The 115,343-nt window shown below is 38.2% G+C and carries 100 protein-coding genes and 1 riboswitch (1 of these 101 only partly in view); of the genes, 56 read left to right on the plus strand and 44 right to left on the minus strand.

Annotation, left to right across the window (positions count from 1 at the left end):
- Positions 1 to 101 precede the first annotated feature (101 nt).
- Together AC1DNH_RS12330 and AC1DNH_RS12335 are read left to right on the plus strand one after the other, a co-directional pair.
- Positions 102 to 683 (plus strand): RNA polymerase sigma factor, encoded by a 582-nt coding sequence (locus AC1DNH_RS12330; RefSeq protein ID WP_477608452.1) that lies wholly within the window; start codon positions 102 to 104, stop codon positions 681 to 683.
- Positions 680 to 1,171, plus strand: coding sequence for an anti-sigma factor family protein (locus tag AC1DNH_RS12335; RefSeq protein ID WP_477579525.1), 492 nt, complete (start codon positions 680 to 682; stop codon positions 1,169 to 1,171). The genes AC1DNH_RS12330 and AC1DNH_RS12335 overlap by 4 nt, the downstream gene beginning before the upstream one ends.
- An 87-nt stretch (positions 1,172 to 1,258) precedes the next feature.
- Here the strand turns inward: AC1DNH_RS12335 and AC1DNH_RS12340 are convergent, their stop codons facing one another.
- From AC1DNH_RS12340 to AC1DNH_RS12365, 6 genes are all read right to left on the minus strand, one after another.
- Positions 1,259 to 1,786: an RBBP9/YdeN family alpha/beta hydrolase gene (locus AC1DNH_RS12340; protein ID WP_477579523.1), complete on the minus strand. Its 528-nt coding sequence runs from the start codon at positions 1,784 to 1,786 to the stop codon at positions 1,259 to 1,261.
- A gap of 104 nt (positions 1,787 to 1,890) precedes the next feature.
- Positions 1,891 to 2,082 (minus strand): cold-shock protein, encoded by a 192-nt coding sequence (locus tag AC1DNH_RS12345; RefSeq protein ID WP_025141747.1) that lies wholly within the window; start codon positions 2,080 to 2,082, stop codon positions 1,891 to 1,893.
- Between the two features lie 104 nt (positions 2,083 to 2,186).
- A complete protein-coding gene (locus AC1DNH_RS12350; protein WP_477579522.1) occupies positions 2,187 to 3,113 on the minus strand; it encodes a hypothetical protein in 927 nt (308 codons plus the stop codon).
- 69 nt (positions 3,114 to 3,182) lie between these two features.
- A complete protein-coding gene (locus AC1DNH_RS12355) occupies positions 3,183 to 4,058 on the minus strand; it encodes a phosphodiester glycosidase family protein (protein ID WP_477579520.1) in 876 nt (291 codons plus the stop codon).
- A 347-nt stretch (positions 4,059 to 4,405) separates the two neighbouring features.
- On the minus strand, positions 4,406 to 6,910 hold the full coding sequence (locus AC1DNH_RS12360) for a zinc-dependent metalloprotease (RefSeq protein ID WP_477608448.1): 2,505 nt from the start codon (positions 6,908 to 6,910) through the stop codon (positions 4,406 to 4,408).
- Positions 6,911 to 7,002: 92 nt separating this feature from the next.
- On the minus strand, positions 7,003 to 8,091 hold the full coding sequence (locus AC1DNH_RS12365) for an aspartyl protease family protein (RefSeq protein WP_477625410.1): 1,089 nt from the start codon (positions 8,089 to 8,091) through the stop codon (positions 7,003 to 7,005).
- Positions 8,092 to 8,301: 210 nt separating this feature from the next.
- Between AC1DNH_RS12365 and AC1DNH_RS12370 the strand changes: the two genes are divergently transcribed.
- Genes AC1DNH_RS12370 through AC1DNH_RS12385 form a run of 4 tightly spaced genes read left to right on the plus strand, consistent with a single transcriptional unit; the run spans position 8,302 to position 12,263 of the window.
- On the plus strand, positions 8,302 to 9,630 hold the full coding sequence (locus AC1DNH_RS12370; RefSeq protein ID WP_477581724.1) for a D-alanyl-D-alanine carboxypeptidase: 1,329 nt from the start codon (positions 8,302 to 8,304) through the stop codon (positions 9,628 to 9,630).
- 30 nt (positions 9,631 to 9,660) lie between these two features.
- On the plus strand, positions 9,661 to 10,677 hold the full coding sequence (locus AC1DNH_RS12375) for a glycoside hydrolase family 18 protein (RefSeq protein ID WP_477581726.1): 1,017 nt from the start codon (positions 9,661 to 9,663) through the stop codon (positions 10,675 to 10,677).
- Between the two features lies 1 nt (position 10,678).
- Positions 10,679 to 11,725 (plus strand): aminotransferase class I/II-fold pyridoxal phosphate-dependent enzyme, encoded by a 1,047-nt coding sequence (locus AC1DNH_RS12380; RefSeq protein WP_477625411.1) that lies wholly within the window; start codon positions 10,679 to 10,681, stop codon positions 11,723 to 11,725.
- 37 nt (positions 11,726 to 11,762) lie between these two features.
- Complete coding sequence (locus tag AC1DNH_RS12385; RefSeq protein WP_477581730.1) at positions 11,763 to 12,263, plus strand: histidine phosphatase family protein; 501 nt, start codon at positions 11,763 to 11,765, stop codon at positions 12,261 to 12,263.
- Between the two features lie 336 nt (positions 12,264 to 12,599).
- Here AC1DNH_RS12385 and AC1DNH_RS12390 read toward each other — a convergent pair whose 3' ends face one another.
- The 4 genes from AC1DNH_RS12390 to porX form a co-directional block, all read right to left on the minus strand.
- Positions 12,600 to 13,283, minus strand: a complete 684-nt coding sequence (locus AC1DNH_RS12390; protein ID WP_477581732.1) for a M15 family metallopeptidase — start codon at positions 13,281 to 13,283, stop codon at positions 12,600 to 12,602.
- A 170-nt stretch (positions 13,284 to 13,453) separates the two neighbouring features.
- Positions 13,454 to 14,680 (minus strand): alanine dehydrogenase, encoded by a 1,227-nt coding sequence (locus tag AC1DNH_RS12395; protein WP_477609979.1) that lies wholly within the window; start codon positions 14,678 to 14,680, stop codon positions 13,454 to 13,456.
- Positions 14,681 to 14,754: 74 nt separating this feature from the next.
- The gene (gene tsaE, locus AC1DNH_RS12400; protein ID WP_477581736.1) at positions 14,755 to 15,171 is read right to left on the minus strand and encodes a tRNA (adenosine(37)-N6)-threonylcarbamoyltransferase complex ATPase subunit type 1 TsaE; all 417 of its coding nucleotides are present in this window, start codon (positions 15,169 to 15,171) and stop codon (positions 14,755 to 14,757) included.
- A gap of 186 nt (positions 15,172 to 15,357) precedes the next feature.
- Positions 15,358 to 16,911, minus strand: a complete 1,554-nt coding sequence (porX, locus tag AC1DNH_RS12405) for a T9SS response regulator signal transducer PorX (protein WP_440827789.1) — start codon at positions 16,909 to 16,911, stop codon at positions 15,358 to 15,360.
- Positions 16,912 to 17,022: 111 nt separating this feature from the next.
- On the opposite strand from porX, the gene AC1DNH_RS12410 reads away from it, so the two are divergent.
- From AC1DNH_RS12410 to AC1DNH_RS12455, 10 genes are all read left to right on the plus strand, one after another.
- Entirely contained in the window at positions 17,023 to 18,246 is a 1,224-nt protein-coding gene (locus AC1DNH_RS12410; RefSeq protein ID WP_477581738.1) for an HD domain-containing protein, read from the plus strand.
- Between the two features lie 122 nt (positions 18,247 to 18,368).
- Positions 18,369 to 19,445 (plus strand): UDP-3-O-(3-hydroxymyristoyl)glucosamine N-acyltransferase, encoded by a 1,077-nt coding sequence (gene lpxD, locus AC1DNH_RS12415; RefSeq protein ID WP_029274292.1) that lies wholly within the window; start codon positions 18,369 to 18,371, stop codon positions 19,443 to 19,445.
- Complete coding sequence (locus AC1DNH_RS12420) at positions 19,435 to 20,847, plus strand: bifunctional UDP-3-O-[3-hydroxymyristoyl] N-acetylglucosamine deacetylase/3-hydroxyacyl-ACP dehydratase (protein WP_108197090.1); 1,413 nt, start codon at positions 19,435 to 19,437, stop codon at positions 20,845 to 20,847. The genes lpxD and AC1DNH_RS12420 overlap by 11 nt, the downstream gene beginning before the upstream one ends.
- The gene (gene lpxA / locus AC1DNH_RS12425) at positions 20,847 to 21,632 is read left to right on the plus strand and encodes an acyl-ACP--UDP-N-acetylglucosamine O-acyltransferase (protein ID WP_029274294.1); all 786 of its coding nucleotides are present in this window, start codon (positions 20,847 to 20,849) and stop codon (positions 21,630 to 21,632) included. The genes AC1DNH_RS12420 and lpxA overlap by 1 nt, the downstream gene beginning before the upstream one ends.
- Before the next feature lie 43 nt (positions 21,633 to 21,675).
- The gene (locus AC1DNH_RS12430) at positions 21,676 to 22,143 is read left to right on the plus strand and encodes a GNAT family N-acetyltransferase (RefSeq protein ID WP_477581742.1); all 468 of its coding nucleotides are present in this window, start codon (positions 21,676 to 21,678) and stop codon (positions 22,141 to 22,143) included.
- 14 nt (positions 22,144 to 22,157) lie between these two features.
- Entirely contained in the window at positions 22,158 to 22,772 is a 615-nt protein-coding gene (locus tag AC1DNH_RS12435; protein WP_477610956.1) for an ABC transporter ATP-binding protein, read from the plus strand.
- 450 nt (positions 22,773 to 23,222) lie between these two features.
- The gene (efp, locus tag AC1DNH_RS12440; RefSeq protein WP_055904075.1) at positions 23,223 to 23,783 is read left to right on the plus strand and encodes an elongation factor P; all 561 of its coding nucleotides are present in this window, start codon (positions 23,223 to 23,225) and stop codon (positions 23,781 to 23,783) included.
- 131 nt (positions 23,784 to 23,914) lie between these two features.
- Entirely contained in the window at positions 23,915 to 24,475 is a 561-nt protein-coding gene (efp, locus tag AC1DNH_RS12445; RefSeq protein WP_029274299.1) for an elongation factor P, read from the plus strand.
- A 152-nt stretch (positions 24,476 to 24,627) separates the two neighbouring features.
- A complete protein-coding gene (locus tag AC1DNH_RS12450) occupies positions 24,628 to 25,188 on the plus strand; it encodes a 5-formyltetrahydrofolate cyclo-ligase (protein ID WP_477583671.1) in 561 nt (186 codons plus the stop codon).
- Positions 25,189 to 25,198: 10 nt separating this feature from the next.
- Positions 25,199 to 25,357, plus strand: a complete 159-nt coding sequence (locus AC1DNH_RS12455; RefSeq protein ID WP_157257919.1) for a hypothetical protein — start codon at positions 25,199 to 25,201, stop codon at positions 25,355 to 25,357.
- 119 nt (positions 25,358 to 25,476) lie between these two features.
- Here the strand turns inward: AC1DNH_RS12455 and AC1DNH_RS12460 are convergent, their stop codons facing one another.
- From AC1DNH_RS12460 to AC1DNH_RS12470, 3 genes are all read right to left on the minus strand, one after another.
- A complete protein-coding gene (locus AC1DNH_RS12460; protein ID WP_477583673.1) occupies positions 25,477 to 26,430 on the minus strand; it encodes a formimidoylglutamase in 954 nt (317 codons plus the stop codon).
- Positions 26,423 to 27,664, minus strand: coding sequence for an imidazolonepropionase (gene hutI, locus AC1DNH_RS12465; RefSeq protein ID WP_477583674.1), 1,242 nt, complete (start codon positions 27,662 to 27,664; stop codon positions 26,423 to 26,425). Before hutI ends, AC1DNH_RS12460 begins: the two co-directional genes overlap by 8 nt.
- A gap of 99 nt (positions 27,665 to 27,763) precedes the next feature.
- The gene (locus tag AC1DNH_RS12470; RefSeq protein ID WP_477625412.1) at positions 27,764 to 28,531 is read right to left on the minus strand and encodes an exodeoxyribonuclease III; all 768 of its coding nucleotides are present in this window, start codon (positions 28,529 to 28,531) and stop codon (positions 27,764 to 27,766) included.
- Positions 28,532 to 28,621: 90 nt separating this feature from the next.
- Here AC1DNH_RS12470 and AC1DNH_RS12475 point away from each other — a divergent pair, with 90 nt between their 5' ends.
- Positions 28,622 to 28,852 (plus strand): hypothetical protein, encoded by a 231-nt coding sequence (locus tag AC1DNH_RS12475; protein ID WP_276899407.1) that lies wholly within the window; start codon positions 28,622 to 28,624, stop codon positions 28,850 to 28,852.
- On the plus strand, positions 28,843 to 29,133 hold the full coding sequence (locus tag AC1DNH_RS12480; RefSeq protein ID WP_426326923.1) for a type II toxin-antitoxin system RelE/ParE family toxin: 291 nt from the start codon (positions 28,843 to 28,845) through the stop codon (positions 29,131 to 29,133). Before AC1DNH_RS12475 ends, AC1DNH_RS12480 begins: the two co-directional genes overlap by 10 nt.
- Here AC1DNH_RS12480 and AC1DNH_RS12485 read toward each other — a convergent pair.
- A complete protein-coding gene (locus tag AC1DNH_RS12485; RefSeq protein WP_477586244.1) occupies positions 29,126 to 29,848 on the minus strand; it encodes a peptidylprolyl isomerase in 723 nt (240 codons plus the stop codon). The two genes, AC1DNH_RS12480 and AC1DNH_RS12485, sit on opposite strands and share 8 nt — an antisense overlap.
- 94 nt (positions 29,849 to 29,942) lie before the next feature.
- Here AC1DNH_RS12485 and AC1DNH_RS12490 point away from each other — a divergent pair, with 94 nt between their 5' ends.
- From AC1DNH_RS12490 to AC1DNH_RS12525, 8 genes are all read left to right on the plus strand, one after another.
- Positions 29,943 to 30,344, plus strand: coding sequence for an HYC_CC_PP family protein (locus AC1DNH_RS12490; protein ID WP_477610873.1), 402 nt, complete (start codon positions 29,943 to 29,945; stop codon positions 30,342 to 30,344).
- 87 nt (positions 30,345 to 30,431) lie between these two features.
- Positions 30,432 to 30,968, plus strand: coding sequence for a heavy-metal-associated domain-containing protein (locus tag AC1DNH_RS12495; protein WP_477610874.1), 537 nt, complete (start codon positions 30,432 to 30,434; stop codon positions 30,966 to 30,968).
- 1 nt (position 30,969) lies between these two features.
- The gene (locus AC1DNH_RS12500) at positions 30,970 to 31,782 is read left to right on the plus strand and encodes a transporter family protein (protein WP_477583381.1); all 813 of its coding nucleotides are present in this window, start codon (positions 30,970 to 30,972) and stop codon (positions 31,780 to 31,782) included.
- An 89-nt stretch (positions 31,783 to 31,871) separates the two neighbouring features.
- Positions 31,872 to 32,375: a DUF3347 domain-containing protein gene (locus AC1DNH_RS12505; protein WP_477583383.1), complete on the plus strand. Its 504-nt coding sequence runs from the start codon at positions 31,872 to 31,874 to the stop codon at positions 32,373 to 32,375.
- Positions 32,375 to 32,935: a helix-turn-helix domain-containing protein gene (locus AC1DNH_RS12510; protein WP_477583385.1), complete on the plus strand. Its 561-nt coding sequence runs from the start codon at positions 32,375 to 32,377 to the stop codon at positions 32,933 to 32,935. Before AC1DNH_RS12505 ends, AC1DNH_RS12510 begins: the two co-directional genes overlap by 1 nt.
- A 267-nt stretch (positions 32,936 to 33,202) precedes the next feature.
- On the plus strand, positions 33,203 to 33,775 hold the full coding sequence (locus tag AC1DNH_RS12515; protein WP_477583386.1) for a YceI family protein: 573 nt from the start codon (positions 33,203 to 33,205) through the stop codon (positions 33,773 to 33,775).
- A 123-nt stretch (positions 33,776 to 33,898) separates the two neighbouring features.
- A complete protein-coding gene (gene ygiD, locus AC1DNH_RS12520) occupies positions 33,899 to 34,723 on the plus strand; it encodes a 4,5-DOPA-extradiol-dioxygenase (protein WP_477583388.1) in 825 nt (274 codons plus the stop codon).
- A 177-nt stretch (positions 34,724 to 34,900) separates the two neighbouring features.
- Positions 34,901 to 35,620 carry a heavy-metal-associated domain-containing protein gene (locus AC1DNH_RS12525; protein ID WP_477583389.1) on the plus strand — a complete coding sequence of 240 codons (720 nt, stop codon included), beginning with the start codon at positions 34,901 to 34,903 and terminating at the stop codon, positions 35,618 to 35,620.
- A gap of 1 nt (position 35,621) precedes the next feature.
- Here the strand turns inward: AC1DNH_RS12525 and AC1DNH_RS12530 are convergent, their stop codons facing one another.
- The 3 genes from AC1DNH_RS12530 to AC1DNH_RS12540 form a co-directional block, all read right to left on the minus strand.
- Positions 35,622 to 36,098: a DUF6265 family protein gene (locus tag AC1DNH_RS12530; RefSeq protein WP_477583391.1), complete on the minus strand. Its 477-nt coding sequence runs from the start codon at positions 36,096 to 36,098 to the stop codon at positions 35,622 to 35,624.
- Positions 36,095 to 36,619 carry a YfiT family bacillithiol transferase gene (locus AC1DNH_RS12535; protein ID WP_477607994.1) on the minus strand — a complete coding sequence of 175 codons (525 nt, stop codon included), beginning with the start codon at positions 36,617 to 36,619 and terminating at the stop codon, positions 36,095 to 36,097. Before AC1DNH_RS12535 ends, AC1DNH_RS12530 begins: the two co-directional genes overlap by 4 nt.
- Before the next feature lie 65 nt (positions 36,620 to 36,684).
- Positions 36,685 to 38,082, minus strand: a complete 1,398-nt coding sequence (locus AC1DNH_RS12540) for an aldehyde dehydrogenase family protein (RefSeq protein WP_477607996.1) — start codon at positions 38,080 to 38,082, stop codon at positions 36,685 to 36,687.
- A 187-nt stretch (positions 38,083 to 38,269) separates the two neighbouring features.
- Between AC1DNH_RS12540 and AC1DNH_RS12545 the strand changes: the two genes are divergently transcribed.
- The 5 genes from AC1DNH_RS12545 to AC1DNH_RS12565 all read left to right on the plus strand — a co-directional run bounded on the left by AC1DNH_RS12545 (position 38,270) and on the right by AC1DNH_RS12565 (position 43,481).
- On the plus strand, positions 38,270 to 39,451 hold the full coding sequence (locus AC1DNH_RS12545; protein ID WP_477607997.1) for a hypothetical protein: 1,182 nt from the start codon (positions 38,270 to 38,272) through the stop codon (positions 39,449 to 39,451).
- Positions 39,452 to 39,632: 181 nt separating this feature from the next.
- Positions 39,633 to 42,017 (plus strand): S9 family peptidase, encoded by a 2,385-nt coding sequence (locus AC1DNH_RS12550; protein ID WP_477607999.1) that lies wholly within the window; start codon positions 39,633 to 39,635, stop codon positions 42,015 to 42,017.
- A gap of 260 nt (positions 42,018 to 42,277) precedes the next feature.
- On the plus strand, positions 42,278 to 42,910 hold the full coding sequence (locus AC1DNH_RS12555) for a peroxiredoxin (RefSeq protein ID WP_025141704.1): 633 nt from the start codon (positions 42,278 to 42,280) through the stop codon (positions 42,908 to 42,910).
- 14 nt (positions 42,911 to 42,924) lie between these two features.
- Positions 42,925 to 43,233 carry a thioredoxin family protein gene (locus tag AC1DNH_RS12560; RefSeq protein ID WP_025141703.1) on the plus strand — a complete coding sequence of 103 codons (309 nt, stop codon included), beginning with the start codon at positions 42,925 to 42,927 and terminating at the stop codon, positions 43,231 to 43,233.
- Entirely contained in the window at positions 43,233 to 43,481 is a 249-nt protein-coding gene (locus AC1DNH_RS12565) for a DUF6952 family protein (protein ID WP_010599336.1), read from the plus strand. Before AC1DNH_RS12560 ends, AC1DNH_RS12565 begins: the two co-directional genes overlap by 1 nt.
- Positions 43,482 to 43,741: 260 nt before the next feature.
- Here the strand turns inward: AC1DNH_RS12565 and AC1DNH_RS12570 are convergent, their stop codons facing one another.
- The 5 genes from AC1DNH_RS12570 to AC1DNH_RS12590 all read right to left on the minus strand — a co-directional run bounded on the left by AC1DNH_RS12570 (position 43,742) and on the right by AC1DNH_RS12590 (position 51,176).
- A complete protein-coding gene (locus AC1DNH_RS12570; protein WP_477581322.1) occupies positions 43,742 to 46,327 on the minus strand; it encodes a phosphoenolpyruvate carboxylase in 2,586 nt (861 codons plus the stop codon).
- A gap of 262 nt (positions 46,328 to 46,589) precedes the next feature.
- Positions 46,590 to 48,137, minus strand: a complete 1,548-nt coding sequence (locus tag AC1DNH_RS12575; protein ID WP_477611363.1) for a DHA2 family efflux MFS transporter permease subunit — start codon at positions 48,135 to 48,137, stop codon at positions 46,590 to 46,592.
- Positions 48,138 to 48,145: 8 nt separating this feature from the next.
- A complete protein-coding gene (locus AC1DNH_RS12580; RefSeq protein WP_477625413.1) occupies positions 48,146 to 49,225 on the minus strand; it encodes an HlyD family secretion protein in 1,080 nt (359 codons plus the stop codon).
- 8 nt (positions 49,226 to 49,233) lie between these two features.
- Positions 49,234 to 50,553 carry a TolC family protein gene (locus AC1DNH_RS12585; RefSeq protein ID WP_477611298.1) on the minus strand — a complete coding sequence of 440 codons (1,320 nt, stop codon included), beginning with the start codon at positions 50,551 to 50,553 and terminating at the stop codon, positions 49,234 to 49,236.
- Positions 50,550 to 51,176, minus strand: coding sequence for a TetR/AcrR family transcriptional regulator (locus AC1DNH_RS12590; RefSeq protein WP_477584531.1), 627 nt, complete (start codon positions 51,174 to 51,176; stop codon positions 50,550 to 50,552). Before AC1DNH_RS12590 ends, AC1DNH_RS12585 begins: the two co-directional genes overlap by 4 nt.
- 116 nt (positions 51,177 to 51,292) lie before the next feature.
- On the opposite strand from AC1DNH_RS12590, the gene AC1DNH_RS12595 reads away from it, so the two are divergent.
- The 3 genes from AC1DNH_RS12595 (at position 51,293) to AC1DNH_RS12605 (ending at position 54,758) form a co-directional block, all read left to right on the plus strand.
- On the plus strand, positions 51,293 to 53,797 hold the full coding sequence (locus tag AC1DNH_RS12595; RefSeq protein WP_477610649.1) for a bifunctional glycoside hydrolase family 9 protein/polysaccharide deacetylase: 2,505 nt from the start codon (positions 51,293 to 51,295) through the stop codon (positions 53,795 to 53,797).
- A 72-nt stretch (positions 53,798 to 53,869) separates the two neighbouring features.
- Entirely contained in the window at positions 53,870 to 54,055 is a 186-nt protein-coding gene (locus AC1DNH_RS12600; protein ID WP_025141696.1) for a hypothetical protein, read from the plus strand.
- Positions 54,056 to 54,188: 133 nt separating this feature from the next.
- Entirely contained in the window at positions 54,189 to 54,758 is a 570-nt protein-coding gene (locus AC1DNH_RS12605; protein ID WP_477610650.1) for a DUF2911 domain-containing protein, read from the plus strand.
- Positions 54,759 to 54,852: 94 nt separating this feature from the next.
- Here the strand turns inward: AC1DNH_RS12605 and AC1DNH_RS12610 are convergent, their stop codons facing one another.
- The 9 genes from AC1DNH_RS12610 to AC1DNH_RS12650 all read right to left on the minus strand — a co-directional run bounded on the left by AC1DNH_RS12610 (position 54,853) and on the right by AC1DNH_RS12650 (position 69,374).
- The gene (locus AC1DNH_RS12610; protein ID WP_477583060.1) at positions 54,853 to 55,317 is read right to left on the minus strand and encodes a hypothetical protein; all 465 of its coding nucleotides are present in this window, start codon (positions 55,315 to 55,317) and stop codon (positions 54,853 to 54,855) included.
- A gap of 161 nt (positions 55,318 to 55,478) precedes the next feature.
- Positions 55,479 to 56,936, minus strand: a complete 1,458-nt coding sequence (locus AC1DNH_RS12615; protein WP_477610053.1) for a RagB/SusD family nutrient uptake outer membrane protein — start codon at positions 56,934 to 56,936, stop codon at positions 55,479 to 55,481.
- 11 nt (positions 56,937 to 56,947) lie between these two features.
- Complete coding sequence (locus AC1DNH_RS12620) at positions 56,948 to 60,061, minus strand: SusC/RagA family TonB-linked outer membrane protein (RefSeq protein ID WP_477583066.1); 3,114 nt, start codon at positions 60,059 to 60,061, stop codon at positions 56,948 to 56,950.
- Between the two features lie 288 nt (positions 60,062 to 60,349).
- Positions 60,350 to 61,216, minus strand: coding sequence for a helix-turn-helix transcriptional regulator (locus tag AC1DNH_RS12625; protein ID WP_477625414.1), 867 nt, complete (start codon positions 61,214 to 61,216; stop codon positions 60,350 to 60,352).
- A 4-nt stretch (positions 61,217 to 61,220) separates the two neighbouring features.
- Entirely contained in the window at positions 61,221 to 61,586 is a 366-nt protein-coding gene (locus tag AC1DNH_RS12630) for a VOC family protein (protein WP_029278084.1), read from the minus strand.
- Positions 61,587 to 61,691: 105 nt separating this feature from the next.
- Positions 61,692 to 62,318 (minus strand): response regulator transcription factor, encoded by a 627-nt coding sequence (locus AC1DNH_RS12635; RefSeq protein WP_215165074.1) that lies wholly within the window; start codon positions 62,316 to 62,318, stop codon positions 61,692 to 61,694.
- A 35-nt stretch (positions 62,319 to 62,353) separates the two neighbouring features.
- Positions 62,354 to 65,332 (minus strand): ligand-binding sensor domain-containing protein, encoded by a 2,979-nt coding sequence (locus AC1DNH_RS12640; protein ID WP_477584363.1) that lies wholly within the window; start codon positions 65,330 to 65,332, stop codon positions 62,354 to 62,356.
- On the minus strand, positions 65,329 to 67,698 hold the full coding sequence (locus AC1DNH_RS12645) for a phosphocholine-specific phospholipase C (RefSeq protein ID WP_477625415.1): 2,370 nt from the start codon (positions 67,696 to 67,698) through the stop codon (positions 65,329 to 65,331). Before AC1DNH_RS12645 ends, AC1DNH_RS12640 begins: the two co-directional genes overlap by 4 nt.
- Before the next feature lie 170 nt (positions 67,699 to 67,868).
- A complete protein-coding gene (locus AC1DNH_RS12650; RefSeq protein ID WP_477610858.1) occupies positions 67,869 to 69,374 on the minus strand; it encodes a glycerophosphodiester phosphodiesterase family protein in 1,506 nt (501 codons plus the stop codon).
- Between the two features lie 471 nt (positions 69,375 to 69,845).
- Here AC1DNH_RS12650 and AC1DNH_RS12655 point away from each other — a divergent pair, with 471 nt between their 5' ends.
- The 5 genes from AC1DNH_RS12655 to AC1DNH_RS12675 all read left to right on the plus strand — a co-directional run bounded on the left by AC1DNH_RS12655 (position 69,846) and on the right by AC1DNH_RS12675 (position 80,336).
- Positions 69,846 to 73,163 carry a DUF4175 family protein gene (locus tag AC1DNH_RS12655; RefSeq protein WP_477581561.1) on the plus strand — a complete coding sequence of 1,106 codons (3,318 nt, stop codon included), beginning with the start codon at positions 69,846 to 69,848 and terminating at the stop codon, positions 73,161 to 73,163.
- Positions 73,164 to 73,660: 497 nt separating this feature from the next.
- Positions 73,661 to 74,098 (plus strand): rRNA maturation RNase YbeY, encoded by a 438-nt coding sequence (gene ybeY, locus AC1DNH_RS12660; protein ID WP_477581559.1) that lies wholly within the window; start codon positions 73,661 to 73,663, stop codon positions 74,096 to 74,098.
- A gap of 599 nt (positions 74,099 to 74,697) precedes the next feature.
- Complete coding sequence (locus AC1DNH_RS12665) at positions 74,698 to 76,560, plus strand: ABC-F family ATP-binding cassette domain-containing protein (protein WP_477625416.1); 1,863 nt, start codon at positions 74,698 to 74,700, stop codon at positions 76,558 to 76,560.
- Positions 76,561 to 76,705: 145 nt separating this feature from the next.
- Positions 76,706 to 78,568: a tRNA uridine-5-carboxymethylaminomethyl(34) synthesis enzyme MnmG gene (gene mnmG / locus AC1DNH_RS12670; protein ID WP_477625417.1), complete on the plus strand. Its 1,863-nt coding sequence runs from the start codon at positions 76,706 to 76,708 to the stop codon at positions 78,566 to 78,568.
- Between the two features lie 121 nt (positions 78,569 to 78,689).
- Positions 78,690 to 80,336, plus strand: a complete 1,647-nt coding sequence (locus tag AC1DNH_RS12675) for an Ig-like domain-containing protein (protein ID WP_477625418.1) — start codon at positions 78,690 to 78,692, stop codon at positions 80,334 to 80,336.
- A gap of 136 nt (positions 80,337 to 80,472) precedes the next feature.
- On the opposite strand, the gene AC1DNH_RS12680 is transcribed toward AC1DNH_RS12675, so the two are convergent.
- The gene (locus AC1DNH_RS12680) at positions 80,473 to 80,985 is read right to left on the minus strand and encodes a gamma carbonic anhydrase family protein (RefSeq protein ID WP_477584925.1); all 513 of its coding nucleotides are present in this window, start codon (positions 80,983 to 80,985) and stop codon (positions 80,473 to 80,475) included.
- Between the two features lie 100 nt (positions 80,986 to 81,085).
- A complete protein-coding gene (nadB, locus tag AC1DNH_RS12685) occupies positions 81,086 to 82,672 on the minus strand; it encodes an L-aspartate oxidase (protein WP_477625419.1) in 1,587 nt (528 codons plus the stop codon).
- A 449-nt stretch (positions 82,673 to 83,121) separates the two neighbouring features.
- Between nadB and nadA the strand changes: the two genes are divergently transcribed.
- The 3 genes from nadA (at position 83,122) to thiL (ending at position 86,590) form a co-directional block, all read left to right on the plus strand.
- Positions 83,122 to 84,120 carry a quinolinate synthase NadA gene (gene nadA / locus AC1DNH_RS12690; RefSeq protein ID WP_057931002.1) on the plus strand — a complete coding sequence of 333 codons (999 nt, stop codon included), beginning with the start codon at positions 83,122 to 83,124 and terminating at the stop codon, positions 84,118 to 84,120.
- Between the two features lie 68 nt (positions 84,121 to 84,188).
- The gene (locus AC1DNH_RS12695; protein ID WP_477609772.1) at positions 84,189 to 85,427 is read left to right on the plus strand and encodes a dicarboxylate/amino acid:cation symporter; all 1,239 of its coding nucleotides are present in this window, start codon (positions 84,189 to 84,191) and stop codon (positions 85,425 to 85,427) included.
- Positions 85,428 to 85,549: 122 nt separating this feature from the next.
- Complete coding sequence (gene thiL, locus AC1DNH_RS12700) at positions 85,550 to 86,590, plus strand: thiamine-phosphate kinase (RefSeq protein WP_477586106.1); 1,041 nt, start codon at positions 85,550 to 85,552, stop codon at positions 86,588 to 86,590.
- A gap of 320 nt (positions 86,591 to 86,910) precedes the next feature.
- Here thiL and AC1DNH_RS12705 read toward each other — a convergent pair whose 3' ends face one another.
- Positions 86,911 to 88,287: a DNA recombination protein RmuC gene (locus tag AC1DNH_RS12705; RefSeq protein ID WP_477578967.1), complete on the minus strand. Its 1,377-nt coding sequence runs from the start codon at positions 88,285 to 88,287 to the stop codon at positions 86,911 to 86,913.
- Between the two features lie 118 nt (positions 88,288 to 88,405).
- Here AC1DNH_RS12705 and purU point away from each other — a divergent pair, with 118 nt between their 5' ends.
- Positions 88,406 to 89,245, plus strand: coding sequence for a formyltetrahydrofolate deformylase (gene purU / locus AC1DNH_RS12710; protein WP_477625420.1), 840 nt, complete (start codon positions 88,406 to 88,408; stop codon positions 89,243 to 89,245).
- A 151-nt stretch (positions 89,246 to 89,396) separates the two neighbouring features.
- Positions 89,397 to 90,215, plus strand: coding sequence for a hypothetical protein (locus AC1DNH_RS12715; RefSeq protein WP_477625421.1), 819 nt, complete (start codon positions 89,397 to 89,399; stop codon positions 90,213 to 90,215).
- 1 nt (position 90,216) lies between these two features.
- Here AC1DNH_RS12715 and AC1DNH_RS12720 read toward each other — a convergent pair whose 3' ends face one another.
- Positions 90,217 to 91,353, minus strand: coding sequence for an NAD(P)/FAD-dependent oxidoreductase (locus tag AC1DNH_RS12720; protein WP_477608265.1), 1,137 nt, complete (start codon positions 91,351 to 91,353; stop codon positions 90,217 to 90,219).
- 83 nt (positions 91,354 to 91,436) lie between these two features.
- Between AC1DNH_RS12720 and AC1DNH_RS12725 the strand changes: the two genes are divergently transcribed.
- Positions 91,437 to 92,132 (plus strand): zinc metallopeptidase, encoded by a 696-nt coding sequence (locus AC1DNH_RS12725; protein WP_029274930.1) that lies wholly within the window; start codon positions 91,437 to 91,439, stop codon positions 92,130 to 92,132.
- A 534-nt stretch (positions 92,133 to 92,666) separates the two neighbouring features.
- Here AC1DNH_RS12725 and apaG read toward each other — a convergent pair.
- A complete protein-coding gene (gene apaG / locus AC1DNH_RS12730; RefSeq protein ID WP_029274928.1) occupies positions 92,667 to 93,053 on the minus strand; it encodes a Co2+/Mg2+ efflux protein ApaG in 387 nt (128 codons plus the stop codon).
- Positions 93,054 to 93,089: 36 nt separating this feature from the next.
- The gene (dusB, locus tag AC1DNH_RS12735) at positions 93,090 to 94,097 is read right to left on the minus strand and encodes a tRNA dihydrouridine synthase DusB (RefSeq protein WP_029274927.1); all 1,008 of its coding nucleotides are present in this window, start codon (positions 94,095 to 94,097) and stop codon (positions 93,090 to 93,092) included.
- A 43-nt stretch (positions 94,098 to 94,140) separates the two neighbouring features.
- Here dusB and AC1DNH_RS12740 point away from each other — a divergent pair, with 43 nt between their 5' ends.
- From AC1DNH_RS12740 to AC1DNH_RS12750, 3 genes are read left to right on the plus strand one after another with little or no spacing between them, the layout of a single operon-like run.
- Positions 94,141 to 95,067, plus strand: coding sequence for a lysostaphin resistance A-like protein (locus AC1DNH_RS12740; protein ID WP_477578963.1), 927 nt, complete (start codon positions 94,141 to 94,143; stop codon positions 95,065 to 95,067).
- Complete coding sequence (locus AC1DNH_RS12745) at positions 95,048 to 95,254, plus strand: putative signal transducing protein (RefSeq protein WP_029274925.1); 207 nt, start codon at positions 95,048 to 95,050, stop codon at positions 95,252 to 95,254. The genes AC1DNH_RS12740 and AC1DNH_RS12745 overlap by 20 nt, the downstream gene beginning before the upstream one ends.
- A 43-nt stretch (positions 95,255 to 95,297) precedes the next feature.
- The gene (locus AC1DNH_RS12750) at positions 95,298 to 96,107 is read left to right on the plus strand and encodes a phosphatidate cytidylyltransferase (RefSeq protein WP_477578961.1); all 810 of its coding nucleotides are present in this window, start codon (positions 95,298 to 95,300) and stop codon (positions 96,105 to 96,107) included.
- A 105-nt stretch (positions 96,108 to 96,212) separates the two neighbouring features.
- Here AC1DNH_RS12750 and AC1DNH_RS12755 read toward each other — a convergent pair whose 3' ends face one another.
- The 3 genes from AC1DNH_RS12755 to metE form a co-directional block, all read right to left on the minus strand.
- Positions 96,213 to 96,896 carry a class I SAM-dependent methyltransferase gene (locus tag AC1DNH_RS12755; protein WP_477578959.1) on the minus strand — a complete coding sequence of 228 codons (684 nt, stop codon included), beginning with the start codon at positions 96,894 to 96,896 and terminating at the stop codon, positions 96,213 to 96,215.
- Positions 96,897 to 96,957: 61 nt separating this feature from the next.
- Positions 96,958 to 97,344, minus strand: a complete 387-nt coding sequence (locus AC1DNH_RS12760; RefSeq protein WP_477578957.1) for an acyl-CoA thioesterase — start codon at positions 97,342 to 97,344, stop codon at positions 96,958 to 96,960.
- A 296-nt stretch (positions 97,345 to 97,640) separates the two neighbouring features.
- A complete protein-coding gene (gene metE / locus AC1DNH_RS12765; protein WP_477578956.1) occupies positions 97,641 to 99,974 on the minus strand; it encodes a 5-methyltetrahydropteroyltriglutamate--homocysteine S-methyltransferase in 2,334 nt (777 codons plus the stop codon).
- 199 nt (positions 99,975 to 100,173) lie between these two features.
- Positions 100,174 to 100,381, minus strand: a riboswitch (cobalamin riboswitch).
- 128 nt (positions 100,382 to 100,509) lie between these two features.
- Here metE and AC1DNH_RS12770 point away from each other — a divergent pair.
- Together AC1DNH_RS12770 and AC1DNH_RS12775 are read left to right on the plus strand one after the other, a co-directional pair.
- Positions 100,510 to 103,206 (plus strand): M14 family metallopeptidase, encoded by a 2,697-nt coding sequence (locus AC1DNH_RS12770; RefSeq protein ID WP_477578954.1) that lies wholly within the window; start codon positions 100,510 to 100,512, stop codon positions 103,204 to 103,206.
- A gap of 96 nt (positions 103,207 to 103,302) precedes the next feature.
- A complete protein-coding gene (locus AC1DNH_RS12775) occupies positions 103,303 to 104,019 on the plus strand; it encodes a DsbA family oxidoreductase (protein ID WP_477578952.1) in 717 nt (238 codons plus the stop codon).
- Between the two features lie 301 nt (positions 104,020 to 104,320).
- Here the strand turns inward: AC1DNH_RS12775 and AC1DNH_RS12780 are convergent, their stop codons facing one another.
- Complete coding sequence (locus AC1DNH_RS12780) at positions 104,321 to 104,539, minus strand: DUF3820 family protein (RefSeq protein WP_477578950.1); 219 nt, start codon at positions 104,537 to 104,539, stop codon at positions 104,321 to 104,323.
- A gap of 2 nt (positions 104,540 to 104,541) precedes the next feature.
- The gene (mfd, locus tag AC1DNH_RS12785) at positions 104,542 to 107,880 is read right to left on the minus strand and encodes a transcription-repair coupling factor (protein ID WP_477608255.1); all 3,339 of its coding nucleotides are present in this window, start codon (positions 107,878 to 107,880) and stop codon (positions 104,542 to 104,544) included.
- 230 nt (positions 107,881 to 108,110) lie between these two features.
- Between mfd and AC1DNH_RS12790 the strand changes: the two genes are divergently transcribed.
- The 5 genes from AC1DNH_RS12790 to AC1DNH_RS12810 all read left to right on the plus strand — a co-directional run bounded on the left by AC1DNH_RS12790 (position 108,111) and on the right by AC1DNH_RS12810 (position 112,714).
- Positions 108,111 to 108,413 (plus strand): DUF2752 domain-containing protein, encoded by a 303-nt coding sequence (locus tag AC1DNH_RS12790; protein ID WP_477584607.1) that lies wholly within the window; start codon positions 108,111 to 108,113, stop codon positions 108,411 to 108,413.
- 5 nt (positions 108,414 to 108,418) lie between these two features.
- On the plus strand, positions 108,419 to 108,787 hold the full coding sequence (locus tag AC1DNH_RS12795) for a TM2 domain-containing protein (protein WP_029274914.1): 369 nt from the start codon (positions 108,419 to 108,421) through the stop codon (positions 108,785 to 108,787).
- Between the two features lie 425 nt (positions 108,788 to 109,212).
- Entirely contained in the window at positions 109,213 to 110,310 is a 1,098-nt protein-coding gene (locus AC1DNH_RS12800; protein ID WP_477584605.1) for a Nif3-like dinuclear metal center hexameric protein, read from the plus strand.
- Positions 110,310 to 111,053, plus strand: coding sequence for a zinc ribbon domain-containing protein (locus AC1DNH_RS12805; protein WP_477584604.1), 744 nt, complete (start codon positions 110,310 to 110,312; stop codon positions 111,051 to 111,053). Before AC1DNH_RS12800 ends, AC1DNH_RS12805 begins: the two co-directional genes overlap by 1 nt.
- Positions 111,054 to 111,226: 173 nt before the next feature.
- Positions 111,227 to 112,714 carry a YfgM family protein gene (locus AC1DNH_RS12810; RefSeq protein WP_477625422.1) on the plus strand — a complete coding sequence of 496 codons (1,488 nt, stop codon included), beginning with the start codon at positions 111,227 to 111,229 and terminating at the stop codon, positions 112,712 to 112,714.
- Here AC1DNH_RS12810 and AC1DNH_RS12815 read toward each other — a convergent pair.
- Positions 112,711 to 113,787, minus strand: a complete 1,077-nt coding sequence (locus tag AC1DNH_RS12815) for a 3-oxoacyl-ACP synthase III family protein (protein ID WP_477584602.1) — start codon at positions 113,785 to 113,787, stop codon at positions 112,711 to 112,713. The genes AC1DNH_RS12810 and AC1DNH_RS12815 overlap by 4 nt on opposite strands.
- 270 nt (positions 113,788 to 114,057) lie before the next feature.
- Between AC1DNH_RS12815 and AC1DNH_RS12820 the strand changes: the two genes are divergently transcribed.
- Positions 114,058 to 115,047 (plus strand): hypothetical protein, encoded by a 990-nt coding sequence (locus AC1DNH_RS12820; RefSeq protein ID WP_477584601.1) that lies wholly within the window; start codon positions 114,058 to 114,060, stop codon positions 115,045 to 115,047.
- 128 nt (positions 115,048 to 115,175) lie between these two features.
- On the opposite strand, the gene AC1DNH_RS12825 is transcribed toward AC1DNH_RS12820, so the two are convergent.
- Positions 115,176 to 115,343 carry the 3' portion of a LutC/YkgG family protein gene (locus AC1DNH_RS12825; protein ID WP_477584600.1) on the minus strand. 477 nt of this gene lie beyond the right edge of the window, so 168 of the gene's 645 nt are visible here — the last part of the coding sequence; the start codon falls outside the window, past its right edge — the gene reads right to left on this strand; its stop codon occupies positions 115,176 to 115,178.

Here is a 115,343-nt window from a genome sequence, read left to right on the forward strand (position 1 = left end):
AACAATTTTACATTATTCATCTGGCTATTTACAAATAATAGTCTCCTTAATTATATTTCACGTGTAACCTCCTTATCTTTAATGTAGTCTTATTGCTAAACATGGAGCAAAAACCTACAGATTTAGAGCTGATCCAAAAGGTATTGAACGGCGAAACCGATCAGTATGCTCTATTGGTAAAGCGCCATCAGCGATTTGTATTTACACTTGCTTTAAGGTTTTCGAAAAACAGGGAAGACGCCGAAGAAATTGCGCAGGATTGCTTTGTAAAAGCATATAAAGCATTGGGTGCCTTTAAACAGACAGCTAAATTTAGCACTTGGCTGTACACGATAACGTATACTACGGCGATGACTTTTTTAAGGAAAAACCGTTTAGATACTGCGTCAATACATGATGAAAGTACAATTTTACAGCTCGAAAATCACACCTCAAGCTTTAACGCAAATGGCTATGAGCGGCAGGATAGCCATGCTTTTTTAAATGTTGCCATTACCCAGCTTTTACCAGACGATGCTGCTATTATTACCCTATTTTATAAAGGCGAACAGAGTTTAGAAGAAATTGGCGAAGCACTGCACATGGAACCCAATACAATAAAAGTAAAGTTGCATAGGGCCAGGCAAAGACTTAAAGAAAAATTACAATATTTGTTAAAAGATGAAGTAAAGGAGTTACTATGAATACAATAGAACAACAGCTTTGGGATTATATTGATGGGAATTTGGATGATTCTTCAAAAAAAGCCATCGAAGAAAAAATTGAATCGGATGCCGAGCTTAAATCGCAGTACGAGGATCTACTTAAGCTTAATTTAGTTTTTGATGGGCTCGATCTTGATGAACCCTCTATGTCTTTCACCAGAAATGTGATGGAAAGTGTTGCTTTAGTTCCTGCCCCTATGGCGATGAAAACAAAGGTTGATAAAAAGATTATTTATAGCATTGGAGGCTTTTTCGTAATCTCTCTACTCGCCTTATTGGGTTATGTATTTTATAATGCTAACCTCGAAATGCCTCAATTCGATTTAAGGGTGAATTTCGATTTCAATTTAGAGAAATACATTACGCCTACGGCTATTTATGCCTTTCTTTTTGCAGATCTGGTGATCGGATTAATTTTTCTAGACCAGTTTTTAAGGAAGAATTTGCGCAGAAGTAAGAACGCTTAAATAGCTCCCGCAGATCAAATTGATTTACGCAGATTTATGTTCATCTGCGCTTTTTCCGAAATCTGCGGGAACTCAGCAAGGTAAATGTTACCCCAAGGTTTTTAAAATCTCCAGTCCCTTTGCCCACTTACCAAATCCGGCATCTGCATTAATATGGCCAGCATTACCGATATTAATAAATTCACTGCCCCAATTTTCGGCAAAAAATTCAGCCCTTTCTATTGTTACCCATTCATCATTTGAACTGGCTATAACAATGGTTCTAAAGTTTATTTTATCCAGTGGTACATGATCGAAACCCACCGTTGAGAAGTTATATCGGGGAGCTTCCAAATCACTCGGTGCAACGAGTAAAGCTCCTTTAATTTTCTTTTGATATTGTTTTGCCCAATTGGCAATTGCGGTACAACCCAAACTATGACCAATTAAAATCACATCAGCCAAATTATAGTTAGCAACGGCCTGATCTATTGTTTCAATCCAATCTTTACTGGCGGGTGTATCCCATTCCCGCTGATTAATTCGCATAACATGATCTCCGGATTTTTCGAAATGCGTTTGCCAATGATCTGCGCCTGAATTACCCAAACCAGGAACAATAAAATAGTAGGTCATAAAAAGTGAGAATAGATCCTGAATGAATTCAGGCAGCGAAAAATAAAACAAAAAAAGGCCGCCATCGCAAGAAAGCAGCCTTCTCTGTAAATATGATAAATAAATTAAATTACTTTCACATTAACGGCATTTAAGCCTTTTTTACCGTTAGCAACTTCGTACTGTACTTTGTCGTTTTCACGGATTTCGTCGATAAGACCTGTTGAATGAACAAAAATTTCGCTATCTCCATTTGCAGGTACGATAAAGCCAAAACCTTTAGTTACATTGAAGAATTTTACTGTGCCTTCTTGCATTGTATTAAATATTAAAATTAAGTATGCAAGGTAAGTTTTAATTTTTAAAATCAAAATAAATTTTAACATTTTTTTAACGTTAAAATTTTGTAAATAGCAGATTACTAAGGCTTTTTAATTGCCTTCCCAATTATTGTTAAAGTAATTTCACTATTATGTGGAATCCCGAGTGTTGTACCGGGAGCCACATCAAAAAGGTTTCTAACATAGATATCTGCTATACCCTGAGCCACCTTTTTTTTAGCTTCAACGTTCTCGGGAAGCACATTATAAATCGTTTTTACGTGTATCCTTCCCTGAAAATCTATCACCGCTGCAACTTGATAAGCAAAATCTTTATAAGCCCGATCTACCCGGATAATATACTGCGGAAACATATAATCGTAAGCTTCGGTCCTGTTATTAGCGCGATCAACGGTGCTGATTTTTTCTACCCTTACAATTTTACTTTTTGGTATAAACTGAACCGGATCTGTTGCAGCAAAAGCACTATCGCTATTCAAGTTAACTTTTGCAGCACGCTTCTCTATAAAAGCAGTATCGGCCTTGCTTGGTTTTTGCAGATCGGCAGCTTTGGCCTTCAATTTGTTTTTAATATAATCCTGCGCGTAAAAAGTCATATTTACATCCGAGCGAACATCTGAAGCAATTACTTTTCCATCAACCTGAATCCGCTGAAAAACCAAACTATCCTTACTGATGTGTTTTACTTTAAAAAATTCCGCAGCAAAATTATATACATTTCCGTGATCGTACTGCATGTAGAATTTTTGCATTCGTTGTTTCTGTGGACTCCAGGCCGACATGGTATCTTCTTTAACCACTTCAATAATCCAGGATGGTTTTTGCATAAAACCTTCCGTATTAAAAGAAAGTCCGGTTTTAAACCGGCGTTTTACCTCTTGATAACGGATGCCTTTTACAGGCTCGAAAGTAAAATCTCTTAAAGTTGGGTCGCTGGTTTTAGAGCCAAACTTACAGGCAGAAAGCATCAGCACAAAAAAGAAAAAGTATATCGTATTTTTAATCATTTCAACAAAAATCTTTGGCTAAAATAAGTTTTTTTAACCAGAGCTAAACATGCTGTTATAGATACAGGTTTATCTCCGCGCCTGTTTTTTCACCAAAATAACGTTAGCTACTTTGCGCTGCCCTTCATGGTCCCATTTTTTATTATCAGTTGGATAGTTGACAACACCATTAACCGGCATTCCGTTTACCCACAAAGTTGTAGAACCTCCACCATCAAAATTTAGGGCACTGGCACAGCCTAGCCAACGCATTAACCTGGTTAGCTCGAACAAACTCATGCCTGCCGAGTTTTCATTTCTTCCATCAACAGTTAACAAAATCACCCTGCCATTAGGCTTTACCCCTAAGCAGGTACGCGGATGGCGCAAACGGCTAAATCCGGTCGTATCTAGCTTTTCATCAATATGATTTAAAGTTAATAAGGGGCCGTTTAACAAAACGTCTTTAGCGGCCAGTTTTGTTTCCCAGCCACTTGTCCCATCCCACTTTTGGATCGAAATTTTTCCGCTCTCAATTACAACCGCCGCTTCCTGATGCCTTGCCCGATTTCCATTTTTATCCAAGCGGTTAGTATTAATGGTTTTTCCATTAACACGAACAAAATCTACTGAACCTCCATTTTTTACATCGAAAAAATTACCATTTACCGCAGCAATTGCTGTATCGCGTAATCCAAAATTACTGGTGGTAATTAGTTCTTTCTCTTCTGCCCCAATAGCAAAAACCGCCTTCCGTCCTGTATTTTTTATTTCTAAAAACGAAATGTTTTCGTTTGCAGCGAAAAGGTTTTTCTGATCAAAATGATACTGGAATAAAACCACTTGCTTGGCAATTCTGTTTTTATGCCATTTGGTTTTTATAACCGTTAACGAATCTGCACTTTGGCCAAAAGCAGATAAACTGTATGTAAATAAGGTAAGGGCAATTAATAATCTTTTAAGCATAATAGCTGTTTTAACCATAAAATTAAAAAACTGCCGTGTGTTTAGCTTAAAGCATCAAAAATTATACAAAGGGGGTTAAATAGATTCTTCATTTCGAGCGATTGCAACGAAGCCGAGAACCCGAAGGCTCAGCGAAGCTAAATCTGTTACAATAGATCTCTCCATTCCGTTTCACTGCAGTCGAGATGACGAGCCGTCTATTGAAACCTGATAGGTTTGGAACAAAAAAACGGAGCGATCAATTTAATGATTTGCTCCGCTTTTTTAATGATTGAATGAGTGAGTTATTGAATGATTGAATTTGGATAATGCATCCTATTATTCTCTAATTCAACCCTTTCATCATTTTATTTCTTAGGATCTAAAATATCTTTAATTCTGATATTCAAATCTTCATAATGTGCTTTGGTAATGGCATCACCTGCTGCTGCTCTGGCTTTTGTAGTAGCCAATAAGGTTTTTAACTCTGCTCTAACCAACGGTCTGATATCAGATAAACCAACATTGATTGGCGTTAAACCGTAACTTGCTGCATAATCTACAGGGAATCCAACCGGAAGCTCTGCTTCTTTGGTCATTAAATCCTGTAAACGGTCTACATAAGCACGTTGTAAATTACGTTTAAATGCATCTGCTCTTCCTGCAACAAAAACCGACGATCTTAAGTCCGTAAATAATTCAGGTAAGGTGTATGCTTTTGCTGCACCGTTTTTAGTTTCGTTATCTAATAAACGAGCAATACGCGAGGCGGATAATAAATTGCCTAAAGTATTTGCTTGAACGCTTTTAATGCGGTTTAACAATACACCATTATCAAATTTACTGAGTTGATCATTGCTGATTAACCAAAGTGGGGTAGTAAATAATTGTTGATTGAAGAAAGCAATAGCTTCTTTTTGTTTTGCTTTAGGCAAATAGGCGTAAACTGGCCCTTTTTGCTCATAGGTTTTAAAGTTTTCGCTTAATCCACCAACGTTTGTTGCCACATGTCCCATATAACGATTAAACTGGCCAACAATTTCGGTATAGATTTCTTTTAAATCGCTATAGTCTTTACCTTTTTGATAGGTCCACTTTTCTACGTTAGGCAAAATACGTTTTAAGTTGGCAATACCATAAGTACTTGCTTTCATTGCATTGTCGCCCAAATCTTCGCTCTGCAAACGAGGATCTAATGAAGTTCCCTGACGGCCATAGAAATACAAAGGATTACCTGCATTTTTCAATGTCCACTGGTCTAAAATTTCTTTTTCCTGTTCTGCAGTTTTGTTTCCAGGAATCCAAGAATAACCCCATTTCACTACCCATTTATCGTATTCTCCAATTTGTGGGTGAAGCTTGGTTACGCCATCACCAGGTTGAGCGATGTAGTTAAAACGCGCATAATCCATAATGGATGGTGCAGTACCATGTTTATCTGTAAATGCTTTCGAACGTAATGAATCAACCGGGTAAGCATAACTCGAGCCAAAGTTGTGTGGTAAACCTAAAGTGTGGCCAATTTCGTGTGAAGAAACAAAACGGATTAATTCGCCCATTTGCGCATCCGTAAATTTAGCTTTACGAACTTCAGGATTAATGGCTGCAGTTTGTACAAAATACCAGTTACGCAATAGGTTCATTACATTATGGTACCAACCAATATGCGTTTCTAAAATCTGTCCGGTACGGGGGTCGCTAATATGCGGACCGTAAGCATTGGCAATATCTGATGCAAAATAGCGAACAACTGAATACCTGGAATCTTCTACACTGAATTGAGGATCTTGCTGAGGCGTTGGCGCTTCTTTACCTATAATGGCATTTTTGAAACCTGCAGCCTCAAAAGCTACCTGCCAATCGTTAATCCCCTGGATTAAAAACGGCACCCATTTTTTAGGCGTTGCAGGGTCGATATAAATTACAATCGGTTTTACCGGTTCTACCAGTTCACCACGTTTATAGGCATTAGTATCTTTTGGAACCAAATTCCAGCGGTGAATGTAGGCTGTACGCTCTGCCTTTTGTGCGTTGCTTCCATAATCAATTTGAGATTGACCAAAAAAACCAACCCTGCTATCCATTATTCTGGCTTTTACAGGGGTTTTTGGCAATAATAACATCGACGTATTGAATTCGAAAGTAACTGCACCATTACTGTTATCGGTTGGAGATTCTGCTGCTCGGTATGTTTTAGCTGTTTTTACTTCAACGTTGATCGGGAAAGTTTTTACCGTATCGATATAAGAACGTGTTGCATCGTACATGGTAACTTTATAAGCCTTACGGATCTGGTCGGTAGCACCGATTGCCATTACATCACCGTTATAAAAATCGGTCACATCAATTACAACACCTGTTGTATCTTTATTATAAGCTTTAATTTCAAAGCTGGCTAAGATCTGTGCAAGATTAGAATTTTGTACCGATTCGTACATATCGCTGTTCGGATCGGCCTTTGTTGAATAACTTGGTACACGGATGTAAACCTGTTTGCCTCTACGCTCCCATTTCCATACCTGCTCATTTAATTGTTCCCCGCCATATTGCTGGTTGCCTACTTTAACGTCTGCGGGTACTTTGGCCAACCGGGTAACCACAAGCATTTCGCGGTTGATCATCGAATCTGGTATCTCAAAATACCATTTATCGTCTACCTTGTGTGTTTTGAATAAACCGTTTGTTGTTCTGGCTTTTGCGGTAATTACTTCAGAAAACGGCTTAATTCCTTCTTTTTTTGGTGCTGCAGTTGGAGCCGCAGGGGTAGTCCCTTTTGTCGTTTTAGATTTTTTCTGGGCATATACCGAACCTGATCCGGCTACACCAAGTACTACGATACCTGCGAGGGCAAGTACCTTAAAGTTTTTCTTCATGTGTATATAAAAGTTAGTTTGCTTGGCAATAAGAGGTTAAAGTTAGAACCTTGTTACACGACAATTCTTTTGTAACTGGAAAATTACGCTTTTTAGACCCTCTTTTCAAGGCGAACCACTTTAAAATAAACCTGATTATCCCTAAAAATTTCGAAAATTATATTTCTGTCTGCTTTTGATTTAAACATTTCGGTAAGGTCGTTTAAAGAATAGGTATCTATACTTTTGAAATTTACCCCAATAATTTCATCATCAGGGCAAAGTCCTGCTTTTTCTGCCGGACTATTTTCGTCTATTTCTCCAATCAGAACTCTTTTATACTCTTTCTGATCGAGGTAGATTACCATGCCTACCATATCATATTCGAAAGGAGTTTTGCTTAAACCATTTGGCTTAACATAAATAAAACCTTCCTGATAGTTAAACTGGATATTAAATTTCCGCAGCAAATCCGCTCCGACATTCCCATTCCGTTTTGATAAATCGATCTTATCTGCAATGCTCTTAAAATCAGGAAATCCGGCAACAACCTCTTTAAAAGCATAACCGCCAACGTTAAACCTACCCACACGACCAACATATCCTTTAATCTGGCCGCTAAGGCTCATCCCTAAATTAGCTTTAATTTTTTTTTCAGGTAGCGGGAATTCGGTTCCATGGAGCATCTCGAGCGATAAAGCATGGCTGGCTCCGGTATCCATTAAAAACCTTGCCTCAACGGTTTTACCACCAGGAACATCAACAGTAGCTAAAATATACGGTTTCTGATTCTGAATCTCAATGGGTATTTTTTTGCCGCGGTATTTAATTTTGGCATCGTGGTCGTAAATAATCAGCCTATTTTCACTATACCTTATATCAACAATAAAGCTGTTAAAAAAACTGAAGCCAAGCAAACCGTAAATTTTCAGTCCCAAATGCCCCGACAGGTTAAAGAGATCTTCTTTTAAGATTGCCGTTGGTATATTCTTAATGCTTGTACTGCCTACTTTAAYATCCAGACTTTGGGAAACATAGGCTTCTACTGTTTCAATGCCCAAGCCAGATACTTTAATTTTACGGAGTTTACTAAAATTCAAAGAATCGATAATCGATGGATCGGTAATAATCATCGGTCCAACTCCGGTATCAAGAACAAAATCATATGGCCCCTTACCATTTACATACACCGGAATAACCATTAGGTTTTTGATGCACTTAAAAGTAATTGATTGTTTTTGCCGGTTTCTTTTAAAAAGGAATTCCTGGCCAAACCCAGAAAAAGCAAGAAATACCAACCCCAAGCAAATTGTTAGTTTGCGTAAACAGATTATTACACCGGGGTTATATTTGGTTAACATTAAACTAAATTTAATAAATTAGTTGATAATTATGCCCCCTAAATTTAGAACATGTTTACTTTAAAAAATCATAATTTCATTTTTCTTGCATTTGCACTATCTATTTGTTTGTTAACAAGTTGCTCAACCAATAAAATCATTTCAAAAAAAGTAGCTAAAGAATTTAAAAATTCGCAGGTAATCAAACAATATCAGGTTGGTTTCGCCCTTTATAATCCTACAGATAAAAAAATGATTTTTCAGAAAGATGCCAATAAGTATTTCACACCAGCATCTAACACCAAACTTTATACTTTTTTTGCGAGTTTAAAAATGCTGCCAGATTTAATGCCAGCTTTAAAATATATTGAACGGAATGATTCATTGATTTTTTGGGGTACAGGCGATCCGTCTTTTTTACAGTTTGCAGTAAAAGACAAATCGGCTTACAATTTTCTTTTGGCTTCGAACAAAAAACTATTCTTTTCTCCCGGACGATATTCTGGCAGTTTTTTTGGCGATGGCTGGTCGTGGGATGATTACGATTATTATTATCAGCCAGAAATTACCGAAATGCCAATTATGGATAACATGGTTACTTCTACTTATGCCACTCCAAATAAAATCAATATCGAACCAAAGGTGTTTGCCTCCTGTTTCGAAATAGATTCTACAAAAAAAGCAGGCAGTTTTCAGGTAAGCAGAGATTTTTTAAGCAACCGCTTTCACTATCCTGCCGTTTCAGTACAACCGGGCTATAATCAGCAAAACCCATATAAAACCAGCGCACAGGTTACCGTCGAAATATTATCAGATACCCTGCACAAACCTGTCGGCATTATAAACTTAAAAATACCATCGTATGCTAAAACTTTATCGGGCGCAAAGCGTGATTCGGTTTTAAAACACATGATGCTACCCAGCGATAATTTTATTGCCGAACATTTGTTGTTGGTTTGCTCCAACCAGATTGGCGATACATTGAGTACAACGAAAGCTATCGATTACATTACGAAAAACTATCTTTCTTTTCTGCCCGATAAAGTAAAATGGGCTGATGGATCTGGTTTGTCCCGTCAGAATTTATTTACTCCACGTGATAATGTATACCTCCTTGATTCCATTTACAGGTTGGTAAACAATCCGGAAAAACTTTTTGGCCTGCTGCCAGCAGGCGGTAAAAGTGGTACATTAAAAAATGCTTACCCCAAAACCGACAAACCTTTTGTTTTCGGAAAAACAGGTTCGCTTGGTGGCGTTCATAATCAAAGTGGATATGTACTCACAAAAAAGGGCAAAACGTATATTTATTCTTTCATGAATAACAGTTTTGTAAAACCAACTGCCGAGGTACGTGCAGAAATGGTGAGGATAATCACTTATATACACAATACTTTTTAAGCATATGTAACATCAAATAACACCTGACCTATGAAAAAATTCTACCTATTGATTGGCATCTCTACCATGCTCATTATATCAGCTTGTAAGAAAAATGACCCCATAACAGAACCTCCCATCCCTACTACACCGTATGTACCCGACAACAGCTTTAAGATTGTAAGTTATTTCCCAAGTTACCGAGATCCAGCCGGTGTTGCAGATTCGAAGTTCAAAATGATTACACACCTCTTTTATGCCTTTCTAAATCCCAACACCGATGGAAGTTTAGCTGCGTTGGAACAACCCGGTCGATTTACAACCGTAATGCAAAAAGCAAGGGCAAATGGCGTTAAAACAGGCATTTCGATATCGGGTGCAAAAAGTATTTTTGTAACGATGGCGGCATCTGCAACGGCCAGAAACCTGTTCGTAAAAAATGTGCTAACTTTTGCCAAAACAAATAATCTGAACGGCGTAGATATGGATTGGGAATATCCAAGCACCAGCGATGGATCTGCAGATAATTATGTGCTGTTAATGAAAGAGCTTTCAGATTCGCTACACAAATACCATAAATTTTTAAGTGCGGCCATAACCCCTGGCGTATACGCGGGCAGTATTCGGGATGGATTAAAATTGGAAGTTTTTCCTGCTGTAGATTTCTTTAATATTATGGTGTATGATGGCATTGGCTGGGATAAAAATGAGCCTATACAACATGCATCCTATAACATGGCCGTTGCCAGTTTAAATTATTGGTTAAGCACCCGCGGTATGCCAAGAGAGAAAGCCCTTCTGGGTATCCCGGCTTATGGTAAAAATGCCAATAACTCGGCTAAGGCCTATCGCGATTTTGTAACAGCGGGGGCTGATGTAAGTTTAGATAATGCATTAATTGATGGCGTTCAATTTTACTTTAATGGAACCATAACCACCAAGAAAAAAGCTAAACTCGCTAAAGATATTGCGAATGGGATCATGTTCTGGGAATTCTACCATGATGACAATGGCGATAAATCTATTATCCGTGCTGCAAATGATGAGCTTGGACGAAACTACAATTAATATGAAGCCTAACTTTAAATCGATTGATCAACCTTTTTCTAACCACATAAATATTGAAGGAAACACCTATTTATATTTTGGGGGAACGGCTTATTTGGGCATTCCTAAAAATCAGAACTTTATTAATCTATATATCGAAGGGATTAAAAAGTTCGGTTTAAACAACGGAACAAGCCGTACCAACAACATTCAGCTTGGCATTTATGATGATGCTGAAAAAGTGGCAGCAGCACGGTATGGAGCAGAAGCTGCGCTAATTACTTCAAGCGGATATTTAGCTGCGCAGCTTACCGTTAAGGATTTATCCAGATTAGGGAAAGTAATTTATGGCCCAGCGGCACACCCTGCACTTTGGTTGGTAGAAAATCAAACCAAAAACGTAAAACTATTTCGAGATTGGGAGCAGGAAACGATTGAAAGAATAAATTCATCTGAAGAAAAAACCTGGATATTGATTAGTAATTCCATGAATAATCTTGTACCCGAAATTTATGACTTCGACTTTGTAAAAGAAATCCGTAAGGATAAAAATATAATCCTTGTTGTTGATGATTCGCATGGAATAGGCGTAACCAACGATGGTATGGGTGCCATCGTAAATCTTCCCAAACAAGAAAACATCGAAAATGTAGTGGTTGCCTCTATGGCAAAAGCACTGGGTGTAGATGCGGGCATTGTTTTGGCCTCCAATAAAATGATCAATAAACTTAAAAGTACCAATACCTTTATTGGCGCTTCTCCACCAAGTCCGGCAGGGCTTTATGCATTTATTCATGCCGAAGAAATATATAACAAAGCATTAAATAAACTGAAAAATAACATGCTGATGTTTGAAACGGCATTAAATCTTACCTGGAAACACGAATATGGCTTCCCGGTATATTTGCTGGGCGATGTTAATTTCTCAGAACGCCTTCTGCAAAGGCAAATCTTAATTTCATCTTTTCCTTATCCGAATCCTAGCGACGCGCCTTTAGATCGGATAGTGCTTTCCTCCTGGCATAAAAAAGAGGATATTGAAAGGCTGATAACAGCTATAAATTTTTAACCTTTCCTTATCCAATTAATTTTTCAATATTTATGACATGAAAAAACTGTTCGTATTACTGTCGTTAACGCTTCTCTTTGCTAATGTAATTTCTGCACAAACCACTAATGTTTGGATTGTTAGGCACGCAGAGAAAGATAAGTCTAACCCACAGGATACCAACCCCAATCTCTCCGATGAAGGAAAAGTTCGTGCAGGAGATTTAGCAACCTACTTAAAAAAAGTAAAATTTGATGTTGCTTTTGCCACGCCGACAAAAAGAACGCACCAAACATTGGATTCATTGGTGGTTCCGAAGGTAATCGATTATAAAGACATTAAATCGCTTGTAGACAGCATTAAAACCAATTACGTTGGCAAAACCATTATTGTAGCAGGCCATTCCAATACCGTACTCGAGATTATTGAAGCCCTTGGCGGCAAAAAGCCTAAAGAGGAATTAACAGATGATGATTACGATTACATTTTTGAACTGGCTGTAAAAGAGGATAAAGCGAAGGTAAAAATGGAACAATACGGGAGGCCGCATCATTTGTAGTTTGTGATGTTAGGCGTTACCACCTGACAATTAAAGAGCTAAAATTTAAATTTAGTGTAATATGGTAACATCTTACACCATGGAAAAAGGTTAGATTTCTCTATTCCACTTCGTTCCATCCGATAGCTATCGGATCGAAATGACGAAACTAATTCGGTATACTCCCAGCCCAATAAAAGAATGGCTATTGAACAAATTTACCATTGAGAAGTTAAGAAATTAAGGTTTTAAGAATGTAGGATCAGATCCTTAAACAAGTTCAGGATAACGCTCGTCCTAAAGATTACAGCCTGGCACTCAAACTAATGGACTATTAACTAATGAATCGATTAACCTCTAAAGCTTCTCAAAGGGAATATCCATTAAATCGTAGTTTTTCCAGCCCGAAAAATCATAGTGCCACCATTCATTTTCCAAAACATTAAGTCTGTATTTCGCCATTATTGTGATCAGAAAATCGCGGTTCTTCTTCGCCTCAGGTAATACCTTTTCGTATTTCGCTGCAGCAGCAGCCAAGAAACTATCGTAAGGTGTTGGCATTGTTATTTCTTTGCCCGTTTTCAGATCAATCAGGGTTAAATCTACGGCGCAGCCTCTATTATGTTTAGATCCTTTTGCCGGATTGGCTACAAAATTTTTATCGCTGGCTTTTTTATAAAATTCAACGGTAACAGCATAAGGCCGGTAACCATCGAATATTTTCAAGCCATAGCCTTTTTTATTTAATTCCTTTTGGATTTTTTTTAATGATTCTACTACTGGTTTTCGCGCAAAAGCCCTTGCCTGTTTATACATTACCTGCTGCATAAAATTATTCTTAGTGGCGTAGCGGATATCTAATTTGATATTGGGAATGGCTTTCTTGATTTCAACCAATTCGTTATTCGGGTCCGTTTTTACCGATGCGAGGTATTGATTATATGAACTCACCACCACCAGTTTTTTTATAGCGGAAGGTTTATTTTGGGCGCTAACGACCACTGAGAGGAAGAAAAATAACGTAAAGAGATTGAGTTTCATATAATTGGTATTTGGTATAGGTCATTACCGCTGTTAAGTCAAAACGGTTGTCAGTCTGAGCCTGTCGAAGACCTTTACATTTGATAACCAACAAAATGTCCTTCTACATGCTCAGGATGACATTTCATTGGTTTTATCCGCTAAATTAATAGTCTCGTTACTGCAAAGTTTTATTGATTCGAGACGACCAATAATTCAAGATCCTTAAATGGCAGATTAAACATATCAGCCAGATCTTTATTGGTACAGTTTCCCTGATAAATATATAGCGCTTCGCGGATACCAGGTGTATTCCATACCATATTCATTAAACCTCCGAATTCACCGATATCCAATAAAATTGGGGCAAAAATGTTCGTTAAAGCGTAAGATGCTGTTCTTGGCACACGCGAAGCAATATTTGGCACACAATAGTGAATTACATCGTATTTTCTAAACACTGGATTGGTGTGGTTTGTCACTTCAGAAGTTTCAAAACAACCGCCCTGATCAATGCTTACATCAATTACCACCGAATGTGGTTTCATCCGGGCAACCGTTTCTTCCATTACTATGCATGGACTACGCCCGTGGGTGGCTCTAATGGCGCCTATTACTACATCGCAGGTTACAATAGCCTTATTCAAAACAATAGGTTGCATTACGGAAGTAAACACCCTGCTTCCTAAATTATTCTGCAGGCGGCGTAAGCGGTAAATGGAGCTATCGAAAACTTTAACCTCGGCTCCCAATGCCAAAGCTGTTCTGGCGGCATATTCGCCAACCGTTCCTGCACCCAAAATAACAATCTCTGTTGGAGGAACGCCAGTAAAGCCGCCGAGCATTAAACCTTTTCCGCCTGTTACATTGCTCAAATATTCTGCAGCAATTAAAATAGAGGTCGAGCCCACTATTTCGCTCATGGCGCGTACTACGCTGAGTACATTACCTTCATCGCGAAGATTCTCAAAACATAATGCGTTAATTTTTTTATGCATCAATGCTTTCAGATAATCCTGCTTTAGCGTTCCGGTTTGCAACGAAGAAATTAGTGTTTGCCCTTTATGCATCATCTCAATCTCTTCCAACATGGGCGGTGCAATTTTCACCAGGATATCAGCATCGAAAACCTCTTTTTTGTTATAGGCAATTTTAGCCCCCTGCTCAGCATACTCGGTATCAGAAAAATTAGCCCCAGTGCCAGCGCCACTTTCCAGAACAACACGGTGCCCATTGTTTACCAATAATGCAACAGACAAAGGGGTTAATGCAATTCTATTTTCCTGGAAAGAAATTTCCTTGGGTATTCCTATATATAGACTGTTTTTTTTATTTCTGGTTTCTAGCTTTGCCTCTTGCGTTTGTAGTAAACCCTGACGAGCTATATCGGCCATTCCTTCGCGTAATCCTGTAGCCATGTTGAATTTAAAATTTTGATAGTTTTAGGTTGTTCAAGATAAGGAAAATCTGTTAATTTATTGATAACTAATTGTTATCCCTTCGAAAATCTGAATAATCTGCGGTTTTCATCCAGCACCTTTATCTCAATTTTAATATGTTTTTCGGGCAGCAACTCTTCCACTCGCTCAGGCCATTCTATTAAACAAACTCCACCACCATAAAAATATTCTTCATAGCCCAGATCATAAGCTTCGTGAATATCTTTTATCCTATAAAAATCGAAATGGAACACCGAACCTTTAGGACTTTCATATTCATTAACGATAGAATAGGTAGGGCTCGAAACCACATCGTTAACACCTAAATGTTTACAGAAATTTTTAATGAAGGTTGTTTTCCCAGCACCCATATCACCCTCAAAAATGAAGACTTTTTGGCCACTGGCAAAATCTGAAAGCTGTTGTGCAACAGCAGGTAAATCGGCTAAACTGTTAACTTCGATATCCATTTTAAAAAAATAAAGGCAAAAGTAATACATAATTGCATTGCTTTTGCCTGGTTATTTTGTGATTTGTCAGTCTGAGCTTGTCGAAGACCTTACCATCGTGACAGATCCTGAAATAAATTCAGGAGGACGGTCTTATTAAAAACGACTGGGCTCATATCTCAAATCTAGTATCTCAATTCTCTTTTATTACCTCGGCGAATACGTCACCACCGGAATAATCATTTCCTCAAGTGAAATACCTCCATGCTGGAAGGTTTCGTTATAATAATTCACAAACTGATTGTAATTATTCGGATAAACAAAATAGCTATCTTCTCTTGCAAAAATATAACTGCTGCTGATGTTGATTTTAGGCAACAAAGCATCATGAGGGTTTTTAATCAAAAACACTTCTTTTGCATTAAAATTAAGGTTTCTTCCTTGCTTGTATCTTAAATTGGTGTTTGTGCTTCTATCGCCTATTACTTTAACCGGTTTTTTAACACGGATGGTTCCATGATCGGTTGTAATGATCACTTTTACCTTTTTCTGTGAGATTTTTTTCAATAAGTCCCAAAGTGGCGAATGCTCAAACCATGATAAGGTTAACGAACGGTAAGCAGCATCGTCATTGGCCAGCTCGCGGATCATCTGCATATCCGTGCGGGCATGGCTTAACATATCAACAAAGTTGAATACAATGGCGTTGAAATCGTTCTGCAACAAGTTATTGGTCTGATCAACAAGATCTTTCCCCTGCTCAAAAGTGAGGATTTTATTATAACTGAATTTACAGTCTTTTCTTAAACTACGTTTAATGTTATCGGCCAGAAAAGCTTCTTCGTGCATGTTTTTTCCACCCTCATCATCATCGTTCTGCCACAGCTGAGGGAAACGTTTCTCCATATCCAAAGGCATCATGCCCGAAAAGATGGCATTACGGGCATATTGTGTTGCTGTTGGCAAAATGCTCGTGTACATATCTTCTTCATCGATCCTGAAATATTCAGAAATTAGCGGATTAATGATTTTCCACTGATCGTAACGTAAATTATCAATCAGAATAAAAAAGACAGGTGTGGTATCGTTAATATGAGGGAAGGCTTTTTTCTTTAACAGCTCATTAGAAAGCAAGGGGGCTTTATCTTTATTTTTAATCCAGTCGAGATAATGCTCTTCGATGAACTTAGTGAACTGTGTATTCGCTTCCTGTTTTTGCATGGTTAAAATCTCATGCATCTGCGGATCATCCAGTTTCTCTAATTCAAGTTCCCAAAAAACGATTTTTTTATACACATCCACCCACTCTTCGTAATTCAGCCTGTCGCCCAGTGTCATCCCCAATCGTCGAAAATCCTGTTGGTAAGCCATAGAAGTTTTCTCGCTTACCAGGCGTTTGTTATCAATTAGTTTTTTAATGGTTAACAAAACCTGCTTAGGGTTTACAGGTTTAATCAGATAATCGTCAATCTTACTACCAATCGCATCCTCCATTAAATTTTCTTCTTCACTTTTCGTAATCAGCACAACAGGAACATCTGGATTCAGGTTTTTAATGGCCGATAAGGTTTCAATCCCACTCATCCCCGGCATATTTTCATCCAAAAAAACCAGGTCAAAATGAGCTTTTCCAAATGCCTCCAACGCATCGTTCCCATTGGTAAATGTAGTTACATGGTAACCTTTATCATTGAGCAATAATATATGAGGTTTTAATAAGTCGATTTCATCATCGGCCCATAATATTTTAGTTTCTTGCATGTTATTGTAAAAATAGGTAAGTATTGCCTTTTAATTTTGGCAGGTAAATCAAACTATAAATAAAAATAGCAATTTTTGTACCGTATCTATCTATTTAACTATTTTTAACGATTGAACAAGAAGAAAATAATAAATGACCCGGTATACGGTTTCATCAGCATTCCGTCCGAATTAGTTTACGATGTGATCTCACATCCTTATTTCCAACGTTTGCGTTACATCAAACAGCTTGGGATGACTCATTTGGTTTATCCAGGTGCACTACACACGCGTTTCCACCATGCTTTAGGGGCCATGCATTTAATGAGTCTGGCCATAAATCTTTTAAGAAGTAAAGAACATATCATAACCGATGGCGAAGAAGAAGCCGCCATTTTGGCTATTTTACTGCACGATATCGGCCATGGCCCTTTTTCGCACGCATTAGAACATTCTTTAGTAACTGGAATTAGGCACGAAGATATTTCGGCAAAACTAATGCGTGATTTAAATGTGCATTTTGAAGGCCGGTTAACCCATGCCATCGAAATTTTTAATGGCACCTACCCTAAAAAGTTTCTTCATCAACTGATTTCCGGTCAGTTAGATCTCGACAGAATGGATTATTTAAACCGCGATAGCTTTTTTACGGGTGTTAGCGAAGGCGTAATCAGTTTCGATCGGATTATTAAGATGTTTAACGTTTACGATGATGATCTGGTGATTGAGGAGAAAGGCATTTATTCTATCGAGAAATTTTTAATTGCCCGCCGGCTGATGTACTGGCAAGTTTATCTGCACAAAACCGTTATTGCTGGCGAGATGATTTTGGTAAAGCTATTAGAGCGTGCAAAAGAACTATCAGCCGCTGGAGCCGATTTATTTGCTTCACCATCATTGAATTATTTCTTAAAAAACGATATCAACGAGGCCAATTTCTTCTCTCAACACGAAAATCTCGAGCATTTTACCAACCTGGATGATCAGGACATTTATGCCGCAGTTAAGGTTTGGGCCAAACATCCCGATAAAATTTTGTCTACGTTATGTAAAATGCTTACTTCCAGAAATCTTTATAAGGTAGAAATGGGCAACGAAATGGCCAATCTCGACCGCATAAATTTTTTACAGGATGCGGCTGTTAATTTATTAGAAATCAAACCCGAGGAAGCAAGGTATTTTGTTTTTACCGATTCGATTCAAAACCGCGCATATAACGCTGGGGTTGGAAATATCAAGATTTTGATGAAAAATAACGATATTGTTGATATTGCGAAGGCGTCTGATTTGTCTAATCTCGAGTCGCTGCAAAAAACTGTAGAGAAATATATCCTCTGTTACCCCAGAGGTATTTAAGGTTATTTAACAAAATATTTAACTTTTAGTGCCGTTTTAAGTCTTATTATTGTGTAAAATATACACAGTTTAACCCGAGCAGGTTTTTTTGTTCATATCAATTTAACATATACCTTTGTACGATGCAATTTACTGCCACGCAGATAAGTCAGTTTCTAAACGGTTCCATTGATGGTAACCCTGATGTAGCCGTTACCGAACTTTCTAAAATAGAAGACGGAAAGGAAGGCTCTTTGTCTTTTCTTTCGAACCCTAAGTACGAAAACTTTTTGTATTCCACTCAGGCGTCAGTCGTTATCGTATCAAAGGATTTCGCCCCTACGCAACCATATACCAGTACATTAATACGTGTAGAAAATCCATATAGTGCTTTTACTATCTTGTTGGATAAATATAATGAAGCCGTTAATGCCCAGACTGCACAATCTGGAATTGATAAACTTGCATTTGTTCACCCTACAGCGAAAATTGGCAAAAACGTATTTATAGATGCTTTTGCCTATGTAGCCGAAAATGTAGAAATTGCAGATGGCTGTAAAATAAATGCTCAAACCTTTATCGGTGCGAATTCTAAAGTCGGTGAAAACAGTACGTTTTTCCCCGGTGTAAAAATTTATCACAATTCAATAATCGGCAACAGGGTTGTTATTCATTCCAATACCGTTATCGGAAGCGATGGTTTTGGCTTTGCCCCGCAAAAAGACGGCACTTACAATAAAATCCCTCAGATTGGAAACGTTATAATCGAAGATGACGTAGAAATTGGCGCAAATACAACTGTAGATCGTGCAACAATGGGATCAACAATTGTAAAGAAAGGTGCAAAAATCGATAACCTGATCCAGATTGCGCACAATGTAGAGATTGGCGAGAACACGGTTTTAGCCGCACAGTCGGGCATATCAGGAAGTACAAAAATTGGCCCTAACAGTGTTGTTGGCGGGCAAGTTGGTATAGCCGGGCACTTAACCTTAGCTAAGGGCACTCAAATTGGCGCACAGGCCGGTATCAATTTTAATATTACAGAAGAAAATAAACAATGGCACGGTAGTCCGGCGCAACCATTGCGCAACTGGATGCGTGCCTCAGTAATTTTCAAACATCTTCCCGATGTAGAAAAAAGAATAAACGCGCTCGAACAGGAATTGAAAAAGCTTACAGCTGAACTGGAAAAGAATACAATACACAATGAACGTTAGACAAAAAACGATTAAACAAGAAATATCAGCATCTGGTGTTGGTTTACACACAGGCGCTAATGTTACTTTAACATTTTGCCCGGCCCCCGAAAATCATGGCTTTAAATTTCAGCGTATTGATTTAGATGGCCACCCGATTATCGAAGCCGATGCAGATAACGTTACAGACACCTCACGTGGAACAACACTTACCCAAAATGGCGCCAGCGTGAGCACCGTAGAGCACGTAATGGCATCGTTAGTGGGCATGGACCTTGATAACGTACTGATTAAATTAGACGGACCCGAAACCCCGATTATGGACGGGAGTTCTATCCAGTTTGTTGATTTACTGGAAGAAGTTGGTACAGTTGAACAAAACGCAGATCGCGAGTACTTTACTATTCCCCATAACATTACCTATACCGAAGAAGATAGAAAGGTAGAAATTGTGGCAATGCCGCTTGATGACTATCGTTTTACCTGTATGATCGATTATAATTCTCCTGTTTTGGGCAGTCAGCATGCTGGCATTAATACCATTGCAGAGTTTAAGAAAGAAATTGCTTCATGCCGCACCTTCTGTTTCTTACACGAATTGGAATACCAGTTATCGCACAATTTAATTAAAGGTGGAGATTTAAATAACGCTATTGTAATTGTAGATAAAGAGGTTACGAAGGACGAATTGAGCCATTTGGCCAAATTATTTAACCGTAAAGATATCGATGTTGCCCCACAGGGAATTTTGAACAACATGGAATTGCGTTACCAAAATGAGCCTGCCCGTCATAAATTATTAGATATGATTGGCGATTTAGCTTTGGTTGGCATGCATTTAAAAGGCCATATTATGGCTGCCCGCCCAGGCCATGCAGCAAACGTTGCTTTTGCTAAAAAAATTAAAGCAGCGATTAAAAAAGAGAAAAACAAAAAAATACAAAAGGTTTACGATCCAAGTGCAAAACCACTATATGATGTTGTTCAGATTATGGATATTTTGCCTCACCGCCAGCCATTTTTATTCGTTGATAAAATATTAGAACTTTCTAAAAATCACGTGGTAGGTGTTAAAAACGTAACCATGAACGAAGAGTTTTTTAAAGGTCACTTCCCTGGTGCACCGGTTTTTCCGGGCGTAATTCAAATTGAGGCTATGGCTCAGGTTGGTGGTATTTTAGTGTTAAGTACCGTTCCAGATCCTAGAAATTATTTAACCTATTTCTTAAAAATAGATAACGTACGTTTTAGGGCCCAGGTTCTTCCTGGCGATACTATTGTTTTCCGCTGCGATTTACTTGAACCAATCAGAAGGGGTATTGCCCAGATGAAAGGTGTAGGTATGGTTGGCGAAAAAATCGTTGTCGAAGCCGAAATGATGGCTCAAATTTCAAAAGTTAAACAAGCAGAACCCGCCCAATAATGATACAACCTTTAGCATACATACATCCCCAGGCAAAGATTGCCGAAAACGTGGTAATCGAACCCTTTGTAGTGATACATAAAGACGTTGTAATTGGAGAAGGAACCTGGATCGGATCGAACGTAACCATTATGGATGGCGCACGTATCGGCAAAAACTGCCGTATCTTTCCTGGTGCTGTTATTTCTGGCGAACCACAGGATTTAAAATTTGCAGGTGAGGTTACCACTGCAGAAATCGGCGACAATACGACTATCCGCGAATGCGTAACCATTAACCGTGGTACAAAAGATAAATGGAAAACTACCATCGGTAGCAATTGTTTAATTCAGGCTTACTCACACATCGCGCACGACTGTGAAGTTGGCAACAACTGTATTTTCTCGAACAGCACTACCTTGGCTGGCCACATTACCATTGGAAACAATGTGGTTTTGGCGGGTTTGGTTGCGATACATCAATTTGTTAAAGTGGGTTCTTATGCTTTCGTAACTGGTGGTTCATTGGTACGAAAAGATGTCCCCCCTTATGTAAAAGCAGCTCGTGAGCCACTTTCTTATGCGGGAATTAACTCTGTTGGTTTGCGCAGAAGAGGTTTTACCAACGAGCAGATTGACGAAATCCAAGAGATTTACCGTGTACTTTTTGTAAAACACAATAATGTAACTAAAGCTTTAGACATGATCGAAGCCGAATTTAAACCAACGGAAATCCGTGACGAAATTGTAGATTTTATCCGTAATTCTAACCGTGGTGTAATGAAGGGCTTTGGAATGGGCAGTTAAGCTTAAAGCAGAAAGACCAAAGCTTAAAGCAAAATAAATATTCATGATTGATTTAACACTAATCAGAACCGATTCAGGCAATGCCGATTTTAGAACATTGGTCGCGTTATTGGATAAAGATTTAGCTGTTAGAGATGGCGACGACCATACTTTTTATGCTCAATTTAATAAGGTTGATGCCATTAAAGAGGTGGTTATAGGTTATCAAAATGGAGTCCCGGTTGGCTGTGGCGCCATAAAGCCTTTTTCAGCAACAGAAGCCGAAGTTAAAAGAATGTTTGTACATCCGGATTATAGGAAGCAAGGCATAGCCGCTAAAGTTTTAAATGAATTAGAAAGCTGGGCTGCTGAACTCGGTTTTACTTCATGTGTTTTAGAAACAGGCAAAAAACAGCCAGAAGCCATTGCACTTTACCAAAAGGTGGGTTATCATATCAGGCCCAACTACGGACAATATGTCGGTGTTGATAATAGCGTTTGTATGGCTAAACCGCTTACCACTAAACCCTAAACGCCCTGCCGCAAATGAATATCTCTTTAAATAATGTTGGCAGAAGGTTTAATAAGGAATGGATTTTTAGAAATTTAACTACTGAATTCACCTCTGGTAACAGTTATGCAATACTGGGACCTAATGGCTCTGGTAAATCAACTTTATTAAGCGTTTTAACGGGTAGCTTATCTCCTTCTGAAGGAGAAATTTCATTCTCAGACACCAAAGAGATCTCTATAGAAAATATCTATAAATACATCAGCCTGGCTGCACCATATCTCGAACTGGTTGAAACATTTACCTTAAAAGAGAGCATTGATTTTCATTTTAAGTTCAAAAATTTTGCTCCGGGACTCGATTCAAAAAAGCTGATCACCATACTGGGATTAGAAAAAGCAGCAAACAAAGAAATCAAGTACTTTTCATCGGGAATGAAGCAAAGAACCAAACTAGCTTTGGCATGTTGTACCGATACACCAATTTTATTTTTAGATGAGCCTACGAGCAATTTAGACGTTCAGGGAATAAATTGGTACCGCGAACTGATCGAAAATTTTGGAAAGGACCGCCTAACGATAATCGGCTCCAATCAAATACAGGAATACGATTTTTGCACAAAGCAGATACAAATATCAGATTACAAGTAAGTTATATATAAAATCCACTCCTTACAAAACGTCTGTTTTGTCATACATTTGTATTAAAAATAAATTTTTTTAAAAACATTTTGTAATTCACAAATTATACTTACCTTTGCACCACCAAAAAGAGAAACAATTATTTAATTTATCTCTTCAAGTAAAAGATCATATTTCCGTATTTCGGAATCAAAATATATAGCCCGTAAAGGCAAAGAGTTTTTCATAGTTTAGTTTGAGGTTTAGGTTGATTATGCCTTTGGAGTGGTTCCCAAAGGCATTTCTTTTATACGGGGATTTTTAAGGATTAACGTCGCTAAAAAAATCATCCGCGTATGCTTTCAGACCAACTAACAAATGACTTTTGAATCAATAATCCACAGATTTTCCTTTCCAAATCATCATTCCTTTTTTTAACTTTGGTGCTCAAAAATTAACAAAACTAGATTTCATTATAAAATGGCAAAGGCATCAGAAGTAAAAAGCGGAAATGTGCTTCGTTTTAACGGAGAGTTGGTAAGTGTAGAAGAGTATATTCACCGCACTCCAGGAAATTTAAGGGCTTTTTATCAGGCCCGCATGCGCAACGTAAAAACCGGAAAAATTGTAGAATACCGTTTCCGGACCGATGAAGAGGTGACCATTTGCCGTGTAGAAACCAACGACTATCAATATCTTTATGAAGACGGCGATTATTTGGTGGTGATGGACAACAACACTTTTGAGCAATACAATATCCCCAAGTTGCTTTTCGGAAACTCCATTAAGTTTTTAAAGGAGGGCATGAATGTAACCATCGCTTTTGAAAGTGACGAACCGATTGTTGCACAGCTCCCTAATAGTGTAGAGTTAGAAATTACCTACTCTGAACCCGCTGTAAAAGGCGATACCTCTACCAGTGCACAAAAATATGCCACCGTAGAAACCGGTGCTGAAATTAGAGTGCCTCTATTTATTAACCAGGGAGATAAGGTTAAAGTTGACACCAAAACCGGCGAATATATGGAGCGGGTAAAATAGCATAGTTGAAGGTTTAAATTTCCTTAAACCCTAAGCCTTATACCTTAAACCTTTATAGGTTTTTATCAAAATAATTTTACCTTTGCCGTCACGAAAAACTGAAATATAAATCCAATTTAGGATAACACAATATGGCAAAAGCATCAGAAATTAAAACAGGTAACATTCTTCGCATAAACAACGAGCTGGTTACTGTTGACGAATGGAATCACCGTACACCAGGAAAAGGTGGAGCATTTTACACTGGTAAATTCCGCAACATTAAATCGGGCAGAATTGTTGAAGCACGTATGAATACCGACGAGGCTGTAGAAATCTGCCGCGTTGAAACCAATGATTATCAATATTTATACGAAGAAGGTGATTATCTGGTAGTAATGGACAACAACAATTACGAACAGTTTAACGTTGAAAAATCACTATTCGGTTCGGCTATTAAATTCTTAAAAGAAGGCATGAACATCATCGTTTCTATGGAAAGTGAAGAAGCTATTATGGCTCAATTGCCAAACTTTGCTGAATTCGAAATTACCTACTCGGAGCCAGCTGTTAAAGGCGATACGTCTACAAACGCATTAAAAGCTGCAACATTAGAAAACGGTGTTGAGGTGAAAGTTCCGATGTTTGTAAACCAAGGAGATAAAATTAAAATCGATACCCGTACCGGCGAGTACGTTGAGCGTGTAAAATAATTTTAAGCAAAATACATGGAAGCCTCTGAAGTGAACTCTTCAGGGGCTTTTTGGTTTCTACATTTAGACCTGCAAGGTTTTAAAAACCTTACAGGTCTGTAAAAAACAACCCACTTCGCTCGCTTGTTATAAAAAACATAAATTTGAATACCATGTTAAAAGCCGAAATCAGAAAGCAAGCGCTAAAAGAAAGATTATTGCTGAGCGACACAGAGTACGAAAGCCTATGCGAAGCCCTCTTAAATGAGTTTAAATCGCTCGATTTTAGCCAAATTAAAACCCTCCACATCTTTTTGCCCATTACAGAAAAAAAGGAGCCCAATACTTTTTTACTGATCGAATGGCTTAATAAAAATCACCCAGAAATTAAAATCATTGTACCTAAAGCCGATTTTGAAACTGCTTTAATGACCAATCACGAATATTTAGGTGTAGGCGATTTAAAGAAAAACCTTTATAACATCCTGGAACCACAAAAAGGAAACCTGCATGAAGGCGAAGTAGATCTTGTTCTTATTCCACTTTTAGCTTTCGATAAACAAGGTTACCGGGTGGGTTATGGCAAGGGCTTTTACGATCGTTTTCTACAGGATATAAATGCTCAAAAAATAGGCTTATCTTTGTACCCTGCTATTGAAAAAATCGATGATGTAAATGAACACGACATCAGGTTGGATTTTTGCATTACGCCAACAGAAATTATAAAATTTTAAGCTTACCAGCATGCCACAGGAAATCGTTATCAAAACCGAAAAACAATACGAAGACAATATGATTGCGGTATTCGAGTTACAGGAAAAGGAGGAATTAACCGCTGAAGACCTGAAACAGATTGAATTGATGTTACAGGCCGGAGAAAAATACGAAGCCGAACATTTGTAGGGCTTTCCATTTTTAGGTCGTCATCCTGAATTTATTTCAGGATCTATTTCCAATGCGTAAGTCCCAATTAATAAAAAACAAGAAAGACCCTGAAATAAATTCAGGGTGACGCACTTAGATTAATGTCCCTTAACAAAATCACTCACCAGATAAGCAACCAGTTTAGCCGTTAACTTACTCACCCTCCCATCCAACATTCGCGCTGCGCCTTCACAAATATGTAGATAAGAAAACTTCTTCACACTGGTTAAAATGAGTTTTCTAATATCGTTAACGGCAAAACCAGATGGTGTTTCGGCACTGGAAAGTACATTTTGAACGCAGTCCAAATCGATTTCCAAACCCGCAACTGAACCTATTTCATTCACCAGGTCAGTAAAGTCAGTCCCGGTTAAAATATCGTCAAAAAACACAGCCTTAAGCTTTGGGTTCGTATCTATTTGATTTAAAATAGCTTCATTATTATAGTTTTGATGCAAGCCATACATGAAATAACTATTCAGGTAGTTTTCTTTCAACGCATAAGAAAATCCGTTCCCGCTGTGCCGACCTTCCAGTTCTCTTAAATCAGCATGCGCATCCACATTTAAAACCGCTATTGGGCTTTTATGTACGAAAGAAGTACCCTTAATTATTGGGTAGGCATTATTATGACCACCACCAATTACAATAGGTATTTTGCCTGCAGCTACTATTTTTTCAATTACAGGATAAACCAGCTCATCAATCTGTGCAACTTTGTTTCTTAAACCCGTTATGGAAGGATCTTCGGGCTCATCGATTTCGAAATGGCCTAAAATCAAAACCTCCTCGCCATTTAAAAAGCGGTTGCTCTGGATATTTAAAAAAGCCACCAAACTTGGTCGCCACATAGAGGCTGCACCTGCAATACCTAAGTTTGCACGCACACCTATGTCTTCTGGAATACCCAACAATACAAATTTCGCACTTGCCCCTTTCAGTTCATCCCATGAGGATAAGACAGCAACTTTTTCGCCCAGTTTGGTTTCGCCATCACGAGCGATGATTAAACGGTCGATGTCGCCCTGCGAATATATTTTAAGGTTATCCATTATAAATTTCACCGTTTAAAATAACTGTCTCTATTTGCGTTTCACCAAAACTATATGGCAAATAGGCAATTGAAGGCATCGGCTTGGTTATAAACAGGTTCGCTTTTTTACCAACGGTAATGCTTCCATAATCTTCACTCATCTCCATTGCTGCCGCACCATTTAATGTTGCAGCATTTATCGCCTGTTCAGGAAACATCTTCATTTTAATACATGCAAGTGACACCACAAAATTCATATTTCCTGAAGGTGTTGAACCTGGATTGTAATCGGTAGCCAAAGCAACCGGCAAATCGGCTCTTATAAAGCTTTTGGCATCAGCAAAAGGAATACCTAAGTAAAACGAACAAGAAGGGAGTAATGTTACAATGGTATCAGCATTTCTTAACGTTCGGATCGTTTCTTCATCACTTTCTTCGAGGTGATCAACTGAAATGGCTCTATTTTGCACAGAGACCTCTATTGCCCCCGAAACGGAAAGTTGATTGGCATGTACTTTTGGTTTTAGTCCGTATTTTGTACCTGCCTTTAATACCTGATCGGTTTCTTCGACAGAGAAAAACCCTTTTTCGCAAAAAACATCAATATAGTCGGCCAGTTTTTCTTGTGCTATTTGAGGCAGCATTTCATTAATAATTAAATCGATGTAACCCTGATGGTTGTTTTTAAATTCGGCCGGATAAGCATGAGCGGCTAAGAAAGTTGCTTTTATAGGAATCGGGAACTGATCTTTTAGCCTGCGGATCACCCTGAGCATTTTGATTTCACTCTCCGTGGTTAATCCATATCCGCTTTTAATTTCAACGGCACCGGTTCCCAGACGGATCATTTGCGTTAACCGCACAGATGCACTTTCAAACAATTCATCTTCCGAAGCTTTTTGGAGTTTATTAGCCGAATTTAGAATCCCACCACCCGCCGCGGCAATTTCTTCGTAGCTTTTGCCTTGGATTTTCATTGCAAATTCTTCCTCGCGCGAAGCAGCAAAAACAATGTGTGTATGGCTATCGCACCATGAAGGGAAAATATATCTGCCTTCTGCGGAGATATGGGAGGATAGATTTGAGATATGAGATGGGATTGAATCCATCTTTCCAAAATCCTTGATCAGATCATCTTCAATTAAAAGCCAGGCATTTTCAAGAACTGGTAACGAATCTAATTCACCGCCACGTAGCACTAATTTATCTTTGGAATGTAAGCCCACCAGGCCTTTTATATTTGTGATTAGCATTTGGTTAGATTAAGGTTAATTGTTTAAACTGTGCAAATTGGTTAATTGAGTTTTGGTTACAGTTAACCGATTTAAACAATTAACCAGTTAACCAAATACCTAATCGATCTCTAAAAGAACCGGACAATGATCTGAATGTATTGCGTCGGGTAAGATTCTAACATTTTTCAATCGGCTTTCCATAGGCCTGGTAGCCAAATGGTAATCGATCCGCCAACCCAAATTCTTTCCTCTCGAACCGGCACGGTAGCTCCACCAGGTATAATGGTGCGGGTCTTTATTAAAATGACGAAAAGTATCGATGAAACCATTATCCAAAAATAGCTGCATCCACTCCCGTTCTTCTGGCAAAAAGCCCGATGAATTGGCGTTTGATTTTGGGTTGTGAATATCGATGGAGGTATGACAGATATTATAATCGCCACTTACAATTAGATTTGGTATCTCTTTACGCAATTCTCCAATATATACATCAAAAAAACGCATAAATTCGTACTTTTTAACCTGACGTTCATCTCCGCTTGAGCCAGATGGCATATAGAGACTCATTAAAGAAAAATCGTTAAAATCTGCCCTTAAAATTCTACCCTCTTTATCTATCCATTCTTCACCGCAGCCAAATTCGATATGATTCGGTTTAATTCTGGTCAGAATTGCCACACCGCTATATCCCTTTTTTTCAGCGGGGAACCAATAATGATGGTAGCCAAGTTGCTCAATCAGTGCAATAATTTCAGGAATCTGCAATGGCAAGGCTTTTACTTCTTGCAGGCAGACCATATCAGCATCTGTAGCCTGAAGCCAGCCAAAAAAGTTTTTGGTACTTGCTGCCCTAATCCCATTAACGTTATAGGAGATAATCTTCATTCAGTAAATTTCAATTGTTGTGGGCGGTAAATTTAGAAATTAATTAAATAAATGCTTAGTAATTCAGATTTGCTTTCGTTAAATTTGTTTATGAGCATTGAAGAGCTAAAAATAGAGATCGCAAAAAAAGTATTCGAAACAGATGACGAAAATCTTTTGTCAGAGTTAGACATGCTTTTAAACTACAGCGAAAAGGTTGTTTTAGAAGAACTACCGAAACATGTTCAAGAGGGTATTAAAAGAGGATTAAAGCAAGCTGAAGAAGGGAAATTAATCCCTTATGATGAAGTTAAAAGAAGACTCTCTGAGAAATGGCATTAACAGTTTCTTTTTCAGAAGAAGCATACGAAACACTACTCGGCATTGGAATGTTCATCGAGGAAATCTGGGGATATGATTACGCTGAAAAATTTATCCACAGTGTTTATAAAAAAATTGATTTGATTGCCATTCAGCCATTCATTTACGAACCCATTTTATTAAACAGTCAAGTTAGAAAAGGCGTAGTTTCGAAATATACTTCTTTCTATTATAGGGTTTATCAAGAAGAAATTAGAATCCTATTCTTTTTCGACAACAGACAAGATCCATTAATTACATAACCATTTTATCCTTCAAAGAAGCCTGTAACAGCTGCTTCTCTAACTTTTTTGCCGCTCTTCTTTTCAAAACTGTAACTTCCATCTTCACATCCTGTTTAGGGCGGTTGTTTTTATCAGTTGCCAGAACAGCTATTTTATCAACCATATCCAAACCCACCACTATTTCGCCATAAACGGTATAGTTTCTATCCAAATGAGGCGTACCACCTATCGTTTTATATACCTCACGCTGCCATTCAGGGATTTTGAATTTCAGGCGCTTTTCTTCTACATTATCCAATTGCTGGTCGGTAAAAACTTTTCCCTGAACCAGGTAAAACTGACTACCGCTCGATGCTTTGGCCGGATTAACGTCATCGCCTTCCCTGGCCGCAGCCAAAACGCCTTTTTTGTGGAACAAGCTATCATTAAACTCTGCCGGAATGGTATATTTAGGTCCACCCTCACCCAATAAAGAATCAGGTTTGGCATTTTTAGAATCCGGATCACCACCCTGAATCATAAAATCTTTAATTACCCTGTGAAATAAAACACCGTTGTAATATCCCGATTTGGTTAATTTCAAAAAGTTATCGCGATGTAAAGGGGTTTGATTATATAGCCTAATAATGCATTCTCCAAATTCGGTTTTAATGCGTACATATTGATTTTTGGGCTTTGCAGCAAAGGCTGAAAGTATCGAAAAGGTGCAGAGGAATAATAATATTTTCTTCATTTAATTGGTGCTTAAGGCTAAAGTAAGCTAAAAAATGAAATTCAATAAATAATTATCGGCATTATTCGATATTTTTTCCTTTACCTTTGTATTAATGAAGTTAAAACAAAAAATAGCACTTTCTTTGGCTGTATTTTATGCAGTTAGTGTTATGGGTTTGGCTTTAAGTCTCCATTTCTGTGGAGGCAAATTAGAAAACGTTAAACTTTTCAGCAATGAGGTTTCCTGCAAATTCTGCAAAGACATTCCTGCCGAAAAGAAAGATGATGGTTGCTGCAAAAACACCCAGGTAACCGTAAAAGTTAAAGATAGCCACCAGGCAGGGGCGAAAGTACAAATGCCTAAGTTGTTTTCGATCGAGCTTTTTCTTCATCCCCCGGTTTTAGAATTTCTTACCAACATTACCCCGCAGTTTTTTAGCAAAATTTCGAATAAAGCGCCGCCACTTTCCTCGCGGATTGTCTTGCATATTTTCAATTGTATTTTTAGGAATTAGGATTTTAAACATCGTCTCGTCAATGCATCGTTTTGCATTTCGACAGGCTCAATGTGACATTTTCTTAAATTCTAATTCAAAAAAATCATGAAAGCAATAAAAATATTCAGCATCATTATGCTATTCTTCGCCGTTAATGTTTCGGCACAACAAATATCTTCAGCAGATTTACAGGTAACAGGTTTAACCTGTTCTATGTGTTCTAACGCAACACAAAAATCGTTAGAAACGCTAAACTTTATCAGCAGCGTAAAACCCGATTTAAACAAAAACACCTTTGTTCTAACTTTTAAAAAAGATGCCAATATCAATCTTGATTTGGTTCGCAAAAAGGTTCAGGATGCTGGTTTTTCGGTTGGTGGTTTAACAGCAAGCTTCAATTTTAACCAGGTAAAAATAGACGATAAAGGTCAGGCAGTTGTTGATGGCAATGTATATCGTTTTGTAAACGCGAAGAGTAAAACACTTAATGGGATTGTAAAAGCCAGTGTAGTTGACAAAAATTTCATCTCAGGTTCAGCATTTAAAAAACAAGCAACAACAGCTAATTCTGATGCTTATGCGAGTGGTACTGGCGTAGTTAACGGAAAAAAAACGCGCATTTACCATTTAATTCTTTCTTAAGATGAAAAGGATATTCGTATTGGCGCTGATGATTATCGGCGCCTATACAAATGGTTTTGCACAAGAACTATATGTATTTACCGAGCCTGCCAGTAATATGCCAACCAAATCGATCGGTGTAAGAATTACGAATGAAGGCATGTTCAACAATCCGGGTTTTGTAAGCAGAACTATTCCTGAAGTAATGATCGGATTCAACAAAAACCTGATGATGCATGCACAAGGTTTTTTATCTGATATGGATGGAAAGTACCGTTTAGAGGGTGGAAGTCTTTATGCCAAGTATCGGTTTTTATCATTAGATGAAACACATAGCCACTTTAGGGCAGCAGCTTTTGGGAGGGTAAGCACCAGCAAAAGGCCAACCTATACGAGGGATATTAATCTCGAAGGTGATAATAGCGGCATACAGGGTGGATTAATTTTCACGCAGCTTTTGCACAAACTGGCACTATCAACCACTTTGGGTTATGCACATGCTTTCGAAAACAGCGATAGGCAAATTGCCGGAGTGCCGCAGCCAAAAAATATGTTATCGTATAGTTTATCATCGGGTTACCTGGTTTTGCCTGTGGTTTACAAGGATTACAAGCAGCCAAACTTTAACATATATTTAGAGTTATTGGGAAAAACAGATCCAAGTAGCGGCCAATCTTACTTGGATATAGCCCCAGCCATACAGATGATTTTAAATAGCACAACCCGTATCGATTTGGGCTACCGTTTTCAGGCGACGGGAAATATGGATAACCGATATACCAAAAATATGTACCTGCTTAGGGCAGAATTTAATTTCTTTAACGTTTTAAAATAAATAACATGAAACCATCATGGTTTTTCAGATTAATTTTACCGAATTAAAACCATGATCGCTTCATCACCATTAAAAAAAATATACAACAGATGAAAAAAATATTAGGAATAGTTGCCATCATAACAATCGCAACAACAGCTTTAACTTATGCACAAAGCAAAACAGATGTAGCCTTAAATCAGGCGCTAACAGCTTATTACGATGTAAAAAATGCTTTAGCAACTGACAAAAAAGATTTAGCCATCGAAAAAGTAAAGATTTTATCGGCAAAAGTAAATGCAGTGAACCATAAAGATCTACCTGCCGATCAGCATAAAACATTTATGGAACAAGCGGCCATCATTAAAAGCAAAGCGGCGCAACTTGCAGGCTCTAACGACATTAAAACACAGAGAAAAGCTTTTGAAGGAATTTCTTATGCCATGATCAAAACCTTAAAGGGGCTAAAATTTAATAGTAAAACTGTTTACGTTCAACACTGTCCAATGGCTAAGGCAAGCTGGTTAAACGAAAAAGAGAACATCGAAAATCCTTATTATGGAAGTATGATGTTTGATTGCGGTGACGTTTCTGAAACCATAAAATCGAACTAATGAAGCTGCATATCAAAAACATGGTATGCAACCGTTGTAAAATGGTGGTTAAAGCTGAGCTGGAAAAGCTCGGCTTTAAACCATTATTGGTTGAACTTGGCGAGGTTACCTTGGCTGAAAACATTTCTCCGGAGGATAAAATCAAGATATCGGATAATTTGACTCATTTTGGGTTCGAATTACTTGAGGATAGGAAAACCCAGATTGCAGAGCAGATTAAAACCGCCATTATTAATCTGGTACACTATACCCAAGAGCCATTAAAAATCAATCTTTCTGCCTATCTCAGCAAGCTGTTAAAATTGGAATACACGAGCTTAAGCAGCATTTTTTCGGAGGTGGAAGACCAAACCATCGAGAAGTATTTCATTGCTCAAAAAATAGAAAAAGCAAAAGAGATGCTTACTTATGGCGAACTTACCTTGAGCGAAATTGCCTATCAATTGAACTACAGTAGTGTTGCACATTTATCGGCACAGTTTAAAAAAGTAACCGGAATTACACCCTCAGCTTATAAAGCAGCATCAATGGATAGCAGAAAAACACTAGATGAGGTTTGATGGAAGAGGTAAAATGGATGGCGGATTAGAGAATAGCCCATGGTCAATGGTTAAATAGATCATGGTTGATGGCCAAAAAACGTAAAGGCTATTGTCCATCAACCATACGGCCATAAAAACATTATCCATAAGCCAGTTGGTGGTTTTCAGTTAACAATTAACCAATTTAAACAGTTAACCGATTAACCCAGTGCTAATTTCTTACCATAAATCAAGACTAACCGACTGATTCTGTGCTAACTTTGCAGTTAAATAAATTTACTAGGTATGAAAAAATTATTCTTATTTCTGATCGCTGCCTCAATCAGTGTGGCATCATTTGCACAAACAAGCTGGAAAATAGATCCGATGCATTCATTTGTTAACTTTTCGGTTAAACACATGGGTATTTCTTTCGTTGACGGTTCTTTTAAAAAATTCGACGGAACGGTTACGGCCTCTAAACCAGATTTGACGGATGCTAAAATCAGCTTTAGCGTTGATGTAAACAGCATTACAACTGGAGTTGACATGAGAGACGGACACTTAAAAACTGACGATTTTTTTAATGTGGTGACTTACCCTACGATGAAGTTCGAAAGCACTTCTTTCAAAAAATTAAGTGGAAACAACTATGAGTTAAGTGGAAAGTTAACCATCCGTGATGTAACCAAAGATGTAAAATTTGCTGTAGTTTATGGTGGTACGGCTAAAGATCAACAAGGAAACACTAAAGCCGGATTTGGTGCTACAACGACCGTAAACCGTTTAGATTATAACATTAAATATGATCCAACTGGTGCCGGCGTTGCAAAAGATGTAGCCATTAAATTAAACCTTGAATTTGTTCAGGGGAAATAATTGAAGAGATCGTCATTTATTAATAATGATTCTGGCAAATATTTCACTATAAAATCTGTCACATTGAGCCTGTCGAAATGCATATAGGTGCTTCGACAAGCTCAGCATGACAAACACTGTATCATGTCTACACTATCTCAATTCAGAAGTTTTACTCAGCGCTTACCTCAAACCGAGCTGATGCCTGCACTTTTTATCGGTCACGGTTCACCCATGAACGGTATCGAAAATAATGAGTTTAGCCAGAGTTGGGCAGAACTGGCAAAAAACATTCCCATTCCAAAAGCAGTGTTGGTGGTATCGGCACACTGGTACACACACGGAACCTTCGTTACGGCTATGGATTTCCCGAGCACCATTCACGATTTTGGCGGTTTTCCACAGGCATTATTCGATGTACAATATCCGGCACCCGGCGATCCAAAACTGGCTGCAGAAATTCCGAATTTAATCCATTCTACTCCCGTTGGTTTAGACCATGACTGGGGTTTGGATCATGGCACCTGGACAGTGGTAAAACACATGTACCCAAATGCCGATATTCCAGTTTTACAATTAAGTATCGATTATACCAAATCGCCTGAACAGCATTACGAAATTGCCAAAGAAATTTATGCGCTCCGTAAAAAAGGGATATTGGTTTTGGGCAGCGGAAACATGGTACACAACCTCCGCATGTTAAGCTGGGAAATGATTAATGGTGGCGGTTATGATTGGGCAATTGAAATGAACGATAAGTTTAAAAATTTAATTGCCAACGGCGACCATAAACCTTTGATCAACTATCGTAACCTAGGTACCGATGCGATGTTGGCCATCCCTACCCCAGAGCATTATTTACCGCTCATTTATACCCTTGGAATGAAAAATGAGAAGGAAGAGGTTTCTTTCTTTAATGACAAAGCGGTTGGTGGTTCGTTAACCATGACTTCGGTTTTGGTGGGATAAAAATCACTGTCATGCTGAGGCACGAAGCATCTGCAGCCGATGACAACCAGCCCTTCACAGATAAGGATTCTTCACTGCGTTCAGAATGACAGCAATATAAAATTCTATAAAACTTTATGATTATTCTGTAACGCTTATGGCCCTATGAAGCGGTAAATTTGTATAAAGATTTTAATCATGACACACACCTATCAACTTACCGGCATGACTTGTGGCGGTTGCGAAAATAAAGTAAAAAGTAACCTGCTCGTTTTACCAGATGTAACTTCTGTTGAGGTTTCGAAAGATACCAATTCTGCCACCATTAGCATGGATAAACATATTGGCTTAGATATACTCCAACAAGCTTTGGGTGGCACAGACAGCAAATATCAAATTTCTGCCGCCCACCATATCGAAACACTTGAAGAAGCAAAATCGTGGGCCGAAACTTATAAACCCATTTTATTGATATTCGGATATGTTACCGCCATATCACTTGTGGTTTCGTGGCAATCTACGGGAATTAATTTCATGGTGTTCATGCGCATTTTTATGGCGGGTTTCTTCCTCACCTTCTCTTTCTTTAAAATGCTTAATCTGAAAGCTTTTGCCGAAAGTTATGCCATGTACGATATCGTAGCCAAAAAATTTGGTGCGTGGGGTTACATCTATGCTTTTATCGAACTTGGATTAGGCTTATCTTTTGCATTAAACCTATCACCCGTAGTTGTAAACTGGGCTACACTAATTGTAATGACGGTAAGCATCCTTGGTGTTTTGGAAAGTGTTTTAAACAAGAAAAAGATTCAGTGTGCCTGTTTAGGTGCGGTTTTTAACTTACCCATGAGTACCGTAACCATTGTTGAAGATGCTATTATGATTGCGATGAGTGCAGCGATGCTGATTTTGATGTAAACTATTGCCGCTTGTACCTAAACTCCGATTTTCGGCTTTTACCATTAAGCTCGCCTTCAATCCAGGCGAGTAAATCCTTTTTTCCCTGATTTTGGTAAACTATTCTCTGCGGAAAATCGTGTGTTTTATTTTCGAAAACATAGGTCTCATCTTTCGTAGTAATAAGTTTGAAACAAGTTTCTTTTCCTTCGTTCTGCCCTGTTACAGTTGAACAGTAAAAAGTATCTTTTCCAATCTTTTTGATCTTAAGGGTTTCGGTAAGCAAACTATCACCTTTGGCATTTATTCGATAGCTTTTGCCGCTGAGTGTTTTATCTGAATTTTGCACCCACTGCTCTATAATTTTTCCTTTTGGCGTTTGTATTTCCCATGAACCTAAAATGAAAGCAAAGGTTTTTGAAGGATTTTTTTGTGCATTAACATTAGTGCAAAACCCAATAAGGATTAAGGACATAAAAATTAAACGAATTCTTTTCATTTTGCTATCGTATTTGTAATATGTGCCAAATGATGTTTTCCATGCCAAGCGTACATACCCAACATGTTTGCTAATGTAAGTTCTTTTCCCTGAGCCGGGTGAATGTATTTTCGCTGATAATCTTCCTGTTTCAATGTTTTTAAAAAAGCAACCCAACGTTGGTGTAAAGCAGACAATAAATCAATAGATAATTTGATATTTCCATTTTTTGCTTCCCCCGTTTCGGCCCAGCGTTCTTCGTAATATGGCCTGATTATGGGAACATCTTCGGTAATGGCTTGTTTAAAACGGATATAAGCATTGATGTGGCTATCAGGAATATGGTGAACAACTTGCCTCAACGTCCAACCTTCGGGGCGATAAGTTTGGTTTAATTCTTTTTCAGTCAAATTTTCGGTAGCTTTCCTAAGCTGATTAGGCAAAGCTTCTATTTCGGAAATCCATATGTCGATTTGTTTTTGATCGAAAACGTCTGGCATTGAAAATTGGCCAATCGGGTATTTAAGCTGTTCTAAATCCATGAATCCAAAATAGGCTTTTTGTATGAATTATTTTGCCACGGAAACACGGAATCCGCGGAATATTTTTACATCAATTTCTTTAGCCATTTTAACAAGCCCATTTTTTTTTCGTAAGGCGGATAAATCATCTTGGTTAATCCCAACTTCGACTGGAAAACCACTGCCCTTTCGTGCGAAAAGGTTTTAAAACCAAAAACACCATGACAACTGCCTATGCCACTATTATTTACCCCGCCGAAAGGCAAATTAGGATTACCGATATGGACCAATACATCATTTACACAGGTTCCGCCTGCACTTGTTTCAGTAATAATTTTATTTTGGTTCTGTTTATTGTCTGAGAAAATATAAAGCGCCAAAGGCTTTTCTTTCCTGTTCACAAAATCAATTGCCTCCTGTAGATTTTTGTAAGTAATTACAGGTAAAATTGGTCCAAAAATTTCTTCCTGCATGATCGCGCTGCCCTCAGCTACCGAAGTTAAAAGCGTTGGTGTAATGGTTAAATCTTGCTCATCCGATTTTCCACCAAAGGCCAATACAGCACCATCGCCAAGAGCTTGTTCAATCAATTTATTTAAGCGCAGGAACTGTTTTGTATTGATGATTTTAGCATAATCATTTTTGTTAATTTTCGCTTCGTTAAAGAACATTTTTTGAACCGCGGCCTTATAATACATTTCAAAATCGGCCACCCTATTTTCATTAATTAATACATAATCCGGGGCAATACAGGTTTGTCCGGCATTAACCAATTTGCCCCAGGCAATTTTTTCTGCGGCTTTTTTTAGGTCGCAGGTTTCATCTACAATAGCTGGCGATTTACCACCAAGCTCTAAGGTAACCGAGCTAAGATTTTTTGCCGCAGCTTCCATCACCACCTTACCAATTGCGGTACTTCCGGTAAAAAATATATGGTCAAAAGGAAGTTTTAATAGCGCTGTAGAAACTTCGGCATCACCTTCGAAACAGGCAATTTCTTTTGGATCAAACGTATTGGAGATCAGTTTGCTGATTATACCTGCCGTCGCAGCACTCAATTCAGACGGTTTTAGTATGACGAAATTTCCTGCTGCTATGGCAGAAATCAACGGGCTCATAATCAATTGTAACGGATAGTTCCAAGGGGCAATAATCAGACAAACACCTTTTGGTTCATAGTAAATTTTATTGCTGGCAAAAAGATTGCTCATGGTCCTGCCTGCCGATTTTGGTTTCATCCAGCTACGCAGCTTTTTAATGGCATGATCTATTTCGGCATAAGTAAAAAACAGTTCAGTTACTGCGGTTTCGAAACGGTTTTTGCGCAAGTCACTCTTCAATGCGGCAAATATTTCTTCCTCGGCATTTTCTAATGCCTGTTTAAGCTGCCTTAGTTTTCCAATGCGTGTTTTAGCATCCGTTTTGCGCAACCCGAATTTATGTTGCTGCTGTAAAGCGAAAACTGATTTTATCTGTTTTTCCATAATTACCAAAGGCTCACAATTTTTATTGTATAAGCAATTTAAGAAAATATAAGGTTCGTAAGGTTATATGAAAATTAAGTGATTAATCGAGCTAGCTAGAGTTGTGGGTTAATTTTAGTTAAAATGCACCCATTTCATTAAAAATTCATTCATTTAAAGCATATTGCAGCAAATTTTAATATTCAAGATGAAAAGATTGTTTTTTGTTTTCGCATTCATAATTCCGATGGTTATACATGCCCAAACCCTAAAAACAGATGTATTGGTTATTGGTAGTGGCGATGCCGCCTATTCAGCATCTTTTCAATCGTTCAAATCAGGTGTTAAAACAATTCTGCTTACACAAAAGGAACAGCTTGATCTTAAGAAAATTTCTGATAGCAAGCCCAAAGAAGTAACTCTTTTTTATCAAAGCTTTTTAAAAAGGGAGATTGAAAACGCTAAAAACTTAGATGCACCTAAGCCAGACAAAAAGAAACCACTAAAAGTAACAGTTGATAGCACTCAGCTTTTAAATGTAATCAATGGTATTCCTTACACTGAAATTAAACGCTCAGGCAGTGGCTGGGAAGTGAAACTCACGAAAGACAAAAGCATTAGGGCAAAAGTTCTGGTTATGGCCGATAATCCAGAAAAGTTAATGACTGCATTAAAAATTACGGGCTTAAATCCTGCGACTTCAAATCAATTAAATTATAGCGAGAATTTATATAGAACAACAGTAGCCAGTGTTTTGTCCAAAGGGGCAAATTTTTTATCATTATACAGCCTGCTCATCCCAAGCCAAGAAAACCTTTTATATATTTCTGCCGATCAGTTCGAAATTGGCCCTGCTGCAGGTGCAATCGCAGCCTATGCTGCATTTTTCGATACCAAAACCAGTTTGTCAAATTTAAAAAGGATCCAGGGTGAATTATTAGCCTATAAACATACGTTAATGCCTTTTGAGGATGTAAAATCAATTGATTCTAACTGGCTGGCCATCCAGAAAGTGGGTATAACGGGAATTATCAAAGCAGAAATAAAACAAGACAAAGCCTATTTCAATCCCGAAAAAGATGTTACCCACGATGAAATTAAGCAGCCGATCAAAGATTATTATTACAAGGCCCAGATCTGGTTTGATGATCATCAGCATATCCCCATTAATTTAGAAAACACCATTGCAATGGTTTGTTATGTGGGCAATAAATCAGTTGAGGCAATCAAAACTGAACTGCAAAAAAAGTGGAACAAAAACTACAAGTTTACTTCTAAATACGAACTTAAAAAAGTATTAACCAGACGAGAATTTGCAGTAATCATCAACGAGTACCTAAAGCCTTTCGATGATGTGAATGTAGATAAAACCGGAAGGGTAATCCGTTAACCTCTCCCTATGTAAGTTGGTGCAGCTACTTCTGCATTTCGTATCCCTCTCCTTGAGGAGAGGGAATGAACAGCCTTTGCTATAAAGCACTACCGTTCATAGGGTGAGGTTGTTGTAACATTTCCATTTCCTGTTAAAATTAGCAAGTCCATTCCCTAAATTGCAGCCAAACCTAAAATTCATGAAGAAATATTTACTTTTCCTTTTGCTTTGCACAGGCGAATACGCTTTTGCACAACAATTAGCACCTTTAACTGTCGAAAAGATAATGCGCGATCCAAAGTGGATGGGCGTTGCACCAACCAATTTCCGTTGGACTGCAGATAGCAAAACCCTGTACTTCAACTGGAACCCTGAAAATAAAGCTAAAGAAGAATTATTTAAAGTTTCGGCAGCTGCTACCAAACCCGTTAAAGCGGCAGAAAAGGAAGATGAAAAGCTTTTAAGTTTAAACTATACCTATAACACTGACCGCTCGCTTGGTTTAATCGAAAAAAGTGGCGATATCTATTTACAGAATTTCAAAGGCAATAAAGAAACGCGGCTAACCAGCACGCAAGAGCGAGAAAACAGCCCTGTTTTTTTAACCAATGGAAATATCGTTTATCAATTGGGCGATAATCTTTTCGAAGTGGATTTAAAATCTGCCGAAACCAAACAACTCACTAATTTCGTTAAAGGTAAAAAAGCAGGCCGACCGGAAACCAAGCCGCTTACCGAGCAGGATAAATGGCTAAAGGCACAGCAAACCGAATTGTTCGATATCATTAAAAAAAGAAATGCAGAAATCAGAAGTGGCGCCCGCGGTGGAAGAGGCCGTTCTGGCGCAACATCTGCTGATTCAAAACCATTAAAAGAGCTTTATACAGAAGATAAGTTTTTAAATGGCGTAACCATTAGTCCCGATGGGCATTTTATTACTTATAAGCTAACCACGCCAGCCCAAAATAACCATAGCACTGTTGTTCCGAATTATATCACATCGTCAGGCTATACCGAAGATATTCCTGGCAGAACAAAGGTTGGGGAAAATGAAAATATTTCGCAGGGCTTTATCTACGATACTCAAAAAGATTCTGTTTATGCCATTCAGACTGCTACCATACCGGGCATTAAAGATCTTCCCGATTACCTTAAAGATTATCCAAAAGAATTGGATACGCTAAAAAAGAAAAACGCAGACAGGCCTGTAAATTTCTTTGGCCCGATTTGGAACGATAACGGAAGTAACGCAATTGTCGTTGCAACTTCAACCGACAATAAAGACCGCTGGATCTTAAAACTGGATGCATCAACAGGGAAGTTTTCTCTAATAGATCGTCAGCGCGATGAAGCCTGGATTGGCGGCCCGGGCATTAGTGGCTTTTACCAAGGTAGCACCGGATGGATAGACAATAACCGCTTTTACTATCAAAGCGAATCTACTGGATATTCGCATCTTTATGTGGTGAATATTGCCACAGGCGATAAAAAACAACTAACCTCTGGCAAATGGGAAGTGCAATCTGTTCAGCTTTCAAAAGATAGAAGTACGTTTTATCTTAAAACAAATAAGGAGCACCCAGGGATAACAAACTTCTTTAAAATCAGTGTAAACGGTGGTGAGCTTGTTCAGATTACTGCCATGAAAGGCTTAAATGATATCACCCTCTCTCCTGACGAAAAATACATAGCCATTAATTATTCCTTTATGGACAAACCTGGAGAGTTATATCTTCAGCCAAATAAGGTTGGTGCCAAAGCCGAAAAAATTACTCAATCTACCTCTGCCGAATTTAATTCTTACAAGTGGCGTCAACCGGATATGGTAAGCTTCAAAAACCGCTATGGTGCAGATGTTTATGCGAGGGTTTATAAATCCGATAATCCACATCCTAATCACCCTGCGGTAGTTTTTGTTCATGGTGCAGGCTATCTTCAAAATGTGCATTTCGGCTGGAGCACCTACTTCCGCGAGTTTATGTTCAATAATTTACTGGCCGATAATGGTTACACGGTAATCGATATCGATTATACCGGAAGCTCCGGTTATGGTCGCGATCACCGTACAGGTATTTACCGCCACATGGGAGGAAGAGATTTAACCGATCAGGTTGATGGCGTTAAATTTTTGGTAGAGAAATATGGTGTTAACTCACAGCATGTTGGTTTGTACGGGGGCTCTTATGGCGGATTTATTACCTTGATGGCCATGTTTAATGAATCGGATGTTTTTGCAAGTGGTGCCGCTTTACGTTCGGTAACCGACTGGGCACATTATAACCATGGTTATACTTCGAATATTTTAAACGAACCTTATAACGATCCGATTGCTTACAAAAGAAGTTCACCGATCTACTTCGCCGATAAGCTAAAAGGCAACCTTTTAATGGCGCACGGAATGGTTGATGTGAATGTTCACTTTCAGGATATTGTGCGCATTACACAACGTTTTATAGAGCTCGGCAAAAACAATTGGGAGCTTGCCGTTTACCCTGTTGAAGACCATGGTTTTATCGAGCCAAGCAGTTGGACTGATGAGTATAAAAGAATATTCAAACTGTATGAAAATACGTTGAAGAAGTAACCTCCCACTTAGCCAGTTCGTCATCTCGACTGGAGCGCAGCGAAACGGAGAGATCTATCTAGTTAGATTTCTCGACTGCGTTGCACTTCGCTCGAAATGACGACAACGAATGAAAATAGAACCCTACTATATTTCACACCAACAATATAGTTTTCATCTATATCGTTATCAATAAATACAATTAACAATTAGCGAAACGGGGGTTGCTTGACATCTGTTTTAGCCTTACCTTTGTGGCATAAAATTAAAGACAAAAAATTATGGCAATAGTAGGCAAAAAATTCCCAAGTGTTAGTATTGATGCAATGTCAGACATGGGTGATGACTTGAAAATCAATGTATTTGAAGAGGCTGTAAACAAAAATAGCAAAGTGTTATTGTTCTGGTATCCAAAAGATTTTACTTTCGTTTGCCCTACAGAATTACACGCTTTCCAAGCTGCTTTACCTGAGTTTGAAAAAAGAAATACAATTGTAATCGGCGCATCTTGCGATACCAATGAAGTTCACTTCGCATGGTTAAACACACCAAAAGATAACGGTGGTATTGAAGGTGTTACTTACCCGATCTTAGCTGATACCCACAGACAATTATCTGGTATCTTAGATATTTTAGATCAAGAAGTTAACTACGATGAGGAAGGAAACGAATCTTTCTCAGGTTCTAATGTTTCTTTCAGAGCTACATATTTAATCGACGAAACTGGTAAAGTTTTCCACGAAAGTGTTAACGATATGCCACTAGGCAGAAATGTTAAAGAATATTTACGTTTAATTGATGCTTACGCTCACGTTCAAAAACATGGCGAAGTTTGTCCTGCAAACTGGGAAGAAGGAAAAGAAGCAATGAATGCGAACAGAACTGGCGTAGCTGAATATTTAGCCGCTAACTAATTAAACAAAACGTTATGTTTTTAGAATTAACAGAAGATAATCTTCAACAATATTTAGCCGATAACTCAAAGGTGATGGTTCAGTATGCTGCATCTTGGTGCGGAAACTGCAGAATCATGAAGCCTAAGTTTAAAAAATTGGCTTCAGAAAATGAAGATGTAGCTTTCTTGATTGTTGATGCCGAAAAACTTCCAAACTCACGCAAATTTGCAAACGTTGATAATTTACCAACTTTCGCAGCTTTTGAAGGCGGTAGCTTGGTAGATCAGGTGCAAACCAACAAAGCAGAAGGTTTAATTGAACTATTTAACAAGATAAAGTAATGAAGATTCCGGTTATAAGACAATTATTTCAAAACACCACTCCAGCACAACTGGAAACTACTTTGGAGGTTTTAGAGGCTTTTTGCGAGTTCAGAGGGGTTAGTGAACACGAAGTTGATGTTGCGGGCGAAATGATTACCAATATCTGTGGTGCCCTAGAAGTACATCAGATGGTAAGCGAAGGTGCAGCCGAAAAGGACGCATTAAATGCTTTCGGCCAAAAGGTAATGGGTTCGATTGATCGATAATCGTTTTAAAGCTTAATCTGGCTTTTTCAAAATACAGATCCCTCGTTGATGAAAATCAGCGAGGGATTTTTGTTTGGTATTTCTTCTACTTGTCGTCATGCTGAATTTATTTCAGCATCTTTCCTGCTATTAGGCCCTGAACTGAATTCAGGGTGACGGCCGAATTTGTTCTCGCAAAAAAAGGTCTGTGAGGACACAGACCTTGGATTATAATTTAAACCTCGCAGGTTTATGAAACCTGCGAGGTTTAGCAGAAAGTATTAAGCTAAATTCCTACCCGCGTTTACGATACCGAATACCGTTCTTACCGCTAGCTTTTCTAAAGCTTGCTGGTCTTTTTCGTTCTGATCATGCTGCAATTTCTCTAAAGCGAAATGCTGAATCAACACCAATGGTAAGATAATTTTCTCGCGTGTAGCGATTGATTTTTTATCTACAGGATAATTAGCCATTAATGTTGGCTGTCCGGATAGTTTTAAAAGCATCTCCTTAGCTAATTCGAATTCATCATGTAATTGAGTCCAAAAAGCACCAAACTCCTTATCTGCGACCAAATGCGCTGTAATGGTAAAATCTGATTTGCTCATACTCATCATACAGTTATCTACAATCGTTTTCAAATAATCTGAATCCTGATAAACTTTAAGCACTTTATCCCAGTTACCAGCTTTTTCCTGATTTTTCAGGGCTGTTCCCATACCGTAAAAACCAGGAACATTCTGCTTCAACATACTCCATGCCGTTACAAAACTAATCGCCCTTAAATCTTCGAGTTTCATTTCACCACCACCGTTTCTTTTTACCGGGCGACTGCTAATATTAGCTTGCGACAATAATTTTAAAGGAGACAATTTCTCTAAGTAACTCACAAATAACGGGTGCTCACGCAAGTCTACAAAAGCTTTATAACTTTCTTCAGCCATTTCATCTAGCAGCGTTTTATTCTCAGGATCTAACAGAATATTGTGTTTCTCTTTTAATCCGGAAGTAAGTCCTGCGTTGATTAATTGCTCGATATTAAATTCAGCACTTTCTACCGAACCATATTGAGAACTGATGGTTTGCCCCTGAACGGTTAACTGCATGTTCTTGTTCGCAATTTCCTTACCCATAGAAGCATAAAAACGGTGTGTTTTACCTCCACCACGTGCAGGCGGCCCACCACGGCCATCAAAAAACGCCAGCTGAATATTGTGTTTGGCAGAAACCGCAGATAATGATGTTTTTCCGTTAAAAATAGACCAATTGGCCATTAAATAACCACCATCTTTGGTACTGTCAGAATAACCAAGCATAATATCCTGTTTATTGCCACGGCTGGCTAAATGTGCCTTATAGAATGGATTACTATAAAGCGTATCCATAATTGCTGCTGCTCCCTTTAAATCGTTAACGGTTTCAAAAAGCGGCACAAAATCAATAGTCAACGATTCTTTACTCCAGCCATTCCAAAGGAAAAGCTCAATCAATTGCAAAATATCACTCGCTTGTTGGCAATTACTGATAATAAAACGGTGACAAGCTTTTTCGCCATTACGTCTTTGAATGCCCTTAATTTCTTTGATTACTTCAATGGTATCTTTTGTCAAAGCATCGGGCTCACTGGCGTAAACAACCGTTGCCTCTTTAAAAGAGATTAAAGCTAATTTCTCTGCTTCAGATAGTTTATCATAATCGGCAGGATACAGCGAAGAAATCGGCTTATTTACACGGCAATAGGTATGTACGTTTCTCAGCACACGGCTGTCCTGACGAATATCTAGCGATGCAAAGTAGTTACCATATAAGTCTATCTTACGGATCAGATCGTTAACCAGATCAACAAACAAACCTTCATGTTCAGCGAGCAGTGTTTCCTTGATTTTATTCAGGTTATCCCTTAATTCATCAGAAATATCATGAAGCTCACAGGTCTGGTCAAAAGCATTTAGATACAATACGTCATGCAGTTTTGCGATATTTTCTTCAACACCTCTGAAGGTGATGCGGCGTTTAATCACCCTGAAATCGCGGTAATAACAACGGAAAAGGATCTGGCGCAACATTTTAGAAACTTCCAAAGTGGTATCAGCATGAATGTTCGGATTTCCGTCTCTATCTCCCCCAGGCCAGAAACCCAACTCTAAAATTTTCTTAGTCTCCAGGTTGTATTCATCAAGGTTCTGGTCTATCTCTTCCTGAATATTCGCCGCAGCAAAATAAAATGTATTCTCTAAAAACCAGGCAAGGTTTAAGGCTTCATCAACCGGCGTTGGTGATTTTTTATTAAAAAAAGGCGTTTTACCCAATTGCTGCAGCAACGAGTTCATCGAAGTAATGTCGTTATCCCTAATGGCCTTAGTTAAATCGGTAATAATGGCCAATACACTTCCGGGATAAAACTGGGTTGGGTGTGCAGTTAAAACCAAACGAAGTGAAAGTTCGTCAATCAACTTCTCAATTTTTGATAACATCGGTTTGTTATCGGCATTCTTTTTTAAGATAAATGCCAATGTACTCTGTTCATCAGTTGTATTTAACTTTGTAAAAGAAGCATCTTCTACGGCATCAAAAAGAACTACCTGACGTTCGATATACTGGATAAAACGGAAAAGCAGGTCAACAATATCCTTAGGGTCTGTATAACTGGTATACTTGGCAAAAAATTCTTCGATAATCTGTGCCGGTTTTTCTCCGTTTGCAATGCCTTCTTCACAGCTCTTAAAAAACAGCGGAAGCAATGTTCCGGTATCTTTAATTTTGTAAAAAGGCAAGGTGAGAAATAAACTGTTAAATAGTTCGAATTTTGAGATTACCTCATTATTAAAAATAGATTCTCGTTGCGTAGTTAAACGAAGTTTAGGCATAGCTTATGCAATAGTTTTGTATACCGTAATACTACAAAAAATGCGTAAGGTATTAAAATTCTAAGGCTTACAATTTGGAAAATTGTAGAATAAATTTTAATTTTAAAATCTTATTTGGCCACAATGTGGTTAAGTAAGAACATTTGCAATGTTTAAGGGCATTGCATTGATTGTTAATTTTTTGGGTTAAAACAGCCGATGTAATAAAATACACCGGCTGTTTTTGTTTTTTGCCATTTTTTACGGCATTTCTTTGCAAATTTTAGTGCACATCGGCAGGAATATTTGCATTTTTCTTAAACTTTTGAAGATAAAGTAGTGGGATGGAGAACAACATGATTAATCCAGCAACCCAATAGGCATCGTCATAGGTAAGTAACATTGTTTGCCTGGTTACAATTCCTTCCATCGCTTTTGCTGCCATAATTTTGGCATCAAACAAGGTTTGTCCTTTTGCCATAAAACCTTTAATCAATCCGTTAAAACGATCCACAAATGGTTGGTTATAATCGTTCACATTTGCCAATAAAACACTTCTGTGGAAACCCGAACGGACGTGAATTAATGTAGTTAAAGCTGCGATACCGAATGAGCCGCCCAATTGGCGCATCATATTGTTCAAACCTGATCCCTGACCGATTTCTGGTCCTTTTAAATCCTGGATGGCAAGTGTGGTTAAAGGGACAAACAATAAGGCCATACCTACACCCCTGATTACCAGCGGCCAGAAGAAATCGCCAGTTCCTGATTGTAAAGTCGAATTACTCAACATCCAACAGAAAATGAAGAATGCCAACATACCAAAGGTGGCCATAATTTGTGCCGGAACACCTTTTTTAAGCATAATACCAATAAACGGCATCATTACAATGGTACATAATCCACCTGGGAACAAGATTTCTCCGGTTTGCAAAGGTGAAAATCCTAACAAATTCTGACAGAATACCGGAAATACAAACACTGACCCGTATAACCCGAAACCCAAAATAAATGAGGTAAACATCCCCACAGAGAAACTTCTGTGTCTCATAATTTTAAAGTTCACAATCGGGTGGTCGGTGGTCATTTCTCGCCATATAAATAACAGTAAGCCAAATACCGAGGCCACGGCCAATGCGGTAATGTATGGTGTAGCAAACCAATCTTCGCTCTCCCCTTTTTCTAATAATGTTTGTAAACTACCTACTGCAATAGCCAATAATGCGATACCCCACCAATCGACAGGTTGCCCCTGCCCTGATTTCGGGGTTGCCCGAACAAAGGTGTACGTACAGTAGGCCGCGAGAATTCCGACGGGAATATTCACATAAAAGATCCAGGGCCATGAACTGATTTCCAGAATATATCCACCAATGGTTGGCCCAACAGTTGGCCCAACTACAGCTCCTAAACCAAATAAGGCAGTTGCGATACCCACATCTTCACGTGGCCAGGTTTCTATTAAAATAGCTTGCGCTGTTGATATTAAACCACCGCCGGCCAAACCCTGAATGATCCTAAATAAAATAAGTTCATTCAATGAAGTGGCATTTCCACACAAAAAGGAAACGAGTGTAAAAACGATGATGGAGGTAAGAAAGTAATTTTTCCTGCCGAATCGGTTACCTAACCAGCCCGACATTGGCAACACGATAACATTCGCTACCGCATAGCCTGTAGAAAGCCAGGCCACATCCTCTAGGGTAGCGCCCAGGTTTCCCTGTATTTGTGGAATTGCCACGTTTACGATAGTCGTATCAATCAGCTCCAATAATGAAGCTGTGATTACCGTAAATGTAATAATCCACTTTTTTAAACCTACTTCGGCCATTTTAATTATTATTTAGTAGATACTGATGCTTTAACGCTCATTCCTGGGCGCAACTTAGCCAACAGTTCTTTTGATGGATGGATTTTGATTTTTACCGGAACACGCTGAACTACTTTAACAAAGTTACCAGTAGCATTATCAGGAGGCAATAAAGATCCTTTTGCACCAGTAATTGGAGAGAAATTATATACTTCGCCTTCAATTTTTTCGTCTGGATAAGCATCAACCTCAATTTCTACTTTAGAACCTTCTTTAATTTTCTCCAATTGAGTTTCTTTAAAGTTTGCCGTTACATAAATGCTTCCGTCATTCACGATAGAGAATAAAGATTGACCAGCCTGAACCAATTGTCCTTTTTGAACATTCTTTTTAGAAACGATGCCAGTTGCAGGGGCTTTAATATCTGTATAAGATAATTGAAGCTTTGCAAAATCGATATCACTTTGACGCTGGCTAATTACATTGCTACTCACTGCCAACTGTGATTGTGTAGTACCAACTTGTTTAACCGCAGCATTATATTGATCTTGCGCTGCACGATATGCTGCCAGAGCAGATTGTCTGGCCGCTTCTGCAGATTCCTTACTCGCCTTAGCCTGATCGAAAGCTTGTTGTGTGATTGAACCATCTTTCACCAGGTTTTCGTAACGATTGTAATCTTTCTGCGCTAAATTTAATTTAACATTTGCAGCCTCAACATTTGATTTTGCAGCATCAACGTTTGCTTTTGCAGTACCAGTATTTGCCTGGGTAGCTACAATTTGCGATTCGGCAACACCAACTCCTGCACTTGCACCTTTCTGACCAGATTCTGCCTGCTCTAATTTAACTTTATAGTCTTTATCATCGAGCTTCACCAAAACCTGTCCTTCGGTTACATGTGTATTTTCTTCAAAATTAATCGCTGCAACATAACCGCCAACACGGGCAACAACAGGACTGATATCGCCATCAATCTGAGCATCATCCGTATCTACATGTTTGCTATAATAATTCCATTCCGTAATCCCGAAGATTACGCCTATTACTAGTAAAACACCTAAAATGATGGGTACTACTATGTTCTTTTTTTTCTTTTCAGTTGTCATTGCTGTATTTATTGCGTTATTTTTCCTGTTGATTTTAATAGGGTATAGTAAGCCAAACCTGCGTCTGCCTTAGCTATCTCTAAGTTTATTTTTGCCTGGTACAATAAGGTTTCAGCATCGATACGATCGGTAACCGAAGCCACATTGTTTTTATATTTAGATGCCAATAACTTATCGTTTTCTGTTGCTTGTGCAATTGAAGTTTCCAATACCTGGATTTTGTTCATCGCCACCTGGTAACCTTGAAAGTTTTTGTTGATATCTGTTTTTACCTGGTCAGACAAAATGTCTTTCTGAATGGTAATCGCACTTTGTTGAATTTTCGCTTCGCTTACCTTGTTCTTGTTTGTCCAAAGGTTGCCGAAATTCCAGGAAACCGTTGCGCCTAATGTAATGGGCATTAAATATTGGTTGGTTGGCGGGATAAAATTACCACTTGGATTAATGTAATATAAATTTGCACCAACACCAACGGTAGGCAATGTATTTGCCTTAATGGTTTTAATGTTAAAATCGGCAACTTGGTTCTGCACATCAAGTTGTTTTAACTCCTGGCGGTTAGCCATTGCTAAACCAATATATTCGTTTAAAGAACCCGCTCCTCTTAAACCTAAAGTAGGATCAATAATTTTCACCTCGGTATCTTCTGGTAAACCTAATAAGATATCCAGGTTATAATTGATCACTTTACGGTTGCTCTCAATATCCATTTGAGTTAGCGTAACATTTGCCTGTTGCAATTGGAAACGCAACACATCGTTTTTAGTTACAATACCTTGCTCGAAGAAACGCTGTGCCTGTTTAATCTGTGCGGCAATTGATTCTAAATTCTGATCAACCACTTTTCTGCTTTGCAATACTTTGTACAAAGCGTAATAGGTATTAATAACAGCATACGTAATTTCTTCTTTGCTTTTATCAGCATCTAAACGTGCAACATCGGCCAGTAATTTGGTCGATTCTTTAGCGTACCTTAATTTACCACCACCATATACCAATTCTTGTACTGCTGCTGTTCCCACAAAAGCATCGGCTCTTTTAGGCAAGTGGAAAGACGATTCGCTACCGGGTAATGTAAAGGTAGTAGTTGGTATTTCAGCGTGATTGTACATAAAACTTGCGTTTGCCGTAGGCAAAACATTGTCTTTTACAACCTCCAGCTGTGCAACAGCCTGATCGATCTTGTTTTGAGAAAGCTTTAAGTTTTTACTGTTGGCTATGCCAAGTTCTATTGCCTGGTTAATGTTTAATTCTTTTGAGCTCTGTGCAAATAAAGCTGCCGGAATTAATGACGCCGCAAGCATTAATCTTATTGATCTGGGTATCATTTTTTTGTTGTTAAATAAACTGTTGTTAGATTTTGTAAGTGAGCGACTGTCCGCTCTTTAATCATTTTTTTATCTTTCGGATTGTTCAAGTCGAAGTTGGAGCACGATATCACCTTATGGGGAGAGATAACAATGTTGGTTATGGTGCCCATAATAGTGGCGATTACCATACGAACGTCAACCTTGTTAAAGGTCCCATCTTCAATCCCATCTGTAATAATGCGATCGATAAGCTGCATGTTGTGGCTCATGGCATCTTTTATCTTATCATACATTTCTGGCCTTTGAGTTAAAGAAAGCTCTCTGTGCATCATTTTATGAAACGCAGTGTTATTCAGTATCCTATTTACATAGCCCTCTATAACCCTGTGCAATTTTTCTAATGCCGAAATCTTATCTTCATTGATGATTTTTAACTGAGAAGCAAAACCAGCAATACGCTCGTTCATAATCTCTACGAAAACCCCTTCTTTAGAACCGAAATAATAATTTATCATCGCCATGTTTGCTCCAGATTCCTTGGCAATCTGGCGGGTGGAGGTACCCTCATACCCGGTCTCGCAAAACAGCTTTTCAGCTGCCTCGAGAATGGCCTGTCTTTTATCTACTTTTTCTGTTTTCATTTCTTTTTAACGACACAAAATTAATCAAACGATTGATTAATTTCCAAATGTTTACCCACTTCTTTTACATTATCTTGATAAAACCCTATTTTTAAATGAAATAATCATCAGTCACAATGAAAAATAAGTTCTTTTTAGCCACAACTTTCTCATTTGCCCTATGGTTCTTATGTTCATTTATTGGTAACCAAAGAAAAGTCCAACAGAGTTGGATCAGAATCAATTTGCTCGGTTACCCCACCGAAAGTATTAAAGTTGCAGTATGGGTAAGCAAAACAGGCGAAATTCCTACCCAATTCGAAATTGTAGAAAAGGAAACCAATAAAATTGTTTATACCTCAACCAATATTAAAAACTTCGGCAGCTATGGTCCTTTTAGCCAAACCGCCCGATTGAATTTCAGTGATTTTAAAAGTGCAGGGAGTTACTACCTCAGGGCAAATGGTATTGTTTCTCCCCTGTTGTTGATCAATAACGATGTGTATAAAGGTGCAGCAGATTTCTGTTTACAATATATGCGCCAGCAACGGAGCGGTTTTAATCCGTACTTAAAGGATAGCTGCCATACCCACGATGGCTTTGTTTTATATGGCGCCAAAGCAGGCATTAAAGACAGTACACATTTTGATGCTTCTGGTGGTTGGCACGACGCCAGCGATTACCTCCAATATTCAACTACTTCAGCAAATGCAGCCTATCACCTACTAATGGCTTATCGCGACTTCCCTCAAGTGTTTAGCGATAGGCAAATGGCGAATGGTTTGAATGGAAAAAACGGCCTTGCTGATGTTCTGGACGAAGCTAAATGGGGACTGGATTGGTTGTTGAAAATGCACCCACAAAAAAATATCATGTTCAACCAACTGGCCGATGACCGTGATCACATCAATATGCGGATTCCAAAAGAAGACAGTCAATATGGAAAAGGTTTTGAGCGCCCGCTCTATTTTATTACCGGCGAAACACAGCAGCGGGGCAAATTTATGAACAACACCACCGGTACCAGCTCTACTGCAGCTAAATTTACGAGTGCTTTTAATTTAGGATCGGTTTTATTTAAAGATGTAGATCGTAATTACGCCAGATTACTTGTTAAAAAAGCCAAAACAGCCTATAAATTTGCATTACAAAAACCTGGGGTAACGCAAACAGCCTCTGTAAAATCGCCCTATATTTATGCTGAAGACAATTGGGTTGATGATATGGAACTCGCCGAAACATCATTCAATTTCGGAAGAGAAAGGATTGATCAAAAGAAAATGACACAGGCCTTAAACTACGCCCAGCAAGAAAGCATCACGCCCTGGCTACAAAAAGATACCGCAGCGCATTATCAATATTATCCTTTCATCAACCTTGGTCATTACGAAATCGCTAAGCAAGATTCGAACGATAAAACAGCCATCAACTATTATCAACAAGGGATAAAGCAAGTTTGGAGCCGTGCAAAAAACAATGCCTTTTACCGTGGTGTTCCGTTTATTTGGTGCAGCAATAATTTAACGGTTGCCTTTGCCATACAGTGTAGCTGGTACTCGGCATTAAGCGGCGATAAAACCTATAGCGAGCTGGATCAGGCTAATTTCGATTGGCTTTTTGGCTGTAATCCATGGGGAACGAGTATGGTTTATGGCTTACCTCAATGGGGAGATACACCAAGCGATCCACACTCGGCCTTTACCCATTTAAAGAATTATCCCATAAACGGCGGATTGGTTGATGGACCCGTTTACACTAATATTTATAAAGGTTTAATCGGGATCAAACTCAATGATGCTGATGAATATGCTGACTTTCAGAGCGACCTGGCCGTTTACCACGATGATTATGGAGATTATAGCACCAATGAACCCACAATGGACGGAACGGCATCTCTTATTTATTTACTAGCGGCCAAGGAAGCGCAGGCTAAACCCCTACCCGACCATAAAACTTATAGCCTGGGTGCGAACATTCGGGGCGATTCTACCCAAAAGAAAATCTACCTGGTTTTTACAGGTGACGAATATGCGGATGGCGGCGAAAAAATAAGCAAGGTGCTGGCACGGGAGAAAGTTAAAGCATCCTTTTTTCTTACCGGAAATTTTTATCGGAACCCTAATTTCCAATCATTGATCAAAAAACTAAAAAACGCCGGGCATTATCTCGGTCCACATTCTGATAAGCATTTATTGTACTGTGATTGGAATAAACGCGATAGTCTCTTGGTTACAAGAACAGATTTCGAAACCGATTTAAGTAACAATTATCAGGCAATGGCAGGTTTTGGGATTAACAAAGAAGCGGCGGGCTATTTTTTGCCTCCTTACGAATGGTACAACCAAACCATAGCCAACTGGACCAAAGCACAGGGTTTACAATTGATTAATTTCACTCCGGGCACACGATCTAATGCTGATTATACCTACCCCGAAATGGGAAAAAGTTATCGATCGAGCGATGAGATATACAAATCGATTACAACTTTTAACGAAACAAAACCCAATGGTTTAAATGGTTTTATCTTGCTGTTGCACATCGGTACCGGTGCCAGAAGAACTGATAAATTTTATAACAAGTTGGCAGAATTGATTACTTATCTGAAAAAGGCTGATTATAAATTGGCTAGAATTGATAATTAATTAGAATATTGGGTACAATGACAAATTAAAATTTAAAATAAATATTAACTTTGCCTCCAAATAACAAAAAACATGAGTGTACAAGAGAACAGCAGCAATAATTTCAACTGGTTATATTATGCTTTAGGTTTATTCTTCGGAGTTTTAACTGGAGCAATCATTACGCAAAACTACATTTTCGCTTTGTTAGGTGGTGTTTTAGGTTTGTTAACAGCAGGCTTATTTTTAAACGCTATCGTAAAAGGAAGAAAATACTAGTTTTTAGTCCTTTATACAATTAGATCCTTTAAGGATTAAAAAATTTAATTCCACAGCACATGAGACCGTTATGATTTTACCAATAGCCGTAAAATCATGATTGCTCATCGCTACTGAAAACAAAAACCTACAAATGAAAAATATCTTCATTGTTGTTTTCGCTCTTCTTTGTTTTAGCGTAAAGGCTCAACAGGCCCTTACCGCTGAAGTAAAATTTCCTGTTGCAGACCCAAGTCCTGCAGATATTGTTTATTTTCCCCTTAATGCCCCAAAGGTAAAGGCTGGAGACCCAACAAAACCGGTTATAAAGATTGTTTATTCGCGCCCACAGAAAAAAGGACGTGATATTTTTGGCGTTTTAGAACAGTATGGAAACGTTTGGCGTTTTGGAGCCAACGAAAGTACAGAAGTTCGTTTCTTCAAAAAAGTAAGCATTGGCGGCAGAAAAATCAAAGCAGGTACCTATAGCTTATTCGCCATTCCAAACAAAGATACCTGGACGATTATTGTAAATAGCGAAACCGATAAATGGGGTGCTTTTACTTACAATCAGGCTAAAGATATTGTTCGTGTAAATGTTCCGGTTAAAACCATGGCTAAACCGATCGAATATTTCTCTCTAACCTTTACAGAGATTACGGGAGGTGCAAACCTGGTTATTGGCTGGGACAGAACGCAGGTAGAATTACCAATTAATTTTTAAGTCGAAAAGAAATAAAATAAAAAGTCCCGGTTATTGCCGGGACTTTTTTGTTTTGTTCGCTTTTTTAATTTCTCCGCACCTGAGAATAACAATCTTAATTTGAAACGAGTTTTTTAGCCTCGCTTTCGTTGCTGATAAAGACTTTGTAAACCTGGGTAATTTTCCATTCGCCTTCTTTATCTTTCTCGATAATCACAAAGTTTTGTTGTGCGCCATCAAACAATTCGTAATTAATATCTACACGTGCAATTACCAGGGCATCGGTTTCAGAAACGATTGAAGAGCTGATGTTGCAATCTTTCTGAATTACGCCTTCATTTTTCTTCATTTGATTTAACACATCACTTGCTTTATGTTTAATTACCCTTACATCTCTATTCGACGTAAAAACAGCATCCTCACTTAAAACAGCTTTTAACTTTTTATAGTCAGAATTCATATAGCTGTCCATATAATAATTGATAACCGATTTATGGCTTGCAGTTGGTTTTTCAGCTGCAAAAACATTATTTGTGATTGTAATACCTAGTAATAAAATCACCAAAGCTTTTAGTCTCATAACTATCTGTGTTTTTTTATTAAAGGTCGGCTGGAATAAAAGAAAATAATATGCCGATAACACCATAATGCTGAGGTAACTAAAATGTGATATTAAGCAGAAAGCCCTTTCAAAATGAATTGTAAGGGCTTTCTATCGCTTAAATTTTGTAGTAAAAAGCACTAATATCCAGGGTTCTGTTGTGGTTTTAATACTGGATTGGCATCTAGTTCTAGCTGAGGAATTGGTGAAACTAATCTATTATCGCCAGATGCAAAATTTACAATTTTCCAGTGCACCGTAGATCCAGTTCTATTAACTCCTTTGTTAGTACGCAACAAGTCAAAAAATTTATGTCCTTCACCATACAACTCTTTATTGCGCTCTAATAATATTTCTTCGACCAAAGCATTGCCAGTATTCAGAGAAATAACTGTTGCAACTCCTGCCCTTTGTTGTATAGCCAACAAAGCTTGTTTTGCTGCTAGTTCATTACCTAACCTTGCTTCTGCCTCCGCTTCTATTAAATACATCTCTGAAGAGCGTATTAGCACCTGATTATTAGCTGTGGTGGTCGTAAAATCGAACTTATTGATTAGGTATCCCTCACCCCTTCTTCTATATGCTGCGGTACTTGCAGCTGCCGTTGGGCTACTTTTAACCAGAAATTGCTTTTTACGCTCGTCGTTTGCAGCAAAAGAGTTAAAAAAGTCGTCTGTAACTCTAAAACTAGAATAGCCCGAGTCATAAGGATCATAAAAAGATGACACTGCCAAGAAACCTTGGTTATCATCAGTTCTTACATTAATGGCATAAATCCATTCGGAAGTTGGATTACTAAAACCTGTTAACAATGCGGCGGCTGTACTTAATGGTTTTGCAGCGCGTGCCAACTTAGCATAGCGACTTGCTTCTGCCCAATTACCCATATTAAGATAAACTCTGGCTAACATACCTTGAATAGCAGCCACATTTATTCTATAAATGCTGGTTCTGCCAGCTGTTGGCAGATTTGTTTCGGCATATTTTAAGTCATCAATAATAAAAGCGTATACATCTTTTACTTTATCCCTTGCCGGAGATGTCTCATCTGGTCCAAGTGGTTTTCTTAAAATGGGTACACCAAGGGCTTCAGGATTTACGCTGTAAGGTTGGGCAAACCAACGTACCAGCCAAAAGTAAGTATAAGCTCTCAATGCACGTGCTTCCGCTAAATATTCTGTTTTTAAGGCATCACTTATAGGAGCATCCGGAATATTAACAACAAACTGATTTGCATTTGAAATCACCTTATAGCTGTATTGCCACCATGTGTATGCATCGCCATTATTTACTGTTTCTATAAACTGGTATTGTGCCACAAAACGGTTGTAATTTGCAGCACCACTCACAATCATCACATCATTCCCTTTAACATCAACACTCAATATCATGTTGTTGGTATAACCCGAAAAAGTAGTTAGATCGTAAATACCAGTCATGGCGGCCTGGATTTTAGCTCCAGAAGAAAAGGCATCCTTTGCATTGATCTGTTGTGTTGGTATTACCTGCAAAAATTCCTTCTTACATGACGTTGCCCCAACAAAAAGCAACACCACTCCGGCATATAAGGCCGTTTTATATGTTTTTATAATTCTCATTTCTTTATCAATTAAAATCCTACATTAAGACCTAGCGTAAATGTTTTAACATTTGGAATATCGTTATCTGTTAAACCGGTAAGGGCCGACTCTGGATCCATTCCTTTGTGTTTTGCCAATGTAAAAGGATTTTCAGCCATCAGATATACTCGTACATTCGACAAATGGATAGATTCTAACCAGTTTTTCTTTAAAGAATAGCCTAAGGTGATATTTTTAACACGCATAAACGATCCGTCGTATAAAAAACGGGTTGACTGGCTGTTTCCTAAATCGGTATTGTTGATCACAAATCGTGGCACATCAGTGATGTCACCTGGTTTTTGCCAGCTGTTATAATTATCTACAGATAGCTGTTTACCTACAGTACCTCCGCTATGCATCAGGTTACCATATAAGGTGTCATAAATTTTTGCTCCTGTAGAAAAATAAGTAAATACACTTAAGTCAAATTCTTTATATTTCAGGGTATTATTAAAACCTCCGGTGAATTTTGGTAATGAAGAACCTAAACCATCGTATCTTGTTGCTGTAGACCAGTTTTTAGTGGTGATCTTGTTACCTGTTGATTGTCCATTCACGATTTCATCAGTAAACCACATCGGTTTGCCGTCTGCAGGATCTACACCTGCATACTCCCGCAAATACCACTGATATCTATCTTCACCCACTTTCCATCTTTTGGTACCGTCAATAACCTCATTTTGGGTCATTGCATTAATTTTATTTTTATTTGATGTAATGTTGAATGATATATTCCAATCAAAATCTTTAGTTTTTACCGGATTTCCATTCAATAAGATCTCAACACCATAATTGTCCATTGATGCGAGATTGGTTATCAAATTGTCAAAACCTGTTAACCGAGTGAGTGGCTGGTCAAACAGTAAGCCTTTCGATCCTCGTTTATAATAAGAGGCCTCTCCACTTATTTTCCCTTTAAATAAGGCAAACTCCAAACCAATATCTACAGTTGAATTCTGTTCCCACTTTAAATTAATATTTTCTAGCTGAACATAATTAATACCTGACTGTCCTTCGTAGTTTTTACCCAGACCATACAAACCCTGTGATGCGTAGCGATCAATCCTATCATTACCAGACGTACCATAACTGGCCCTTATCTTTAATTCATCAATCCAGCTCACATCTTTTAAGAAATTCTCTCTGCCGATGCGCCATCCACCACCAACAGAATAAAATGTTCCATATTTATTATCGTTTCCAAAAACAGATGATCCATCTCTCCTTAAGCTTCCCGATAGATAGTACTTACCTGCATAGTTATATTGCAAACGCGAAAAATACGAGGCAAACCTTTGTTGAGTATAATAAGATTGTACTGTTGATGGTGTTGATGCTGCTATTTGCTCATTAGTACCCGGGAAAGGGAATCCTGTAACCTGCGAGTAGTTAAAATCACGCTTTGAACGGTAAGCCTCTTGGCCTAATAAAACATCAAAATTATGCAGGTTGAAAGTTTTATTATAGGTTATCGTATTTTGAAAAGTTACCGTAACATCTTCTTTTGAGTAGCGGTATGCGCGTCCTTTAACGCTAACACCATCACCATGCTCCATATTATAAAACTGACGCTCACGATTGTTTATGTAATCTACTGCAACCATACTTTTAGCCGTAAAGTCTTTCAAAAATCTAACTTCAGCAAAAGGACTTGTAATTACTCTATTGGTTATGGTATTATATTCGTTTAACTTGGATAAACCCACCGGATTAAAATCTGGGGTAACCGGGTTAATGTAGTTATAAACCGGACTTCCTGTAGCATCATATACAATGTTCCCATTTGCATCGCGCACATATAATGGGTATATGTTTGCTGTTTGATCGGCAAAGTTTACCGGGTTATCTGCACCTGTACTTCCAGCTGGTGTATTTTGTTCGGTACGGGCCAAACTGTTATTGATCCCGATTTTTAAGAAATCCGTTACCTCAGAGTTGATATTGAATTTTCCTGAATAGCGTTTAAAATCCGACCTAATTACAATTCCATTTTGCTCAAAATACCCCCCTGAGAGAAAGAATTTTGTTTTATCATTACCACCACTGGCCGATAGATCGATATTTTTAGTTACTCCTCTACGCAATACTTCATCACGCCAATCGGTATCATAAAGCAATGATGCGCCACTAGCAAGCACACCATTTGCAGCATAAGGATTTGCTGTATTGTAGGGATTCACCACCAATTTAGCATTGGTTAATCCATTTGCTGCAGTAGCCGCGGCATCAGGTGTTAAGCCTGCTGCTAAACGTTGTGCATAATAAACATCCCAATAGGTTTTGTAATACTGGGTGGCATCCATTACCTCATGTTTATCTACTGCCTGGTAGGAATAACCTGTGCTAGAGCTAAGATTTAATTTGGTTTGCCCTGCTTTACCTTGTTTTGTGGTAATTAATACAACTCCATTTGCTGCCCTAGAACCATAAATAGCTGCAGCGGTCGCATCTTTTAATACCGTTACCGAAGCAATATCGTTGGGATTTATTGAGGAAAGTACATCAGAAGTTTGTGCAACCGAACTTAAATCGCCATTAGTAATGGCAATACCATCAACTACATAAAGCGGGGTACTTGAAGCGGTGAAGGAACCTACTCCACGAATCCTAACAGTAGAAGTAGCGCCTGGCTGACCAGATACACTGGTAACTTGAACGCCTGCAGCTGCACCCTGTAAGACCTTTTCAAAAGAAGTAACCGGACGGTCTTTGAAAACGTCCTCTTTAACTACCGCTGCAGAACCCGTAAAGTTTTCTTTCTTTACTGTTCCATAACCAATAACCATTACATCCTGAAGATTTCTAGCTGATGATACCATGCGAATATTTAACGTTTCGCCGGTTATTCTTACTTCCTGCTCGGTATAGCCCACATAACTTAGCACTAGCGTTTGTGCATCTGAAGGTATGGTAATAGAAAAGGTTCCCTGTCCGGTGGTTTGGGTCAGCTGTGTAGTGCCCTTTACTTTTATTGATACGCCGGGCAATGGTAAACCATCATCAGCATCAACCACCTTTCCGGTTATTGTTTTATTCTGCGCCAGGGCGTTGAAATAAGACAAAACCGCAACCATTAAAATCAATAGTAATTTTTGTTTCATGTTTCGAAATAAATAGTTAGTAAATAATTTGTTCTTTAGTTTTAGCAGATACGCATGAAACCAAATCAATAAGCAATTTAGGCGCTGTGAAAATCCAAAAATGTGCGAAAATCACCATTCTGGATAGAAGTAGGCTTTAAACGCAAAAAAGCAAACCCCAATCCTGGCAGTTTGCTTTTTTAATCATTATTAACCTAAACAGGAAAAAACTTCTACAAATTGTCCTGCAAGAGCTTCAAAAATAGTTTCATCCTAACATTCTAAATATGCAGAAATCACTATTTATAATTAGTTCAACCTACTCTTTCTATATTTTAGCGGGGTAATATTGAACGTGTGTTTAAATAACCTGATGAATGAACTTGGGCATTCAAACCCTACTAAACGTACTATTTCGTTTAAGGAATAAGTGGTAGTTTGCAATAGTTTTTTAGCCCTGTTTAATCTTAACTGCACTAAAAACTGGTATGGGCTAATCTCATATGCTTCTTTAAATGTTCTTAGCAAATGGTTAACCGATAAACATGCCTGTTCGGCAATGTTTTCTAATGTTATATTTTGATTGTAATTGCTACTAATGTATTCTTTAGCAAGTGTTAATCTTTTTAAAACCTCTTCACGGGTTTTTGTTTTGATAAAGCTGAGTTTATCCAATTTCTGGGCTACCTCTTTATCATAAATTTTATAATAGTTTAAAAGACAGTGGTACAGGTATTCATTAATCAGCATTTCGTCTTTCAAACCTTTATCGAGCTGACTTTTTAAATGCAGCACATTAAAGCGCATATCGCCAGAAAAAGGATAAAGTGATTCGATAAAAGGAGGTGTTTCCCCAGCTTCTTTTCCGGCAAGCAAACTCTCGTTGCTGTTCGAAAAAGTATGGTGAAAATCTTTAATAAAGTTTTCGCCAAAAGAAACGGAAAATGTATTTACCGGGCTTATCGAATCTATTTTGCTGCTAAAATTTGTTCCGGCATTTACTACCGCGAAAGTATCGGGATAAATGCTAAACTTACGCTTGTTAATTTCGCAATTTTCGGTTCCGTTAAAAACGAATTTAATGGTATAAGCATCGTTCTGTTGCTCGTAAAGAGCCTCACAAGTGCTTTCGCTTATAATTTTATTCCTATTGCTTAATTCTTTTACGTACCTCATAACATTAATCCTCATTGTAGTTACGTTGTTCCAATATGATAAAATGATTACCATAAGGATCAGAAAATTCGATACTCAAGCCCTCACTTAAGTAAGCTGGTCTGTTTTTAAAAATAACCCCTCTCGATTTTAGTCTGCAGTAATCTTCTAAACAGTCATCGCTTGTTAATACAATTTTATTGGTCTGGTTTTGATGCTTTTGTTCTGACAGGAAAATATTGGTCTCGTGATCTGCTTTAACCATGATTCCTTTTTCCTTTTCAGAAATCATTGTCGATTCTGTTGGCATCCCTAAACAGTTGGCATAAAATGCATCTGCATCATTTAGTTGCTTTACTTGCACGTAAAAGAATTTTGCAGATTGGTTCATTGCCTTGTTTAATTGTATGATGTAAAATTAAACTGAAATTGAACCCGAAGCATCACCCAAAAAGGGTGATTTTCGCATTATTTTTTAGCAAAATATAGGTATAGATTAAATAAAGCGCTTTTCTTTGGCTGTTTTAATCGCTTCTGATTTGGAGTTTACATCGAGTTTGATGTAAATATTTTTTACATGGCTTCTTACTGTTTCCTGATCAATAAAGAGATCGTTTGCGATTTGAGATTTTGTTTGTCCATTTGCAATCCGATCTAATATTTCGGTTTCGCGTTTAGTTAAAGGAGAATTCAGGTTTTTTTGAAAAGAATGCATTACGATGCGCGCTACATTTGTACTCATGGCGCCCCCGCCGGTACTCACTTCTCTTACGGCATCTATAATTTTTGAGGCGCTCGAATTTTTGGTGAGGTAGCCACCTGCGCCCATGGTAAGAGCTTCGAAAACCAATTCGGGCGAATCAAAAACGGTGAGGATAATAATATTCGCGTTAGGTAAGGCTTTTTTGATAAAAGGTAAGGCCTGCAGCCCGTTGGTGCCTGGCATCTGGATATCGAGCAAAATCACATCTGGATGATCGGCCTCTAAGTATTTTTTGGCCAAATCGTATGATGCATAGGCGTTAACGACTACAAAATCTTCAACATCGCTTAATAACGATTCATAACCCATTCTTAAAATATCGTCATCTTCGATTAGAACAATTCGTAAATTCTGGCTCATTTTTGTGGTTGGTTTTAATTAAGACGCTTTTAGTGCTATTTTGTAACAGGAATTCTGGTAGAAATTGTTGTAGTGGTGCCTTTCCCTTTTATAGAAGAAATCTGAAAGGTCGATTTTATACGTTTGCAGCGTGTTTGAATATTGTTTAATCCTCTTCCTTTTTGTACCGTTTCAAGATCAAAACCTTCGCCATCATCTGTTGTTAAGATGTTTACTGTATCATGATCGGTTTCAATAACCATAATCAACACCTGGCTTGCTTTGGCATGTTTTAACACATTATTTAACATCTCCTTAAAAATTAATGTTAGGTTTCGGTTAAACTCCATCGATAGGTGTAGTTTTTGATATTTGCTTAACACGCCTTCCATTTTAAATGTAACTCCCGTGTTTTGGAAAAGATCGATTCCAAAATTTTTAATGTGCATCAATATCTCAAAAAGATTATCGCTATGTGGGTCTAGCGCCCAAAGAATATCTTTAGTTCCGGTATACAACAAACTGGCGTTTTCTCTGATTAGCCTGATCAGTTCCTTTTGCTCTTTTTCGGTTCCTGCTACCTTTTTATCCAGAATTTCGGATAAAACATTAATCCTGGTCAGTTTATTGCCAATATCATCATGAAAATCTTCTGCAGTTTGCTTTCTTATTTTTTCTTGCTCTTTTAACTTTAACTTTTCGAACTGATGTTTTTTACGTTCTCTGGTTTTAAAAATGAGGTAAAAGATAAGCCAGATCAGGAAAATAAGCACCAAAAATGCGCCAATCTTAAATATAATGGTATCATAATACGGCGGTACAATGGTAAAGCTAAACTGTTCTATATTTGATTGCTGGCCATTTGCGATAGCATAAACCTGAAAAGTATAACTACCTGGTCTTATGGCCGAGTATTCGATCTCTGTGTTGGGTACAGGTTTGCTGAAATCGTTATCTACCCCAACCAGTTTGTAGCGGTAAAGTACACTTTCTGGATTGGTGAGATAAACTCCCTTAAAACTTATCGAAATGTGGTTTTGACTGTAGTTAAGTTTATAAAATTTATCTCCTTTTCCGTTCAGATCTACTGAAATATCCTTTGCCCGATCATTTTTATGAAAAACACTAACCTGTTGAATATGGATAAAAGGATTCTTTTTGTTCTCCCTAAGCGGATTGGTTTTACATTGAATAAGTCCATTTATGGTGCCTACCAATATGCTGTTTTTGTAATTGATAATTGCGTTTTGGTTACATTCTACAATGAGCGGATGGTCTCTAAAAACTTCATAACTTTGTTGTTGCCTATTAAAAGTTAATTTGTTAATCCCCCGTCCTGTTCCGGCCCATAAATTATTTTCATTATCGGTTGCAAGGCTATAAATATCATTTGAGTTTAACCCATTGGCAACAACATAACGTTTAATGGCTTTCGTTTTTAAATTCCAGGTGATGATCCCATCGCCAAGCGTAGCAAAAATCAAATTATCACCCTGCCTTATAATGCTCAGTACGTACACATTGGTGAGCGATTTGATACGAAATGTTTTATCTATCTTTTTGTTTTTGATAAGTGTAACGCCATTTGAGGTGCCAAGAAACACACTATCCTTCTGCAAAGGATAAATACACGATAAATAGCCATCAAATCCACTTATCCGTTCGGTTTTTCCATCCTTTAAATAAGTAGATGACATGTACCCGTTTATCCAGATCCCTCCTTCCTCGTCTTCAGCTATCGAGCTGTTATCAAACCTCTCTGGCTTTAATACCTGGCTAAATTTTTCTCCGTCGTATTTCCAAATGCCTTTGCCATAGGTAGAAAACCAAATGTTTTTTGCTTTATCGGCATAAACGAAGTAGATTTTTTTATCCTTAAAAGCGGGGATATCAATGTTTTGTACCTCTTTACCATCATACTTAAAAACACCTTTGTTAAAAGTGCCAAACCAGAGGTTATTATTTTTATCTGCCGCTATTCCGCTTATTGGATATGCCAGGTTCTTGCCCTTAAACCTATTGTAGCGAATAAAAGCATCGCCTTCATATTTGTAAATACCATCACTAAAACAAGATATCCAGATGTTGTTTTCAGCATCGCTAAATATTGCATTAACCTGGTTATCGCTCAATCCATTTTCTCCGTTAAAATTAATGATTGAGCCATTTTTATTTATGAAGTAAGCCCCTTTTTCAGAGCCTACCCACATATTTCCACGATGATCCTGCGCGATGGAATAATAGGTATCGATACCCTCTTTTTTAAAAAACGGTTTAACTATTCCGTTCTCCAGTACATAAATTCCGCTATGGTCGGTTAACAGATAGGCCTTATTCTTTACCGTTTTATCAAATAAGATCTTCCGGATAGATAAAGTATTGATGGCTGGCGGTAACTCTTGGTAGATTGTCCAATTGTTATTCTTAAGCTGATAAATACCCACTCCTGATGCAGCAGCATATAGGTTTCCGGAACTGTCGCTGTTTATGGTATGGATATTTTTACCAGCGATGGAATAAAAAACGATTTTATCCTTTTCAATTTTGAAAAGTTTATATTCACTTACTCCCCAAATAACACCCTCTTTGTCTTTAAGTAAATGGCTTACCCCTTTACCCGAAAACAGGGTGCTTATTTTTCCACGTTTAAGAATGCTGATACCTGTTTCAGTACCAAAAAGCATTTGGCTCTGGTTATCCTCTGTAATGCAGTTTACTGAATTTGATCCTAACCCATCGGCTTTGCTGTACGAGGTAAATTGCCTGCCATCGAAATTACTTACCCCACCAAAAGTGCCAAGCCAAAGCGTCCTGTCTTTTGCTTGATAAATTACCATTACCTGCGATTGAGGCAAGCCATCCTTAAGGCTGTAATTGGTAAAATTATAGCTTTGGGCCGATAGCTTAAGGCTAAAAAGCAAAATGAAAGAAACTATAAAATTTATCTTGATTATAGACAGTTTACTGCACATGTAATACAAAATAAGCATAATTTCTTTCAAAAGCCATCCCCCTTTTTGGGGGATATTTATCATGCGTTACCCATGTATGGGTCGGTTTGGGTAATTTCTCCGGTTTCTATTTTACCTGCATATCGGTGTTTAAATGTTGTATTGCCCGCCTGCACAATACTGAAATCGTACCAATTCGCATTTTTAGCCAGATTAAACGAGATATTTGTACCCGATTTTGGCTTAATTGTTACCGTTTTGCTCCCTGATTTGTATTTGTTATCTACAATTTGGAGCGTAACTAAACTGGCGCCTTTGTTCTCAATAGCGAAAACCAGGGTACCTGTAAGTTTTTTGCTTACCAAACCAGCTTGCTCTGGATATGCTTTTATAACAACGGAAGGATTTTTTTTGCTTCCTGCGAAATTCCTGTAAAAACCATTCGGACCGCTAACTGTAAGATCATAAACTTCGTTATCAAAATCATCCAGTTTAATGCTGTCTTTTAACACATCGCCAGCTTTTACGGCATAGGCCCATGTTTTGCCCGCAACACCTTTAAATTTGGCAATGGTATACATGTTGAAAGGCGCACCAACGGTTTCTATTTCGCTACCGAACAAGGTTTTTGCCGATTGAAAAGTAAGTACTATTTCATTATTAACCAGATTTGCATCAACTGTTAAATGATAAGGCAAAGCACAAGCATGTTTTGTTCCGTTCTCCTGTTTAGGGGCATGATTAGATGTTTCTGTAGAAAAAGCTTCGAACTTATTTATTTTTGCAACCTCTGTTTTATTAAGTGCCGTAGGACCAACCTGGGCAGGTTTGTTTTTTGCATTACCGATGTTGGTTACTACCACATCGCGTTTTAGTGGTTCAGGAGATTTAATTTTTTCTCCATTGTACGGTCTGAACACTGAGGTTAAATCGCCACAGATATTCCTTCGCCAATCGCTAATGTTATTACTTTTAATGGTTTTGCCTGTTTTTTTAGCCAGCCATTTTTCCATAAACATTAATGATGACGTATGATCGAAAACCTGTGAGTTTACAAAACCGCCCTTGCTCCAAGGTGAGGCAATAACCAAAGGAACACGATAGCCCAAGCCGATCGGGCTTCCTTTTCTTGCTTCAAAATCAGTGGCATAATTTATTCCTTCTGATACCTTTCCGCTGGTTGAATCATCAGGGTTTGGCACCACAAAAGGTGGCTGGTGATCGAAATACCCATCATTTTCATCGTAGGTTAAAACAAAAATTGTTTTTTTCCAAACCTCTGGGTTTTTGGTTAAAATATCTAGCGCTTCGCTTACATACCAGGTACCGTACAATGGCGAGCTGGTATGATCAGAAAAGCGTTGAGGCGCAACCAACCACGAAACCGTTGGTAATTTTCCGCTATCTACATCTTTTCTAAACTGATGGAAAATATCGCCTTTCGGCACATTAATCGTTTCCGACTTCCCTTGATCGTTCTTAAAAGTAAATGGTTCAAGGTCGAGATAATCTTTTTGAGAAATGTTTGTGGTAAACGCTTTATCTACTAAGTTTTTTTCCTTTTGTGATAATTTATCGTATTTCTCCTGAACCTCTTTTGCGGTTAAAGCTGGTTTAACGGTATTATCGCCATTTTTTCTAAAGTAAGCTGATAATTTAACGTTGTGTCTACTGATGTACTCTACAGGATTATCGCCATAATTACCCAACCAATCATCTATTTCACCTTCCGGGAGTTTGGAGGTCCATAATTCGTTTTGGTAAATGCGCCAATCGATACCATTATCTTCTAATGTTTCCTGAAAAGTTGGCCAATCTACAAATACATCATTTTGCGATTCGGCCTGATCGTTATTCACCACCGCAACCCGGTTTGCACTTTTTTCTCCACGAACGGTTCCTGTAAAAAAGAACAATCTGTTTGGTGTTGTTCCCGTTAGCGATGAGCAAAAATGCTGATCGCAAATGGTAAAAGCATCGGCCATGGCATAATAAAAAGGAATATCATTCCGATCGTAGTAAGCCAATGTCATTGGTGTTTTAACGGGCAACCATTTATCGTAACGGCCACCATTTTGTGCGGCTACCTGGTCATTCCACGAATGTGGTAAACCGCCTTGCCAGGTGATTTTCGTTTTGTTAATATCCACATGAAAGGGGGCATAGGTATAACCCTGGCCATCCTTTTGCAACCATACCTTGTTTCCATCAGGTTGAATGTGTGGATGGGGATCATTAAACCCGCGAACACCTTTCATTTTACCGAACATATGATCGAAAGAACGGTTCTCCTGCATCAAGAAAACAATGTGTTCTGCATCGTAAAATGTACTACCCGGTTCAGGGTTAATCGACATGGCTTTTAATACCGAACTGGGCAAGGTATTGGCCATACCAGTGGCTCCGGCAAACAAGGCCGCTTTTTTTAGAAATTCTCTACGTGAGTCCATAAATTATACAATATAGCTTAGATACCGCAAGTTATAATTTCAGTTGTCAATTGGCAATTTTCAGTCGACAGTTAATTTATAGTGCTAATCAGCATGAAGTTCTTAGTCAATCTAATTATGACCGTCGACTAATAAACTAATGGCCGATGAACTCTTGAGCTAACAAACCTTTACTTCTGAAACACTCTTACATAATCAACCTTCATACTTGCGGGGAAAATAGACTCATCTACTCCTTTTTTTCCGCCCCAACCACCACCTACAGCTACATTTAAAATAAGGTGGAAGTTTTGATCGAATGGCCAATCGCCAGACCCTTTTTTGGTATTTTTAAAAGTGAGGTATTTTTGGTTATCGATAAAGAAATCTATTCTATCTGCAAACCATTCTACCGCATAAATATGGTATTCGGTATAAGGATTATCAACCTTTAAGGCCTTGCCAACCTGCGTTTTGATTACGTGGTTAAATTTTTCGGTATGTACCGTTCCATGAACGCTATCCGGATCATAACCTACATGTTCCATAATATCGATTTCGCCGCTCTTTGGCCAGCCGCCGTATTTCCCTTCGGTTGGTAAAGCCCATATGGCAGGCCATAAGCCCCTGCCTTTTGGCAACATGGCACGAACTTCTACCCTTCCGTATTTAAAATCGAATTTATTTTTCGTTACCAATCTGGCAGAAGTATAATGGTTGTTTTCCTTGTCTGCTTTTACCGCAGTAATATTCAGACTCCCTTTTTTTACAATTGCATTTGTACTATCTGCTTCGGTGTAATATTGAAGCTCATTATTGCCCCAACCTTTTCCACCTACATCGTAACTCCAATTTTTTGCTAATGGTAATCCGGCATCGTTAAATTCATCAGCCCATTTCAGTTTCCAACCCGTTGCAACAGGTGTTTTTTTAAGCTCTTCGAAGGTCAATTCTGGCTCGTTAGTGGTGATATAATCAACCTGATGTGCCAAAAGCCATTGAATTTCGGGAACAGTGTTTACCGTCCAGGCATTTACTGTTAAGCCTAACTTGTGGGCATTTTCAATCCACCCATCTTTTTGGTAAACACTAAAATGATAATCAACCCCGGTTAATTTATCTGCTTTCATTTGCTCAGCACTAATTTCGCCTTTTAAGTAGGCCACTTTTGCTTTTGGCAAGAGCGCTAAAATCCTTTTACAGTAATCGTAGTCAAAACTGATATACTCCGTCCACTCCACTACCTTGAGTTTCTGAACCATTTCAACACATTTATTGGTCACCTCAATTCCACGTTCTTTACTAACCAATGAAGGTTTGATCTCTAAAATCAGTTTGGTTGTTCTTTGCTTTTTACCTTCCAATAAATAAGCCTCAAGCGTTGGAATTTTTTCGCCATTGCTCATCGTTTTGGTCAATAAATCAGCATAGTTTACTTTCTCGATAACCAAACCCTGAAATTCTGGATCGTGATTAATAACCAAGACATTATCTGCCGTCATCCATACATCGAATTCCGATCCATAACAACCCAGCTTTACGGCTTCATTTAAAGAAGCGATAGAATTTTGAGGAAAATTATTTTTCTTCCATGCTCCGCGGTGGGCAATTACCTGGTTTTTGTTCCAGTTAAATTTTTGAGCGAAAGAGGCGGTAAAAATGAATAACATTAGCGCAGAAATAAATACTCGTTTCATATATGATATGATATGATATGATTATACAAAAAATCAAAAGTAGATTTTTATAAGAACACCCGTTTAAAATCTATGTAACCTTTGTATTAACAAAAACAAGATAAAGATATTTAAATTAATGTGCTATAACAGGTTCAGTAAAGTACCATTTAAACGCTGTAGTTTAACCACAGATAAAAAGGATGCACACAGATATAAAATACATATTTATCTACTCTAATTGGCCATATACTTTATCCTTTGTCAAATAAACCCGATTGGAGCGGAAACCAAAAGCTTTTTCTGCTTTTGTTGCAGCAAAAGCGGGACTGAAAACCGCCATGAAACGCTAAACGTTGTTTTCCAAATTAAAAAATGCCTCTTCAAAAATAGCCAGCTATATAACCCAATTGATAAACTATTTGAAATAAACGCGTTACCTTACTATGGTTTCTTTCAATTGATTAGAACTATTTTTACATTTACGGTGATATGGTGAGCAATAACTACAGCGATTTATTACGGAAGATAGATGAGTTTATCCGCAAATTTTACCTGAATAAAATTTTGCGCGGGAGTATTTATGCCGCTGCCATACTTTTAGGCCTATATCTCCTTGTTTTTTTGAGTCTTTATTACCTCAATCCAACCGCTGGTTTTAAAACCTTTGTATTTTTTGCTTATTTACTCGTTGGGGCCTTACTTATTGGCTTTCTAATTATCAAACCATTACTTTCAATGCTCAAATTGGGCAAACACCTTACTTTCGACGAAGCATCGGTTATCATCGGAAATCACTTTTCCGATATTAAGGACAAATTGCTCAACACCTTACAACTTCATCATTTATCTGAAAATCATCCAGAAAACAACCACCTCATTCTCGCGAGTATCGATCAAAAGATCCTTGAGCTTAAACCTGTTCCATTTTACAGCGCTGTTAGCATTAACGATAACCGGAAATATTTAAAATATCTTTTTGTTCCCCTTTCTATTATTCTGCTTATTGCTATTATCGCGCCTGCAATTCTACGCGAGGGCACAATTAGTTTTTTTAAGTACGATGAATACATTGCACCTAAAGCGCCTTTCAGTTTCACGGTTTTAAATAAAAGTTTAACAGTTACCCAGGGTGATGATGTAACCCTAAACGTAAAACTGTCCGGTGATGAACTTCCTGCCGAAATTTACGTTGAAGACGGAAAAAATACCTATAAACTCGAAAAGGAGAACATTAGTAAGTTTAAGTATAGCATCAAAAATATACAGAGCGATAAAAAATTGGTTTTTAAAGGTGGTGGCTTTAGTTCGTCGGTGTTTACGGTTTCGGTTAAACCGCGTCCTGAACTATTAAATGCAACCGCGACTTTAAATTACCCTGCTTATCTGGGCAAAAAACAAGAATTAATTGCCAATGTTGGCGATATGCTCCTACCCGAAGGCACAAAAGTTACCTGGAACTTTAAAACTGGCCAGAGTAGTTCACTGCTTTTTATTTTAAATGGAACTGAAAATGTTTTAAAAGTTGAAGATAATGAATCAGCCTTTAATGCAACCATTAGGAATAATTCAAAATATAGCATCACACCTAAAAACCAATATGTTACGCTCAGAGATTCTTTGTCGCATCAAATCACGGTTGTTAAAGATCAATCTCCTAGTATTTCTGTTGAAGAAAAATCAGATTCAGTAAGCAACAAAGCCTTGTACTTCAGCGGTCAGGTTACTGATGATTATGGTTTTAGCCGCTTAAGTTTTAAATACAATATCAAAGAAAATAACCGCATTGTGGGTACAATTACCAAAAATATTGCCATTAAAAGCAATGCGACAGAAAATACCTTTTTCTATTTCTGGGATTTAAAAACAGCATCGGCCAAACCTGGTCAGGAAATTGAATATTATTTTGAAGTAGCCGATAACGACGGTGTAAATGGCGCAAAAGTTACCCGATCGGAAATCAAAACCTTTAAACAGCCTACTAAAAAAGAAACTGCCGAACAGGTAAATGCAAGCAACCAGGCTTTAAAACAGAAAATGCAATCGGCCATACGCCTGGCCAATACCATCGAAAAAGAAAGTAAAAAGGTGGCCGAAAGCCTCATCGATAAAAAACAGATTTCTTTCGAAGATAAAAAACAGATTGAAGCCCTTTTAGACAAACAAAAACAGCTTGATGAGGCTGTAAAAGAAATAAAAGAGCAGAACGATAAAAATATCCAGCAACAGGAGGATCAAAAGCAAACTGAAGAGCTCCTAGAAAAACAGAAACAGATTAAAGACCTGTTTGATAATGTACTGGATGAGAAAACAAAAGAACTTTTGCAAAAGCTGCAAAACCTGATGAATGAGAAAAATAAGGACCAAACGCAGAATGAGCTCTCGAAAATGCAACTGGACAATAAAACCCTTAAAAATGAACTCGACAGGATTCTAGAACTCTACAAACAATTAGAATTTGAACAAAACCTTCAAACCGATATCGATCGTTTAAACGAACTGGCTAAAGAACAAAAGGAACTTGCTGAGCAAACCAAAGATAAAAAACAGGACAATGAATCGTTAAAGCAAAAACAAGATGCACTTAACAAGGAGATGAAAGACCTGAAAGATGATTTAAAAAAGCTGGAAGAAAAAAATCAGTCGCTTGAAAGGCCTAATCCTTTCGAAAATCCTGAAAAAGATGTGCAGGATATACAAAAAGAACAACAGGACAGTAAAGATGCTTTAGATAAAAAGGATTCGAAAAATGCAAGCCAGAAACAGCAAAAAGCTGGCGAGCAGATGGAAAAGTTATCTAAAAAAATGAGCGATATGCAGCAGCAGGGTGAAGAAATGGAAAACAACCTGAATGCCAAAGAGTTGCGACGCCTCTTGGAAAACTTATTGACCACTTCTTTTGATCAGGAAAAAGTAATGCTTGCTTTAAAGAAAATGACCGCGGCCGATCCTTCTTATACCAGCAACGTTCAGAAACAGCGTAGCATTAAAGATAACCTTAAAACGATCGCCGATAGCTTATATAGTTTAAGCAAACGCGTTCCACAGATAGAATCGACAGTTAACGAGGAGATGAACAAAATCAATTTCAACCTGGATAAAAGTTTGGAAAGTTTGGGTGATAGAAGAACGCCTGAGGCTAACCGTTTTCAGCAGTTTACCATGACTTCTATCAATAATCTAACCTTGATGTTGAGTGAAGCGCTAAGTCAGCTGCAAAATATGCAGAAAAACGGTAAGGGCGGCAGTGGAAAGAAACAAAAGCAAGGGATGAAGCAGCTTTCGCAGATGCAGGAACAGCTGAACAAAAGCATGCAAAAAGCCCGCGAGCAAATGCAAAAATCTGGAGATAATCAAGGAAAAGTTGGCAAAGGACAAATGAGCCAGGAGTTTGGTAAGATGGCTCAGCAGCAACAAATGATCCGCCAGGCGCTCGAAAAGATCAATCGTGAAGAGAACAAAGACGGCACAGGTAAAATGGGCAACCTAAATGAAGCCATTAAAGAAATGAAAAAGACCGAGAGCGATCTGGTTAATAAACGTTTGCAACAAGAAACCTTAAACAGGCAAAAAGACCTCTTAACCAAGCTATTAGAGGCAGAAAAAGCAGAACGCGATCAGGAAGAAGACGCTAAACGGGAAAGTAAAGCAGCTAAGGAGTTCCCTCCATCTTATCAAAAAATGGTCGATCAGTTTAAAAAACAGCAACAAAGTGGTAATGATATGTTGCAAAAACTACCTCCAAGCTTAAATTATTACTATAAAAACAAGATCGCTGAATATTTGAAATCGTTGAATATGGAACGATGATACCCATACAGTTCATCGTGGTCGAACTAGATTCTTATCGAATTTGTCACGTTGAGCTTGTCTAAACGCTTTATAAGGCATCTTACAGGTCTTTCGACAGGCGACCATTGACATAATTTTACAAATTATTATTAATCAGTATTTTAACTACTTTCGCATTTCCATCTAGCTAGGCCATAGCACGGTATCCCCGTTCTACTTAAATCCGGCCTAACAAATTTTTCGGGCTGCACTGTTCTAGCCTCACAACTCGCTTCAAAAGAAAAATTTTCAGCCGGCATTTTTTGTTTCTTTTTGATGCCAAAAAGAAAGAGCCCTTCGGCGGCGGCGAGCCGAGGCAAGACCGTGGTTTATGGCAAAAGAAATCAATTATACGTCACTCATAGTGATTTTTATAAAATAAATTATCCTTCAGGATGACAATTCTATATTTATGATACAGCCCCTATTCATCACTTTAAATTTTTAGTTAAATTTGCAGCCATAAACACCACAATATGCCTGCAATATCATTTTTCACAGAATCAGTTAGCTATAATCTTCCTCAGAAACTTAAGGTAAAGAAGTGGATTAAAGCTACGATTGAAAAAGAAGGTTTCAAATTGCAGGAACTTAATTTCATTTTCTGTAGCGACGAATACCTGTTGGGCATCAACCAACAATATTTAAACCACGATACCTACACCGATATCATTACTTTCGATAATTCTGAAGAAGAAAAACAGATTGTAAGCGATATTTTTATAAGCATCGAGCGTGTTAAAGAAAATGCTAAAACCTTCAAAACGCTGGAATTTGATGAGGTTTGCCGCATTATGATTCACGGTACCCTACATTTATTAGGTTACAAAGACAAAGGAAAAGTGGCTAAAACCCTTATGACTCAGAAAGAAGATGAGTACCTGGGTTATAGAGCGGAAGTTGGATTAGTTTAGTCTACCCTCTTCCTCCCCAGGATGTCATTCTGAGCGCAGCGAAGAACCTTTTAATGATTATCACAGCACTTTCATTCTCTACCTTCTCGTTTGAGTTTGCATTCCATCGTTTGCAGATTCTTCATTGCATTCAGAATGACAATAGAATCTCCTCAGTTGCTAAGTCCAAGTAAATAATACCCCTTCCTAATTATTTTTAATGCCGTTCGTCTAATAGTTATGGGCGTTCGTCGACAATTAGACTATACTGGTATAATACACCTAAATTTCCTGCAACATTTTCAACCAACTGCAGTCTTATATTCAAAAAACGACAATTAAATAATGCGCTAGAATTTATACCCTGTGCATTATATCAAGATAAAGTTTAGTTTTAGTTAATGATTGAAGCAGCGGTGGAGCGAGTCCGACCGCTGTTTTCTTTTTACTGAAATAATGCAACTAATGACAAATGAATTACTGAACAGATAATCCAATGCATCAATATTCTGCCATTTTTAGCTGATACAGAAGCCCTTTACAATTTGATTATGCCGTTCCAAATATTTTATACTTACTTTTGCACTAATTTTCCTTTATAAATCCGAAATACAAAAAAATTGAGCACACTAATTGCGGCAGAAGGCTTAGGTCATGGTTATCATGACGAATGGCTGTTTAAAAATTTAACCTTAGGTATTAACTCTGGTCAGCGCGTGGCGTTGGTTGGAATTAATGGTGCGGGTAAGAGTACACTTTTGAAATTATTGGCAGAAAGGTTCCCTCCGCTAGAAGGTAAAATTGTAAAAAATAAAGCTGTTAAAATCGGTTTTCTCGATCAGGAACCACAATTTACTGAAGGTTTTTCTATTAGCGACCACATATTCTCTCTTGAGAATAAACAACAACAGTTAATTAAGGAATATGAAGAATTAATTGAAGATCCTAATCCAGACGAAAAAACACTTAATCGTTTATATGAAGAATTAAGCGAACACAATGCCTGGGAATATGAACATGAGATTAAAACCATCTTAAACAGAATGGGCATTACTCATCTTCAGCAGAAAATATCTACCCTGTCTGGCGGACAAAAGAAACGTTTGGCTCTTGCCAAACTTTTAATTGAAGATCCAGAAATTTTGGTGCTTGATGAACCCACCAATCATTTGGATATTGATACCATTGAATGGTTGGAGAAATTATTAACCACTGGACAAAAAACAATTTTACTCGTCACCCACGATAGATACTTTTTGGATAATGTTTGTAATACAATAGTAGAATTAGATAGAGGTAAGATTTTCAACTATAATGGAAACTACGCTTATTATTTAGAGAAGAAATCGGAAAGAGAAGCTTTAGATGCAACGGTTTTACATAAGAACCAACAGCTATTAAAGAAAGAATTGGAGTGGATGAGACGCATGCCACAGGCACGCGGAACCAAATCTAACGCCAGAATCAATGCTTTTTACGATTTAGAGGAAAAATCAAAGAAAAAGGCTGATAATCAGAGTATTAACCTCCAAATGAAGATGTCTCGTCAAGGCGGGAAGATTATTGAGATAGAACACATTAAAAAAGCATTTGATGACCGTCCGATCATCAACGATTTTAGTTACACCTTTAAAAAAGGAGACAGAATTGGCTTAGCAGGAAAAAATGGTACGGGTAAATCTACTTTGCTAAATATCATTACAAGTCAATTAAAGCCAGATGCTGGTAAAGTTGATACTGGAGAGACAACCGTTTTTGGTTATTACAAACAAGGTGGTTTAACTTTCGATCCAAAAGAAAGGGTAATTGATATTGTAAAATCTGATGCTGAATATATCAAGATGGCTGACGGTTCAGTGATTACGGCCTCTGCCCTATTAACCCTATTTCTCTTCCCCCCGAAGAAACAACATGGTATGGTTGAGAAATTAAGTGGTGGTGAAAAGAAACGTTTAAACTTGATGAAAGTGCTAATGCAAAATCCGAACTTTTTAATTTTGGATGAGCCAACAAACGATCTTGATATCGACACGCTGAACGTTCTTGAAGAATTTTTAGAAAACTTTCCTGGCATATTAATGCTGGTTTCTCACGATAGATACCTGCTTGATAAAATGAGTGATCAACTATTTATCATGGAAGGTGAAGGTGTAGTTAAAATTTATAATGGCAATTATTCTGAATACCGTTTAAGTTTAGAACAACCAAAAGTAAAAACAGAAACCAAGAAAACCCCTACCCCCGCTGTAGAACAAACACCTGTTAAAGCGGTAAAAAAATTAAGTTTCAAGGAGCAAAAAGAATTAGAGGATAGTGAAAAAGGCATAGCAGAAACAGAAAACAAAATAGCTTCGCTTAACGAAAGCTTAGTTAAAATTGATGCGACCGACTATGTAAAAATTCAGGAAGTTTCCAGCGAGATAGAATTGCTTCAGGCAAAGCTTGACGAGTTAACCATGCGTTGGCTCGAACTTTCAGAATAACCAAAGTATAATTGAAAGATGTTTTCCACGTTATGTTTCACGTGGAACATCACACAATCGCCGTACTGAATTATTTTTAGCACGACGTAATATTAGGATAAAAACCAATTGTTCCACGTGGAACATTAAAGAAATACAAAATAAAATGTTTTCAAAATACGATTTGATTGTTGTTGGTGCTGGTCACGCAGGCTGTGAAGCTGCTGCTGCCGCTGCCAATTTAGGATCATCTGTTTTATTAATAACAATGAACATGGGCACGATTGCCCAAATGAGTTGTAACCCTGCCATGGGTGGCGTAGCTAAAGGACAGATCGTTCGCGAGGTGGATGCCATGGGTGGTTATTCAGGTATTATTTCTGATAAATCGACTATTCAATTTAGAATGCTTAATAAGTCAAAGGGCCCTGCCATGTGGAGTCCAAGAGCACAGATTGATAGAATGCGTTTCGCAGAAGAATGGCGTTTAGCTTTAGAAAGAACACGCAACCTTGATATATGGCAGGACAGTGTTGTTGGCCTATTGGTAAAAGATAATACGGTATATGGTGTTAAAACATCTTTAGGTATCGAGATAGAAAGTACAGCAGTAGTACTTACCAATGGAACTTTCTTAAACGGCATAATGCATATTGGAGAAAAGAAATTTGGAGGAGGTAGAACTGCCGAAAGAGCATCAACAGGAATTACAGAACAACTGGTAGAACTAGGTATGGAAGCAGGCCGAATGAAAACCGGTACTCCCCCACGCGTAGACGGAAGAAGTTTGGATTATACCAAAATGGAAGAACAATGGGGAGACGAAAACCCAGGTAAATTCTCATACACTGATACCGAAGTTTCGACAGACCAACGTTGTTGCTGGATCACTTATACCAATGGGGATGTTCATGAAACGCTAAAAGAAGGTTTCGAAAAATCACCAATGTTTACTGGAAGAATTAAAGGTTTAGGCCCAAGATACTGCCCATCCATTGAAGATAAAATTAACCGCTTTGCTGAACGCGACAGACATCAGATTTTCGTTGAACCTGAAGGATGGAATACTTGTGAAATTTATGTAAACGGATTTTCAACATCACTTCCAGAAGATGTACAATTTAAAGCACTAAGGTTAATACCAGGTTTCGAACAAGCAAAAATGTTCAGACCAGGTTATGCTATCGAATACGATTTCTTCCCACCTACCCAATTGTCTTTAACACTAGAAACTAAGTTGATCAGCAATTTATTTTTAGCCGGACAGATCAATGGAACTACAGGATATGAAGAAGCAGCTTGTCAGGGTTTCATGGCTGGAATAAATGCACATCAAAAAATCACAGATAAACATGAACTGATCATGAAAAGATCTGACAGTTATATTGGAGTTTTAATTGACGACCTGGTAACAAAAGGAACGGAAGAACCTTATCGTATGTTTACATCGAGAGCCGAACATCGTTTGTTATTAAGACAAGACAATGCTGATATCCGCTTATCTCCTATCGGCCATGAGCTGGGCTTAATTTCTGATGAACGTTTAGAAAAGGTAAATCAGAAAATTGCAAATGCCGATGCTTTGGTTAAGTTCACCAGAAACCAAGGTATCGAAATGAGCGATGCGAATCCAATGCTCGAAAGTTTAGGATCGAGCGTTTTAAATCAAAATGTAAAAATACACAGTTTGGTTGGCAGGCCTCATGTTGGTTTACCTGATCTGATTAAAGTTAGTAAAGCGCTTGCAGAAGCAACCAAAGATTTAGACAATGAAACTATTGAGCAAGCCGAAATCAAAATTAAATATGAAAGTTATTTTGAAAAGGAAAATGAAATTGTAGCCAAAATGCTGAAGATGGAAGACAAAGAAATTAAGCCTGATTTCGATTACAATAAAATTGTTTCCATTTCAAAAGAGGCCAGAGAAAAATTATTTAAGATCAAACCACGTACTTTAGGTCAGGCATCACGAATTTCAGGCGTTTCTCCTTCAGACATATCAGTTTTAATGGTTTACATTAATAAGTAATTGATAATCAATACTTTACCTATTTCAGAGTAGACTTAAAATAAAGCGATATAAGCTAAAAAAAATATTTTTTAATGTTACAGTTCCAAAAAGTATAAAAATTCGTCAGAACGTTTAAAATATGCCAAATTTAAAAGCTCAGTATTTTAACCTTAAAAATTTAGCGGTTGTTATAACCTTGCTCCTATTTTTTGGTTGTGCAAGTATCCAAACACCACAAGGTGGGCCAAAAGATACGAAGCCGCCAAAAGTTTTAAGCATGACTCCAAAAAATCAAACGAGGAATTTTAATGCTAAAAAAATTGTAATCGAGTTTGATGAATATTTTAATCTTAAAGATGAGTTTAAAGAATTTTCAATTTCACCCGATCAGGAAAAAACTCCTGAGTTAAAAAAGAGGCAAAAAAGATTAGAAATTAACCTTAAGGATTCTTTAGAAAAAAATACAACCTACACTTTAAACTTTGGAAAATCTGTAGCCGATGTTAACGAAGGAAATGTAGTTAAAAATTTATCCTATGTTTTTTCTACCGGCCCGGAAATAGATTCGTTATCATTAAGCGGCAAGGTAATCAATTCGCTAACCGACGAACCTGAGAAGGAAGTTACCGTATTTATTCTACCTTTAGAAAGAGACACCATTTTTGGAAAAAAACGCCCATCAATATATACCACTACTGATAGTGCAGGAACCTACAAATTGAATAACCTTAGAAAAGGTACTTATAAAGTGTATGCGGTTAAGGAAAGTAGCGGAGGAGGCGATAAAATATACCAGCAGATTTCGGATGAAGTTGGATTTGTAAAAGACCCTATTGTAATAGATAAAAATATAGAGAACATAGATCTGCAGATATTTAAGGAATTGGCACCAGAATTCCGAGTATTAGACCGAAAACTAAATAACGACGGCAGTATATCAATCATCTTTAACCAGCAGCTTAAAAGCCCTAAAATAACCATTACAGACCCACCAGCTGTTGACGTGGGTAAGTTTGTCCATTTCTCTAAAAATAATGATACCGCCAAAATATGGCTAAAAGACTTAAGCTTCGATTCGGTTAAGGTTGCCATACAAGATCAAGGTAAAGTTTTACAGACCTTAAACTTTACCCGGGGTAAAAAAGACACGTATACACGCGAGGTTACTGTTTCTGATAACTTATTGGGCGGTAAGTTAAACCCTTTCCAACAGTTAACGCTAACCTTTCCTTTTCCAATGACTGCTGCAGATCCATCAAAAATCACCCTTTTAGAAGACTCAGTAAAACGGACAACTTTTGAAGTAGTAAAAGACAGTGTAGATTTCCTTAAATACTATATAAAATACCCTTGGAAAAATAAAAGGACTTATGATTTGAAGCTAGCTGCAGGTGCTTTTACAGCTATATTCAATGCTAAAAACAAAGATGTAACCAAGAGATTTTCGCTCGAAAGCCAGGATGCTTATACTACGCTCGTATTAAATGTTACTGTTCCAGATACCGCTAAAAGATATGTTGTGCAGTTTCTAAACGAAAAAAAGGACATCATAAAATCTTTTCCGGTAAGCAAAAACTCAAAAGTTACTTTTTCTAAATATCCGGCAGGCAAGTATATGCTCAGGGTAATTTACGATGAAAATAAAAACGGAATCTGGGATACAGGAAATGTTAAAGAAGGATATCAACCCGAAAAAGTTTGGTATGTAAAGGCTTTAATGGATTTAAAACCTAACTGGGAACGTGAAGACCCATTGGTGATACCTGCACCACCTAAAAATAATTAAAATAGCTGTCACCCTGACTTGTAGCGCAGCGGAAAGCTACACAGTAAACCGAGCCTTAAGCGAGCTCACCGAAGGTAATTTATTTCAGGGTCTTAATGGCAACAAAGATGCTGAAACAAGTTCAGCATGACGGATACTAAGTGGTAAACCAACCCGAATACATGATATAATTATCAGGCAATTTATTCAATAAAGCCCTTTGCTCATCAGTAATGGGCTTTATTTTTTTTGCAGGCGTGCCAGCATATAAATAACCCGTTTCACATATCGTATTTTCCAATACTACAGATCCCGCTGCAATAATACAATACTCTTCTATAACAGCATGATCCATTACAATGGCACCCATGCCGATTAAAACATTATCCTGAACAGTACAGCCATGCACTATGGCATTGTGCCCTACAGATACCCGGTTACCGATGTGTGTAGAAGCTTTTAAGTAGGTTGCATGAATTACCGCACCATCTTGTATGTTTGATTCATTTCCAATCGTAATGGCATTTACATCGCCTCTAATTACAGCATTAAACCATACCGAGCATTTGTCACCTATTATTACATCACCCACTATTGTGGCATTCTCTGCAATAAAATTGTCTTTTCCAATTTCAGGGTATTTATCTTTTACGGGTAGTATTAAAGGCATAACTCTATTTTACGTCACCCTGAATTTATTTCAGGGTCTTATTATGTATTGTATATATGATACGTACATGCTGAACTAAATTCAGCATGACGATTCCACATTAAAAAACGGTATCTACTAATTCTTTTGCATGTTCAGGATAATCAGTAGTATAATGTAATCCCCTGCTCTCTTTCCGTTGCATGGCAGATTTGATCACCAGATAAGCAGTTTGAATTACATTACGCAATTCGCAAAGTTTAACTGAAACTTTATTTTTTTTATAAAATTCTTCTGTTTCCTGATAAATTAAAAACAAGCGGCGATGTGCTCTTTCCAAACGGAAATCAGAACGGACAATACCCACATAATCGCCCATAACCTTTTGTAGCTCCCTAAGGTTATGTGTTACCAATACATCCTCATTACTTTGGGTAACACCTTTAGAGTCCCACTCTGGGATATGATCGGGAATAATGTTATTTTGAAAGTTCTCGATAGCATCCTGGTAAATACGGTGTGCAAAAACCGTAGCCTCTAATAACGAATTGGAAGCCAAACGGTTAGCCCCATGCAAACCTGTTGAAGAGCATTCGCCACAGGCATATAAATTTTTAATTGAAGAGCGACCATATTCATCAACTAAAATGCCACCACACATATAATGAGATGCAGGTGTAACAGGTATATAATCTTTCGTCATATCTATCCCTATTGATAAACATTTGGCATATATATTAGGAAAGTGTTTCAGAATATCTGCTTTCTTGCGCATGGTAATATCAAGGTAAACAAAGTCATCGCCTGATTTCTTCATTTCATTATCTACCGCACGGGCTACTATATCACGTGGTGCCAAAGATTTACGCTCATCATATTCATGCATAAATTCCTCACCATTCTTCCGTCTTAAAACACCACCAAAACCCCTAACAGCTTCTGATATTAAGAACGATGGGTACTCTCCAGGATGATACAAAGCAGTGGGATGGAACTGAATAAACTCCATATTCCTTACCTTTCCTTTTGCACGGTAAACCATTGCCATACCATCGCCTGTTGCAATAACCGGATTTGTTGTGGCCGAATATACATGTCCGGCACCACCCGAAGCCATCACAGTCACATTTGCCACAATCTTTTCCACATCGTTAAGCTCTGTGTTAAAGGCATATACACCATAACAGTTGATATCTTCGGTACGTTTATCAACAAACTCACCCAGGTGATGCTGGGTAATTAACTCCAGCGCAAAGTAATGTGTTAATATCTCTATGTTGTTATTCTCATGAATTTCATTCAGCAATACCCGCTCAATCTCGTATCCGGTGATGTCTTTGTAGTGCAAAACACGGTGTTCAGAGTGTCCTCCCTCCTTGGCTAAATCATAGAAACCGGAGTTATCCTTATCGAAGTTTATACCATAATCAATGATCTCCTGAATACGCTGAGGCCCCTCTTTTACAACGATTTCCACAATTTTTTCATCACATAATCCATCGCCGGCAATCAAAGTATCATCGATATGTTTCTCAAAAGAATCACCTTTATCTACCACAACCGCAACACCGCCCTGAGCGTATTTTGTATTCGATTCGTCTTCGTTCGACTTAGTAACAATTAAAACCTTACCAAACTTTGCTGCCTTAAGTGCAAAACTCAAACCCGCTATACCTGAACCAATTACCAGAAAATCTACTTTCCTCATTAATAAAAACATTTAATTATCCACGATGTTAACAACTAGTTGATAAATGTTAACTCTGTGTCTAAATTATCCTAACAAATAAATTTGAATGTTTAAAGCTACTCTAAAAAGACAATTTGCCACAATCTTTTAAGTAATTTTTGAGCACCTTTGTACAAGTAATTAACTTTTTACCCACTTATAAACAATTAACATTCGGGTATTGATAAAAATTGAGTGACTTTTCGATAGTGCTGAAAATCAAATTCATGATATTAGAGAAATGTAATCTAAATGTTAGTAAACGATTAACAACTTATATAAAAGAACTTTTTTTCGAAACTTGCCAACAATACTAACACACTAATAAACAAACAAGATTTATTTATTTAAAAATACTTATTAATTATTGAGACGTTGAAAGCTTTATCTTTGGCCAACGTCAAAATTCAAAAAAGGAAAATTTTAAAATGAACATAGATGTCTTAGAAGAAATCAATAAAAAAGGTTTCGCAGAAGAAGAAATTGATCCTACACTCGATCTTTTTGCTGAGATTGAGAAATTAAAAAAGGAAAAGAATGCCATTATTCTTGCACATTACTATCAAGAACCTGATATTCAGGATATTGCAGATTATATTGGCGATAGTTTAGGACTGTCGCAAGAAGCAGCAAAAACAGATGCTGATGTAATTGTGTTTGCTGGCGTGCATTTTATGGCCGAAACAGCAAAGATTTTATCGCCTGATAAAACGGTTCTATTACCAGATGTAAAAGCAGGATGCTCATTAGCAGATAGTTGTCCGCCCCATCTGTTTAGAAAGTTTAAAGAAAAATATCCAGATCACCTGGTCATCACTTATGTAAACTGTACTGCTGAACTAAAAGCTTTAAGTGATATTGTTTGTACAAGTACGAATGCCGTTCAGATTGTAGAGAGTTTACCTAAAGACCAAAAAATAATCTTCGGTCCCGATCGAAATTTAGGTGCTTATGTAGCAAAGAAAACCGGGCGCGATTTGGTATTGTGGAATGGTGCCTGTATGGTACATGAAATTTTTTCGCAGGAGAAAATTACAAAACTAAAAGAACGCCATCCGAACGCTAAATTTATTGCGCATCCGGAATGTGAAGAAGTGGTTTTGAAAATGGCCGATTATATCGGTTCAACAACCGGGCTTCTAAAATATACCATTACCAATCCGGCTACAGAATTTATTGTAGCTACCGAAAGTGGAATTATCCACCAGATGGAAAAGGCAAATCCAACAAAAACATTTATTCCGGCGCCGCCGAATAACAGCTGTGCCTGTAACGATTGCCCATACATGAAAAGAAATACTTTAGAAAAACTATATTTATGTATTAAAAATGGTTTGCCAGAAGTAACTGTACCTGAGCATATTATTGAACTTGCCCGTAAACCGATACAGCGCATGCTTGATATTTCTGCAGAATTGGGATTATAATGCATAAAGACATCCGAAGTTTACAGGAGCTTAGGGCCAGCAAAACTTCGGATGTCTAATCTTAGATTATGGAAAAAAACAACATCCTTAAAAATTACTCAGGCTTATTATGGCTTTTGGCAGGAATAACTGTTGGAAGTATTGTGGGCTTAATTTTTGGGAAAAGCGTTGAAAGTATAAAACCATTAGGCGATATATTTTTAAACCTGTTGTTTACAGCTGTTATTCCATTGGTATTTTTTGCGGTTTCTTCAGCAATTGCGAATATAGATAGAACAAAAAAGTTAGGAAGATTATTAACCATTATGGTTTTGGTCTTTCTTTCTACCATACTCATTTCTGCGGTTTTAACCTTGGTTGCTACCTGGATTTTTCCTATCCATCAGCAATTAGGAAACACGCCTTTACCAACTGAACCTGAAAAAATCCAGTCGTTTGGCGAACAAATGACCCAACTTTTAACCGTAGGAGAATTTTTCGAGATAGGAAGTAGAAAAAATATGCTTGCATTGATTATTTTTTCAGTACTGGTTGGTTTTTCTACGCTATATTCTGGTAAAGAAGGCGATGCATTTAAGAACTTCTTGGTATCGGGCAATGAAGTGATGAAAAAACTCATCATTTTGATTATGAAACTTGGCCCAATCGGTTTGGGTGCTTATTTTGCTTATCAGGTTGGGGTTTTCGGTCCACAGCTTTTTGGAACTTATGCCAAAGCTTTAGGTTTATACTATGGCGTAGGTGCATTTTATTTTATCGTTTTTTTTACCCTATATGCTTTTGTTGCAGGTGGATTTAAAGCGATAAAAGTATTTTGGAAAAATAACATTGTGCCATCTTTAACTTCAATCGGAACCTGTAGCAGTATTGCCACTATTCCGGCAAATTTAGATGGTGCGCGAAAAATGGGCGTACCCGATTACATTACCAATGTGACGATTCCATTAGGTTCAACCTTGCATAAGGATGGTTCGAGTATTAGCTCTATTGTTAAAATTGCTGTTGTTTTTGCCATTTTTGGTAAGGATTTAGTACATGTTGATACCATTATTTTGGCACTGGGTATTACTGTTTTAGTGAGTATTGTAGAAGGTGGAATACCAAATGGCGGTTATATTGGCGAATTATTAATGATTTCGGCTTACCAATTACCACCAGAGGCGCTACCACCAGCTATGATTATTGGAACTCTGGTAGATCCAATGGCTACCTTGTTAAATGCTACTGGCGATAATGTTGCGGCCATGTTAATTGCCAGGTTTACCGAAGGTAGGAATTGGATGGAAAGTAAGGATTTGTCATCCTGACGCAGGAAGGATCTGCAAGCTATGAAATACCAGCTGGTGCAGTTAAAGATTCTTCGCTATGCTCAGAATGACAATTGATTTTAAAAAATAAAAATCGGGGGCTTCGCCCCTAACTATTGCATATGTTTGAAAATAAAGAGCGTACAGATATTAATGAATTAGGCGAATTTGGGTTGATTAAACACCTAACTACTAATTTTAAAATTAAAAACGATTATTCGGTAAAAGGTGTTGGCGATGATGCTGCTGTTTTAGATGCCAAAGGAAAACAGACCTTAATTTCGACTGATTTATTGCTGGAAGGAATCCATTTCGACTTGGCTTATGTGCCTTTAATGCACTTAGGTTACAAAGCTGTTCAGGTAAATTTGAGTGATATTTATGCCATGAACGGAAAAGCAAGTCAGATTACAGTTTCGCTGGGTTTATCGAGTAAATTTCCTTTAGAGGCTGTCGAAGAAATTTATAAGGGAATCGAACTAGCTTGCAACAAATATAACATTGATTTAATTGGTGGAGATACTTCATCAAGCAAGCAAGGCCTGGTAATCAGTATTACCAGTATAGGTTATGCCGATGCAGATAAAGTGGTGTACCGAAATGGCGCTCAAGAACATGATTTATTGTGTGTTTCTGGCGATTTGGGTGGCGCTTATTTAGGCCTGCAGATTTTAGAAAGAGAGAAGTTAATCTATTTGGAAAATCCACAGATCCAACCAGATTTAGAGGGTAAAGATTATATCATCGAAAGACAATTGAAACCAGAAGCAAGGATGGATATTATTGCACTTTTAGATGAAATGAATATCAAACCAACTTCGATGATCGATGTTTCGGATGGTTTAGCTTCCGAAATTTTACATTTGGCAGAACAATCAGATAAAGGAATGACCATTTACGAGGAGAAAATTCCTTTAGATCCAATGACTTATGAAACTGCGCGTGAATTAGGTTTAGATCCAACGGTTTGTGCTTTAAGTGGTGGTGAAGATTATGAGTTATTGTTTACCATTAGTCAGGATGATTATAAAAAACTGAAACATGATGTAGATATTACTGTGATTGGACATGTTACCGATAAAAACTCGGGTTGTAAAATGGTTTCTAAATCAGAAAAAGTACACGAACTGAAGGCTCAGGGTTGGAATGCTTTTAATAAATAAAAATAGGTCGTCATTTCGAGCGGAGTGCAACGAAGTCGAGAAATCTTTGTAGGCAGATCTCTCCATTCCACTGCATTTCAGTCGAGATGACGATTTTACTTTGTAGTCGATATTGCTAAGAAATATAAATTTCTTTAACAATTACTATTTTTGCAAATTAGTCTTTATTAATGCAAATTTTTTTTAGCTCTTTTGTCTAACGCGATCGTCATGCTGAATTTATTTCAGCATCTTTTCTGTAAAATAGACCCTGAAATAAATTCAGGGTGACGGCTCTAAGTTTAAATAACTACTCTACTCACTGATAAAGGGTAAATATTCTAATCTTCATTAACATCCAAATACTTAGTATCAATCTGTTTGGTGGTCTTTGCTCCTAATTTTTTAATCTTTTCAGAAGTGTTTGTTAAATTTCCCGAACCCACTGATAATTTGTTAATGGCTTTATCGTAAGCATCCTGCCCATTTTTGATGTGTTTGCCAATATTTTCCATATCTGAAATAAAGCCTACAAACTTATCGTACATACTGCCGCTTAAACGGGCAATTTCCATTACATTCCGGTTTTGGCGCTCCTGTTTCCACATGCTGGCAATGGTGCGTAAAGTGGCCAATAATGTTGAGGGACTCACAATTACTACCCTTCTGTCCCAGGCAAAATTGAAAAGTTCAGCATCTTTTTGAACCGCAATGCTGAAAGAAGATTCGATCGGTACAAACAGCAAAACAAAATCCGGAGAATTGATTTTATATAAATCCTGGTAATTTTTTGAAGATAGTTCCTGGATGTGGTTCTTAATAGAGGCTAAATGCTGTTTTACATAGCCTTCACGCTCTTCATCGCTCTCAGCTGATACAGAACGCTCATAAGCAATCAGAGATACCTTAGCATCGACTACCAGGTGTTTATCATCTGGTAGGTCAATCACTACATCGGGCTGGTACCGACCGCCTTCGGCGGATATATGTGAGGCTTGAATGCGGTATTCCTGATCGCGTACTAAACCTGAGCGTTCCAAAACCTTTTCCAAAATCACTTCCCCCCAATTTCCTTGCTTTTTACTATCGCCTTTTAAAGCTTTGGTTAAATTATTGGCATCTTCCTGAATCTGTTTACTTTGATCCATTAATAATGAAATTACACCTTTCAGTGTATTTCTTTCATCCGATTCTGCTTTGTAAACCTTTTCTACTTTATCTTCAAAAGCTTTAATATTTTCTTTTAAAGGATTTAAGATGATATCCAAATTAGTTCGGTTCTGCTCAATAAATTTGCTCGATTTTTCCTCCAGTATTTTATTGGCAATTAATTCAAAGTCTTTGTTTAATTTTTCTTGTGACTGCTCAAAATTTAGCTTCTGTTCGGCAAGTTTTTCTTTTTCGGCCAGGTAAAAAGACCTGGTACTTTCCAATTCGCGATTGGCATCGGCAAGCCGGTCGCGCTCAGCCTGCAACTCATCAATTAGGCGTTGCTGTTCTTGTTTAAGTAGCGTAGTAATGTGCTCTTTTTCGGCAGATAAATTAGAAACACGTTCGTCGGCTTTGGCCAGGCTGATTTTTAACGATTCATTTTCACTTTTTGTTCTTTCGAAGTCTTCTACCGAAATAATAGAAAGAGCAGCCTGCGGTTTCTTCAATAATAAAATAACCAGAACTATTAAAATAACGATTAGTAAAGCAATACCCGCAATCTCCATAATGATAAAAATTTTAGCAAAAATGAAGATTTAAAATAGATATACCAAAAAATTTTAGTTATTGTGAACGGAAAATAACGGAAAAAAATTTCTATAATTGGGCATTAGTATTTTATAAATGAACGCATTAACAGTCCTCATATCCTGCCCCGATCAAGTTGGTTTAGTTACAAATATTACCCGCGTGCTGGCTGCACACCAATTGAATATTGTTGCCATGCGCGAGTTTGTAGACGAAGCCAATAAATCGTTTTTTACCCGCATTGCCTGTACCGGAAACCTGAAAGATACAGAAAAATTAAAGGAAAAACTTTTAGAAAACCTGCCGAATGCTGCTGAGGTAAATTTAATTACCCAACAGGAAAAACAGATTGTCGTTTTGGTAACCAAGGAGTATCATTGTTTAGCTGAGATACTGATCAAAAACCAATTCAAAACTTTAGGGGCCAAGGTACAATGTGTAATAGGCAATTATGAAAGCCTGAGAGATTTTACCGAAAAATTGGGCATACCTTATTTTTATGTAGATCATTCCAATAAAGATAAAAGTGAATTTGAGGCTGAAGTTAAAACTATTATTAACCGGTTTGAGGTAGACTATTTAGTGTTGGCTAAATTTATGCGAATCCTTTCTGCCGATTTTGTAAAAGATTATGCAGGTAAAATTATTAATATCCATCATTCCTTTTTACCGGCTTTTATAGGTGCTAACCCCTATCGCCAGGCTTTTGATCGCGGGGTAAAAATTATTGGTGCTACCGCCCATTTTGTTACCGATAACCTGGATGAAGGCCCGATTATTACGCAACATACCAATCATGTAGATCATAATTTCGGTGTAAAAGAAATGGTTCGGGCAGGAAAAGAAATAGAGAAAAAGGTGTTGTTAGAAGCTTTGGAACTTATTTTCGAAGACCGCGTTTTTGTGAGTGGGAATAAGACGATTGTGTTTAAGTAGATAAGCGGTTTGCGTTTAGGGTTAAACGTTGAGTCCGAAATTTTATTACTGTGATACGTCTTGCTGAACTTGTTTCAGCATCTATCCAATCTGAAGCATTTTTTGAGTGTAAATAAATTTCTATATTTAAGTACACATAAATGACTTGATAATGAAATATTTATTCATCCTACTATTGTTATGCACGCTTGGTGCTAAAGGCCAAAATGGACTAACATTCGATAAGCGCCTATTAGATTGTGAAAATAAGTGGATTGCCATATCGCTCGACGGCGCAGGTAAGTACGGATATGGATACGTTTATCTGGATTATTCGGCAGGTCTTACCTTTGATCTCTATGGTTCATTTACTATTGATAGTGGTGCATTCAAGTCTGAAGCAATTAATAAACAGAGAAGCAGGATTACGCCAACAGAAGTTAAAGTAGCTATAATTCCAGCGGAAAGATTAAAAGAATTAATTGTTGAAGAATTTCCCACCATGTATAAAAACTATGCTGGTAATAATAATAGGAATTACCGATATATCAAGTTTATTCAAATATTTAATAATTGGAAAGAGTATAATATGGCTTCCAAATATGTATTGGCACTATCAGAAACAGAACGTGGTTCCCCAAGTTATATAGAAGAAGATCCAACTGATAAAAATAAAAAGATCCGTAAAACATTTGAAATAACAACGGCTAACTTTAGCCAATATGCAAAAAAAGCAGAAGCATATAAGAGGGATATTTTTACGTTTACACAGGCAAATAAAATGGAAGAGGCCGAACAGGCATATTTGCATGCATTAATATTTTGTAGCAATGAAGTATCTAAAGCAGATATGGCATATAATATTACGTATCAGTATTATAGAAACGCAAACCGAGAAAAATTTGATTTTTGGTGTAAAGAAATAAACCGATGGATTATACCTGAGGACATTTATACAGATAAAATAAAAATGATGGCTAGTAAATTATAACTTACAATTTATTTAGGAGAAGATTTGCCACGTCTTCTCCTGTTTGCGAACCAATTGCTATGCCCATGCCGTTGCACCGCGTAGCACAAAAGATATTTGGCTTAATCTCTTCTATAAGTGGTTCAAGAATTTTTCCAAAAGCCATAATACCGCTCCATCGATAATCGATTTCATAATTCAATTCAGGGAGGATTACGTTTTTTAATAAATCTTCAAGTGCTAGCTGAACAGGCTCAGTTTGGCCAAATTCGGTGGTTTCTTCGGCTTTAAAATCGATATTTCTGCCGCCACCTAATAAAACTCTATTATTTATATTTCTAAAGTAATAATAACCTTTATCGTAGTGGAAGGTGCCTGCTATTTTTAGCTCTTTAATAGGTTTGGTAATTAAAACCTGGCTACGACCAGGACTAATATCAACATCGGGCAATAAGTCTTTTACAAAAGCATTGGTGGTTACAATTAGCCGTTTACTGAAAAAGCTTCCGTTTTTGGTTAGCAATTGCGTACCCTTGTTTTCTTCCTGAATTTGATCAACCGTACAATTATTAAATATGCTAACGCCGAGTTTTTGTGCATATTGAATTAAAGCAAACATCATTTTACCGCTATCAATCTGCGCTTCGTACCGGTTTTCGATTAAGGTGTTGATGCCTTTAAAACCAAAGGAAGTAATTTTCTTATTGGCAAGGCCAAAGGCCTTGGGGCCAACAACATCGTTAATGAGACGGTTATAATGTTCAATTTTGGATACACATTTGTCGGCCAGAAAAATGTCATCATTTTTAAATAATTCGTAGCCGCCTAAACATTGGTAATCAATGGTTTTATCGCCTAATAAATTGCGCAGTTTAAGCAGGCCCTTCCAGCGTTTTTCTATAAGGAGTGCCAGACCATTTAAGCCAGCACATTCTTCTTGCTCAATGAGTTCAGAAATGCTACCGAAGCATGCAAAACCCGCATTTTTGGTGCTGGCGCCTGTTGGTAAAAAGCCCTTTTCGAGTATAGCAATTTTTAAAGCCGGAGCAGTTTTTTTAAGTTGGATGGCAGCATTTAAACCCACAATTCCACTACCGATAACAATGGTATCGTAAGTAAAAAACGACTCCTTCTCCCAATATGAAAACGCTGTTTGCATAGTATAAATGTACTATTTTTTAACAGTCAAATAATATGGGAACGCTTTTTGATATATGTTAAACGAAAAACATACAGAAGAAAATGGGAGTTTATTTAATATTAATCATCCCGGTATTATTGCTGAGCATGTTTGTACAATGGCGATTTAGAAATAAGTTTTCTAAGTATGCCGAAATGCAACTTAGCTCTGGTTTATCGGGCAAAGAGGTGGCAGAAAGAATGCTACATGATAATGGGATATACGACGTGAAGGTGATGAGTACCGAAGGACAACTAACAGATCATTACAATCCATCAGATAAAACTGTTAATTTAAGTACAGATGTATATTATAGTCGAAGTGTAGCGGCGGCGGCTGTAGCGGCCCACGAATGTGGCCATGCCGTGCAACAGGCGAAATCGTATAACTGGCTTAATTTAAGAAGCAGTATGGTTCCGGTGGTAAGTATTTCATCTAATCTTTTACAATGGGTATTATTAATTGGTGTATTGTTAATAGGCTTTACCGGAAATCCAATTGTTTTGGCAATTGGTGTAGTAGGTTTAGCGCTGGTAACCATATTTAGTATCATTACCCTACCAGTCGAATTTGATGCCAGTAACCGCGCATTGGCCTGGCTAAAAAATAATAACGGTGTAATGCAAACACAAGAAGAAAATGCGCAGGCTAAAGATGCACTTTGGTGGGCAGCCATGACTTATGTGGTAGCGGCTGTTGGTGCATTAGCCAATTTATTGTATTACGCATCAATGCTTTTTGGACGAAGCAGAGATTAAAAGAGATATCTAATTATGAAAAGCACAGAGCGGCCGGGTTAATCCTGGCCGTTTTTGGTAGCCGTCACCTGTCCCGAATGTTCGGGATCTGGGTCTTTTTTGCATAGATTGATATATGTAAAGTTTAAATCAAACATAGGTTATATCTAGTTTTTGGAAAGCAGGTTTTGTGGTGCTTAGGTAAGCTCCGGTCCCGCTCCCGCTTCTGCCGATAGAAAAAATCGGCATCCCGCTCTGATCGGGTTTAGGTGGCTAGGTTAGTAATAGTATTTAGGGTTGCAGGGTGCACAAAAAATTGCAGGCATCATGCTGTTAAACCTTTAATAGTTGCAGCAAAACTGCGGTTTAAACCTGATTGACGTGAAAAGCCCACAGCGGCAGCGAGGACTTGAAACAAAAAGCAGGGCTAACATTAAAATAAAATGCTGAAATTGATTTCTACCTACATATAATTTAATAAGCTAAGTTGATAGGTTTTTAGCTTCTTCTCTCACGCGCACGTCATGCTGAACTAGAGATTTAATATTAGTAGGATTAGTTCAATTTATAAGGAGCGATTAACTGAAATTCTGGAATATCAACCTCGAATTCAGATCCATCTATATCACGTTTCATTAAGTAGGCACCTTTCATGCTGCCCATATCGGTTTTTAGATTACAGCCTGAAACATATACATGTGTTTCGCCAGGTTGAATAATGGGCTGTAAACCAACAACACCCTCACCCTCTACCTCTCTTCGGCTACTGTTCGAATCGAAAATAAACCACTGACGGCGCATTAATTGAACAGCATAATCAGAAAGATTAGAAATTTCTACGCGATAAGCGAACATATAATGCTCGTTGGCCGGATTTGAATATTCTGGCTGGTACACTGTTTCTACCGAAACCTTAACCCCGTCTGTAATAGCTGTAACCATGATGATTTACGAATGTATAAAAAAACCTTTCAAAAATCAAGCCAGTACTTTAGTGGCATCGTAGTCGGCAAATTTTTCTGCCACTTCTTCTAAAATACTGTAAATGTTGTTGATATCTGGCTCGGCCACCAAACGCATACGGTAAGGTTTAAAATCCGGTAAGCCTTTAAAATAGTTTGCATAATGGCGGCGCATTTCGAAGATTCCGGTTTTAGGGCCTTTCCATTCTAACGATTTATCTAAATGTGTTCGACAAACTTCAATGCGTTCTTCAATAGTTGGTCCGGCAAGATGTTCGCCTGTTTTAAAAAAGTGTTTTACCTCGCGGAAAATCCATGGGTAACCGATTGCGGCACGGCCGATCATAATGCCATCTATCTCATATTCCATGCGCCAGGCCGCTGCTTTTTCAGGACTATCTACATCGCCGTTACCAAAAATCGGTATTTTGATGCGTGGATTGCGTTTAATCTCCCGGATAAGTGACCAATCGGCCTCCCCTTTATATAACTGCGCTCTTGTTCTGCCGTGAATGGTAAGTGCCTGAATACCCACGTCCTGAAGCCGCTCGGCCACTTCGTAAACATTTTTGGTGTTATCATCCCAACCAAGGCGGGTTTTAACGGTAACCGGCAAATGTGAAGCTTTAACAACAGCTTCGGTCATTTTTACCATTTTATCGATATCCTGTAAAAGGCTAGAACCAGCACCTTTACACACAACGTTTTTAACCGGACAGCCATAATTAATGTCAACCAGGTCAGGTCCTGCTGCAGAGGCAATTTCTGAGGCTTCACGCATATGATCGATATCGCCACCAAAAATCTGGATGCCAATTGGCCTTTCGTATTCAAAAATATCAAGCTTTTGTCTGCTTTTTGCAGCATCGCGGATCAAACCTTCCGAAGAAATAAATTCGGTGTACATCATATCAGCCCCGTTTTTTTTGCATACATAACGGAACGGCGGATCGCTCACATCCTCCATTGGAGCCAGTAATAACGGGAACTCACCTAAATCTATATTTCCTATCTTAACAGACATTTTCTATCTTCAACGATTAATAAAACATACAAAGGTACAAATAATGAATTTTGTAACACCTAACAGAGAGGAAATCAATCCTTTCTTACAATTACTTTTACTTTTATTTTACGCAGTTACGGGCGGACTTGTATTTGGGATTCTAGCTATTATCATTGTTTTACTGATGTATGGCTTAGGAGTAGTAAGTAATTTGGACATGCTTTTAGCTGGTGATACTAAGTATATTGCTGGTTTTAAAGTGATACAAATATTAAGTTCGATCGGAACATTTATTTTACCTCCAATTGCCCTGGCCTTAACAGAAAGGAAAAAAGTAACAGAATTTTATCTTTTCAAACAACCAAAATTCTTATTAGTTGTGCTTGTTCTGGCAATTATGATACTGAGTATGCCATTTATGGAATGGACAGTGATTTGGAACCAAAAAATGGTTTTGCCTGATTTTTTACATAAGATAGAACAGTGGATGAAGGAGAAAGAAGCTATTGCAATGAAAATGACAATTCAATTGATCACTGTACGAAGTAATTTCGATTTCATTGTAAACCTCGTTATGATTGCTGTAATACCTGCAATTGGCGAAGAATTAATGTTTCGTGGAGGTGTGCAACGATCGTTAAACAGGGCTTTTGAAAACCCAGATCTAGCTATTTGGTTATCGGCCATAATTTTCAGTGCCATCCATATGCAGTTTTATGGTTTTGTGCCACGTATGTTATTGGGTGCAGGTTTTGGCTACCTGTATTATTATAGCGGAAGCATCTGGTATGCCATGCTGGCGCACTTTATAAACAACGCCTATGCGGTTTGTGCAGCTTTTTATATGCAAAAACACCATATGCCACTTGATAAAGCTGATGAACCGATCGGTTTTCCATGGTATGGCTATTTAATTAGTGCAATAATTACCATAGCTTTGTTCAAAATTTTTAAAGATAGCGCAACACGTGAGCGAAAATTGGGTTAAAGTATATACCACCAGCGATGCCTTTGCGGCCGAGGTATTAAAACAGGGATTAACAGAAGCCGGAATTCCGGCAGTAACGATAAATAAACAGCTCTCGGCATATAATATTGGCGAAATAAATGTTTTGGTGAATAAGGTAGATTTCGATAAAGCCATAGAATACATCGTTGAAAACGAAATTGAATAGTGATGATGACCTTAAACCTTACACCCTTTACCTCTTACCTTAAATGAAAACCAGGGCAATAACCGCTTTCTTTTTTACCATTGTAATGCTTGGCTCTATCCTTCTGGGGAGCTACACTTTTACCATATTTTATCTTGTTTTAAGTGTTTTGGCTTTGTTTGAATTTTACAAGCTGATTAAAAACTCTGGCATCAGGCCAAACCGAAATATCGGTTTGGCAGCTGGCTCATTAGTGTTTTTAATGGCCGCTGGCTTACATTACCTTAAATACGATGTGAAGTATTTGCTGCTTTGTATCCCGTTAATTTTCTCAGTTTTTATCACAGAGTTATACAAAAAGAACAAAATTCCATTCGCCAACATCTCGTACACTTTTGTTGGCTTTGTTTATGTAACCATTCCATTCTGTTTTTTTCATGCTCTGGGCTTTTTGAAAAACTGGAACGAATATAACTTTCATCTTCCTCTAGCATTTTTGCTAATGCTTTGGGCAAACGATACAGGCGCCTACCTTTTTGGTGTAAAATACGGGAAACGTAAATTATTTGAGCGCCACTCGCCAAAGAAAAGCTGGGAAGGATTTTTCGGAGGGATGTTCACCAGTGTTTTGGTCGCTTTTGGTTTATCATTTCTGTTTACCGAAAGTCCAGCTTGGGTTTGGATCGGTATGGCTGTGTTGATTGCAAGCTTTGGTACGTTGGGCGATTTAGTAGAATCGATGCTTAAGCGCAGTTTAGATACGAAAGATAGCGGCGGTTTGTTACCGGGGCATGGAGGTTTGTTAGATCGTTTTGATGGATTGTTATTGTCTGCTCCTGTGGTTTATGCCTATCTGTATCTGATTTTGTATTAAAATTGACTTATCTATCGTCCTCGTTTGTAACGAGAATGAATGAGATCCACATTTGTAATGTGGTTATGCTATTAGCGATACAATCGCTATTCTCGCTAATCCTCGTTACAAACGAGGACTATGTTCAGTAGTAGCTATTACAACATAATACGCTCTTTCTATCTTTTCACCGGTTTTACTTTGTATCTGCTCTAATTTTTTGAGCGTATTTTTAATGGCAAACCCCGCTTTTTCTAATAGTTCTTTTACGGATTCTACATTGTAAAGTGTAAAACCATAGGGCGTAAACGGGAGATTTTTCATGAAATTTTTATCAGCAAAACATATAGTCAAAGTGCCGTCAGGTTTTAGTGTTCGCTTAATTTCGTTGAGGTATTCACTTGGATTTGTCCAAAAGTAGATTGTATTAACCGTAAAAATTTTATCAAAACGATCATCCTCAAATGGCAATGTAATGCCATCTGTTAGTTGAAAGTGAACCTTCCCTTTTGTTATGAAATCCTGATTGATCTTTTCAGCCTCGGCAATAATGGTTGCAGAAATATCAGCACCGAAATAATGGAGGTTTTCGGCTTGCGATAATAAGTGGGCAATATGCCCGCCGTTACCATGACCGATTTCCAAAACAGTTTCATCGCTTTGAAGGTTTAATGCCTCAATTGCAGAAGTAGTCATGCCGATATTATTGGTATGCATCATTTCACCTGTTTTAATGCCGTGTTCGCCTTCAGGGCAACCCAATTGTTTGGCAATATTTTTTAAGTCTTCTTCAGAAAGTTGCTGTTCCATAATCAAATTTAAAAATTTAGGCATTATGATTTTTACATCGTTTTGGCCAAAGCTTATAAGATTATTTAATCACTTGAACTGGCTTTTTATTTTCATCAATGGCCACAAAAGTAAAATCGCCATGAACGGCCAATTCTCTTCCTTCGGCATACATCTGTTCGATATAAATTTCTACATTAACCTTTAAACTGGTATTACCAACGTGGCTTACCTTACCGATAAGCTCTACAATTGAGCCTGCCGGAATTGGTTTCTTAAAATCTATCCTGTCGCTGCTTACGGTAACCATGATCTGACGGCTAAAACGGGTTGCAGTAATAAAAGCAACTTCGTCCATTAAATGCATGGCTGTTCCGCCGAAAAGGGTGTCGTAATGATTTGTTGTATTTGGGAAAACGGCTTTAAAAATGCTGGTTTTAGAATTTTCTATTCTTTCTTCTAGGGTCATGGGTTAAATATAGGTGCTGTAAAAAGCTTTGGCAACTTTCTGGTTATTTTTAGTAGAAAATTGCCAAAGTAAAAGGCTTGCGTATGAGAAATGGATACTGGAAGTGCAAAAATAAATGTGCTTTCAGTATTTCTGGCAATGCAATTAAGTGGTGAAATAACTAAAAAGATGTCATCCTGAGTTTGATGAAGGACAGTCTTTTTAATTATTTCACGATAAGGGTCTTCGACAAGCTCAGACTGACAACAATCGAATTCTTAACTTAATAGTATTGGTTTCTCCATGGCAAAATAGAATTAATTCACCTGAAGATCTGCCGCAAGTACCGCTTCGGCTTTACGCATTTCTTTTGCGGCTTCAACCATTTCTATTAGTGCCTTTTTGGTTTCGTCCCATCCACGGGTTTTTAAACCACAATCAGGGTTTACCCAGAGTTGCCCGGAGGGAATAACAGCCTTTGCTTTTTTGAGCAACTGAACCATTTCTTCCCTCTTCGGAACCCTTGGAGAGTGAATATCGTATACACCTGGGCCAATTTCGTTTGGATATTTAAAATCGGCAAATGCGTCTAATAATTCCATTTGCGAACGTGAGGTTTCGATGGTGATTACGTCGGCATCCATATCGGCAATGTTTTGGATGATATCGTTAAATTCCGAGTAACACATGTGTGTGTGGATCTGCGTATCATCTTTCACGCCGCTCGCTGAAATTTTAAAGGCTTTAACCGCCCAGTTCAGGTAAGTTTGCCAATCAGCTTTGCGCAATGGTAAACCTTCTCTAATGGCAGGCTCATCAATCTGAATGATTTTTATCCCTGCATTTTCCAGGTCGCAAACCTCATCACGGATGGCCAATGCAATTTGGGTACAGGTTTCTGATCTTGGTTGATCATTACGTACAAATGACCATTGTAAGATGGTTACAGGACCTGTGAGCATACCTTTCATATATTTCGAAGTAAGCGACTGTGCATAGGCCGTCCATTTTACCGTCATGGGTTTCGGACGCGAAACATCACCAAAAATGATCGGTGGTTTTACACAGCGTGAACCATAACTCTGTACCCAGCCATTTTTGGAGAAAGCAAAACCATCTAGCTGCTCACCGAAGTATTCAACCATATCGTTACGCTCAAATTCGCCATGAACCAAAACATCCAGATCGATTTCTTCCTGCCAGTTTACGGCTTTTGCGGTTTCTTTCGCAATAAGATCATCATATTCTTCAACTGTAAAAGTTCCATTTTTAAGCTTTGCTCTCCAGCTTCTTACTTCTGCCGTTTGCGGAAACGACCCGATGGTTGTGGTGGCGTAACTTGGCAGATTGAGTTCCTGTTGTTTAATTTTTCTGCTCGAAAATGGACTTAAACGTTCTGCATCCTGCTCTTTTAATCCTAAAACACGTTGTTTAACTTCAGGATTGTGGATGATTTTAGAAACTTTACGGTTAGCAATCGCGATCTTATTTTCCTCAAGTTTTTGCAGGGTAGATGCAGGGCTTTCGTTGGTGATCAGTTTTTTTAAGGTAGCTACCTCTGCAATTTTTTGTTTCGCATAGGCCAGCCACTGTTTAATTTCGGCCGAAAGGTTTTGCGCATTGGTTTCATTGTCTAAATCAACCGGTGAGTGGATTAGGGAACAAGATGGGGCGATCCACACCTTATCGAAGCCCCTTTTTTCTACAGCTTGATTAATGATTGAAGCAGATTTCTCGAAATCATTTTTCCAGATGTTTCTTCCGTCTACCAAACCTAACGAAAGGATGGTATCTTCTTTTAACGAAGCTAAAACATCCGTCAATTGACCTTCAGCTCGTACCAGGTCGATATGTAAAACATTTACCGGGAGTGATGTAGTTAGCGCTAAATTATTGCCCAAGCCCTCAAAATAAGTAGCCAAAACAATTTTTAACCTGGGAAAAGCTTTTCTGATCTCTTTATAGGCATATTCGTAAGCTTTCTTGTCTTTTTCGGTAAGGTCTAAAGTCAAAAAAGGTTCATCAAACTGAACATATTCTACATCCAAAGCATCCAAGCGGGATAATATCTCGATATAAACCGGAAGGAGATTTTTGATCAGATCGATCTTTTCAAAGCCAGCTTCCTTTTCTTTTCCCAATAAAAGGTAAGAAACAGGACCGATTAAAACGGGTTTGGTGGTAATGCCCAATTGTTTTGCCTCGTAAAACTCATCGATAATTTTTGTAGAGAAAAGTTTAAAAGGCTGGTCTTTGTAAAACTCAGGAACGATATAATGGTAATTGGTATCGAACCATTTGGTCATTTCCATCGCTACCAAATCCAATCCTTCTTTTTGATAACCTCTTGCCATAGCAAAATAGAGATCAAGCTCTGAATTTCCTTTTTTCAGGATCACTTCGTTGTACCTTTTCGGGATCGCGCCAAAAGTTAAAGAATGATCGAGCACGTGATCGTAAAAAGAAAAGTCATTCGAAGGAATGATATCAATTCCGGCTTCTTTTTGAAGGTTCCAGTTTTCGTGGCGAATGTTTTTTCCCACCTGAAGTACATTTTTGTACCCAGTTTTATCTGCCCAGTAATTTTCGCAGATTTTCTTTAATTCCCTTTGGCTACCTATTCGCGGATAGCCCAGATTTTGCGTTAGCATCTCTTTTAAAGATTAAGTAAATAAATCGTTTAAAAGCCCTTAAAGCAATATTTTATAATGTTTTTTTGTTAGAAATAAAAAAGGAAAGGTTAGCGCACACACAGCCTACTCATCAGCAAAAAGCTTAAAGCAAGCATATAAAATGGTTAATTTTATGGTGTACAATCAGACCTGACCAATTACTTTATAACGCGAAAGCACCGTCAATTCAATATAGGCAGGTCTCCTGACTTATTCCCGATCTTATCGCCTTCCCATCCCGGTAAACGGCACAGTGGCATGAATGATAAGACCGTTGTCTTTTTTAACAAAAGACAGAATTTACAGTTGCGCGACAGCTCGTGATTTGCACACGATTCCCTATTAATCCCGGTTGTATTCCGGGAACCTGTATCGGTTGATGAAAAATAAAGTTAAGAACTTACATCAGGACAAATGTATGGATTAGGATTTAAAACTTGTAACAAATTTACAGCAAGCCGTTTTTGGACCTTATTCTCTACTATATTTGATTACCTAACTAAACACCCTTATTATGATAAAAATCTACTTTAAAAGGCTTTGTATTGCTTTTTTAATGGTAAATAGCTGTGCGGTGCTGGCGCAGGAAGTGCCAACGCCAAAATCGCATTTTGGTTTTGATATCGGCGACGATTATCAATTGGCCAATTATACCCAAACAGAAGCTTATTTTAAGAAACTCGCGGCAAGTTCTGACCGCATTAAACTAGTTGATATTGGCAAAACCGAAGAAGGCAGAAGTCAATATATGTTGATTGTTTCTTCACCAGAAAACCTCAAGAAATTAGCGCGTTACAAGGAAATTTCGCAACAGCTGGCGCATGCAGAAATTACACCTGAGCAGGCAAAAGCATTAGCCCAGGAAGGTAAAGCAGTAGTTTGGATAGATGGTGGCTTGCATGCCAACGAGGTGGTGGGTGCGCATCAGCTGATCGAAACTGCTTATGAGTTTGCCTCCAGGAAAGACCCTGAAACCCTGCGTATTTTGGATAACGTAATCATTTTGTTTACCCATGCCAACCCTGATGGACAAGAATTGGTGAGCAATTGGTACATGAGAGAGAAAGACCCCAAAAAAAGAACAACCTCAGGTTTGCCTGTTTTGTACGAAAAGTACGCAGGTCACGATAACAACCGCGATTTCTTTATGTTAAACCTTAAAGAAACACAGAATATCGGTCGCCAGCTTTTTGTGGAATGGATTCCGCAGATTATGTATAACCACCATCAGGCTGGTCCGGCAGGAACCGTTGTTGCAGGCCCACCTTATCGCGATCCTTTCAATTATGTTTTCGACCCAACGCTGTTAACCAGTTTAGATGCCGTTGGCGCAGCCATGCACAACCGTATGAATGTAGAAAACAAACCTGGTTATACCCAACGTGGAGGATCGGTTTATTCTACCTGGTACAATGGCGGACTAAGAACCACAACATATTTTCATAATATGATTGGGCTCCTGACCGAAATTATCGGGAACCCTACACCTTCTGAAATTCCGTTAATTCCTTCGAGATTATTGCCGAACGGCGATTCGCCAAACCCGATTACCCCGAGGAAATGGTACTTTAAAAACTCGATTGACTATTCAGTATCGTTAAACTATGCCGTTTTAAATTACGCACAACGTTACCGTGACGAATTGTTGTACAACATTTACCAGATGGGCAGAAATTCGATAGAGCGTGGTAAAAAAGATACCTGGTCTTTTTCTCCTAAAAAAATAGAAGCCATTAATAATGCGGCAAAAGGTGAAAAAGGTGGCCCGATTGCTGGAGGTGATGATGATTTTGGCTCCCGGCGTCAGCTTAGCATGAAAGCTTTTGATACGGTGATGAAGGCTCCTGTAAACAGAGATCCGCGCGGATATATTTTAAGCGCCGATCAGCCGGATTTTAATTCTGCCGTTAAATTTTTAAACGCTTTGATCAGAACAGGTGTTGTGGTTCAAAAAGCAACCGCTTCATTTGCCGTTGCAGGAAAAAATTATCCTGCCGGAAGTTATATCGTAAAAACCGATCAGGCTTTTCGTCCGCATGTTTTAGATATGTTCGAACCGCAAGATCACCCAAATGATTTTAAATATGAAGGAGGCGCACCAATTCCGCCATATGATGCTGCCGGATGGACTTTAGCTTATTTAATGGATGTGAAATTTGATCGGATTCTGGATGATTTTTCAGGGCCGTTTGAGAAAAATCCTTACGGAGAACTATTAAAGCCGGATAATAAAGTACCTAACGGATCAAATTATGTATTAAGTGCAGCACAAAATGATTCCTATACTGCAGTGAACGACCTTTTGAAAAATAAAGTTGAAGTTTACCGTTCGACTGAAAATGGCGATTTTTATGTTTCTTCAGCAGGGAAATCAATATTGGAAAAAGCAAACATCAAACTGAAAAGTGCTGCCGCTCCAAAAGATAAAATTAAAATCTCTCCCAGAAAAATTGCCCTTTGGGATACCTATGGAGGTTCTATGGCCTCAGGGTGGGTGCGCTTTTTAATGGAGCAATACCATTATAACGCAACAGTAATTTATCCGCAGGATATAGATGCGGGGAACTTAAAATCTAAATACGATGTAATTGTTTTTGTAGGTGGCGCGATCCCATCGGTACAAGGAGGAGGGTTTGGAAACAGGTCTTTCGGACCAAAGGCAGAAGAAGTTCCTCAAGAGTTTAGAAACCGTTTGGGAAGGATTACTGCAGACAAATCGATCCCTGAATTAAAGAAATTTTTGGAAGCGGGGGGGAATATTGTAGCTATTGGCAGTAGCACCAATTTAGCTTACCATTTAAATCTTCCAGTTCGGAATGCAATGGTCGAAATCGTAAACGGAGAGGAAAAGAGATTACCCGCCGAAAAATATTATGTTCCCGGAAGCGTTTTAAATGTTGGTGTAGACACAACTTTGCCAACAACCTGGGGCATGGAAAAGGAAGCTGACGTATATTTTGACAATAGCCCCGTTTTTAAGCTCACAGGCGACGCCATTGTGGCTGGAAAGATTAAACCTTTAATGTGGTTCGAAAATGCCACTCCGCTGCGCAGCGGCTGGGCCTGGGGGCAGGCTTACCTGCAAGATGGTGTAACGGCCTTTGAAGCGAAGGTTGGTAAAGGCAAACTGCTTGCTTTTGGGCCAGAAATTGCTTTTCGAGCACAAACCCATGGCACTTTTAAGCTGATATTTAATCAGTTGTACAAGTAGTTACAGTAATTATAAATGAAAGCCACTATCCTAAACGATAGTGGCTTTTTACTTTAGCCTTACCATAGGCAAGTATAATCACCTTAATTTTGTGCTATGAAAGTAGAAATTTGGTCGGACGTAATGTGTCCGTTTTGCTATATCGGGAAAAGACATTTTGAACAGGCGATAGAAAAATTACCTTTCAAAAATGAAATTGAGGTGGATTGGAAGAGCTATCAGCTTAATCCAGAGTATCACAATACCAATAACGAATCGGTGTACGATTACCTTTCGCGGAGTAAGGGAATGCCAATAGAGCAAGCTAAGCAAATGACCAAACAGGTTGTGGATATGGCTGCAAATGCTGGTTTGAAGATAGATTTTGATACGAATATCCCTGCCAATACCTTCAACGCGCATCGTTTGATACATTTGGCGGCAAAACATAACCTTCAGGATTTAGCCGAAGAAAAACTGTTTGAAGCGCATTTCGTAAACAGTAAAAATATCGGTGAAACGAGTGTTTTGGTTGATCTTGCCGTAGAAATTGGCTTGGATAAAGATGAGGCCGAATCAGTTCTGAATGGAAATGAGTTTGCTGAAGCTGTTCGTTATGATATTTATGAAAGCCAGAATTTAGGAATCCGTGGTGTGCCTTATTTTGTAATGGACCGCAAGTACGGTGTTTCCGGTGCTCAGCCTGTTCAGGCTTTTACCGATGCGCTTACCCAAAGTTTTACGGAATGGAAAGACGCTCAGCCTAAAACTACACTGACTTCATTAAACAAAAATGATGATGCGGTTTGTGATGAGAATGGCTGTGAGATATAGATTTGTTTCCCGCAGATTAAGCTGATCAACGCAGATTTTTTCTGCGAAAGCCATTTTGATCTGCGGTTTTTACAGATTAGTCGTCACCTCGACTGGAGCGCAGCGCAATGGAGAGGTCTATTCAAAACGGTCGTCTTTCCCGCGCAGGCGGGAATCTTATATGCAACCTGCGACCCTACTAAGGCATTACGATTCCCAATCAAGTTGGGAATGACGATTCCTCTATACCTGCCACCATCACTTTTTGGTTCGGGAAGACAATAGCCCGGAATAAATGTTCGCATTAACCTATCATTCTTAACTACCGATTTTGATTCTTCAATGGCGTTAACAGATACTCTAAACCATTCACCCGAATTTCGAACATCGTAGCCAATAAATCGCCCAATTTCCCTTTTGGGAAGCCTTTATCCTTATACCAAAGCAAATAACTTTCGGGGATATTGCAGATCAGGTAACCTTTGTATTTTCCATAAGGCATTTGCATTTTCACTAAATCGAGCAATAAGGTTGGGTCCATGGTTAATCGATTAGTTCTAAAGTTTGAATTGCTTCTTCAACAGTACTTATGTTATCAAAAGCAATTCTTAATGTATTTTTTACTTCTTTTAAATTACACATACGTGGGTGGTTCTGCGCAAAAGTTAAAATCTTGGTAAAGGTATTCGAATCGAAATAAGTAGATTGTTTATCGCTTAAGAAATATCCGCGCAAACTATTTTTCTTAAAACTAATTTTCTCGAAACCCAATTTCTTGCCCAACCATTGCAAACGTACCACACTGAGCATGGTTTTTACCTGTGGCGGAACAGGACCGAAACGATCGGCCAAATGTTTTTCAAAAATGGCTAATTCCGCTTCATTATCGAGTTTAGAAAGCTCGGTATATAAATTGTAACGCTCGGTAATATTGGTAATGTATGCGTCAGGGATATATAGTTCCAAGTCGGTATCTACCTGCGTAAAGCCTACAAACGGACGGGCAGGTTCATTTTCGAACAGACCTTTAAACTCAGCTTCTTTTAATTCCTGGATGGCTTCATCCAATATCTTGTGGTACATCTCAAACCCGATTTCGGCAATAAAACCACTTTGTTCGGCGCCCAATAAATTACCACTTCCACGGATATCCAGATCGCGCATGGCCACGTTAAAGCCGCTTCCCAAGTCAGAAAACTCTTCAATGGCGCTTAAACGCTTCCGGGCTTCAGAAGTTAAAGTTGATAATGGCGGCGAAAGCAAATAACAGAAAGCTTTTTTGTTGCTCCTACCTACCCGGCCACGCATCTGATGCAAATCACTCAAACCAAACATGTGCGCATGGTTAATAATGATGGTATTGGCATTTGGAATATCTAAACCTGCTTCTATAATAGTTGTGGCTACCAGAACATCTTTTTCACCATTAATGAAATCGAGCATTACATCTTCGAGTTGATCGCCATCTAACTGCCCGTGCGCAATACCGATCCTCGCTTTTGGAACCAGTTTCTGGATCAATCCACCCAATTGCATCAGATCATTTACACGGTTATGGATAAAGAAAACCTGTCCGCCGCGGTCTAACTCGAACTGAACGGCCTCTTGAATCAGTTTATCGTTAAAAACATGTAACTCGGTACTCACTGGTTGCCGGTTTGGTGGCGGCGTACTGATGATGGATAAATCTCTTGCCCCCATTAAAGAAAAATGCAGTGTTCTCGGGATCGGAGTCGCGGTAAGTGTTAAAGTATCAACGTTTACCCTTACAGCTTTTAACCTTTCTTTTGCAGTAACGCCAAATTTCTGCTCTTCATCAATAATCATGATGCCGAGATCCTTAAACTTTACATCCTTGCTTAGCAAACGGTGTGTGCCGATTAATATATCAACCTTACCAGCTGCGGCTTCGGCAAGGGTATCTTTAATCTGTTTACTGGTTTTAAAACGGTTAATGTAATCAACCGTAACCGGGAAATCTTTTAAACGCGACGAAAAAGTTTTGAAATGTTGTAAAGCCAAAATTGTGGTAGGCACTAAAATAGCGGCCTGTTTACCTTCTGCTACTGCTTTAAATGCAGCACGTACTGCAATCTCTGTTTTTCCGAAACCAACATCACCACAAACCAAACGATCCATTGGATGTGGTGATTCCATATCCTTTTTCACGTCTTGGGTAGCCTTTAACTGATCGGGAGTGTCCTCATAAATAAAAGAAGCCTCCAGTTCAGTTTGTAAATAGCTATCTGGCGAAAATGCCGTTCCGGCCTGGGTTTTGCGCAAAGCATAAAGCTTGATCAAATCCCGGGCGATATCTTTAACTTTTTTTTTAGTAGTTTTTTTTAGCTTATCCCAGGCATCAGTACCCAGCTTATTCATCTTGGGTACTCCACTCTCTTTGCCACTGTATTTGGCAATGCGGTTTAACGAGTTGATGTTTACATAAAGCAGATCGTTATCCGCATAAATTAAACGGATCATCTCCTGGGTTTTACCATTTACCTCAACCTTTTCAAGCCCGGCATATTTGCCGATGCCATGATCGATGTGGGTAACATAATCGCCGGATTTTAGTTCTCGAAGATCTTTTAGAGTAATGGCCTGGCTTTTCTGATAGCCTTTTTTAAGCTTGTATTTATAGTAACGATCAAAAATCTGGTGATCGGTATAAAATGCCGTCTGGATCTGTGGATCTATAAAACCCTCGCGAAGCATGCTGTTAATTGGCGTAAACTTGGCCGTTTTATCAATATCCTCTAAAATAGCATATAACCGCTCGATCTGTTTTGGCGAATCGGTAAAAATAAAATTAACAATGCCGGCTTTTTCATTTTCCTTAAGGTTGTGAATGAGTAGATTGAAATCTTTATTGAATGAAGGTTGTGGCTTGGTTTCAAACTCAAAACGGTTATCCGTTTTATAAAAAAACTGCTTTCCAAATTCTATCAAAGGAAAATCCTGAAGATGATCACCCAACAATTTTTCGTCTGTAAAGGCAAACTTAGGGTCGATCCATTCAGGGTTTTGGGTTTTATCTGTTATAGATAAAGCTTTCCAAAGTTCAACGGCTTTTTTATAGCCAGCTTTAATAATATCAAGGGTAAACTCAACATCTTTAAACCAGAGCTGTGTATCCTGATCGATATAATCGAGGATGCTGATATTGCTTTCGGTCAAAAATTTCGCCTGAACGTTTGGCACAATTGTAAGCGACTTAACATCGGCAACCGAAAGCTGACTTTCAATTTCAAAGCTCCTGATGCTTTCTACCTCATCACCAAAAAACTCAATACGGTAAGGCAAATCAGATGAAAAAGAGAATATGTCTACAATACCGCCGCGGATAGAAAATTGGCCTGGTTCGTAAACAAAATCTCTTCTATCAAAATCGTAATCAATTAAAAATTCGTTGATAAAATCAATGCCCAACTTGGCGCCTAAACTAATTTCTAAAGTGTTTTTTTCTAAAGCAGAGCGGTCAATAACCTTTTCGGCGATGGCTTCGGGATAAGAAACCACAATTTTTCCGTATTCCGAATCGTGATTCAGTTCGTTCAAAACCTCCGCACGGGCCAAAACGTTGGCCGTATCTACTTGTGTAAAATCAAATGATTTGCGGTAAGAAGAAGGAAACAATAAAACCTGTTTATCCAAAACGCTTTCCAGGTCAGACTGAAAATAAGCAGCTTCTTCTCTATCCGGTAGAACGAACAGTAGGGGTTTATGTAATATAAAGTAAGAAGACAGGGCAACAATAGCATCGGCCGAACCCACCAATCCCTTTAATTGTATCTTTGGGTTTTTGCTGCTGTTCAACGCTTTGGTAAATTGGGTTACCCTATCGTCGGTTTTGTATCTGTTTATTAAATCGCGAATGTTCAAGGCACAAAAATAAGCTTATCTTTTAATATTAACCTGCAATTTGTGTAAAGGTTTTTTTAACTATTTTTGGCTGGGTTACGGTGTTGAAAAACAAAAAGCAAAATAAATAAGATCTTTTGTTAGATTCCATTACTCGTTTTGTCGAAATATATCCCCCATTCGTCGATTAAGGGCAAATTGATGTAACAAAGGTGGTGTTATAACCTCTAAATTGTATAAAAAGTGAAACAATGAAGTACATTAAAAGCTTTCCACTAGAACTTTTTTTCTGGGTAGCAGCTTTAGTATTACTGGCAACAACGAATGGCCACGAGCATCACTTCACACTTTGTCCGCTAGCCAATTTAGGTTTTGAGGATTGGTGTCCGGGATGTGGTATAGGCAGGTCAATCAGTCATATTTTACATGGCGAGTTTACCAAAAGCTTTTCCGAACATTGGTTTGGGTTTCCGGCACTTTTGATTATAGTTTATAGAATTTACACATTGATAAAAAATAAAAAAACGTTTAAAATTTCAACCACAAATACATAGCAACCATGGATATATTTCAATCACCTCTAATGTCGTTACCAGGTATAACGCCAGAAGAATTCTCATACTTACAACAAGCTACCACCGGATTAACCGAACAACAGTTGCGTAACTTCTTAATGGTTTACAGCAGCAAAAGGAAAAATCCATCAGATATGCTAATTTTCTGTTTAATCGGTTTATTTGCTGTCCCAGGATTACAAAGGTTTATCATCGGGCAGATCGGAATGGGTATTTTATACCTCTTAACCGCAGGTTTATGTTTTATCGGATCGATCATCGATGTCGTAAACCACAAAACCCTTGCTTTTGAACATAACCAAAAAATGGTTTTCGAAAGCTTGCAGATGGTAAGAATGGGCGGTTTTCAGTAAACTTTCACTTTTAGGATCCTTAATAATTTTTTGAAAAGCAAAGACAGCGCAATTATTAATGTTCGTCCCGCCATACACGACAAGTCCGCACCCAATGAAAAATTGGGTTTGCGGGCTTTTTGTTTCTGTCGGGTTTGTAAACCTGGGTTTGTTCGTGCTTAGGTTAGTTTTTACCTGCCCTTCCCACAATATGATAACTTAAGGAGAAAACAAAAAATATTGTCAGTCTGAGCCTGCGAAGGACAAATATTTTTTGTTTCGGATATTAAGCGGTCTTCGACAAGCTCAGACTGACAACAATTATACTTGAACTGATTATATTGGAAATGGTTTTGTTGAACTTTAAGTGGGCCTGTACATTTTCAAAACAAAAACATTAATTATTTCTCTTATCAAGAAAACCCCAAATTTTCTATATTTATCAAATGAAATTAGCTGAAATTACCAATTATTTAGAAAGCATAGCACCACTTAATTATCAGGAAGATTATGATAACTCTGGTTTGATTGTGGGCGATCCGAATATGGAAATCCATGGGGCTTTAGTGGCTTTAGATTGTGTAGAAAAGATTGTAGATGAAGCAATTTCAACAGGCTGCAATCTGATTATTACCCACCACCCAATTGTTTTTAAAGGTTTAAAAAAACTAAACGGTAAAAATTATGTGGAGCGCGTAGTGCTTAAGGCAATTAAGAATAATATTGCACTTTATGCTATTCATACGAATCTTGATAGCGTTCATACTGGTGTAAATGCGAGGATTTGCGAGCGTTTGGGCTTAACAGGAACTAAAGTGCTTTCGCCGAAAACAGGCCTTTTGAAAAAACTGGTTACCTATTGCCCGCAGGCCCAGGCAGAGCAATTGCGTTCGGCATTATTTTATGCCGGAGCAGGTAACATTGGCAATTATAGTGAGTGCAGTTTCAATGCCGATGGCTTTGGCACCTTTAAAGGTAACGAAGATGCTGATCCTTTTGTAGGTGAGAGAGGCGTTCGCCACCGTGAGGCCGAAGTGCGGATTGAAATGGTTTACCCTACACAAGCCGAACGCAAAATCCTGGTTGCTTTGTTCGAGAACCATCCTTATGAAGAAGTAGCCTACGATATTTACAAACTCGAAAATAAACACCAATTGGTGGGCTCGGGCATGGTAGGCTGGTTGGAATACGATATGGATGCCTATGATTTTTTACATTTGGTAAAAGATAGAATGCAGGCCAAAGTGGTTAGGCACACCGAGGTAATTGGCAAAAGAATTAAAAAAGTGGCGGTCTGCGGCGGCTCGGGAAGCTTCCTGTTAAAAGAGGCCATTGCTGCCGGAGCAGATGCTTTTATTACCGCAGATTTTAAATATCACGAGTTTTTTGATGCGGAGGAAAAATTGATCATTGCCGACATCGGACACTTTGAAACTGAACAATTTACCTCAAATTTATTGCTTGAAATTATTCGGAAAAAATTTACTAACTTTGCAATCCGTTTAACGGAGCAAAATACAAACCCCATAAATTACTTGTTTTAATGGAACAAACCGTAGAACAAAAGCTAAAGGCTTTATACGAATTACAAAATATCCACACAAAAATTGATAAGATCCGCCAGGTACGTGGTGAATTACCAATGGAAGTTGCCGATCTTGAGGATGACGTTTTAGGATTAGAAACTAGAATTGCAAAAATCAAAGGCGAACTTGATGATCTTGAGGATTCAATCGTAACCCGTAAAAATACAATTAAAGATGCGCAAGCTGCCATCAAAAGATACGATACTCAATTAAAAGAAGTTAAAAACAACCGTGAATACGATGCTTTAACAAAAGAAATTGAGATTCAAGGTTTAGATATTCAGGTTTCTGAAAAGAAAATTAAAGAACACGGTTTCGAAATCACTTCTAAAACTGAAATCTACGAAGCTGCTAAAGCTGAGTTAGATGGCAGAAAGAAAGATTTAGAAGTTAAAAAAGGCGAGCTTGATGTAATTACTGCTGAAACTGAAAAAGAAGAGCATGATTTACAAAAGAAAGCTGATAAAGCCGAGCCTCAAATCGAAGAGCGTTTATTGGTTGCCTACAAACGTTTACGCAAAAATGCTGTAAATGGTTTAGCTGTGGTAACAATCGATCGCGATTCTTGCTCAGGTTGTTTTAACCAGATTCCACCTCAACGTCAGTTAGATATCCGCCAACGTAAAAAAATTATCGTTTGCGAACACTGCGGGCGTATTTTGGTTGATGAAGCTTTAACGCACGAAGTAGCAGAAGCTTAATCCGCATCATAAATTATTAGAACGTCCCGATTTAATCGGGACGTTTTTTGTTTAGACCTATTTTCTGGCGTTTACACAAAACAAGAATATGATTTTAGCGTTTAATGTAGATATTTGTTTAAATGTGAACTACTGTTGCTATAGCACAGGATCAAACTGAAATATATTCCCGAATGAATAAAATCTTCCCTGCTTTTGCGTTTTCTGCTCTTCTCTTATTTCCAGCATCCTTATTTGCAAATTTCGACTTTAACAACAATTGCTTAAATGCCTATAAAAGTATATTCGAACTTAAATTAGGCAATGCAAGGGCTTATATCTCTACCGAAAAAAAACAGCACCCCAATAATTCCATTATTCCACTTTTAGAAAACTATGTAGATTATTTTACGGTTTTAACTTCTGAAAGCAAAGCTGATTTTGATCGCTTAAAAGGCAATAAATCTACAAGGTTAGATCAAATAAGTGATGACGATAAAAGGTCACCGTACTACCTGTATGCGCAGGCAGAAATTAATTTGCAATGGGCGCTGATCCGTGGGCGTTTTGGTGAATATTTTAATGCTGCAATGGAGGTTAAAAAGGCCAACAGCCTTTTGCAGGAGAACAATAAGAAGTTTCCTAATTTTCATCTTAACTTAAAAGGTTTGGGGTTGATTAATGCGGTTTTGGGCAATCTTCCGGATGGGGCATTAAAAACGGCATTATCTACTTTTGGGATAAAAGGCAACCTCCAGAACGGATTAAATATGTTCGAAAAACTGGCAGATAATCTGCCGAAATCATCTTACGAGCCTTTTTACGAAGAAGTGGTGTTTTATTATGCCTATGTGTTAACCGATGTAGCGCATAGCCCACAGGCTTATGCAAAAACCATAAAGTATACCGAGCGGATTGCCGATACCAGTTTGTTAAAAAGTTATTTGCAGAGTTATGTATGCATTAAAAATGGACATAGCGAAGAAGCCATCGCCATTTTGGCCAAGCGGCCTGAAGGAGGGGTTTATCAGCCTTTTCCTTATTTAGATTATCTGGAGGGTATTGCGCACCTAAATAAACTAGATCTTAATTCAGGAACCTATTTTAACCGCTTTTTGCAGACAACCAAGGGTGTAAATTTTGTGAAGGACGCTTACCTTCATTTGGGCTGGATCTCTCTTCTGAAGGGAGACAAAGCGGCTTACACGGCATTTGCAGCCAAGGCAGTTAAAAACGGATATACCTACATGGAAAAAGACAAACAGGCGAAAGCCGAAGCTGCTTCAGGAACGCCAACAGTTGATCTGTTGAAAGCCCGGCTACTTTTTGATGGGGGTTATTTGAACAGGGCCTTACAGATCCTTGGTGATAAGAAAGTAACGGATTACACCAGCGATAAAGACAAAACAGAACTGAATTACCGTTTGGGTAGAATTTATGATGATTTAGGGAAAGACGATCAAGCATTAATAGCTTATCAGGAGACCATTAATGAAGGCAAAAATTTAAAATATTACTTTGCCGCCAACGCTGCTGTGCAGATGGGTAAGGTTTACGAAAGAAGGAAAAATAACACGAAAGCGAAAGAGGCTTTCAATACAGCCATTGCCATGAAAAATCATGAATTTGAAAGCAGCATTGAAAGCCAGGCCAGAGCCGGATTAAAACGGTTAGCAAATTAGAAGCGGTGTATAAAGGCATTAATGTGCATCCCTGCTCCTACCGAAGCAAAAACAGCTACATCGCCAGCCTTAACTTTATAGCCTTTAACTTCGCCTTTTAGTACCAGGTCTAATAAGGTTGGTATGGTGGCAACTGAACTGTTTCCTAACCATGAAATCGTCATTGGGACTAAGTTTTCTGGCACTGTATCTTTGCCATAAAGCTTAAACAAACGTTTCATAATAGCCGTATCCATTTTTCCATTAGCCTGGTGAACAAATACGATATTTACATCTTCAACGCTTAAGCCTGCTTTATCAATGGCCTTTTTAATCACCTGAGGCACCTGAATTACCGCAAACTCGTACAGCTTACGCCCGTTCATTTTTAAATAGAGGTTTCCATTGGTTTCATCAGGATGAGCGCTCTTGCCCATGGTTAATAAATTGCCATGGTTTACGGCATGCGTTTCTGTCTTATGTGCTAGAATTCCTCTTTTTTCTTCTGATTTTTCTGCCTCGAAAATTACGGCGCCAGCACCATCCGAAAAGATCATGCTATCACGGTCGTGCGGATCGATAATGCGGCTTAAGGTTTCTGCACCAATAACCATAACACGTTTCGCATCTCCGCTTTTAATATAATAATCTGCCTGTATTGCACCTTGAACCCATCCTGGACAACCAAAAATGATGTCGTAGGCAACACAGTCTGGATTTTGAATGCCTAACTGTTGTTTTACCTTTGAAGCTAAAGAAGGCAAAATGTCTATGCGGTTGCTACCTAAAGGGATATCGCCAAAATTATGACAGAATATAATATAGTCTAAGGTTTCTTTATCAATTCCTGCATTTTCAATGGCTTTTTCTGCAGCCTTTGCGCCAATATGATTGCTTAACTGCTCGGGGCAGGCGTAGCGTCTTTCTACGATTTCCGTTATCTCAGAGAATTTATCAATGATCTCTGAATTCTCTTTCTCCAATAGATTCCCATTCTCAAAAAACGTAGAATTTAGGAATTCACTACCAGAAATAATATTCTGTGGGATATAACTTCCAGTACCGGTTATTACCGTATTTATTGCTCTGCTCATAATTATAATACCGCATACTAAAACGGTATGTAGTATAAAAATATCAATTATATTCGAGAAACGAAAATAAATTAAAATATTAACGGAGCTTATTTTCAATTGCGGATTTTAATAATCCTGCTTTTCCGGTTATGTTGAGCTTTTGCGCCATATTTTTACCTAATATTTCATAAATATAGTATATAAACCACCTAACTAAATATACCCAGTAAAGGGTATATAAATGGTTTAGTTGATCGGGTATTTTTACCATGAATTAAACGAAATAAAATGAAAAGTTTCTTGACCATTGTTTTGCTCCTGTTTATGGTACAGGTGGCAAATGCGCAATCGCATGTTTCGAAGAGCGAATATGCCCGTTATAATTGCAGGTTTGCACCTAAAGGCTGGAATAACGCTGAAGGAAAACTGATGTGCCCCGCTTGTGACAAAGAAAATGAGGACGCTCGCAAAAAGAAAATCGCGGATGATAAAGCTGCTTCCGTTGCACATAATTTAAAAAATGAAAAACTTAAAGCAGAAAATGCAATTGCCTTTAAAAAGAAACAGGCAGAATACGCAGCGAAGAATAAAGTAACTGAAGTGCATGTTACCATGGGCAAAACAGCTGTAACCGATAGTAAAAAACCAGAGCCGCCCGTAAAGAAAGGACCAGTTAAATTGGGCAAAGATATACAGCTCTATGCTGGTTGGGGAATGGGAATGTTTACCCACAATGGCCGGACTAATTGTTTTTTAAACGAGAATAAAGATACTGTGCTAAAGAGTAACGATTATTTAGAGGCTTATGCTGTAATGGGCGAAAACAAAAATAATTTTCCAAAGAACATTGGTATAGTGCTTTTAAAGGAGACCAATAAAATATCAAATGGAAGAGAACAGAATGTTGCCGATATAGTTGACCTTAAAGGAAAAAGGCATTTCAACGACAATACCATTAGTACCATTTTCCACCTGGCTGATGATTATTTTGTGGTGTGCAAAAGTCCAACACTTCCTGAATGGCGCTCTTATGGAAACAATTATACGGGTTACGAAAATGTTGAAATTTACAATCTCAAAACCAAGAAAAGTATAAAACTGGATAAGGATGCTGGCCGGTTTGTAAGCATATCCATTTATGTTGGTGGGCGTAAAATGGGCGACCCAGGTCTAGAACCTTTTCTCTCTCGTGTATATATCAATTATGACGAAGATGTATATTGCCTTAATGCGAATAGGGAAATGGTGGTTAAGAAAATACTAAAAGCAGATAGGTAACAACGTCCAGCAGTCAATCATTATTGGGCAATTTAAGTGTGCAGTACGGAAACTATGATTAAGGCAGTAGCAAAGTAGTTGCTGCCATTTTTAGTTCTGAGCGGTATTTGTCAAAATTAATTACAGTCTTAACTAAAATCATCAATCAGAAACACAAAAAGCTCTTTAGGTCCGTGCGCGCCTAAAACCAAAGTTTTTTCGATATCGGCAGTTCTGCTTGGGCCTGTAATGTTGCTGATCATTGATGGGATTTGATTGCCATACTTGTTCTTCAATAACAGAAAAGCATCTTTAAG

The sequence above is a fragment of the Pedobacter sp. 01N310 genome (genome assembly GCF_056399805.1).

What these genes read in the sequence shown, in the direction of transcription:
- AC1DNH_RS12330 (WP_477608452.1), top strand. Translation starts at nt 102, where the DNA reads ATGGAGCAAAAACCTACAGATTTAGAGCTGATCCAAAAGGTATTGAAC.
- AC1DNH_RS12335 (WP_477579525.1), top strand. Translation starts at nt 680, where the DNA reads ATGAATACAATAGAACAACAGCTTTGGGATTATATTGATGGGAATTTG.
- AC1DNH_RS12340 (WP_477579523.1), bottom strand. Translation starts at nt 1,786, where the DNA reads ATGACCTACTATTTTATTGTTCCTGGTTTGGGTAATTCAGGCGCAGAT.
- AC1DNH_RS12345 (WP_025141747.1), bottom strand. Translation starts at nt 2,082, where the DNA reads ATGCAAGAAGGCACAGTAAAATTCTTCAATGTAACTAAAGGTTTTGGC.
- AC1DNH_RS12350 (WP_477579522.1), bottom strand. Translation starts at nt 3,113, where the DNA reads ATGATTAAAAATACGATATACTTTTTCTTTTTTGTGCTGATGCTTTCT.
- AC1DNH_RS12355 (WP_477579520.1), bottom strand. Translation starts at nt 4,058, where the DNA reads ATGCTTAAAAGATTATTAATTGCCCTTACCTTATTTACATACAGTTTA.
- AC1DNH_RS12360 (WP_477608448.1), bottom strand. Translation starts at nt 6,910, where the DNA reads ATGAAGAAAAACTTTAAGGTACTTGCCCTCGCAGGTATCGTAGTACTT.
- AC1DNH_RS12370 (WP_477581724.1), top strand. Translation starts at nt 8,302, where the DNA reads ATGTTTACTTTAAAAAATCATAATTTCATTTTTCTTGCATTTGCACTA.
- AC1DNH_RS12375 (WP_477581726.1), top strand. Translation starts at nt 9,661, where the DNA reads ATGAAAAAATTCTACCTATTGATTGGCATCTCTACCATGCTCATTATA.
- AC1DNH_RS12380 (WP_477625411.1), top strand. Translation starts at nt 10,679, where the DNA reads ATGAAGCCTAACTTTAAATCGATTGATCAACCTTTTTCTAACCACATA.
- AC1DNH_RS12385 (WP_477581730.1), top strand. Translation starts at nt 11,763, where the DNA reads ATGAAAAAACTGTTCGTATTACTGTCGTTAACGCTTCTCTTTGCTAAT.
- AC1DNH_RS12390 (WP_477581732.1), bottom strand. Translation starts at nt 13,283, where the DNA reads ATGAAACTCAATCTCTTTACGTTATTTTTCTTCCTCTCAGTGGTCGTT.
- AC1DNH_RS12395 (WP_477609979.1), bottom strand. Translation starts at nt 14,680, where the DNA reads ATGGCTACAGGATTACGCGAAGGAATGGCCGATATAGCTCGTCAGGGT.
- tsaE (WP_477581736.1), bottom strand. Translation starts at nt 15,171, where the DNA reads ATGGATATCGAAGTTAACAGTTTAGCCGATTTACCTGCTGTTGCACAA.
- porX (WP_440827789.1), bottom strand. Translation starts at nt 16,911, where the DNA reads ATGCAAGAAACTAAAATATTATGGGCCGATGATGAAATCGACTTATTA.
- lpxD (WP_029274292.1), top strand. Translation starts at nt 18,369, where the DNA reads ATGCAATTTACTGCCACGCAGATAAGTCAGTTTCTAAACGGTTCCATT.
- AC1DNH_RS12420 (WP_108197090.1), top strand. Translation starts at nt 19,435, where the DNA reads ATGAACGTTAGACAAAAAACGATTAAACAAGAAATATCAGCATCTGGT.
- lpxA (WP_029274294.1), top strand. Translation starts at nt 20,847, where the DNA reads ATGATACAACCTTTAGCATACATACATCCCCAGGCAAAGATTGCCGAA.
- AC1DNH_RS12430 (WP_477581742.1), top strand. Translation starts at nt 21,676, where the DNA reads ATGATTGATTTAACACTAATCAGAACCGATTCAGGCAATGCCGATTTT.
- AC1DNH_RS12435 (WP_477610956.1), top strand. Translation starts at nt 22,158, where the DNA reads ATGAATATCTCTTTAAATAATGTTGGCAGAAGGTTTAATAAGGAATGG.
- efp (WP_055904075.1), top strand. Translation starts at nt 23,223, where the DNA reads ATGGCAAAGGCATCAGAAGTAAAAAGCGGAAATGTGCTTCGTTTTAAC.
- efp (WP_029274299.1), top strand. Translation starts at nt 23,915, where the DNA reads ATGGCAAAAGCATCAGAAATTAAAACAGGTAACATTCTTCGCATAAAC.
- AC1DNH_RS12450 (WP_477583671.1), top strand. Translation starts at nt 24,628, where the DNA reads ATGTTAAAAGCCGAAATCAGAAAGCAAGCGCTAAAAGAAAGATTATTG.
- AC1DNH_RS12455 (WP_157257919.1), top strand. Translation starts at nt 25,199, where the DNA reads ATGCCACAGGAAATCGTTATCAAAACCGAAAAACAATACGAAGACAAT.
- AC1DNH_RS12460 (WP_477583673.1), bottom strand. Translation starts at nt 26,430, where the DNA reads ATGGATAACCTTAAAATATATTCGCAGGGCGACATCGACCGTTTAATC.
- hutI (WP_477583674.1), bottom strand. Translation starts at nt 27,664, where the DNA reads ATGCTAATCACAAATATAAAAGGCCTGGTGGGCTTACATTCCAAAGAT.
- AC1DNH_RS12470 (WP_477625412.1), bottom strand. Translation starts at nt 28,531, where the DNA reads ATGAAGATTATCTCCTATAACGTTAATGGGATTAGGGCAGCAAGTACC.
- AC1DNH_RS12475 (WP_276899407.1), top strand. Translation starts at nt 28,622, where the DNA reads ATGAGCATTGAAGAGCTAAAAATAGAGATCGCAAAAAAAGTATTCGAA.
- AC1DNH_RS12480 (WP_426326923.1), top strand. Translation starts at nt 28,843, where the DNA reads ATGGCATTAACAGTTTCTTTTTCAGAAGAAGCATACGAAACACTACTC.
- AC1DNH_RS12485 (WP_477586244.1), bottom strand. Translation starts at nt 29,848, where the DNA reads ATGAAGAAAATATTATTATTCCTCTGCACCTTTTCGATACTTTCAGCC.
- AC1DNH_RS12490 (WP_477610873.1), top strand. Translation starts at nt 29,943, where the DNA reads ATGAAGTTAAAACAAAAAATAGCACTTTCTTTGGCTGTATTTTATGCA.
- AC1DNH_RS12495 (WP_477610874.1), top strand. Translation starts at nt 30,432, where the DNA reads ATGAAAGCAATAAAAATATTCAGCATCATTATGCTATTCTTCGCCGTT.
- AC1DNH_RS12500 (WP_477583381.1), top strand. Translation starts at nt 30,970, where the DNA reads ATGAAAAGGATATTCGTATTGGCGCTGATGATTATCGGCGCCTATACA.
- AC1DNH_RS12505 (WP_477583383.1), top strand. Translation starts at nt 31,872, where the DNA reads ATGAAAAAAATATTAGGAATAGTTGCCATCATAACAATCGCAACAACA.
- AC1DNH_RS12510 (WP_477583385.1), top strand. Translation starts at nt 32,375, where the DNA reads ATGAAGCTGCATATCAAAAACATGGTATGCAACCGTTGTAAAATGGTG.
- AC1DNH_RS12515 (WP_477583386.1), top strand. Translation starts at nt 33,203, where the DNA reads ATGAAAAAATTATTCTTATTTCTGATCGCTGCCTCAATCAGTGTGGCA.
- ygiD (WP_477583388.1), top strand. Translation starts at nt 33,899, where the DNA reads ATGTCTACACTATCTCAATTCAGAAGTTTTACTCAGCGCTTACCTCAA.
- AC1DNH_RS12525 (WP_477583389.1), top strand. Translation starts at nt 34,901, where the DNA reads ATGACACACACCTATCAACTTACCGGCATGACTTGTGGCGGTTGCGAA.
- AC1DNH_RS12530 (WP_477583391.1), bottom strand. Translation starts at nt 36,098, where the DNA reads ATGAAAAGAATTCGTTTAATTTTTATGTCCTTAATCCTTATTGGGTTT.
- AC1DNH_RS12535 (WP_477607994.1), bottom strand. Translation starts at nt 36,619, where the DNA reads ATGGATTTAGAACAGCTTAAATACCCGATTGGCCAATTTTCAATGCCA.
- AC1DNH_RS12540 (WP_477607996.1), bottom strand. Translation starts at nt 38,082, where the DNA reads ATGGAAAAACAGATAAAATCAGTTTTCGCTTTACAGCAGCAACATAAA.
- AC1DNH_RS12545 (WP_477607997.1), top strand. Translation starts at nt 38,270, where the DNA reads ATGAAAAGATTGTTTTTTGTTTTCGCATTCATAATTCCGATGGTTATA.
- AC1DNH_RS12550 (WP_477607999.1), top strand. Translation starts at nt 39,633, where the DNA reads ATGAAGAAATATTTACTTTTCCTTTTGCTTTGCACAGGCGAATACGCT.
- AC1DNH_RS12555 (WP_025141704.1), top strand. Translation starts at nt 42,278, where the DNA reads ATGGCAATAGTAGGCAAAAAATTCCCAAGTGTTAGTATTGATGCAATG.
- AC1DNH_RS12560 (WP_025141703.1), top strand. Translation starts at nt 42,925, where the DNA reads ATGTTTTTAGAATTAACAGAAGATAATCTTCAACAATATTTAGCCGAT.
- AC1DNH_RS12565 (WP_010599336.1), top strand. Translation starts at nt 43,233, where the DNA reads ATGAAGATTCCGGTTATAAGACAATTATTTCAAAACACCACTCCAGCA.
- AC1DNH_RS12570 (WP_477581322.1), bottom strand. Translation starts at nt 46,327, where the DNA reads ATGCCTAAACTTCGTTTAACTACGCAACGAGAATCTATTTTTAATAAT.
- AC1DNH_RS12575 (WP_477611363.1), bottom strand. Translation starts at nt 48,137, where the DNA reads ATGGCCGAAGTAGGTTTAAAAAAGTGGATTATTACATTTACGGTAATC.
- AC1DNH_RS12580 (WP_477625413.1), bottom strand. Translation starts at nt 49,225, where the DNA reads ATGACAACTGAAAAGAAAAAAAAGAACATAGTAGTACCCATCATTTTA.
- AC1DNH_RS12585 (WP_477611298.1), bottom strand. Translation starts at nt 50,553, where the DNA reads ATGATACCCAGATCAATAAGATTAATGCTTGCGGCGTCATTAATTCCG.
- AC1DNH_RS12590 (WP_477584531.1), bottom strand. Translation starts at nt 51,176, where the DNA reads ATGAAAACAGAAAAAGTAGATAAAAGACAGGCCATTCTCGAGGCAGCT.
- AC1DNH_RS12595 (WP_477610649.1), top strand. Translation starts at nt 51,293, where the DNA reads ATGAAAAATAAGTTCTTTTTAGCCACAACTTTCTCATTTGCCCTATGG.
- AC1DNH_RS12600 (WP_025141696.1), top strand. Translation starts at nt 53,870, where the DNA reads ATGAGTGTACAAGAGAACAGCAGCAATAATTTCAACTGGTTATATTAT.
- AC1DNH_RS12605 (WP_477610650.1), top strand. Translation starts at nt 54,189, where the DNA reads ATGAAAAATATCTTCATTGTTGTTTTCGCTCTTCTTTGTTTTAGCGTA.
- AC1DNH_RS12610 (WP_477583060.1), bottom strand. Translation starts at nt 55,317, where the DNA reads ATGAGACTAAAAGCTTTGGTGATTTTATTACTAGGTATTACAATCACA.
- AC1DNH_RS12615 (WP_477610053.1), bottom strand. Translation starts at nt 56,936, where the DNA reads ATGAGAATTATAAAAACATATAAAACGGCCTTATATGCCGGAGTGGTG.
- AC1DNH_RS12620 (WP_477583066.1), bottom strand. Translation starts at nt 60,061, where the DNA reads ATGAAACAAAAATTACTATTGATTTTAATGGTTGCGGTTTTGTCTTAT.
- AC1DNH_RS12625 (WP_477625414.1), bottom strand. Translation starts at nt 61,216, where the DNA reads ATGAGGTACGTAAAAGAATTAAGCAATAGGAATAAAATTATAAGCGAA.
- AC1DNH_RS12630 (WP_029278084.1), bottom strand. Translation starts at nt 61,586, where the DNA reads ATGAACCAATCTGCAAAATTCTTTTACGTGCAAGTAAAGCAACTAAAT.
- AC1DNH_RS12635 (WP_215165074.1), bottom strand. Translation starts at nt 62,318, where the DNA reads ATGAGCCAGAATTTACGAATTGTTCTAATCGAAGATGACGATATTTTA.
- AC1DNH_RS12640 (WP_477584363.1), bottom strand. Translation starts at nt 65,332, where the DNA reads ATGATAAATATCCCCCAAAAAGGGGGATGGCTTTTGAAAGAAATTATG.
- AC1DNH_RS12645 (WP_477625415.1), bottom strand. Translation starts at nt 67,698, where the DNA reads ATGGACTCACGTAGAGAATTTCTAAAAAAAGCGGCCTTGTTTGCCGGA.
- AC1DNH_RS12650 (WP_477610858.1), bottom strand. Translation starts at nt 69,374, where the DNA reads ATGAAACGAGTATTTATTTCTGCGCTAATGTTATTCATTTTTACCGCC.
- AC1DNH_RS12655 (WP_477581561.1), top strand. Translation starts at nt 69,846, where the DNA reads ATGGTGAGCAATAACTACAGCGATTTATTACGGAAGATAGATGAGTTT.
- ybeY (WP_477581559.1), top strand. Translation starts at nt 73,661, where the DNA reads ATGCCTGCAATATCATTTTTCACAGAATCAGTTAGCTATAATCTTCCT.
- mnmG (WP_477625417.1), top strand. Translation starts at nt 76,706, where the DNA reads ATGTTTTCAAAATACGATTTGATTGTTGTTGGTGCTGGTCACGCAGGC.
- AC1DNH_RS12675 (WP_477625418.1), top strand. Translation starts at nt 78,690, where the DNA reads ATGCCAAATTTAAAAGCTCAGTATTTTAACCTTAAAAATTTAGCGGTT.
- AC1DNH_RS12680 (WP_477584925.1), bottom strand. Translation starts at nt 80,985, where the DNA reads ATGCCTTTAATACTACCCGTAAAAGATAAATACCCTGAAATTGGAAAA.
- nadB (WP_477625419.1), bottom strand. Translation starts at nt 82,672, where the DNA reads ATGAGGAAAGTAGATTTTCTGGTAATTGGTTCAGGTATAGCGGGTTTG.
- nadA (WP_057931002.1), top strand. Translation starts at nt 83,122, where the DNA reads ATGAACATAGATGTCTTAGAAGAAATCAATAAAAAAGGTTTCGCAGAA.
- AC1DNH_RS12695 (WP_477609772.1), top strand. Translation starts at nt 84,189, where the DNA reads ATGGAAAAAAACAACATCCTTAAAAATTACTCAGGCTTATTATGGCTT.
- thiL (WP_477586106.1), top strand. Translation starts at nt 85,550, where the DNA reads ATGTTTGAAAATAAAGAGCGTACAGATATTAATGAATTAGGCGAATTT.
- AC1DNH_RS12705 (WP_477578967.1), bottom strand. Translation starts at nt 88,287, where the DNA reads ATGGAGATTGCGGGTATTGCTTTACTAATCGTTATTTTAATAGTTCTG.
- purU (WP_477625420.1), top strand. Translation starts at nt 88,406, where the DNA reads ATGAACGCATTAACAGTCCTCATATCCTGCCCCGATCAAGTTGGTTTA.
- AC1DNH_RS12715 (WP_477625421.1), top strand. Translation starts at nt 89,397, where the DNA reads ATGAAATATTTATTCATCCTACTATTGTTATGCACGCTTGGTGCTAAA.
- AC1DNH_RS12720 (WP_477608265.1), bottom strand. Translation starts at nt 91,353, where the DNA reads ATGCAAACAGCGTTTTCATATTGGGAGAAGGAGTCGTTTTTTACTTAC.
- AC1DNH_RS12725 (WP_029274930.1), top strand. Translation starts at nt 91,437, where the DNA reads ATGGGAGTTTATTTAATATTAATCATCCCGGTATTATTGCTGAGCATG.
- apaG (WP_029274928.1), bottom strand. Translation starts at nt 93,053, where the DNA reads ATGGTTACAGCTATTACAGACGGGGTTAAGGTTTCGGTAGAAACAGTG.
- dusB (WP_029274927.1), bottom strand. Translation starts at nt 94,097, where the DNA reads ATGTCTGTTAAGATAGGAAATATAGATTTAGGTGAGTTCCCGTTATTA.
- AC1DNH_RS12740 (WP_477578963.1), top strand. Translation starts at nt 94,141, where the DNA reads ATGAATTTTGTAACACCTAACAGAGAGGAAATCAATCCTTTCTTACAA.
- AC1DNH_RS12750 (WP_477578961.1), top strand. Translation starts at nt 95,298, where the DNA reads ATGAAAACCAGGGCAATAACCGCTTTCTTTTTTACCATTGTAATGCTT.
- AC1DNH_RS12755 (WP_477578959.1), bottom strand. Translation starts at nt 96,896, where the DNA reads ATGGAACAGCAACTTTCTGAAGAAGACTTAAAAAATATTGCCAAACAA.
- AC1DNH_RS12760 (WP_477578957.1), bottom strand. Translation starts at nt 97,344, where the DNA reads ATGACCCTAGAAGAAAGAATAGAAAATTCTAAAACCAGCATTTTTAAA.
- metE (WP_477578956.1), bottom strand. Translation starts at nt 99,974, where the DNA reads ATGCTAACGCAAAATCTGGGCTATCCGCGAATAGGTAGCCAAAGGGAA.
- AC1DNH_RS12770 (WP_477578954.1), top strand. Translation starts at nt 100,510, where the DNA reads ATGATAAAAATCTACTTTAAAAGGCTTTGTATTGCTTTTTTAATGGTA.
- AC1DNH_RS12775 (WP_477578952.1), top strand. Translation starts at nt 103,303, where the DNA reads ATGAAAGTAGAAATTTGGTCGGACGTAATGTGTCCGTTTTGCTATATC.
- AC1DNH_RS12780 (WP_477578950.1), bottom strand. Translation starts at nt 104,539, where the DNA reads ATGGACCCAACCTTATTGCTCGATTTAGTGAAAATGCAAATGCCTTAT.
- AC1DNH_RS12790 (WP_477584607.1), top strand. Translation starts at nt 108,111, where the DNA reads ATGAAGTACATTAAAAGCTTTCCACTAGAACTTTTTTTCTGGGTAGCA.
- AC1DNH_RS12795 (WP_029274914.1), top strand. Translation starts at nt 108,419, where the DNA reads ATGGATATATTTCAATCACCTCTAATGTCGTTACCAGGTATAACGCCA.
- AC1DNH_RS12800 (WP_477584605.1), top strand. Translation starts at nt 109,213, where the DNA reads ATGAAATTAGCTGAAATTACCAATTATTTAGAAAGCATAGCACCACTT.
- AC1DNH_RS12805 (WP_477584604.1), top strand. Translation starts at nt 110,310, where the DNA reads ATGGAACAAACCGTAGAACAAAAGCTAAAGGCTTTATACGAATTACAA.
- AC1DNH_RS12810 (WP_477625422.1), top strand. Translation starts at nt 111,227, where the DNA reads ATGAATAAAATCTTCCCTGCTTTTGCGTTTTCTGCTCTTCTCTTATTT.
- AC1DNH_RS12815 (WP_477584602.1), bottom strand. Translation starts at nt 113,787, where the DNA reads ATGAGCAGAGCAATAAATACGGTAATAACCGGTACTGGAAGTTATATC.
- AC1DNH_RS12820 (WP_477584601.1), top strand. Translation starts at nt 114,058, where the DNA reads ATGAAAAGTTTCTTGACCATTGTTTTGCTCCTGTTTATGGTACAGGTG.